Annotated in this window: 99 protein-coding genes and 1 pseudogene (1 of these 100 only partly in view); 47 read left to right on the top strand and 53 right to left on the bottom strand. The window is 71.4% G+C overall.

What is annotated here, in order from left to right; translation table 11 throughout:
- Positions 1 to 749, bottom strand: the 5' portion of a protein-coding gene (locus AB0D99_RS22625) for an aminotransferase class IV family protein (RefSeq protein ID WP_362364936.1). It extends 58 nt beyond the left edge of the window; the window shows 749 of its 807 coding nt (coding positions 1–749); the start codon lies at positions 747 to 749; the stop codon falls past the left edge of the window.
- A 265-nt stretch (positions 750 to 1,014) separates the two neighbouring features.
- Between AB0D99_RS22625 and AB0D99_RS22620 the strand changes: the two genes are divergently transcribed.
- The 5 genes from AB0D99_RS22620 (at position 1,015) to AB0D99_RS22600 (ending at position 5,746) form a co-directional block, all read left to right on the top strand.
- Positions 1,015 to 1,170: a hypothetical protein gene (locus AB0D99_RS22620; RefSeq protein ID WP_362364933.1), complete on the top strand. Its 156-nt coding sequence runs from the start codon at positions 1,015 to 1,017 to the stop codon at positions 1,168 to 1,170.
- Positions 1,171 to 1,440: 270 nt separating this feature from the next.
- A complete protein-coding gene (locus AB0D99_RS22615; protein ID WP_362364930.1) occupies positions 1,441 to 2,661 on the top strand; it encodes a cytochrome P450 in 1,221 nt (406 codons plus the stop codon).
- 759 nt (positions 2,662 to 3,420) lie between these two features.
- Positions 3,421 to 4,407, top strand: a complete 987-nt coding sequence (locus tag AB0D99_RS22610) for an ATP-binding cassette domain-containing protein (protein ID WP_362364927.1) — start codon at positions 3,421 to 3,423, stop codon at positions 4,405 to 4,407.
- 5 nt (positions 4,408 to 4,412) lie between these two features.
- Positions 4,413 to 5,219: an ABC transporter permease gene (locus AB0D99_RS22605; RefSeq protein ID WP_362364966.1), complete on the top strand. Its 807-nt coding sequence runs from the start codon at positions 4,413 to 4,415 to the stop codon at positions 5,217 to 5,219.
- 86 nt (positions 5,220 to 5,305) lie between these two features.
- Positions 5,306 to 5,746: a hypothetical protein gene (locus tag AB0D99_RS22600; protein WP_362364924.1), complete on the top strand. Its 441-nt coding sequence runs from the start codon at positions 5,306 to 5,308 to the stop codon at positions 5,744 to 5,746.
- Positions 5,747 to 5,990: 244 nt separating this feature from the next.
- Here AB0D99_RS22600 and AB0D99_RS22595 read toward each other — a convergent pair whose 3' ends face one another.
- On the bottom strand, positions 5,991 to 6,302 hold the full coding sequence (locus tag AB0D99_RS22595; protein ID WP_362364922.1) for a hypothetical protein: 312 nt from the start codon (positions 6,300 to 6,302) through the stop codon (positions 5,991 to 5,993).
- A 174-nt stretch (positions 6,303 to 6,476) separates the two neighbouring features.
- On the opposite strand from AB0D99_RS22595, the gene AB0D99_RS22590 reads away from it, so the two are divergent.
- The 5 genes from AB0D99_RS22590 to AB0D99_RS22570 all read left to right on the top strand — a co-directional run bounded on the left by AB0D99_RS22590 (position 6,477) and on the right by AB0D99_RS22570 (position 11,235).
- Positions 6,477 to 7,448, top strand: a complete 972-nt coding sequence (locus AB0D99_RS22590) for a hypothetical protein (RefSeq protein ID WP_362364919.1) — start codon at positions 6,477 to 6,479, stop codon at positions 7,446 to 7,448.
- Positions 7,449 to 7,729: 281 nt separating this feature from the next.
- Positions 7,730 to 9,052 (top strand): hypothetical protein, encoded by a 1,323-nt coding sequence (locus AB0D99_RS22585; RefSeq protein ID WP_362364916.1) that lies wholly within the window; start codon positions 7,730 to 7,732, stop codon positions 9,050 to 9,052.
- A 457-nt stretch (positions 9,053 to 9,509) separates the two neighbouring features.
- The gene (locus AB0D99_RS22580) at positions 9,510 to 9,725 is read left to right on the top strand and encodes a DUF6243 family protein (RefSeq protein WP_362364913.1); all 216 of its coding nucleotides are present in this window, start codon (positions 9,510 to 9,512) and stop codon (positions 9,723 to 9,725) included.
- A 199-nt stretch (positions 9,726 to 9,924) separates the two neighbouring features.
- Positions 9,925 to 10,710, top strand: coding sequence for a hypothetical protein (locus AB0D99_RS22575; RefSeq protein ID WP_362364910.1), 786 nt, complete (start codon positions 9,925 to 9,927; stop codon positions 10,708 to 10,710).
- A gap of 156 nt (positions 10,711 to 10,866) precedes the next feature.
- Entirely contained in the window at positions 10,867 to 11,235 is a 369-nt protein-coding gene (locus tag AB0D99_RS22570; protein ID WP_362364907.1) for a hypothetical protein, read from the top strand.
- Between the two features lie 259 nt (positions 11,236 to 11,494).
- Here AB0D99_RS22570 and AB0D99_RS22565 read toward each other — a convergent pair whose 3' ends face one another.
- A complete protein-coding gene (locus AB0D99_RS22565; protein ID WP_362364904.1) occupies positions 11,495 to 12,025 on the bottom strand; it encodes a GNAT family N-acetyltransferase in 531 nt (176 codons plus the stop codon).
- Between the two features lie 74 nt (positions 12,026 to 12,099).
- Between AB0D99_RS22565 and AB0D99_RS22560 the strand changes: the two genes are divergently transcribed.
- Both AB0D99_RS22560 and AB0D99_RS22555 read left to right on the top strand, forming a co-directional pair.
- On the top strand, positions 12,100 to 12,696 hold the full coding sequence (locus AB0D99_RS22560) for a TetR family transcriptional regulator (RefSeq protein WP_362364901.1): 597 nt from the start codon (positions 12,100 to 12,102) through the stop codon (positions 12,694 to 12,696).
- Positions 12,697 to 13,535: 839 nt separating this feature from the next.
- Positions 13,536 to 13,958, top strand: coding sequence for a DUF6003 family protein (locus tag AB0D99_RS22555; protein WP_362364898.1), 423 nt, complete (start codon positions 13,536 to 13,538; stop codon positions 13,956 to 13,958).
- Positions 13,959 to 13,986: 28 nt separating this feature from the next.
- Here the strand turns inward: AB0D99_RS22555 and AB0D99_RS22550 are convergent, their stop codons facing one another.
- The 3 genes from AB0D99_RS22550 to AB0D99_RS22540 form a co-directional block, all read right to left on the bottom strand.
- Positions 13,987 to 14,379 (bottom strand): DUF2267 domain-containing protein, encoded by a 393-nt coding sequence (locus AB0D99_RS22550; RefSeq protein ID WP_362364895.1) that lies wholly within the window; start codon positions 14,377 to 14,379, stop codon positions 13,987 to 13,989.
- 105 nt (positions 14,380 to 14,484) lie between these two features.
- Positions 14,485 to 15,243 (bottom strand): GAF domain-containing protein, encoded by a 759-nt coding sequence (locus tag AB0D99_RS22545; RefSeq protein ID WP_362364891.1) that lies wholly within the window; start codon positions 15,241 to 15,243, stop codon positions 14,485 to 14,487.
- 345 nt (positions 15,244 to 15,588) lie between these two features.
- Positions 15,589 to 16,221, bottom strand: a complete 633-nt coding sequence (locus AB0D99_RS22540; protein WP_362364888.1) for a TetR/AcrR family transcriptional regulator — start codon at positions 16,219 to 16,221, stop codon at positions 15,589 to 15,591.
- Positions 16,222 to 16,362: 141 nt separating this feature from the next.
- Here AB0D99_RS22540 and AB0D99_RS22535 point away from each other — a divergent pair, with 141 nt between their 5' ends.
- Positions 16,363 to 17,220, top strand: a complete 858-nt coding sequence (locus AB0D99_RS22535; protein ID WP_362364885.1) for a class I SAM-dependent methyltransferase — start codon at positions 16,363 to 16,365, stop codon at positions 17,218 to 17,220.
- A 406-nt stretch (positions 17,221 to 17,626) separates the two neighbouring features.
- Here the strand turns inward: AB0D99_RS22535 and AB0D99_RS22530 are convergent, their stop codons facing one another.
- From AB0D99_RS22530 to AB0D99_RS22520, 3 genes are all read right to left on the bottom strand, one after another.
- Positions 17,627 to 18,412, bottom strand: a complete 786-nt coding sequence (locus tag AB0D99_RS22530; protein WP_362364882.1) for an ABC transporter permease — start codon at positions 18,410 to 18,412, stop codon at positions 17,627 to 17,629.
- On the bottom strand, positions 18,409 to 19,398 hold the full coding sequence (locus AB0D99_RS22525) for an ATP-binding cassette domain-containing protein (protein ID WP_362364879.1): 990 nt from the start codon (positions 19,396 to 19,398) through the stop codon (positions 18,409 to 18,411). Before AB0D99_RS22525 ends, AB0D99_RS22530 begins: the two co-directional genes overlap by 4 nt.
- A gap of 100 nt (positions 19,399 to 19,498) precedes the next feature.
- Positions 19,499 to 20,161: a DUF4097 family beta strand repeat-containing protein gene (locus tag AB0D99_RS22520; RefSeq protein WP_362364876.1), complete on the bottom strand. Its 663-nt coding sequence runs from the start codon at positions 20,159 to 20,161 to the stop codon at positions 19,499 to 19,501.
- 245 nt (positions 20,162 to 20,406) lie between these two features.
- Here AB0D99_RS22520 and AB0D99_RS22515 point away from each other — a divergent pair, with 245 nt between their 5' ends.
- The gene (locus AB0D99_RS22515) at positions 20,407 to 21,177 is read left to right on the top strand and encodes a helix-turn-helix domain-containing protein (protein WP_362364873.1); all 771 of its coding nucleotides are present in this window, start codon (positions 20,407 to 20,409) and stop codon (positions 21,175 to 21,177) included.
- A 295-nt stretch (positions 21,178 to 21,472) separates the two neighbouring features.
- Positions 21,473 to 21,946: a hypothetical protein gene (locus AB0D99_RS22510; protein WP_362364870.1), complete on the top strand. Its 474-nt coding sequence runs from the start codon at positions 21,473 to 21,475 to the stop codon at positions 21,944 to 21,946.
- A 128-nt stretch (positions 21,947 to 22,074) separates the two neighbouring features.
- Here AB0D99_RS22510 and AB0D99_RS22505 read toward each other — a convergent pair whose 3' ends face one another.
- On the bottom strand, positions 22,075 to 22,233 hold the full coding sequence (locus AB0D99_RS22505) for a hypothetical protein (protein ID WP_362364867.1): 159 nt from the start codon (positions 22,231 to 22,233) through the stop codon (positions 22,075 to 22,077).
- Between the two features lie 109 nt (positions 22,234 to 22,342).
- Here AB0D99_RS22505 and AB0D99_RS22500 point away from each other — a divergent pair, with 109 nt between their 5' ends.
- Together AB0D99_RS22500 and AB0D99_RS22495 are read left to right on the top strand one after the other, a co-directional pair.
- The gene (locus AB0D99_RS22500; protein WP_362364864.1) at positions 22,343 to 22,750 is read left to right on the top strand and encodes a YciI family protein; all 408 of its coding nucleotides are present in this window, start codon (positions 22,343 to 22,345) and stop codon (positions 22,748 to 22,750) included.
- An 8-nt stretch (positions 22,751 to 22,758) separates the two neighbouring features.
- Positions 22,759 to 23,904: a DUF6596 domain-containing protein gene (locus AB0D99_RS22495; protein ID WP_362364963.1), complete on the top strand. Its 1,146-nt coding sequence runs from the start codon at positions 22,759 to 22,761 to the stop codon at positions 23,902 to 23,904.
- A 27-nt stretch (positions 23,905 to 23,931) separates the two neighbouring features.
- On the opposite strand, the gene AB0D99_RS22490 is transcribed toward AB0D99_RS22495, so the two are convergent.
- The 12 genes and pseudogenes from AB0D99_RS22490 to AB0D99_RS22435 all read right to left on the bottom strand — a co-directional run bounded on the left by AB0D99_RS22490 (position 23,932) and on the right by AB0D99_RS22435 (position 37,040).
- Positions 23,932 to 24,585, bottom strand: coding sequence for a hypothetical protein (locus tag AB0D99_RS22490; protein WP_362364861.1), 654 nt, complete (start codon positions 24,583 to 24,585; stop codon positions 23,932 to 23,934).
- Positions 24,586 to 25,117: 532 nt separating this feature from the next.
- Positions 25,118 to 25,594 (bottom strand): lamin tail domain-containing protein, encoded by a 477-nt coding sequence (locus tag AB0D99_RS22485; protein ID WP_362364858.1) that lies wholly within the window; start codon positions 25,592 to 25,594, stop codon positions 25,118 to 25,120.
- A 403-nt stretch (positions 25,595 to 25,997) separates the two neighbouring features.
- Positions 25,998 to 26,615, bottom strand: coding sequence for a TOPRIM nucleotidyl transferase/hydrolase domain-containing protein (locus AB0D99_RS22480; protein WP_362364855.1), 618 nt, complete (start codon positions 26,613 to 26,615; stop codon positions 25,998 to 26,000).
- A gap of 143 nt (positions 26,616 to 26,758) precedes the next feature.
- A complete protein-coding gene (locus AB0D99_RS22475; RefSeq protein ID WP_362364852.1) occupies positions 26,759 to 27,586 on the bottom strand; it encodes a PaaX family transcriptional regulator C-terminal domain-containing protein in 828 nt (275 codons plus the stop codon).
- Between the two features lie 60 nt (positions 27,587 to 27,646).
- A complete protein-coding gene (locus AB0D99_RS22470; RefSeq protein WP_362364849.1) occupies positions 27,647 to 28,420 on the bottom strand; it encodes an Asp/Glu racemase in 774 nt (257 codons plus the stop codon).
- Positions 28,421 to 28,525: 105 nt separating this feature from the next.
- Positions 28,526 to 29,425: a fumarylacetoacetate hydrolase family protein gene (locus tag AB0D99_RS22465; RefSeq protein ID WP_362364846.1), complete on the bottom strand. Its 900-nt coding sequence runs from the start codon at positions 29,423 to 29,425 to the stop codon at positions 28,526 to 28,528.
- Positions 29,426 to 29,441: 16 nt separating this feature from the next.
- Positions 29,442 to 30,560 (bottom strand): cupin domain-containing protein, encoded by a 1,119-nt coding sequence (locus AB0D99_RS22460; RefSeq protein WP_362364843.1) that lies wholly within the window; start codon positions 30,558 to 30,560, stop codon positions 29,442 to 29,444.
- On the bottom strand, positions 30,557 to 31,585 hold the full coding sequence (locus AB0D99_RS22455) for a carbon-nitrogen hydrolase family protein (RefSeq protein WP_362364840.1): 1,029 nt from the start codon (positions 31,583 to 31,585) through the stop codon (positions 30,557 to 30,559). The genes AB0D99_RS22460 and AB0D99_RS22455 overlap by 4 nt, the downstream gene beginning before the upstream one ends.
- A 61-nt stretch (positions 31,586 to 31,646) precedes the next feature.
- Positions 31,647 to 33,974, bottom strand: a complete 2,328-nt coding sequence (locus tag AB0D99_RS22450; protein WP_362364837.1) for an FAD-dependent monooxygenase — start codon at positions 33,972 to 33,974, stop codon at positions 31,647 to 31,649.
- The gene (locus AB0D99_RS22445; protein ID WP_362364960.1) at positions 33,965 to 34,672 is read right to left on the bottom strand and encodes a thioesterase family protein; all 708 of its coding nucleotides are present in this window, start codon (positions 34,670 to 34,672) and stop codon (positions 33,965 to 33,967) included. The genes AB0D99_RS22450 and AB0D99_RS22445 overlap by 10 nt, the downstream gene beginning before the upstream one ends.
- Before the next feature lie 51 nt (positions 34,673 to 34,723).
- Positions 34,724 to 36,352: pseudogene (locus AB0D99_RS22440) on the bottom strand (AMP-binding protein); the annotation flags it as partial.
- A gap of 112 nt (positions 36,353 to 36,464) precedes the next feature.
- Entirely contained in the window at positions 36,465 to 37,040 is a 576-nt protein-coding gene (locus tag AB0D99_RS22435; RefSeq protein WP_362364834.1) for an ATP-binding protein, read from the bottom strand.
- 207 nt (positions 37,041 to 37,247) lie between these two features.
- Here AB0D99_RS22435 and AB0D99_RS22430 point away from each other — a divergent pair, with 207 nt between their 5' ends.
- The gene (locus tag AB0D99_RS22430) at positions 37,248 to 38,201 is read left to right on the top strand and encodes an alpha/beta hydrolase (protein WP_362364831.1); all 954 of its coding nucleotides are present in this window, start codon (positions 37,248 to 37,250) and stop codon (positions 38,199 to 38,201) included.
- Between the two features lie 301 nt (positions 38,202 to 38,502).
- Positions 38,503 to 39,246: a phosphatase PAP2 family protein gene (locus AB0D99_RS22425; RefSeq protein ID WP_362364828.1), complete on the top strand. Its 744-nt coding sequence runs from the start codon at positions 38,503 to 38,505 to the stop codon at positions 39,244 to 39,246.
- Positions 39,247 to 39,324: 78 nt separating this feature from the next.
- Here AB0D99_RS22425 and AB0D99_RS22420 read toward each other — a convergent pair whose 3' ends face one another.
- Positions 39,325 to 40,332, bottom strand: coding sequence for a LacI family DNA-binding transcriptional regulator (locus AB0D99_RS22420; protein ID WP_362364825.1), 1,008 nt, complete (start codon positions 40,330 to 40,332; stop codon positions 39,325 to 39,327).
- A 339-nt stretch (positions 40,333 to 40,671) separates the two neighbouring features.
- On the opposite strand from AB0D99_RS22420, the gene AB0D99_RS22415 reads away from it, so the two are divergent.
- Complete coding sequence (locus AB0D99_RS22415) at positions 40,672 to 41,202, top strand: GNAT family N-acetyltransferase (protein ID WP_362364822.1); 531 nt, start codon at positions 40,672 to 40,674, stop codon at positions 41,200 to 41,202.
- A 193-nt stretch (positions 41,203 to 41,395) separates the two neighbouring features.
- Here the strand turns inward: AB0D99_RS22415 and AB0D99_RS22410 are convergent, their stop codons facing one another.
- Both AB0D99_RS22410 and AB0D99_RS22405 read right to left on the bottom strand, forming a co-directional pair.
- Positions 41,396 to 42,949, bottom strand: coding sequence for a carboxylesterase family protein (locus AB0D99_RS22410; RefSeq protein ID WP_362364819.1), 1,554 nt, complete (start codon positions 42,947 to 42,949; stop codon positions 41,396 to 41,398).
- A gap of 101 nt (positions 42,950 to 43,050) precedes the next feature.
- The gene (locus AB0D99_RS22405) at positions 43,051 to 43,779 is read right to left on the bottom strand and encodes a phosphatase PAP2 family protein (RefSeq protein ID WP_362364816.1); all 729 of its coding nucleotides are present in this window, start codon (positions 43,777 to 43,779) and stop codon (positions 43,051 to 43,053) included.
- A gap of 809 nt (positions 43,780 to 44,588) precedes the next feature.
- Here AB0D99_RS22405 and AB0D99_RS22400 point away from each other — a divergent pair.
- From AB0D99_RS22400 to AB0D99_RS22390, 3 genes are all read left to right on the top strand, one after another.
- The gene (locus AB0D99_RS22400) at positions 44,589 to 45,875 is read left to right on the top strand and encodes an MFS transporter (RefSeq protein ID WP_362364813.1); all 1,287 of its coding nucleotides are present in this window, start codon (positions 44,589 to 44,591) and stop codon (positions 45,873 to 45,875) included.
- 479 nt (positions 45,876 to 46,354) lie between these two features.
- Entirely contained in the window at positions 46,355 to 47,284 is a 930-nt protein-coding gene (gene surE / locus AB0D99_RS22395; protein WP_362364810.1) for a 5'/3'-nucleotidase SurE, read from the top strand.
- 301 nt (positions 47,285 to 47,585) lie between these two features.
- Positions 47,586 to 49,061 carry a carboxylesterase family protein gene (locus AB0D99_RS22390; RefSeq protein ID WP_362364807.1) on the top strand — a complete coding sequence of 492 codons (1,476 nt, stop codon included), beginning with the start codon at positions 47,586 to 47,588 and terminating at the stop codon, positions 49,059 to 49,061.
- A 116-nt stretch (positions 49,062 to 49,177) separates the two neighbouring features.
- Here AB0D99_RS22390 and AB0D99_RS22385 read toward each other — a convergent pair whose 3' ends face one another.
- The 4 genes from AB0D99_RS22385 to AB0D99_RS22370 form a co-directional block, all read right to left on the bottom strand.
- Complete coding sequence (locus tag AB0D99_RS22385) at positions 49,178 to 50,659, bottom strand: cytosine permease (protein ID WP_362364804.1); 1,482 nt, start codon at positions 50,657 to 50,659, stop codon at positions 49,178 to 49,180.
- A gap of 392 nt (positions 50,660 to 51,051) precedes the next feature.
- A complete protein-coding gene (locus tag AB0D99_RS22380) occupies positions 51,052 to 53,364 on the bottom strand; it encodes an FtsX-like permease family protein (protein WP_362364801.1) in 2,313 nt (770 codons plus the stop codon).
- A gap of 3 nt (positions 53,365 to 53,367) precedes the next feature.
- A complete protein-coding gene (locus AB0D99_RS22375; protein WP_362364798.1) occupies positions 53,368 to 54,123 on the bottom strand; it encodes an ABC transporter ATP-binding protein in 756 nt (251 codons plus the stop codon).
- Positions 54,120 to 54,635, bottom strand: a complete 516-nt coding sequence (locus AB0D99_RS22370) for a PadR family transcriptional regulator (RefSeq protein ID WP_362364795.1) — start codon at positions 54,633 to 54,635, stop codon at positions 54,120 to 54,122. Before AB0D99_RS22370 ends, AB0D99_RS22375 begins: the two co-directional genes overlap by 4 nt.
- 123 nt (positions 54,636 to 54,758) lie before the next feature.
- On the opposite strand from AB0D99_RS22370, the gene AB0D99_RS22365 reads away from it, so the two are divergent.
- From AB0D99_RS22365 to AB0D99_RS22335, 7 genes are all read left to right on the top strand, one after another.
- Positions 54,759 to 56,033: an ABC transporter substrate-binding protein gene (locus AB0D99_RS22365; protein WP_362364792.1), complete on the top strand. Its 1,275-nt coding sequence runs from the start codon at positions 54,759 to 54,761 to the stop codon at positions 56,031 to 56,033.
- 234 nt (positions 56,034 to 56,267) lie between these two features.
- Entirely contained in the window at positions 56,268 to 57,923 is a 1,656-nt protein-coding gene (locus AB0D99_RS22360) for a glycoside hydrolase family 13 protein (protein WP_362364789.1), read from the top strand.
- Positions 57,920 to 59,242: an ABC transporter substrate-binding protein gene (locus tag AB0D99_RS22355; protein WP_362364786.1), complete on the top strand. Its 1,323-nt coding sequence runs from the start codon at positions 57,920 to 57,922 to the stop codon at positions 59,240 to 59,242. Before AB0D99_RS22360 ends, AB0D99_RS22355 begins: the two co-directional genes overlap by 4 nt.
- Before the next feature lie 10 nt (positions 59,243 to 59,252).
- Positions 59,253 to 60,614 (top strand): sugar ABC transporter permease, encoded by a 1,362-nt coding sequence (locus AB0D99_RS22350; protein ID WP_362364783.1) that lies wholly within the window; start codon positions 59,253 to 59,255, stop codon positions 60,612 to 60,614.
- On the top strand, positions 60,611 to 61,474 hold the full coding sequence (locus AB0D99_RS22345; RefSeq protein WP_362364780.1) for a carbohydrate ABC transporter permease: 864 nt from the start codon (positions 60,611 to 60,613) through the stop codon (positions 61,472 to 61,474). Before AB0D99_RS22350 ends, AB0D99_RS22345 begins: the two co-directional genes overlap by 4 nt.
- Before the next feature lie 118 nt (positions 61,475 to 61,592).
- A complete protein-coding gene (locus AB0D99_RS22340) occupies positions 61,593 to 62,384 on the top strand; it encodes a DUF4253 domain-containing protein (RefSeq protein WP_362364777.1) in 792 nt (263 codons plus the stop codon).
- 187 nt (positions 62,385 to 62,571) lie between these two features.
- Complete coding sequence (locus tag AB0D99_RS22335) at positions 62,572 to 63,477, top strand: hypothetical protein (RefSeq protein ID WP_362364774.1); 906 nt, start codon at positions 62,572 to 62,574, stop codon at positions 63,475 to 63,477.
- 125 nt (positions 63,478 to 63,602) lie between these two features.
- Here the strand turns inward: AB0D99_RS22335 and AB0D99_RS22330 are convergent, their stop codons facing one another.
- Positions 63,603 to 65,063 (bottom strand): tetratricopeptide repeat protein, encoded by a 1,461-nt coding sequence (locus AB0D99_RS22330; protein ID WP_362364771.1) that lies wholly within the window; start codon positions 65,061 to 65,063, stop codon positions 63,603 to 63,605.
- 235 nt (positions 65,064 to 65,298) lie between these two features.
- Between AB0D99_RS22330 and AB0D99_RS22325 the strand changes: the two genes are divergently transcribed.
- Positions 65,299 to 65,583 carry a hypothetical protein gene (locus tag AB0D99_RS22325; protein ID WP_362364768.1) on the top strand — a complete coding sequence of 95 codons (285 nt, stop codon included), beginning with the start codon at positions 65,299 to 65,301 and terminating at the stop codon, positions 65,581 to 65,583.
- 49 nt (positions 65,584 to 65,632) lie between these two features.
- On the opposite strand, the gene AB0D99_RS22320 is transcribed toward AB0D99_RS22325, so the two are convergent.
- Positions 65,633 to 66,160, bottom strand: a complete 528-nt coding sequence (locus AB0D99_RS22320; RefSeq protein WP_362364765.1) for a transglycosylase SLT domain-containing protein — start codon at positions 66,158 to 66,160, stop codon at positions 65,633 to 65,635.
- A gap of 596 nt (positions 66,161 to 66,756) precedes the next feature.
- Between AB0D99_RS22320 and AB0D99_RS22315 the strand changes: the two genes are divergently transcribed.
- Positions 66,757 to 68,304 (top strand): serine hydrolase, encoded by a 1,548-nt coding sequence (locus AB0D99_RS22315; RefSeq protein WP_362364762.1) that lies wholly within the window; start codon positions 66,757 to 66,759, stop codon positions 68,302 to 68,304.
- A 184-nt stretch (positions 68,305 to 68,488) separates the two neighbouring features.
- On the opposite strand, the gene AB0D99_RS22310 is transcribed toward AB0D99_RS22315, so the two are convergent.
- Positions 68,489 to 72,220, bottom strand: coding sequence for a S8 family serine peptidase (locus AB0D99_RS22310; protein WP_362364759.1), 3,732 nt, complete (start codon positions 72,218 to 72,220; stop codon positions 68,489 to 68,491).
- A 266-nt stretch (positions 72,221 to 72,486) separates the two neighbouring features.
- Here AB0D99_RS22310 and AB0D99_RS22305 point away from each other — a divergent pair, with 266 nt between their 5' ends.
- Positions 72,487 to 72,888 (top strand): hypothetical protein, encoded by a 402-nt coding sequence (locus AB0D99_RS22305; RefSeq protein ID WP_362364756.1) that lies wholly within the window; start codon positions 72,487 to 72,489, stop codon positions 72,886 to 72,888.
- Between the two features lie 225 nt (positions 72,889 to 73,113).
- Here AB0D99_RS22305 and AB0D99_RS22300 read toward each other — a convergent pair whose 3' ends face one another.
- Positions 73,114 to 73,677, bottom strand: coding sequence for a dihydrofolate reductase family protein (locus AB0D99_RS22300; RefSeq protein ID WP_362364753.1), 564 nt, complete (start codon positions 73,675 to 73,677; stop codon positions 73,114 to 73,116).
- Between the two features lie 628 nt (positions 73,678 to 74,305).
- Here AB0D99_RS22300 and AB0D99_RS22295 point away from each other — a divergent pair.
- Positions 74,306 to 76,327, top strand: a complete 2,022-nt coding sequence (locus AB0D99_RS22295) for an ABC transporter ATP-binding protein (protein WP_362364750.1) — start codon at positions 74,306 to 74,308, stop codon at positions 76,325 to 76,327.
- Positions 76,328 to 76,451: 124 nt separating this feature from the next.
- A complete protein-coding gene (locus AB0D99_RS22290) occupies positions 76,452 to 77,105 on the top strand; it encodes a DUF1707 domain-containing protein (RefSeq protein WP_362364747.1) in 654 nt (217 codons plus the stop codon).
- Between the two features lie 188 nt (positions 77,106 to 77,293).
- On the opposite strand, the gene AB0D99_RS22285 is transcribed toward AB0D99_RS22290, so the two are convergent.
- Positions 77,294 to 77,875 (bottom strand): hypothetical protein, encoded by a 582-nt coding sequence (locus AB0D99_RS22285; RefSeq protein ID WP_362364744.1) that lies wholly within the window; start codon positions 77,873 to 77,875, stop codon positions 77,294 to 77,296.
- Positions 77,876 to 78,130: 255 nt separating this feature from the next.
- Between AB0D99_RS22285 and AB0D99_RS22280 the strand changes: the two genes are divergently transcribed.
- A complete protein-coding gene (locus AB0D99_RS22280) occupies positions 78,131 to 78,727 on the top strand; it encodes a DUF4253 domain-containing protein (protein ID WP_362364741.1) in 597 nt (198 codons plus the stop codon).
- A 188-nt stretch (positions 78,728 to 78,915) separates the two neighbouring features.
- On the opposite strand, the gene AB0D99_RS22275 is transcribed toward AB0D99_RS22280, so the two are convergent.
- Positions 78,916 to 79,581 (bottom strand): hypothetical protein, encoded by a 666-nt coding sequence (locus AB0D99_RS22275; protein ID WP_362364738.1) that lies wholly within the window; start codon positions 79,579 to 79,581, stop codon positions 78,916 to 78,918.
- 256 nt (positions 79,582 to 79,837) lie between these two features.
- Here AB0D99_RS22275 and AB0D99_RS22270 point away from each other — a divergent pair, with 256 nt between their 5' ends.
- Positions 79,838 to 80,359, top strand: coding sequence for an HD domain-containing protein (locus tag AB0D99_RS22270; RefSeq protein ID WP_362364735.1), 522 nt, complete (start codon positions 79,838 to 79,840; stop codon positions 80,357 to 80,359).
- Between the two features lie 545 nt (positions 80,360 to 80,904).
- A complete protein-coding gene (locus tag AB0D99_RS22265) occupies positions 80,905 to 82,566 on the top strand; it encodes a phospholipase D family protein (protein WP_362364732.1) in 1,662 nt (553 codons plus the stop codon).
- A 42-nt stretch (positions 82,567 to 82,608) separates the two neighbouring features.
- Here the strand turns inward: AB0D99_RS22265 and AB0D99_RS22260 are convergent, their stop codons facing one another.
- Complete coding sequence (locus tag AB0D99_RS22260; protein ID WP_362364729.1) at positions 82,609 to 83,259, bottom strand: TetR/AcrR family transcriptional regulator; 651 nt, start codon at positions 83,257 to 83,259, stop codon at positions 82,609 to 82,611.
- Between the two features lie 65 nt (positions 83,260 to 83,324).
- Between AB0D99_RS22260 and AB0D99_RS22255 the strand changes: the two genes are divergently transcribed.
- Complete coding sequence (locus AB0D99_RS22255; protein WP_362364726.1) at positions 83,325 to 84,938, top strand: FAD-binding oxidoreductase; 1,614 nt, start codon at positions 83,325 to 83,327, stop codon at positions 84,936 to 84,938.
- Between the two features lie 194 nt (positions 84,939 to 85,132).
- On the opposite strand, the gene AB0D99_RS22250 is transcribed toward AB0D99_RS22255, so the two are convergent.
- Complete coding sequence (locus AB0D99_RS22250; RefSeq protein WP_362364723.1) at positions 85,133 to 85,684, bottom strand: DinB family protein; 552 nt, start codon at positions 85,682 to 85,684, stop codon at positions 85,133 to 85,135.
- A gap of 187 nt (positions 85,685 to 85,871) precedes the next feature.
- Between AB0D99_RS22250 and AB0D99_RS22245 the strand changes: the two genes are divergently transcribed.
- The gene (locus AB0D99_RS22245; RefSeq protein WP_362364721.1) at positions 85,872 to 86,408 is read left to right on the top strand and encodes an NUDIX hydrolase family protein; all 537 of its coding nucleotides are present in this window, start codon (positions 85,872 to 85,874) and stop codon (positions 86,406 to 86,408) included.
- 221 nt (positions 86,409 to 86,629) lie between these two features.
- On the opposite strand, the gene AB0D99_RS22240 is transcribed toward AB0D99_RS22245, so the two are convergent.
- From AB0D99_RS22240 to AB0D99_RS22195, 10 genes are all read right to left on the bottom strand, one after another.
- Positions 86,630 to 88,204 (bottom strand): alkaline phosphatase D family protein, encoded by a 1,575-nt coding sequence (locus tag AB0D99_RS22240; RefSeq protein ID WP_362364718.1) that lies wholly within the window; start codon positions 88,202 to 88,204, stop codon positions 86,630 to 86,632.
- The gene (locus AB0D99_RS22235; protein WP_362364715.1) at positions 88,201 to 88,779 is read right to left on the bottom strand and encodes a phosphoesterase; all 579 of its coding nucleotides are present in this window, start codon (positions 88,777 to 88,779) and stop codon (positions 88,201 to 88,203) included. The genes AB0D99_RS22240 and AB0D99_RS22235 overlap by 4 nt, the downstream gene beginning before the upstream one ends.
- A 234-nt stretch (positions 88,780 to 89,013) precedes the next feature.
- Positions 89,014 to 90,141 (bottom strand): PP2C family protein-serine/threonine phosphatase, encoded by a 1,128-nt coding sequence (locus AB0D99_RS22230; RefSeq protein WP_362364712.1) that lies wholly within the window; start codon positions 90,139 to 90,141, stop codon positions 89,014 to 89,016.
- Positions 90,142 to 90,327: 186 nt separating this feature from the next.
- The gene (locus AB0D99_RS22225; protein WP_362364709.1) at positions 90,328 to 91,143 is read right to left on the bottom strand and encodes an ABC transporter permease; all 816 of its coding nucleotides are present in this window, start codon (positions 91,141 to 91,143) and stop codon (positions 90,328 to 90,330) included.
- Positions 91,140 to 92,174, bottom strand: coding sequence for an ATP-binding cassette domain-containing protein (locus AB0D99_RS22220; protein ID WP_362364706.1), 1,035 nt, complete (start codon positions 92,172 to 92,174; stop codon positions 91,140 to 91,142). Before AB0D99_RS22220 ends, AB0D99_RS22225 begins: the two co-directional genes overlap by 4 nt.
- A 196-nt stretch (positions 92,175 to 92,370) precedes the next feature.
- Positions 92,371 to 94,635, bottom strand: coding sequence for an MMPL family transporter (locus AB0D99_RS22215; RefSeq protein WP_362364703.1), 2,265 nt, complete (start codon positions 94,633 to 94,635; stop codon positions 92,371 to 92,373).
- Between the two features lie 407 nt (positions 94,636 to 95,042).
- Positions 95,043 to 95,567: a hypothetical protein gene (locus AB0D99_RS22210; protein WP_362364957.1), complete on the bottom strand. Its 525-nt coding sequence runs from the start codon at positions 95,565 to 95,567 to the stop codon at positions 95,043 to 95,045.
- Between the two features lie 99 nt (positions 95,568 to 95,666).
- Positions 95,667 to 96,503 carry a DUF4097 family beta strand repeat-containing protein gene (locus tag AB0D99_RS22205; protein ID WP_362364700.1) on the bottom strand — a complete coding sequence of 279 codons (837 nt, stop codon included), beginning with the start codon at positions 96,501 to 96,503 and terminating at the stop codon, positions 95,667 to 95,669.
- Positions 96,504 to 96,718: 215 nt separating this feature from the next.
- Entirely contained in the window at positions 96,719 to 97,249 is a 531-nt protein-coding gene (locus tag AB0D99_RS22200) for a hypothetical protein (protein ID WP_362364697.1), read from the bottom strand.
- Between the two features lie 110 nt (positions 97,250 to 97,359).
- On the bottom strand, positions 97,360 to 98,340 hold the full coding sequence (locus tag AB0D99_RS22195) for a tellurite resistance/C4-dicarboxylate transporter family protein (protein WP_362364694.1): 981 nt from the start codon (positions 98,338 to 98,340) through the stop codon (positions 97,360 to 97,362).
- A gap of 232 nt (positions 98,341 to 98,572) precedes the next feature.
- Between AB0D99_RS22195 and AB0D99_RS22190 the strand changes: the two genes are divergently transcribed.
- Positions 98,573 to 99,409, top strand: coding sequence for an arylamine N-acetyltransferase (locus tag AB0D99_RS22190; RefSeq protein WP_362364691.1), 837 nt, complete (start codon positions 98,573 to 98,575; stop codon positions 99,407 to 99,409).
- A 164-nt stretch (positions 99,410 to 99,573) separates the two neighbouring features.
- On the opposite strand, the gene AB0D99_RS22185 is transcribed toward AB0D99_RS22190, so the two are convergent.
- Complete coding sequence (locus AB0D99_RS22185) at positions 99,574 to 100,152, bottom strand: suppressor of fused domain protein (protein WP_362364688.1); 579 nt, start codon at positions 100,150 to 100,152, stop codon at positions 99,574 to 99,576.
- A gap of 217 nt (positions 100,153 to 100,369) precedes the next feature.
- On the opposite strand from AB0D99_RS22185, the gene AB0D99_RS22180 reads away from it, so the two are divergent.
- Together AB0D99_RS22180 and AB0D99_RS22175 are read left to right on the top strand one after the other, a co-directional pair.
- Positions 100,370 to 100,810 (top strand): VOC family protein, encoded by a 441-nt coding sequence (locus AB0D99_RS22180; RefSeq protein WP_362364685.1) that lies wholly within the window; start codon positions 100,370 to 100,372, stop codon positions 100,808 to 100,810.
- 538 nt (positions 100,811 to 101,348) lie between these two features.
- A complete protein-coding gene (locus AB0D99_RS22175; protein ID WP_362364682.1) occupies positions 101,349 to 101,999 on the top strand; it encodes a DUF4360 domain-containing protein in 651 nt (216 codons plus the stop codon).
- Between the two features lie 48 nt (positions 102,000 to 102,047).
- Here the strand turns inward: AB0D99_RS22175 and AB0D99_RS22170 are convergent, their stop codons facing one another.
- A complete protein-coding gene (locus AB0D99_RS22170) occupies positions 102,048 to 103,670 on the bottom strand; it encodes a TROVE domain-containing protein (protein WP_362364679.1) in 1,623 nt (540 codons plus the stop codon).
- A 254-nt stretch (positions 103,671 to 103,924) separates the two neighbouring features.
- Positions 103,925 to 105,148, bottom strand: a complete 1,224-nt coding sequence (locus tag AB0D99_RS22165) for a SpoIIE family protein phosphatase (RefSeq protein WP_362364676.1) — start codon at positions 105,146 to 105,148, stop codon at positions 103,925 to 103,927.
- Positions 105,149 to 105,450: 302 nt separating this feature from the next.
- Here AB0D99_RS22165 and AB0D99_RS22160 point away from each other — a divergent pair, with 302 nt between their 5' ends.
- Entirely contained in the window at positions 105,451 to 105,597 is a 147-nt protein-coding gene (locus tag AB0D99_RS22160) for a hypothetical protein (RefSeq protein ID WP_362364673.1), read from the top strand.
- Positions 105,598 to 105,612: 15 nt separating this feature from the next.
- Positions 105,613 to 106,440: an MOSC N-terminal beta barrel domain-containing protein gene (locus AB0D99_RS22155; protein ID WP_362364670.1), complete on the top strand. Its 828-nt coding sequence runs from the start codon at positions 105,613 to 105,615 to the stop codon at positions 106,438 to 106,440.
- Positions 106,441 to 106,614: 174 nt separating this feature from the next.
- Here the strand turns inward: AB0D99_RS22155 and AB0D99_RS22150 are convergent, their stop codons facing one another.
- On the bottom strand, positions 106,615 to 107,325 hold the full coding sequence (locus AB0D99_RS22150) for a DUF6193 family natural product biosynthesis protein (protein WP_362364667.1): 711 nt from the start codon (positions 107,323 to 107,325) through the stop codon (positions 106,615 to 106,617).
- Positions 107,326 to 107,374: 49 nt separating this feature from the next.
- Between AB0D99_RS22150 and AB0D99_RS22145 the strand changes: the two genes are divergently transcribed.
- On the top strand, positions 107,375 to 107,965 hold the full coding sequence (locus AB0D99_RS22145; protein WP_362364665.1) for a hypothetical protein: 591 nt from the start codon (positions 107,375 to 107,377) through the stop codon (positions 107,963 to 107,965).
- An 87-nt stretch (positions 107,966 to 108,052) separates the two neighbouring features.
- Positions 108,053 to 108,538 carry a hypothetical protein gene (locus AB0D99_RS22140; RefSeq protein ID WP_362364662.1) on the top strand — a complete coding sequence of 162 codons (486 nt, stop codon included), beginning with the start codon at positions 108,053 to 108,055 and terminating at the stop codon, positions 108,536 to 108,538.
- Between the two features lie 23 nt (positions 108,539 to 108,561).
- Here the strand turns inward: AB0D99_RS22140 and AB0D99_RS22135 are convergent, their stop codons facing one another.
- Together AB0D99_RS22135 and AB0D99_RS22130 are read right to left on the bottom strand one after the other, a co-directional pair.
- Entirely contained in the window at positions 108,562 to 109,482 is a 921-nt protein-coding gene (locus AB0D99_RS22135) for a DUF817 domain-containing protein (protein ID WP_362364659.1), read from the bottom strand.
- 147 nt (positions 109,483 to 109,629) lie between these two features.
- On the bottom strand, positions 109,630 to 111,345 hold the full coding sequence (locus AB0D99_RS22130; protein ID WP_362364954.1) for an ABC transporter ATP-binding protein: 1,716 nt from the start codon (positions 111,343 to 111,345) through the stop codon (positions 109,630 to 109,632).
- Between the last annotated feature and the right edge of the window lie 396 nt (positions 111,346 to 111,741).

Genomic DNA, 111,741 nt, shown 5'->3' with positions numbered 1-111,741 from the left:
GGGGCCTCGGGGAGCGGCACGGCGCCGATCCGATGGACGGTGACGCCGGGCGTCCAGGAGTTCATGACCACTCCCCCGGACAGCTCCGGCAGGTCGGCGAGGGTGATCTCCTGGTGGCGCTGGGGGATGCCGAGGCGGTCCAGCTGGCGCCCGACGACGGCCATGGTCGTCCCGGCCAGCATCTCGGCGACGGGCCACACGACCGAGGCGCCGTCCCAGAAGGCCAGGTTCCAGATGGAGCCCTCGCTGATTCGGCCGCGCCGGTCGACGAACGCGGCGTCGTCGAAGCCTTCGTCGACGGCGCGGCGGAGGGCGTACGTCTTGGCCACCTCGCCGACGTGCTTCACGCCCGGCAGGAACCGTTCGTACGGGACCGCCGCCAGCGCCAGCGGGCCGTGGGGGCCGCCCGCGGCGGGTCCGGTGCGCACGAGCAGTTCGGGCTCCTCCTCGGGGGTCGCGACGGTGAACTCGCCGGAGGGTGTGTACACCGTGGCCACCAGCGAGAGATCGGCCGGACCGGCCTGCTCCACGGCCGTACGGAGCCAGGTACGCACCCGGTCGTCGGGGAGCGCGCGGCCGAACAGCTCCAACGAGGCGTGCCGCAGTCGATCCAGGTGCAGGTCGAGGCCCCGGACGCGGCCGTCGCGCACCTGCATGGCGGTGAAGTGGGCGTAGCCGGTGAAGGCCAGCGGTTCGAGCTCTCGGGCGGTCGCCGGCCGGCCGTTGCGCTGCACAACGAAGGTGGTCATGGTGTCGCTCCTGCGGTACGGGTCGGGCGGGATGCACGACGCCGGTGGGTCGTCGGCGCGACGCTAGGGCTTCACATCAATGGGAAGGTCAAGCGCGGGCCGCCACGGCAGGATGGCGTTCATGAACACTTCCGAGTGGGTGACCCTGTTCAGCTTCGAGAACGTTCCCGGCAGCCCGCGGCCGGGGCGGCTCATGGCGGTTTGACTGCGCGACCGCGGTATCGACTGGGACCCCTTCCGGGGCGACGACATCAGGATCGACCTCATGTGCGGGATCCGCGCGGACGGGCACTGGCACGGCACGGTGGGGGTGAGCGTCCGGGGGGAGGCGCTGCGGCGGTTCGGCCTCCACCCCGACCAGCCGACCTCGGCGCCCGCCGACCCGCCGCCCCCGAGCTGGTGGGGCCCCTGGGCGCGGTGACGGAGGCCGGTCACGCGCCGACAGCGCGCCACCATCACTTGCACACCGTGCAATTCTACTTTTACAGTGTTCAAGAGCGCGCTTGAACACTGTTGAAGTCGTGGTGTCCGCTTCGGCGGACACCACCCGCACCGGGGGAACGCCATGCCCGACGGAACATCCGCACGGACGCCCGAGTCCGTTTCGTTGCCCTACGAACGCCCCGCGGGATGCCCCTTCGATCCACCGGCACCCCTCGCCGAGCTGCGTGCGAGGCGGCCGCTCAGCCCCATGACCTACCCCGACGGGCACCAGGGTCGGCTGGTCACCAGCCACTCCCTCGTCCGCGCCGTCCTGGCCGACCCCCGCTTCAGCTCGCGGTACGAACTGATGCACTACCCCCTGCCCGGCGGCCCCGAGGGCGAACTGCCGCCCGCGCCCCCGGGCGACATGACGGGGATGGACGCGCCCGAGCACACCCGCTTCCGACGTCTGCTCGCCGGCCGGTTCACGGTCCGGCGGATGCGGTTACTCACCGACCGCGTCGAGGAGATCACCGCCGAACACCTGGACGCGATGGAGGCCGGAGGCCCGGGAATCGACCTGGTCCAGGCATTCGCGCAGCCGATCCCCGCACTCATGATCTGTGAACTGCTCGGCGTGCCCTTCGCCGACCGGGACGCCTTCCACGGGTTCGTGACCGCGCTGATGAGCCTGGACTCCACGCCCGACGAGCGGATGGCCGCCATGACGGGTCTGCAGGAGTACATGTACGGGCTGGTGCTCGCCAAGCGCGCCAGGCCCACCGACGACCTGCTGAGCGACCTGACGACCAGCGACCTCACCGACGAGGAACTCACCGGCGTCGGAGGCTTCCTGCTCGGCGCGGGCCTCGACACCACCGCGAACATGCTGGCGCACGGCACCTTCGCGCTCCTGCGGCACCCCGGTCAACTCGCCGTCCTGCGGGACCGGCCGGACCTCGCCGACCAGGCCGTCGAGGAGCTGATGCGGTATCTGAGCATCGCCCACACGATGGTGCGCGTGGCCCTGGAGGACGTCGAGCTCGACGGCGAGACCATCAGGGCCGGTGAGACGGTCACCCTCTCGATCCAGGCGGCCAATCGCGACCCGGAACGGTTCGAGGACCCCGACAGGCTCGACCTGCGCCGCCGGGCGACAGGTCAACTGGGCTTCGGACACGGCATCCACCTGGGCGCCCTGGGGACTCACCGACCCCGTGCCGCGATTCTGTGTGGCCTGCGGCACCCGGATGACGCCGCTGCTGACCATCTCCTCGTCCGAATGGCACCGGAACAGCACGAGTTGGATCCCGCACGAAGACCAGATCGCCGGCGCATCCAACTGGTCCAATCCGCCCAAGATCACAGTGCTGGACGCCAATCATCTCCAGTTGTACGCCTGCCCGGCGAACGGAGGCCACCCGCACACGGACCTCATCCAGTGAGGGGCTGCTGCTTGCGCACCCGCCACCTGATCACCGCTACCTGATCACCTCTGCCGGGCCGCTCGATGCATCGGGCAGGCCGAACAGGATCGACCTGCCCGATACCGCCCCGTATCAACCTGGCCGATCGTGGAGTCGGCGCCGGGGAGAGTGCCCTTGAGCCATCCGACCTTGCCAAGCCCGCCCTCCCGCTCAGCGATGGCGCCTTTGTTCTGGGCACCTCGTGGGCGTGCTCGGCGAGACCGGCCGGGGCCGCCGCCACACCCGACCCGCTGGAGACGTCGGCCGCCATCCAGAGCGCGCTACGCCCTGCGCACAGGTTCGGTAAACGTCTCCGCGTCCGCCGGCGCGAGCGTGACATCGACGCGCTCGCGCGGCGAACGCGGAGGGCCTGGCCGGTCCGATCCTCGGAAGCCAGGCGGTCGCCCTGAGCGCGCTCGGCTGGGAAGGCGGCGAGCACCGGACTTCGCCGGGCCTCAAGCACTACGTCGGGCAAGGCGCCGCCGGACCCTTCGACGACGTTCCTGTCGACGGGGTGGTGCGGACCAGGACCCGGCCGAGGGGCTCCCCCTGCCCGGTTTGGCCTGTGCAGCGCGAGGGGCGCGGCCAGAATTACTCAACGTCACTCACCCGATACTGCACGTGGCCCTGCCGTCTTCTCATCCCGCTGCCCAGCGACGGTGCGGGGCCGGGAGCCCCAGCGGGCACCGGCGGCCCGGCGTCCGGAGCCCTCCTCGGCCGGTGCTTGTCAGAGGCGTCGGGCACAGTGGAAGAGGTGATTCCTCGACGAGCGGGGTGACCCCATGACACACGCGATACGGGCGGAAGGTCTCACCAAGAACTTCAAGGGGACCGCCGCACTCAAAGGCATCGATCTCGAGGTCCCGGCAGGTACCGTCCTGGGCCTGCTCGGACCCAACGGTGCCGGCAAGACCACGGCGGTCCGGATCTTCGCCACGCTCCTCCATCCCGACGGGGGCCGTGCCGAGGTCGGCGGGTACGAGGTGGTGAGCCAGGCCCGTCAGGTCCGGTCGCTGATCGGCCTCACCTCGCAGTTCTCCGCGGTGGACGACAACATGACCGGAACCGAGAACCTGGTGATGATCGGCCGCCTGCTCGACATGTCGCGCCCCGACGCACGAGCACGGTCTGCCGAACTGCTGCAACGTTTCCACTTGGAAGAGGCCGCGGGGCGCGCCGTGAAGACGTACTCGGGCGGGATGAGGCGGCGTCTCGACCTGGCGGCGAGCCTGGTGGGGCGCCCCCGCATCCTGTTCCTGGATGAACCGACCACGGGGCTCGATCCGCACAGTCGTGGCGAGGTCTGGGGGATGCTGCGCGGTCTGGTGTCCGAAGGCATGACCATGCTGCTGACCACACAGTATCTCGACGAGGCCGACCGCCTTTCCGACAGCATCGTCGTGGTCGACCAGGGCAGTGTGATCGCCGAGGGCACCCCCGACGAGCTGAAGACGCAGGTCGGAGGACAGGTCCTGAACGTGCAGCCTGTTTCGACGGCCGACCTGGCAAGCGTCCGCGCGCTCGTGGCGGAGGAGGCCGGTCCCCAGACCGCGATCGAGGATCATCGTGTCACCGCCCCCGTCACCAGCGAGGCGCTCATGCCCCGCGTCGTACGCCGCCTCGATCAGGCGGGAATAGCCGTGGGTGAGCTCACCCTGCGCCGCTCTTCCCTGGACGAGGTGTTCCTCGCCCTGACCGGTCACAAGGCACAGGCGGACGACTCGGAGACGTCCGACGACGACTACGCGTCCACGGGAGGCCCGTCATGACCGGCATGGAGCTCACGGAGCCGACCGCCCGCGGAGGGAACCGCGTCCACGTGGGCGCGGCGCTGCGGCAGACGGCCACGATGGCGTGGCGGAGCCTGATCTCGGTGAAGCACAACCCGCTGGAGCTCGTCGACTACAGCATCACGCCGATCATGTTCGTCTTCCTCTTCACGTATGTCTTCGGCGGGCAGATGGCCGGCTCTCCGCAGGACTACCTGCAGTACGCGCTGGCCGGGATCATCGTGCAGAACACCCTGTTCATGAGCATGTACACCGCGATGTCGCTCAACGCCGACCTGACGAAGGGCGTGTTCGACCGCCTTCGCAGTCTCCCCATCGCCCGGGCGGCGCCGCTCTACGGACGCATCGCCGCAGACCTGGCGAAGCAACTCTGGGCGATGCTGTTGATGATCGGCCTCGGCACCCTGCTCGGGTTCACGCTCACAGGGAGCGCCCTCGGCTTCCTCGGCGCGACGGTCCTTCTCCTGACCTTCGCCGCCGCGGTCTCCTGGACAGCCGTCCTGATCGGGATGCTGGCGGGCGACGCCGAGAAGGTGCAGGTCTTCGCCTTCACGATCATCTTCCCGATCACCTTCACGAGCAGCGCCTTCGTCCGCGTCGACACGATGCCGGGCTGGCTTCAGGCGTGGGTCGAGGTCAATCCCGTCACGCACCTGTCCGACGCGTTCCGCGGCCTCCTGCTGGGCACACCGGTCGGCTCGTCCGTCATGTGGTCACTGATCTGGGCTGCGGGCATCACCGCTGTCTTCATGCCGCTCGCCATGCGCGTCTACAACTCCCACAGCCGCTGAGTCCTGTTGACGTTCCCGGCATGTCCCTGGACGGAGTTCGGAAACGGCGTCCTGGTCGCCCGGTCCGAGGTGGCAGCATCAACGGCATGTTCGAGGCACTTGAAGCGCTGACCGACCGCAACTCGGACCGTCGGGATGTCGCCGCCGCCGTCCTCGGGGACCTCCTGCGCGGTGCCGTACTCGACGCCGACGCCGCTCGCCTGGTCGTCGGACGTCTGGTCAGCGTGGCTGTCGACGAGCCGGTGACCAAGGTGCGCGAGTCCGCCCTGAACGCGATCAGCGAGGCGTTCAACCGCTACGACTTTCCTCTGGCTCTGGTCGAACCGCTGGCGGCAGCCATGCCGACGATGGAACGCGAACTCCTCGTCCACACGCTCTACATCCTCGGGGCCACCCACGACCCGCAGGCCCGGCCGCTGATCGCTCCCTACCTTCGTCACCTCGACCCAGTGGTACGCGAAGAGGCTCAGCTCGCAGCAGCCGCGATCACCGCCGTCGAGTCGCGGGGCCTCACTCGCAGCTCTTGACCACTGCTCAAGCGGTGCATCGCTCGGCTCAGGCAGTGGCGCGACCTGGCTGTGCGAATCGACAAGCCTGCATCGCGTATCACGTGGCACTCCACCTGGCTGCCTTCCCTATCCGGGCCGTCGCCGACCAGCCATGACAGCGCGCCCCTGAGCGGATGAAGGAAGCCAGGCCCTCGCCGCGGAAGTACACGGCCTCCCCTAAGAAGGGTGCGAGCAATCGTCAAGACCTCTGGATTTACGCTGATCAGGAAGTGGGGTTGGTGCCTCGCAGGATGTCACCGGGCTTCAAGCGGAGATCGTCCGCGCCTTCACCGGTGAAGACGAGACGGGCGCCGTGAGGCGGGTCCACCTCGTCGACCGGCACCTGCGGGTAGCGGAGGATCTCCGCCAGCACCAGGTCGACGGCTTTCCCGTCCGGGGTGGTGTGGCGGAAGCACGCGTGCAGCCGCGTGGTCGCCAGGCATCGCACGACGACAGCCAGGAGCGCACTGCCAGTGGCATCCACCTCCACGATCTGAACCTCGGGGCTGGGTGCTTCCACTGGAGTCGTCGTCACGAGGCCATGATCTCAGGGCGTTCGAGTCCTCGGGGTCGACCGGCGGATCAGGACCGTACAGTCCCGGGCCCGACCAGCGGCGTACGGCCTCTCCCCTGGGCGGCGGAGACCCCATCCGCACGTTCCGCCCGGGGGTCGATGTCTCCCAGTCGACCGCCACGCGAGGCTGCGGCCATGATCTGGAAGAAGCTCACGGATTCCTGGCCCTCCTGGACGGACGGTGCCGCGCTGTGGTGGTCGGCGCTGTACGCGGCCGGCGCCGCCTTCGCCGCGCTGACCGGCCCCGCGTACGGGTACGCCGTGCTCGGCAAGGCGGCGGGCACGGCGGCCGAATGGACCACGGCCGGGCTGTACGCGGCGGCAGCCTGCCTCGCGTACGTGCTGACCCGCCGCCGGGACCGCGCCTGGCCGTCCATGCTCGCGTGGCCGGTCGTCGCGCTCTGCCTGACCTCGGGTTTCGCCTTCCTCTTCAGCCCCGTGCATCTGCTCGCCGTCTTCCTCGGCCGGAACCAGCCGCCGATGGACTGGGCGGCCTGGGCGAACCAGGGCGTCGCCGTGGCGGGCGCGGTGCTGTGGGCCTGCGCCGCGCTGGCCCACCGGCGGCGGGCGCTCGGCCTCTGCCCGTACTGCGCAGACCGCGCGGCCCCCACCGGGGAGGGGCCGCGGACCGTGGCCGGACTCGTCGCGGTCGCCGCCCTCGTCCCGTACGTCACGCTGAAGACGGCTTGGGGGCTCGGCGCGACCGTCGGCTTCACCGGTGCGGGCCGGCCCGGTATGGACCCCCGCTACACCAGCGACCTGGGCATCCGGCTGTACGAGCACGGCGTCGACGTCACCGCGGTGCTCGCGCTGGTCGGCATGGCCCTGGCCCTCGCCCTGACTCGCCCCTGGGGCCGGGCGCTCCCCCGCCTGCCACTGCTGGCCCTGGGCTGGGCGGGCGCGGGCGCGCTGGCACCGTTCGGGATCTTCCTCGCCGTGACGGGCACGCTCGTCTGGGCGGGCGTGACCGAGCTGGGCATCGCCGACCACGCGCCCTGGGTGGTCGTGATCGCGTACGGCGGCTTCTCCGTGTACGGGTTGGCACTCGGCCGCGCGAGCCTGGCCTACCAGCGGGCCGGCCGCCGGGTGTGCGCGCGCTGCCAGTGACTTCGTACGGAGAGTCCGCGATCGTTGCTCCACGGTGACGCGCCCCGCAGTACGCGCCTCGGGGGCGCGCTTCGATCGCCATCCGCGGGCCGTCCACAGCGCTCGCCCCGCCAACCTGGACCGCTCAGGGGTGACCCGCAGCGCTCGGGCGCACGCATCTGCCACCGAGCGAGAGCCCCTGCCTCTGAGGGCGAACGGCGTGGCCCAGCGATTGCTGCGCGTGACATGATCAGCCCCATGATCGAATCTTCTGCGGGGAAGGGCGGCCACCGCCCCGTCCGATGAAGTGGCTGGACGAGGCTGTGTCCGCGGGCGACGCCACGACTGCCGCCCACCCCGCCCGCATCGCGATCCTCGACGCGATGAACGCCGCCCGCACCGGCCCCGTACCCGTCCGGCTGCTGCAACTTTCCCGGGCCGACGACCCGTTCGTACGTCGCGAGGTCATGGATCTCCTGTCCTGTGCCGGGGACGGTCGCCCTTGGCCTGAAGCCGCCGAGGCGGCGCTGGCTCGACTCACGGACCCCGATGAAGAGGTACGGCGCCTGGCCGCGTATCTCGTCGTGCGCGCCGGAAGCCGCGATGCGGCGCTCAGGGCTCTCGCTTCCCTCACCGAGCCCGTGGTGCGGACCGCCCTCGCCGATTCCCTCCGGGGTTCCGTCGCGCATCTGCACGACGACCCCTTGGCCTCCGTCCGCTTCCTCGCCCGACTGGAGACCCTGGGCGTCGCCCCTCCGCGGCAGTGGCCGGCACTCGACAGGGCGCTGTTCTCCGATGCCCGGGCGGCCGCGCGCCACCTGGACGACGCCGGGGAGCGCTGGGGCCGGGTGCTGTACAGGCTGGGGCGCGAACGGCACGTCTATGCCCTGGCGGCGCGACTCCTCGGCGCCCCCGGCACCCGGGACATCGGCGCCGACTTGGTCCGGGAGGCCTGTCATGGCTGGCGCGCGGCCCCGGTCGAACTCCTGCCCCGGCTCGTACGTCACTGCGGACGAGGAATCTGCCCCGCCATGGCCAGAGCCCTCACCACCGCCTCCATCTCTGAGGCTGCGATGCACAGGCACGGGGTCCTGATCGCTGCGGTCCCCTTCACTCCGTATCCCAAAGCCCGTCGGCCTTCCGGCAGTCCGACGCCGTCGTACGACAGCACCACCGCAGCGGCGGTCCTTCAGGCCAAGCCGGTGGACACCGGGCGGCTGCGCCGTGCCCCTGAGATCTTCGGTGCTCTGCTGGACGCCGGTCCGCTGACTTTCCGGCAGGCTGCCCAGTTGTACAACCTCACCTTCAAACGGCCTGGACGCATGCAAGCGGTATGCGCGCCCCTGTGGCTGCGGCACGCCGGCCCCACGGCTCTGCCGCGGATTCTCGCTCTCATGACACCGCACCTCGGTGATTACGTGATGGGCGAGTACTACGCGGAGGGTCTGGCACGCATGGGCCGACACGCGATGCCCGCGCTGCCGTCGCTGACGGCGCTGATCGACCGGCGTACCCGTGTACCGGTCAACGACTCCACACGCGACGGCGAGATGCTGCTGGACGAGTGCCTGCTCGCTGCGGCGATCGATGCCAGGCGTACGATCCTCGCCGACACCGCCGCCTGACTCCCGCACGAGGCGTGAGGTGGCGCTTTGGTCGGCCCGACCGGTCAAATACCGCTCAGTGGTCGGTGGAACCGAACCACAGCATCCCGTACGGTCGGTCCGTGATGATCAAATCGGGCGAGCCGCGCCGGCTCGGCACCCCGGCTCCGGAGGCGCGGTTCCTCGCCCTGGGTGAGAGCCTGGCCACACCCGAAGATTGCGCCCGGCTGCCTGCCCTGCGCGCCCGACCCCGCTCGGCTCGGCGACCGGTATCTGAGCCGTGCTGTTGAGGCCAACGCCCTGCTCAGGCCGACGGTCGGCGCGCGGGGCCGTTGGAACCGAGTAACGTCTTTGTCATGCTCGGCCAGACGCCGATGGACGAGTGCGAGCGGGGCGGGCCCGCTGACGTCCTTCGACGTGGCCGCCCGTCCCCACCCATGAATCCGTAGATCACTCCACATCACTACCTGGGGAACCCGTGACCGACAGCAAGAACATCAACAACCCCGTGGGCCAGGGCGGTGGCCAGCGCAAGAGGCAGTCCCGCGCTGAACGGCAGAACAACGGTCCGCACCGCAACCTGGACCGCCAGGGTGCGGCCGACCGGAAGGCGGAGCTGGTGCGCAAGATGCGGGAGAAGGCGCGCGCAGCTGAGGAGGCCGCGCAGGCGAGCGACGACACCGCATCGAGCTGACGCACCCTCGCAGCACGGCGGCGCTGCTCGGGCTGAGCCGCTCGGGGATGGGCTGCTCGGGGCCGGGCGGCGCCGCTCCGGGCACGGCGCGGACCGCTCGGGCCAGGGCCCGGACCAATCCGGGCAGGACCCGAGCGGTCCGGGGGCGGCCCGGCGGGGACGCTAGGCTGTCGATCTTCGGCGAAACGGGGGGCTCGGCATGTGGCAGCGAGGTATACGGACGGTCGTGCTCGGCGCGGTGCTGGTGATCCTCGCCGGATGCGGTTCCAAAACCGTCGGAACCGCTGCCGAGACCACAGCGACGGAGCAGGTCTGGACGCTCTCCGCACCGATCCGCATCGACGGTGTCCGTACCGCGGACGGTGGCCGGTCTCTGGTGGTCGCCGCCGAAGTGCCCGACGGCGCACACGAGTGCATCCGCGGCCTGCGCGGGGCACTCGACACCGTCGAGCAGGGCACCGTGTATGTGAGTGTCACCTACGAGTCCCCCTCCCTGGACCGGGAGGCCGGCTGCACCGGGACGCAGCGGGTCGAAGCGACGGTGAAGCTGGGCGAGCCGTTGGGTTCCCGCAGGGTCCTGGTGAACAGCCGGGACGTTTATACCCCCGCCGGTGCCTCGCCTCCTGCGCTGCGGAAGTGTGGGGAGAACGGGTGCGATCCCACGCCCCCGCGTTGCACCTCGTCCTCGTACCGGCAGGCGGTCAACGACACCGACATTCCCCAGCACACGAGTTGGGACGAACGCGGCTGCGACGACACGTGGCTGGTGCTGGATCTGTCGACCCGGATGGGGCCTGCGTGCGGTGCCGTCAGCGAGAGCTGCCCCTCCTCACAGGTCTCCCAGCGCTGGTTCTACCGGGCCGAATCCGCGGGCTGGCGGCCGGTCGCCACGAACGGCGATGCCGGTTGCGTGGGCATCCACAAGGTCCTGCCCGAGTTGCCCGTACGCCTCTGTGCCTCGCTGCCGCGGCTCGACCGCGACTGACCCGCCGGAGACTCGGCGCCATACGGTTATGGGGACGGACTCACGCTCCGGCCGGCTGAGGGCGGGCAGACGAATCCCGGCGGCGGAAGGGCCGAGGCGCGCCCGCCACGCCTGCGGTCCCTGAGTGACGGGGCATTTCCAGGGAACATGGCGAGCATGGCCACTGATCATCCCGCCGAGCGGGGCGGTGCGGGACGCGACCGGTTCGCCGCGTTCTCGGACCGGGCGTCGAACCTCACCAGCTCCCCGCTCTTCTACGCTCTGTGCGTGCTCCTGGTCCTCGGCACGGTCGCCCTGCACTTCGCGCACCCGCCGCTGTCCTGGCTGATCTTCGCCGGAGATGTCCTGGCGTCGGTCAACCTCCTGCTGCTCGCTCTGCTGAAGAACACCGAACGGCGTGACACCCACGCCGTGCAGCGCAAGCTGGACGCGATCGCCGCGGCACTCCTGGAGCAGCGCGAGGGCACGAGCCACGAAGCGGCCGACGAGTTGCGGCGTGCCATCCGTCTGGATGAGAAGCAGTGACAGGTCCCACCTGAGGACACGGGGCGCCTGCCGGACGACCGACTCGACGGAGACGTCCGAGACCGTCGGAGCCTTTGGCCGACCCGCGTCACGTCCACCGTGGCCACGAGGTGTCAGGGGACCCGCCTGGAGTCGTTCGGATGGCGGCAGGCCCCTTCCGCCGCTCCACGGCCGATGCATGGGGCGGCGATGATCACCTGCGCGGTGGGTCCGTGCTGACGATGGAAGGCGTGATGTCAGCGGGCATCGCCACCGTTGGTCACCTGCCGCTGTCCGCCGCGTCTGCGCGCAGGTCGAGAACCCAGTTCTGGCCGACGAGATCGTGACCGTAGCTGTGGTGGCGTTCCTCGTCGGCGAGCGTGAACCCGAAACTCTGGTAGATCCTTCGCGCCGCAGTCAGTACGTCGTTGGTCCACAGCGTCACTCGCTCATAGCCCGCCTCGCGAGCGAAATCGAGGCACTCCTGGACCAGGCGCGTCCCGAGGCGCAGACCCCTGCCCTCCGGAGTGACGAGCAGGATCCGCAGCTTGGCCAGCTCCGGCTGATCGCCCGCGACGAGAAAGACGCAGCCCACGCGCCGGCCGTCGACCTCGGCGATCCAGCCCGCCTCGCGGGCCGGGTCGTGTTGGGCTCCGTAGTCGGCGACGATCTTGGCGACCAACGCCTCGAAGTCGGTGTTCCAGCCGAACTGCTCGTCGTACGACTCGCCGTGGGCCATCACCACCCACCCCAGGTCCCCGGGCCGGTCCGCGCGCCGAATGCGTGCTTGCCTCTGGTCTTGCTGCGACATGAGCTGCTCTCCCGACCCCCGTGATCGTTCTGTCCGACCTTCACTGAAACAGTCGTTTCAGTTAGGCTAGCTCCATGCCCCCGGAAGTTCCAACTCCCTCCGCCCGGCAGAACGAGCTGCTGGAAGCGGCGTACCAGTACGCACTCACCCACGGCCTGGCCGACCTGTCGCTGCGCCCGCTGGCCGAGGCCGTGGGCTCAAGCCCTCGGGTCCTGCTCTTCCTCTTCGAAAGCAAGGACGGCCTACTGCAGGCGCTGCTGGCGCGCGCCCGCGCCGACGAGCTGGCGCTCCTGGACGGGGCCAAGCAGCCCGGTCGCCCTGACGGACTCGTTCCGGCAGTCGAGCAGATCTGGACGTGGCTCGCCGCGAAGGAACACCGGCCGCTGTTGCGTCTGTGGGCCGAGGCCTGCACGCGCTCCTTCACCCAGCCCCATGGAGTCTGGGCCGGATTCGCCCGTGCGACGGTGGAGGACTGGCTCGGCGTTCTGGCCGACTGCCAGCCGCCGTCCGAACGCGACAGCGAGGAAGGCGCCATCCGCCGCACCCTGGCCCTGGCCGTGCTTCGGGGAGCCCTGCTCGACCTTCTCGCGACGAACGACGAGGAGCGGCTCACCAAGGCCATCACGTACCAGCTCGCGCTACTGCACGACGGCGACGCAAGCGGCGGCTGACGGCCTGGCTGATGCGACACCGACCGCTGCCTCGTTGAGCTCCAGCGCGCCCGGGGCACGCTGTCGGAAACGCCGTTGGGGTCCCTGGCAACGGAGCCTGCCCGCAACTGGCCTTGGGTGGCCCCACGCCGTGGAGCACGTGGGTACTCGGTGAACCCGAGCCTGCCCGACCGGCCCTACTGGTCCGGCCGTTCGGTACTCCGGCAATGGCCGCCCGCTGCAGACGGCCTGGCCCTCTCAATGCTTCGGGACGGATGGCCGGACGGAGGGACGGCACTCCCCTGCCTCAAGGGCTCTCACTCCTGCCCGCGAGGCAAGTCGATGTCAGCGAGGTCCCGTTCGCCGAGGTTGTGGTGGATGCCGACACGGCTGGCCGCGCGGAACCGCCGACCAGGAGCGGGCCGGGTTCGGACGGTGCCGCAAGCCACAGCCCAACGATGCGATCGGCCGCCGTCTTCGCCGCTGCCCTGTCATCGTCCGTGATCTCGATCTTCACCAGGCCACGCGGATACGTGTCGTTCTCAGTCACGCAGTGTCCAACGCGGACCGCACCCGGGCGTACCGACGACAACCAGCCATTCCCTGGCCCGTTCGCACAAAGGCCCGCCCCCGAACGGCAGGCAGAAGCCCGTGTGACGCCACCCCCGTATGCCTGCGTCGCCACCTTCACCCGCCGGGCCCGTGGTCGCCGGCACTGGTCCCGCTCTTGCTGACGGCCCCGGCCTCCTCACCGGGCGATCGCGTGGTGGCGCGAGGTATGACGGGGGTGGTCCCCGTGCGAGGAGGAGGGCGTTAGCATCAGGGCCCCGCCCCTGTTCAAGAGAAGGCGATTTCACGCGATGGCCGATGACGCGTACCTGTTCCTCCTGCCCGAACGGCATCCACGACTGGGAACGGCGCTGGCCGCGGTCGGCGATCTGGAGTGCTCCGAAACCCCCGCGGTGCACGGCTGGTTGCAGGCCCACGGCGTCTCGGCGTCCTCGGAGGAGGTCAGGATCCTCCCCTTCGAGGCGGAGGCGTTCATCCCCGAGGGCGCGGAGCGGCTGCCGATTCCTCTGAGCGAGGACGAGGCGTTGCGCGTGGCGCAGGCGTGCGCGCCCCAGTCGATCACCGACATGGAGACCGAACTCCTGCAGTTCCGGGAGACGACGCAGGACTGGGAGGGACTCGTCCACCGGGCGCTGACCGCGGGCATCCCCGCGCCGCGCATCGCCCGGCTGACCGGCCTCGACCCGCAGGAGATCGGTCGCCTGGTGCTGTGACGGGCTCCCGGCGGACGCCGCGCGGGCCCTAGACGGGGTCCGTGCGGCCGAACAGGCCGGCGTGCCCCGGGGGCAGTTGGGTGAGGATCCGTCGCAGCAGCGCGTCGTCGGCCACGTCGGCGACGGTCGCGAGCACGGCCGTCACCGCGCGCCGGGCGTCCGCGAGGCTGATGCCGTCGCGGGCGGCCACGACCTCGACGAAGCCCGACGGCGTGAGAGGGTCGCTGGCGGGCGCCGTGTCGATCAGGAGCGGGCCGCACTGCCGGGGCAGGAGAGCGGCGAGGTCGGTGCGGTCGTCGCCGACCAGATGTGCTCCCAGGACCTCGAGTACGCTCCGTACCGCTCCGGCCGCCTGCTGGCGTTCGCCGTAGCCTCCGCGCTCCTGTACGTGGTCGAGCAGGTCCTCCACGGACTCGTTCACGGCCGCTCCTCTCGTCAGTCATCCGCGTACCCGCCCGCCGGGTACGGCGGGGCAGCGCGTGACCGGACGGCTACCCCGCATCAGAACCAGCAATCTCGCATTGACCTACAATTCGGACATTGTCGGACGGGTTTCGCCCGTCGGCGCCCCCGGACCGGGCTGTTCGAGGACGGCGTGCGAGGGCTGCAGTACGCCGTCGGCGACGTCGAGGAGCGACCGGCCGTCCCGGGCGCTCACGTCCTGGAGCCGGGCCAGCCCTTCGGAGGCTGCGCAGCCCTCCTGGACGGCGATGTAGCCGGCGGCCTGATGGATGCGCTCCCAACGCGCCGCGCGCGTGTCCGTGGCCCAGACCGGGCGCCGGCTGCCGGCGCCCGCGTGCACGGGCCGCCAGCGCAGCAATGCCTCCAGAGCGAGCCCTGCCGCACGGTGCGCCTGGGCGATGTGCGCGTCGGTCACCGGAGTCGGCTCGGTGAAGTAGAGGCAGATCACGCCGATCGGCGAGTGCGCGGTGTGCAGGGGGAGAGCCAGTACGTGCCGCGTGCCGGGGAACTCCTCGGACAGGTCCGGCCTCGAATCGTCCGAAGGGTCGAGCAGGTCGGAGACGTAGACCGGCCGCATCTCCAGGGCGGCACTGACCGAGGGCCCCTCGGCTCGGGCGAACTGGGCGGCCTCCGCCCGGAGCGCGGGCTCGTCGGTGGCGTGAAGGAGCTGCCAGTGCTCCACGCGCGGCAGCAGCGAGAGCGTCGCCCGCTGCGCGCCCAGCGACCGGGTGAAGGCGGCGCAGAGCCGGTTGGGCAGCGCGCGGCGCCCGACGGCCGCCGCGACGGAGATGTCCGGCACGATCGACAGTGATGCGTCCAGCATGTCCTCATCCCTTTCAGGAGGGCAGAAGACTCGCCTACCACGGATCGGCCGTCTCATTCATGGTGGATACATCGACAGGGGCCGCCGACACACGGGGTGTTCCTCCGCGCCCTCGGAATTCGCGCAGGTAGCACGCCTCGGTGGGGCCGACGGGGTGGCTGTGGCGTGCGGGCGCCCATCACCGCTGCGGGCGCGGAGGCCAGGGGGGGGCGGGCGCTTCCCGGCGGCGCTACCGGTGGGCGGTTGTCGTGGGTGACGTTCCGATGGGCGGTGGTCGTCGGAGGCGTCACCGATGGGCGGTGGCCGTCGATGACGTCACCAACGGGCGGTCGTCGTCGGTGGCGTCTACATGGCGGGGGCGAGGAGCTGTGCCGCGAGGGTGGCGGCTGCCCATTGCTCCCAAGCGGTCGGGGTCCAGCCGCGGTCGCGGGTGAGGACGAGGTAGAGCTCCGGGCTGAGCAGGGCGTAGAGGATGTCCGCCGTCCGGTCGGACGCCAGGCCCGACTTGGCGCCGGCCTTGGGGATGAGCGCTTCCGCCGCAGCGGTGTGGACCGTGTGGCGCGGGTCGTCGCCCTCGGGCCACAGGTCTCGCAGTTCGGGGTGGGTCGCGGACGCACTGCGGACCATGTCGCTGATGCCCGCGACCCTTTCGAGAACGGCGCGGCTACCGGACACCAGAGCCGTGAGCGCGGTGGCGGCGTCGGGGGCCTCGACGACCTCGGCGAACCAGCGACGGTCCATGGTCGCGACCGGCTGGTCGTCGCCGGCGATCGCCGTGTCGACCAGTTCTTTCAGCAGTGTCGGCTTGTTCCCGAAGACGAAGTAGATGGTCTGCACCGCGACGCCCGCCTTGTCCGCGACCTGCTGGAGCGTCGTGGCGCCGTAACCCGAGGCGAGGAACAGCTCGGTCGCGGCCACGATGATCCGGCGGCGGGTCTCGGCCGCCCGGTTCTTGCGGGATCCCTTGACATCGCTCATGACTGGAGCCTATCCCTAGAGTTCAACACTAGAGTCCAACTCTAGTGAAAGGTTCGCCGATCCACGAGCGACACGGAGCACGGCAAGCAGACCAGCGCCAGGACCGGCGAACGGCCACGAGACCCAGGATGAGGGGACACCATGTCCGCAATCGTCAACCAGCAGCAGGCCGAGGCGTGGAACGGCTGGGAGGGTCAGCACTGGGCGGACCACCCCGAGCGCTACGACGCGATGCTGGAGGGCTTCAACGCACCTCTCTTCGAAGCCGCGGACATCGGCGAGCGCCATGAGGTGCTGGATGTCGGCTGCGGCGCCGGACTGACCACGCGCATGGCCGCCCGCCGAGCCCGTCGCGGCCACGCGCTGGGCATCGATCTGTCCGGCCCCATGCTGGAGCGCGCACGGAGCACGGCCGCTGCCGAAGGGATCGACAACGTCGCGTTCGTGCAAGGCGATGCCCAGGTACATCCCCTTCCCGTCGCGGGCTTCGACACCGTCATGAGCCGCGGCGGCGTGATGTTCTTCGCCGATCCGGTGGCCGCGTTCGCGCACCTGCGCGCATCGCTGGTCCCCGGCGGACGCCTGGCGTTCCTCGGCCCGCACCCCGGTGGGCCGGACGGCGCGTACGCCCGTGCCACCTCGGCGCTCACGCCTCACCTGCGAGAGGCGTCCCCGGCGGCCCGCGGCATGGGGTCGCTGATCGATCCGTCCAGGATCACCGAGGTCCTGGACCGGGCCGGATACGACCGGGTCGAGACGACCGCGGTGCATGGGGACATGGGGTTCGGAGCGGACCCGGAGGACGCCGCAGGGTTCATCCTTTCCATGGGCCCGACCCGGTACAACCTTCGGAACACCGACCCGGGCACGAAGGCTTCGCTGCGCGAGCGACTCGTGGACGCGCTCGCCGAGTTCGCCACACCGGCCGGCGTACGGATTCCGGGGTCGGTGTGGATCGTCACGGCCGAATCCCCTGGCGGCTCCGTAGAGCAGCGCTGACCGTTCACCGGAAGGTATGCGGTCGGCGGAGTACGGCGCCGTGCCGCAAATCGTCGCCACGGCGCCGGATGCCTGTCGGAGCGGGATGACGGCCGGTCGTCGGCCTGAGGTGCGATGGCCGTCATGCTGCCACCGCTCCCCCACAGGGCGTTCGGGCCGACTCCACGACCTCCATGGGGACGTGGGCTTCGCGGGCTCCGTTGAGTTCGTGCCCCGCGCCTCGGCCACTCATCGGTCGGAACGTCCACTGTGACGCGCCCGAGCGTGGCAAGTCCCGCGAGGACGGAGGCCGGAGCGGAGGGATGGGCAGGGCCGGAACGCCGGAGGGCGGCGTACGCCGACCTCGTGTCGGGTGCGCCGCCCTGGGAGCGGGGACGTTGCGGATCGGGCCGCGTGGTCATGCCGGTTACTGCGGGTCCCGCTTGAACGAGGCGGTCGACCAGCGGTAGCCGAGGGCGGCCAGGGCGATGGACCAGGCGACGGTGAGCCAGCCGTTGGGGCCGATCTCGGTGCCCAGGAGCAGGCCTCGCAGCGTCTCGATGGCCGGGGTGAACGGCTGGTACTCGGCGATGGGCTGGAACCAGCCCGGCATCGCGTCGACGGGAGTGAACGCGCTGGAGATCAGCGGCAGCAGGATCAGCGGCATCGCACTGTTGCTGGCCGCTTCCGCGTTCGGGCTGGCCATGCCCATCCCCACCGCGATCCAGGTGAGTGCCAGGGCGAAGAGCACGAGGAGACCGAAGGCGGCCAGCCATTCGAGCACGGTCGCGTCGGTGGAGCGGAACCCGATCGCCACCGCGACGGCACCGACGAGGACGACGCTCGCCACCGACTGCATCACGCTGCCGACCACATGCCCGATGAGCACCGAGCCGCGATGGATCGCCATCGTACGGAAGCGGGCGATGATGCCCTCGGACATGTCGGTGGCGACGGAGACCGCGGCCCCGATGACGGTCGACCCGATGGTCATCAGCAGGATGCCCGGCACCACGTAGGCGATGTACGCGGAGCGGTCGGCGCCGCCGATGCCCGCGCTCATCACGTCGCCGAAGATGTAGACGAAGAGGAGCAGCAGCATGACCGGGGTGAGGAGCAGGTTGAGCGTCAGGGACGGGTAGCGGCGGGCGTGCAGGAGATTGCGGCGCAGCATCGTCGAGGAGTTGCGCACGGCGAGGGAGAGGGAGCTCATCGGACGTTCTCCTTGGTCGGGTCGGGCTGGTGGGGGACGCTGGACGGGCCCGGCCGGTCGGGACCGTTGCTTGAGGTGAGGGCGAAGAACACGTCGTCGAGGTCGGGGGTGTGCACGGTCAGCTCGTCGGCCTCGACGCCCGCCTCCTGGAGGCGGTCGAGGACGGAGCGCAGGTCGCGCTGGCTGCCGTCGCTGGGGATCTGCAGGGTCAGCGTCTCGCCGTCGTGGGTGGTGCCGCGCAGGCCGGAGGCGGCCGCCTGGTAGGCGGCGGGGTCGGTGAAGCGGAGCCGGACGTGTCCGCCGGGGATGAGCCGCTTGAGTTCCTCGGCGGTGCCCTCGGCCGCGATCCCGCCGTTGTTCAGCACGGCGATCCGGTCGGCGAGTTCGTCGGCCTCCTCCAGGTACTGGGTGGTGAGGAAGACGGTCACTCCGCCGGTGACGAGCTCGCGGATGATCTGCCACATGGTGTGCCGGCTGCGCGGGTCGAGGCCGGTGGTCGGCTCGTCGAGGAAGATGATCCGCGGGTCGCCGACCAGCGTCATCGCGATGTCCAGGCGGCGCTTCATGCCGCCGGAGTAGCCGGCGGCGGGCCTGGAGGCAGCCTCGGTCAGGTCGAAGCGCTCCAGCAACTCGGCCGTGACCCGCCGTCCTTCGCGCTTGGGCAGGCAGTGCAGGTCCGCCATCAGGAGCATGTTCTCCTCCCCCGTGATCAGCCCGTCGACGGCGGAGAACTGGCCCGTGACACCGATCGCGGACCGCACCGCCTGTGGGTCGGCGGACAGGTCGTGGCCGCCGACCCGGATGTCGCCGGCATCCGGAGTGATGAGGGTGGAGAGGATCTTGACGGCGGTGGTCTTGCCCGCTCCGTTCGGACCGAGAAGGGAGAACACCGTTCCCTCGTCGACGGCCAGGTCGATGCCGTCGAGCACGACCTTGTCGCCGTAGGACTTGCGCAGTCCGTTCGCCGCGATGGCCAAACCGCTCATGAGAAGTACTCCTTGTCGAAACGTGGGGACACGTGGCCGGGGATGAGCGGTCGCGGAACGCGCGCCGCGGGGTGGGACGCCACGTGTGAGGGGCTCCGAGTCACAGGCTGCGGGCGACGATGTCGCCCTGGGACGTGGTGGCGCGGATGTCGAGCTCGGGGGTGCCGGTGTTCTTGAGTCCGTTGCCGACACGGCCGTGGGAGGTGCCGGCGTCCAGGCAGGCGGAGACTCCGGCGGCGGCGCCCACCACGATGTCACCGCGCTGGGTGCGCAGTTCCACCGTGCCGCGCACGGCCTCGGCGATCCTGATGTCACCTCGCGGAGTGCTGATCCGCGCGGGTCCGCCCAGTCGGCCGATCTCGACGTCGCCGTCGACCGCGGTGAGGCTGACGCCGGCGGCCTCGTCGATACGGATGTTCCGGTACGCGCCCTCGAAGGCGACGTCGCCGAGCCGTCCGGCGCAACTCAGTTCGGCGCCGGCGGTGTTCGCCTCGATGTGGGATCCGGCGGGCAGCTCGACGGTCACCTCGATCGCCCCCGAGGGGCCGACGTACTGGTTCTTGGCCGGGACCTCGATCCGCACGGCTCCGTCGGCGTAGGTGACGAGGGTCTGCTCCGCCGCCTTCACGTCGCGGCCCTTCGACGGATCGGCGGGCCGGACGTGGACGGTGGTGTCGGTGCGGTCCGCGGCGACGATGTTCACGCGTCCGGCGGGGATGTTCAGGACGGTGGTGACGGGGGCGGGGGTGTCGAACCGGTTCATGACGCTTCTCCTTCTGGTCGCGGCGGGCCTTCCGCCCGACCGCTGTTTCCGATGAAGGAAAAGCTACGTTGCGTTCACTAGTCTGGCAACAGATTCGTTGCGCGCTATTGATGTATTCCCAGGTCGTTGCCGCAATTTCGTTGCGATGACTCTGAACGTAATGCAACTATCTCTCGCTGGAATGTTGCAATGACCTGAGCGCGAACGCTATGATGGGGCATCAGACGACAGCAGAGGAGGGCACGATGCCCGGAGGCCGGCTCACCCATAGGGACCGTCAGCAGATCGCACTGGGACTGGCCGACAGCCTCCCCTACGCCGAGATCGCGCGACGCCTCGAACGCCCGACCTCGACCATCACGCGCGAGGTGATGCGCAACGGCGGGCCCACCAACTACCGCGCCGACCTCGCCCACCGCGCCACCGAACGACGCACCCACCGGCGCAGAACCACCGCACCCCAGGCGGCACAGCCGGCCGCCCTGCCGCACGGACGCGATCCCGAGGCCGTCGCCGAGTACGAGGAACAGTTCACCACCGTCATGATGCAATCCGGCCTGTCCAACAAGATGATGGCCCGGGTGATGGTCTGCCTCCTCACCACCGACTCCGGCAGCCTGACCGCCTCGGAGCTCGTCCAACGCCTCCAGGTCAGCCCCGCGTCCATATCCAAGGCGATCGCCTTCCTGGAAAGCCAGGCACTCGTCCGCAGGGAACGCGACGAGAAGCGTCGCGAGCGCTACATCATCGACGAAAGCCTCTGGTACCAATCCATGGTCGCCAGCGTCCAGGCCCTCACCCGGCAGGTCGACATCTCACGCCAGGGCGTCACCGTCCTCGGCCCCGGAACCCCGGCCGCCACGCGCCTCGAAAACGTCGCCCGCTTCCTCGACTTCGTCGGCGAATCCCTCGCCCGCGCCGCCGAACAGGCCCGCGAGGTCCTCTACACCACACCCGGACCCGTCATCGGGGTCGCCGACCAACCGGACCACGCGCGGGCACAGACCGAGGACTGAGCTGCCGACGAGGCCGCGCAGCACGGTCCGAGCGGCGCACGGCGCCCTTTCTTCCCCGTTTGCGGCGGTATTGAGGGCTGGCCTAGACTCATGGACGGTCGAGAAACAGGGGACTCAGCCGGTTGGGCGGGCCAAGCGCCGGGCTGTGATTGCACCCCGCGGCCATTCCCGGAGACCTGAGTCCGCGAGGACGTCGCCGACAGGCGCGGAGCGCCGGTGCGGGCCTCCTCGCGTGACACCCATACGGCCTGTCGGCGTATCGCCGACTCCCCCACTCATGCCACGAGGAGCAATCATGCGCATCCTCGCACGCTCCACCCCGCACCGGATGCGGCGTACGACAGCGGTCGCCGCGTCCGCGGTCGCCGTCGTGGCGCTCAGCGCCCCCGTCGCCACGTCCGCACCCGCGACCGTCCGCGACGGGGTCCCCGCCGGGGCCCCGCTCACGGCCGAAGCGCTCAAGAAGGCTCCCACGCCGTTCCTGTTCCACTACACGTTCAACAACCACCTGACGATCGGCGGCGGGCACTTCACCGTCGGCGGCCGGGTCTACCTCGTCGTCAAGCTCAACAACGGCAAGGTGATGTTCAGCAGGTGGGTGACGGCCCAGCCGCACTCCATCACTCCCGGAGGGGCCATCTACGTGGAGACGTCGGTCGCCTCCCCGTGCGGAGGCTCGGGCAACAACGGGTACGCCCGTGCCTTCGACCGCACGACGCAGACCTGGTCGCCCAGACTGCCCGTACCGGTGTGCGTCCGGATCGACTGATGCATCCCCCGTCGGGCCCGGCCGTGAGGGGCCGGGCGCAGCCGGAGTCACAGCAGGCCCCCGCCGGAGCGGCGGGGGCCTTTGACGACCCGGTCTCGCCGACGAATCACAAGCGCTCAGTTCTCCTCTCAGTCCGTGAGGTGGCGTCGGATGAGCGGCGCCGACGCCAGGACGAGCACGGCGAAGACGGTCAGTCGTTCCTCCTCCCCCGCCGTCCGCGCGCGTACGACGTCGCAGGCAGGCGCCGTACGTAAGGTGTGCTTGCGCAGAGTCTTCGCTCGATTCACGTGTGTGGTCGCTGCTCTCGGACGGCGATGTCGAGAACCGGTGTCCGGCTCCGTCCCTGGGGTGAACGCGGCCACGTGGGTGGTCGCACCGCATCGAGGAGAGTCAGAGATGGCCAAGTACTTGCTGCTCAAGCACTACCGAGGAGCTCCGGCATCGGTCAACGACGTGCCCATGGACAAGTGGACGCCGGAGGAGATCTCCGCGCACGTGCAGTACATGCGGGACTTCGCGGCTCGGCTCGAAGGGACCGGCGAGTTCGTCGACAGTCAGGGGCTCTCCCCTGAGGGCACGTTCGTCCGGTACGACGGTGAGGGGCGGCCACCGGTCACCGACGGTCCGTTCGCGGAGACGAAGGACCTCATCGCCGGTTGGATGGTGATCGACGTCGACAGCTACGAGCGGGCGCTGGAACTCGCCGGCGAACTGTCCGCGGCTCCCGGTGCGGGCGGGAGGCCGATCCACGAGTGGCTCGAACTGCGCCCGTTCCTGGCCGCGCATTCCACCATCACGGAGTGACCTCTCCGATGGAGGAGGAACTGCTCCGGAGCCTCACTCCGAGCGTGATCGGAATCCTCGTCCGCCGCGGAGCCGACTTCGCGGCGGCCGAGGACGCCGTCCAGGACGCGCTGGTCGAGGCGGTCCGCGTGTGGCCCGCCGACCCGCCGCGCGACCCGCGGGCCTGGCTGGTCACCGCGGCCTGGCGCAAGTTCCTCGACGCGACCCGGTCGGAGGCCGCACGACGTCGGCGTGAGGACCTCGTCGACGAGGAACCCGCGCCCGGAACCGCGGCTTCCGTGGACGACACGCTCCAGCTCTACTTCCTGTGCGCCCACCCGTCGCTGACCCCGTCGTCCGCGGTCGCCCTCACGCTGCGCGCCGTCGGCGGGCTCACCACCCGGCAGATCGCCCGGGCCTACCTCGTGCCCGAGGCGACGATGGCGCAGCGCATCAGCCGCGCCAAGCGCACCGTCTCCGGTGTGCGGTTCGATCAGCCCGGCGACGTCGCCACCGTGCTGCGCGTCCTCTACCTGGTCTTCAACGAGGGCTACTCCGGCGACGTCGACCTCGCGGCCGAGGCCATCCGGCTCACCCGACAGCTGGCGGCCACGATCGACCACCCGGAAGTGGCGGGGCTGCTCGCCCTGATGCTGCTCCACCACGCCCGGCGCGCGAGCCGGACCGCGACCGACGGCGCTCTGGTACCGCTCGCCGAGCAGGACCGCGGACGGTGGGACACCTCGGCGATCGCCGAGGGCGTCGTCATCCTGCAGGCGGCCCTGGCCCGCGACCGGCTCGGCGAGTTCCAGGCTCAGGCGGCGATCGCTGCGCTCCACGCCGACGCGCCCTCCGCCGACGAGACGGACTGGGTGCAGATCGTCGAGTGGTACGACGAGTTGGCGCGTCTGACGGACAGCCCCGTGGTCCGGCTCAATCGCGCGGTGGCGGTCGGCGAGGCCGACGGACCGCGTGCCGGGCTCGCCGCGCTCGCGGAGCTGAGCGACTCACTGCCCCGCTACGCCGCGGCGTCGGCGTACCTCCACGAGCGCGACGGCGACCCGGCGACGGCCGCGCGGCTCTACGCGGAGGCCGCCCGTCAGGCGACGAACCTCGCCGAACGCGACTACCTGACCCGGCAGGCCGCCCGGCTCAACTCCGGCGGTCTCGGCTGACACCTCGCCATGACACGGCTCCCGCCGTCACGGGCTCCACCGGTCGCAGTACTCGATGTGGATCTCACGGGCGTCGCCGAGGGTGCCGTCGTTGGAGTGAAGCGCGGTGCAGAAGTGCTGGTGGCCGCGGTGCGCGGGGGTGTACCCCGGCCCCTTGAGGGCGACGTCGAGGAAGTGTCTCGCGGTCTCCCTGAACACCTTCGCGCTGCCGGTCATGAAGAGGGTCTCGGCATGAAGGTGCTGGTGGAAGAGGTCACGGTTCTCGCGGTGATGGCGCGCCTCGTAGTCGATCGCCGCGCCGTCGGCCCGCACCGTCCCGGGCAGGCTCATCGTGTGGGGGCGGCCAGGACCCAGGCGGCCTCGAAGCCGCTTCCATCGGGAGGGCGCGAACTGGAGCGAATGATGCAGGAGTACGAGGTCGAGTCGGAGGCCGGTGTCGTGCGGGGTGTCGACGGCCGGTGGGCGATTGGTTCGCAGGAGGAGGTGGATCAGCGTGCGCGGCGATCGCGCGGCCAGCGTCCACAGCGCGGCGATCGTGCGCGCGGCGTCCACGTCGAGGTAGGCGTGCAGGTAGCGGTCGTGGTCGACGAGGACCGCGCGGGTCAGGGGCCGGGCGGGCCGGATCACCCTGAACTCATCGGCTCCGAGGTGGGCGTGGTGGACGACGACGGGCACGTTCATCGACGCACCGCTGCGATGCGACGGCGGGAGTCGCCTGTCCGGCAGCCGGCGGAGGGACGGCCTTCCCCGGCGGGTGGATCGGTCGGTTCTTGGCTCACCGCTCGAAGGTAGGCCCAGGTGGGAGACGTACGCACCGGAATTTCCGCCGGCGGAGTGCCCGGTCCGCGATCGCGTGCGGACCGCTGTGCGTCTCCGACAGGGAACACACCCAGCCGCGTGAGGCGCTGGAGGAAGCACTGGACGCGATCATCAAGGACGGCACCTGCAAGGCCGGTCACCGCACCACGCGCCGCACAGAGCCTGGCCCTCGAGCCGGGCCGATGCCTGGCGACTGCGCCGGTCGTCCGTGTGCAACGAGAACAGCGCCCCTCGCCTGGTGGGAGGGGCGCTGTTCTCTCTGGTCTGATGCGTCGCCGGGTCGTGAACGGAGGAGTGCGTGCGCCGGGCGGTCACGGCGCGCCCGGCGCGCGCCGTTCGGGGATTCCCGGCCGGGGCCGCCCGCCGTCATCCGGCGGGCGACTCTTCGGTGGGGTCAGCGGCGGTGGTGGTGCCGGCCCCAGGACTCGGTGTCGACGGTGCGTCCGCGGTCGTCGCGCAGGATGGCCTTGTCGGAGTGGTTGTCCCACACGTAGTCACGACGGTCCTGGTAGAGGTCGGTGCGGGTGTCGCGGCCCTCTCCGGTGTGGATGCGGATGGTGGCCCGGCCGGCGAGGCGGACGTCGCGGAAGCGGTAGCGGTTCCCGTCGTCGTCGCGCAGGGTCCAGCCGTCCAGGTTCACGGAGCGGCGGGAGTTGTTCGTGATCTCGACCCATTCGGCGTTCAGCGACCGGTTGGACCGGGTCTCGCGTCCGGGGCTGTCGGCCTGGACGCGGCTGATCTCGACCCGCGACTGCCGGCGGTCGCGGTCGTCGTCGTGGGCGGCGACGGCCGGCAGGGCGGTGGCGGAGACGATGGCGCCGGCGGCCAGCGCGGTCGCCGCGATGCGGCGGGCGGTCGAAGAAGCAGACATGGGTGATGTCCCCTCAAGAACAGTGCCCCCACCGGCGATTCACGCGGGTGGAAGCGGTTGGGTGCCTCGGTCCGGCATGGGCCGAGGACCCACACTCTGCGGCCTTGCCGGACGCGTCGACAGGCCGACCGGAGGCAGTTACCGGATGCGGACATTTCCGTAACTATCGGCTTCACAGAACACGCACATGCCCCAGATGCGGCCCGGCGTTCGCTGCCCGCTGCACCCACCCGTTCGATGATCGGCGGCAAGCCCTTGCCGGCACGGGCGCACCTGCGGCGCATCCGCCCCGCGCACTCCCCCGACCGGCGGACAGCCTCTCGTAACAGCCGTTCTGCGGTGTTCTTCGCACACGCGCGACGACCCCGCACACGCATACGAAGGGCAGCGGACGGCCGAGTGGTCAGAGGCCGGCGAGGAGCGCGTCGAGCGGGGCCGGCACCCGTCCCGTGTCGAGTGCTTCCACCAGGAGGCTGCCGTAGCGGATCTTGCGGCCCTTCTTCGTGCCGAGGAAGCGCCGCAACTGGAGGTGTCGGGGCCGCCCCTGCTGGGCCGGCTGGCTCAGGAACGTCTGCCAGGGGCGCAGGTCGCCCTCGGCCCGGATGATCTCCTCGACCCTCTCCGTGCCCAGCGCGCGGATCAGCTCGTCCTCCAGGTCCGCCGCGCACACGAAGATGCCGTCGCGGGGTGCGCCGGCGCGTTCCAGGCCGCGGTCGTAGTAGCCCTGTTCGCGCTCGTCGCACAGCCCCGTCAGGCGCAGGCCGAGACCTGGCGGCCCGAGAAGGCCGGCGTAGCGGCCGACGTTCATGGCTCCGCCCATCGACACGACGCACACGCCCTCGGCGGCGAGGTCCCGGCCACGCCGCACCGCCAGCACCTCGACGGCCGCGAGGTCGCTCAGCCCTTCGAGGAGCACCGCGGTCCGCAGCCCCAGCTGCCTCGCCAGATCACTCGCCGGTTCGCCCGGTCCCCCCGCCGCCCATCGACCGACCGCGTCCCGGAACGCCCACATGTCCACCATGGGGCGAGTCTGCCCTCTGCCCGACCCGCGCGGAATCGAATATTTCTCCGGTCGACGGCGCGATGCGACCGGCGTATGCGCTGGTCGGTCCGCTCAGGATCCCCGGTCCGTGGGCGGCGCCTCGCGCGCACACCAGGGAGGGCTCAGGCCCGCAGTCCCGTCACGTCGCCCACGTGGCGAAGGCTCGGGGCGAGGAGGACTCCGTGCAGCTGCTGGAAGAGCTGACGGGCCGCCACCGCGTTCCAGTCCGCGGGGAGCAGTTCGGTGGGCAGACCGGGGTCGAGGTAGGGGAGCCGTCGCCACTGGGTGAGCAGCGGGACGTAGTGGCGGAAGGCTTCGGCGGGGTCGGGTGCCGTCCCGGCCGTCGCGAGGTCGCCGGCGACCGGCGCGTAGGTGTCGGTGAACTCCGCGTACTGCTTCTGGATCGCGGGGAAGTCCCACCACGCGCTGACCGTGCCCGGCAGATCGCTGAAGGCCGCGTACTCGGCGGCGAACAGGTGGACGTAGTCGCTGAGTTCGAGGCGTACGAGCATGCTCCGGGCGTCCTCCAACAGCCGTCCCGGCGCCAGCCACACTCCGGGGGCGATGTTGCCGAAGCCGAGCCAGGTCAGGCGGGTGCGGAGCTGGTAGCGCCGGGACCGCTCCGTCTCCGGTACGGAGAACACCGCCATGGCCCAGCCGTCCGCGAGGTCGGCGGGCTCCAGGCTGGCGAAGATCCGTCGGTCGCCCTCGTCGAAGACGGGCAGGACGGAGGGGCTGAGACGGTAGCCGGTGGCGCCTCGGCGTTCGGGTTCGAGGACTCCGCGCTTCTTCAGCCGGGAGATCGCCGAGCGCACCGCGGGGCCGTCGACGTCCAGCTCCCCCATCAGCGTGATCAGGTCCGCGATGGAGATCCAGCCGCCGAGGCGCCGCAGGAACGCCCCGTAGACCGTGTTGATCAACGAGCTGGGCCTGAGGGGGCTGTCCGACATGATCGCCTTCCGTTGTACGCGGTCGCGATCATATCGGGGCCCCCTTCAGGCCCGGTCCTGTCAGGCGTACGCCCCCGACAGCAGGTGCCCCGCCCCGGGGGCCACGGCCGGAAGGTCCAGGGCTCGCAGCATCTGGTGTGCGGTGCACACGGCCGCGGACACGACCGGCTTGCCGAGGAGCTGTTCGGTCTCTTCGATGACGCCGAGGGAGGGCATCTGTACACAGGCGGAGAGGACGACCGCGTCGGCCTCCGCGTGGTCCAGCGCGCGGGCCAGTCCCGGCAGCCTGGCCGGGTCGTGGGCGGCGACGTCCAGGTTGTTGGGGATCTCCAGGGCCTTGTGGTCCAGGACCGTGATGCCCTCCCTGGTGAGGTAGTCCACGACGGTCCGGGTGAGGGGGCGCATGTACGGCGCGAGCAGGGCGATCTTCTTGGCGCCGATGGTGTTCAGTCCGTGGACGAGTGCGCCGGCGCTGGTGACGACGGGCGCGGGGGCGCCGTTCTCGACCGTGCGCAGGTGCAGTCGTTCCTCGGAGACCCGGTGGTAGCCGGGTCCCATGCTCATGATGGCGACGAGGCAGGCGTATCCGAGCACGTCGACGTGGGCGTCGGAGAGCTCCACGGCGCAGCGGTCGGAGTCGGCGTCCATGGCCTTCAGCTGCTCGGGCGTCACGTGGGTCATGCGCATCCGGCTGGAGTGGAAGGTGAACCGTTCGTCCGGTGAGACGGCCTCGCGGGCGCGCAGGATCGCGGGGACCTCGGTTTCCATGGTGACGTTGGAGCTCGGCACGATCTGGCCGATGCGGTAGGTCCGGGGGTGGCGGGGTGGCGGCATGGGGTGTTCCTCGGCTCTCGCTCGGGATGGTTGCGGGGGTGTGGCGGTGGGACAGCAGGGGCTGGTCGTGGCTGGGGGCTGGTCATGCTGGGGTAGGCCGCGGGGTCAGCGGGCGTCGACCACCGGGTTGGTCAGGGTGCCGATCAGCTCGACCGTCGCTTCCACGGTGTCTCCGGGCGCGAGGAACTCGGGCGGGACCATGCCGGCTCCGACCCCGGACGGCGAGCCCGTCGCGATGACGTCGCCGGGCTCCAGGGTGACTCCGGAGCTGATGTCGGCGATGAGGCGGGCGATCGGGAAGAGCATGTGGCGGGTGTTCGACTTCTGTTTGGTGACGCCGTTGACGCGCAGCGAGAGGTCGAGGGCCATGGGGTCCGGGATCTCGTCGGCGGTGACGACCACCGGGCCGAAGGGGGCGTACGAGTCCTGCCCCTTGGAGAAGAACCACTGGCCGGAGCGGCGCTGGTCGCGGGCGCTGATGTCGTTGACGATGCTGAAGCCGAAGATGTGGTCGTACGCCTCGTCCTCGCCCACCCGGTGGGCGGTGCGGCCGATGACGACGGCGAGCTCGCACTCCCAGTCGAGCTGGGTGGTGAGGTCGGCGTTGTGGAGGATCGGGGCGCCGGGGCCGGTGACGGCGGTGGCGGGCTTGCTGAACAGGACCGGGCGGGGAGGGAGTTCCTTGTCGGTGTCGAGGCTGCGGCTGGACTCCTCGACGTGCTCCACGTAGTTGAGCCCCACCCCGATGATCTTGCCCGGGCGGAAGGGGGCGGCGAGGCGGACGTCGACGGTCCGGTGCACGGCGTGGGCGGGGCGGTCGCCTTCGAGCAGCCGGCGCACGGCGTCCAGTGCGGCCGGACCCGCCTGGACCAAACCCAGGAGGTCATGCGGGAGCGGGGCGCCCGTGTGGTCGGCGAGAGCGGTGAGGTCGAGGACGTGGTCGCCGGTCTCGGCGCCGAGCCGCGGCGCACCGCCGGTGGGAGGGGTGAAGGTCAGCAGACGCATGGGGGCTCCTGATGGGTCAGGCGGAGGTGACGGGCTGGTGGCCGCCGTTGTCGGGGTACGCCTCTTCGCGGTGGAAGCCGAGCGAGCGCATGACGGGGAAGTCGTTGAAGGAGAAGAGGCAGGCGTCCTCCGCCTGATCGAGGTTCTGGTGCTCGTGCCAGGCCCAGGACGGGACGCAGAAGATGTCCCCCTCGGTCCAGGCGAAGCGTCGTCCGCCGATCACCGAGGCTCCCCGTCCCTTGGCGACGGTGTAGATCACCGAGCCGGTGTGGCGGTGTGCCGCGGTGGCCTGTCCAGGGCGCAGCAACTGCATGTGGGCGCCCATGGTCGGCATCACCGAGCCGCCGGTGACCGGGTTGGTGTACTCGGCGATGACGCCGTCGTACGGGGAGCCGTCGGTCGCCCTGGCGAGAGCGCGCAGGGCCTCGTACGTCGGCTCCCACGGGTAGGCGAGGAGCGGCGAGTAGGGCCGCGTCCACTTCTCCGCCCCGTACGGGAGGAGGGTGCCGGAGTAGGTGAGGACCGAGGAGTTCACCACCTTGCCGGGGGTCTGGTACAGGTCGGGGTGCACCTCGTAGAACCCGGCGTCGAGGGCGTTGACCAGGGGGATGTCCAGGCCGTCCTGCCAGATCACCGGTGCGTCGGTCCCGTCGTTGCCGTGCTCGTGCCAGGTGCCGTTCGGGGTGATCGCGAAGTCGCGCGGGCCGACCGTGAGCTTCTGTCCGTCGACGATGGTCCAGGCGCCGGTGCCCTCGTGGACGAAGCGGAGGGCGGCGGCCTGGTGGCGGTGGGCGGTCATGGCCTCCCCCGGGCCCATGATCTGCAGGCCGGTGTAGAGGAGTCCGGCGGCCGCGCTGACGTCCCTGCGGCCGGGGTTGACGAGCATGACGACGCGGCGGCCCGCGTCGTCGGCCTCGACGAGGCCGAGGGCCTTGTGGACGAGGGGGCGCAGTTCCTCGTAACACCACAGCACGGGAAGGGACTTGGGCTGCGGGTACCAGGGCTCGATGTCGTTGGCGACGGTCCACAGGGCGCCGGCGTCCAGGGCTTCGAGTTCGCCGTAGTACGCGGTGAGTTCGGGGGTGTCGGAGACCCGGGCGCGGCCGAGCGCGGAGTCGTCCTGCTCGATGGTCATACGTCCTCCTCAGGTGCGGTGGTGGTCACGGGGCCCGTCGGCGGCACGGTGAAGGTCACGGGCGGGCGCGGGGTGTTGTCGACTTCGAGGCGGAAGATGTCGAAGCGGTTGTAGTGGCCGGTGATGTCGTGCATCTGCTTGGGCTGGATGCAGCGGGCCAGGTCGATCTCGCCGTAGACGATGCCTTCGTCGTCGACGAGCGGCTCCGTGACGGGCCTGCCGTCAGGGCCGAAGATCCCGGAGAGCGCGCTGCGCGGGCGCTGGAAGAGGGCGCGGAGTTCGTCGTCGTCCCCGGCGAGGGCGTCGACGATCTCCGGCGAGATGGTGGAGCAGGCGACGACGGAGAAGACCTTCCCCTCGAAGCTGTGGGCGGCGGTCCGTACGGCGATCGCGTCGGCCATGTCGTAGTCGGCCGGGGCCACGGGCAGCGCGATGTAGCAGGAGGCGTGGACGAGTTCGCCTTGTGCGAGGAGGGTGAACCTGGCGAGCGTGTTGGTGTTCTCGCCGCAGGCGAGGGCGCCGAGCGGGCCGACGGGGGTGCGGTGGACGCGCAGCGAGCTGCCGTCACCGCCGGTCCAGGTGAGCTTCTCCGCCCAGGTCGGCACCAACTTGCGGTGCACGCCGAGGATTTCCCCGTCCGGACCGATGGTGAGCAGGGTGTTGTAGAGGACACCGAGGCTGTGGGCTGCTCGCTCGTTGATCCCGATGACGAGGACGACCCCGTGGTGGCGGGCCGCGGCGCGCAGGGCGTCCACGTGCGGGCCGGGTATGTCGACGGAGGCGCGCTGGAGTCGCTCGAACCAGGGGGAGCCCTGGACCGGGTTCATCGTCCAGTTCCAGTACGGATATCCCGGGACGAACACCTCGGGGAACACGACCAGTCGGGCCCCGTTCCCGGCCGCCTCGGCGATCAGGCCGACGGCCTTGTCGACGGTGGCGGCCGGGTCCAGGTAGACGGGCGCGGCCTGCACGGCGGCGGCCGTGAACCGGGGCAGGGAGTCGGGGATCGGTGGCGGTTGCGGCATGGGGTGTCCCCTTTCATGGGGTACGGGAGGAGACTTCGGCGGGAAGGCGCGGCAGGGGTCCTCAGCCGACGTGTGCGGCCGTGGAGGCGTCGGCGGGTACGCCGGCGGCGGCCGGGCGCGGCAGCCAGCGCTGGTGCACGGGGGCGGCCGACCGCCGTAGGAGTTCGAGGCGTGGCGGTACCCGGTCGGTGCGGCCGGCGGGAGGTCGGGCGCTGCCGGCCCGCCAGGACGGTGCCCACGGCGCCGCCGGACCGCGGTAGCCCTGGGCGGCGGCCGCGTGCAGGGTCCACAACGGGTCGTGGAGTTGGGCGCGGCCCACACCGCACAGGTCGGCGCGACCGGCCAGGATGATCGAGTTCACGTCGTCGTACGTGGAGATGGCGCCGACGGCGATGGTCGGGAGCCCGGTGGCATTGCGGATCAGATCGGCGTACGGGGTCTGGTAGCTGCGGCCGAAACGGGGCCGCTCGTGTGCGACGACCTCGCCGGTGGAGACATCGATCGCGTCGGCGCCCGCTTCCCCCAGCGCGCGGGCGACACCCACGGCGTCGGCCTCGCTCAGGCCGCCCTCCGCCCAGTCGGCGGCGGAGATCCGGACGAGCAGGGCCTTGCCCGCGGGCCATGACTCCCGTACGGCACGCAGCACTTCCAGGGGGAAGCGCAACCGCCCGGTCAGATCGCCGCCGTACGCGTCGGTGCGCCGGTTCGTCAGCGGCGAGAGGAATCCGGAGATCAGGTGACCGTGACCGTACTGGAGTTCCAGGGCGTCGAAGCCGGCCCGGTCGGCGCGCTGGGCGGCGCGTACGAAGTCCCGTACCACCAGGTCCATGTCGGCACGGGTGGCCTCGCGCGGCGCGGGACCGCCCTCGGACCACGGCAGCGGGGACGCGGCGATCAGCGGTTCGGAAGCCGCTCGGCGGCCGGCGTGGGTGAGCTGGACGCCCAGGCAGGTGTCGCTCTGCCCGTGGACGAAGCCGGTGATCCGGCGCCAGGCGGCCTCGTGATCGTCGTTCCACAGGCCCGCGCAGCCGGGGTCGGGACGGGCGTCGGCGGCGACGGCGGTCATGCCGGCGATGACCAGGCCGGCCCCGCCGAGGGCCTGGGTGCTCAGGTGGACGAGGTCGAAGTCCCCCGGGACGCCGTCGCGGGAGGTGGCGAGGGCGGTGGGCGGGACCACGACGCGGTTGCGCAGCCGCAGCCCGCCGATCCGGAAGGGGCGGAACATCGGGGGGACGGGCTCGGTGACGTTCACGGCCGTGGTGAACGCCTCGTCGCGCACCCGCAGATTGTCGTAGGTGACGCGGCGGCTGCGGGTCAGCAGGTTGAAGGCGAACTGGTGCGGGTCCTGACCGGTGTAGCGGTCGATGTTCTCGAACCATTCGAGGCTCGCCTGGGCTGCCCGCTGGGTGGACTCCACGACCGGCCGGCGCTCGTCCTCGTACGCGGCGAGCGCGCCGGCGACGTCGCCGGGGTGCTCGTGCAGGCAGGCCGCGAGAGCGAGGGCGTCCTCCATGGCGAGCTTGGTGCCGGAGCCTATGGAGAAGTGGGCGGTGTGCGCGGCATCGCCGAGCAGGACCACGTTCCGGTGCCGCCAGGTGCGGTTGCGCACCGTCGCGAACCGGAGCCACTTGGAGTTGTTGGGCAGGAGGTGGTGACCGTCCAGGTGCTCGGCGAGGAGCTCCTCGCAGCGCCGGATGCTGTCCTCGTCGCTGGTGCCGGGCGGATACTCCCGGTCGGCGGAGTCCGCGAATCCGGCGCGTCGCCAGGTGTCCTCGTCGAGTTCCACGATGAAGGTGGAGCGGGTGGCGTCGTACGGGTACGCATGCACCTGGAGGGTGCCGAAGTCGCGCTCCTCGACGATGAAGGTGAACGCCTCGAAGACCTTGTCCGTGCCCAGCCACATGTAGCGGCCGGAACGCTCGTCGAGGTCGGGGCCGAAGGTGTCGGCGTAGGCGGAGCGGGTCGCCGACCGGACGCCGTCGCAGGCCACCACCAGGTCGTACTCGTCGGCCAGTCGCTCGGCGGGCGGGGCCTGGGTGCGGTAGCGGACGTCCACGGCGAGGGTCGCGCAGCGGTCCTGGAGGATCCGCAGCAGGCTCCGGCGGCCGAGGGCGGCGAAGCCGTGTCCGCCGGAGGTGAGGGTCTGCCCCCGGTACCGGACGTCGATGTCGCTCCAGCGGGCGAACTCCGCCGACATGGCGGCGTGGACGACCGGGTCGGCGGTCGCGATGCCGTCGAGGGTCTCGTCGGAGAAGACGACTCCGAAACCGAACGTGTCGTCAGGGGCGTTGCGCTCCCAGACCGTGACCTCCCAGTCCGGGGAGAGCTGCTTGGCCAGGGCCGCGAAGTACAGGCCGCCGGGCCCTCCTCCGATGACTGCTACGCGCACGGCGTACCTCCAGTGGTTCTGTGGATCAGCTCGGGGGCCTGTGGGCCCGCCTTGGTGAGGACTTCGCGGACATCGGCGGGCCAGGGGGTGGTCCCGGTGGCGCGGGCCGCCGAGTTGGCGACGACCATGCGGCCGGTGGCGGCCTGCGCACCCTCCTCGCCGAGAACGGTGAAGGCGTAGTGCAGGGAGCTCGTGCCGACCTCCGTGACGCGGAGCTCGGTGCGGACGGCCTCGCCGAACCAGAGCCGGGCGCGGTAGTCCGCCTCGAAGTGGACGCGGGGCGTGCTGCCGAAGAGGTGGGACAGACCGAGACGGCGCAGCAGCGCCGCCTCGGCCGCCTCGACCCAGCGGACGACGGTGGAGTGGTGGTAGTGGCCCGCGGCGTCGGTGTCGGGCCACTCCACGTGGCGCTCGACGGTGATGCTGGGCAGGTGCGGCACCAGTGCCTCGGGGACGCCGGCGGCGCAGCCGCCTTCGACCGGGCCGGGTGCCGGCGAGAGGCCACCGGCCTCGGCGCGGATGCCCTCCGTAGAGGTGCCGTCGGCTCCCCTGCCGTCCGTGCGCGCGTCATGGGGTTCCCGGCGTGCGTCACCGGCTCCCTCGTCGTCGGTGACGGCGCAGTCCAGCTGGCGCGGGGCCACGCCCGCTCCCCCGGTGTCCGTGACGGCGCCGTCCAGCTGGCGCGTGGCCGCGCCCACTCCCCCGGTGTCCGTGCGGATGTCTTCCGCGCGGGCCCCGGCGCGGGCCAGTTTCCGCAGTTCGGCGCGCTGGAGTTTGCCGTTGGCGGTCTTCGGGAGGTCCGCGACGAACTCGACGGCCCGCGGGTACTTGTACGGCGCGATGGTCTGCTTGACGTGGGTCTGGAGCTCCCGGACCGTGGCCTCGGCCGCCGGGATGCCGTCACGCAGGACGACGTACGCCTTGACGACCATGCCGCGCCGCTCGTCCGGGGCTCCGACGACGCCGCAGTCCTCCACGTACGGGTGGGTGGCGAGCGCCTTCTCGACTTCCGGACCTGCGATGTTGTACCCGGAGGAGACGATCATGTCGTCGCTGCGGGCCACGTACCAGAAGTAGCCGTCGGCGTCGCGAATGTAGGTGTCGCCGGTGATGTTCCAGCCGTTCCTGACGTACGTCGTCTGGCGTGGGTCGGAGAGGTATCGGCAGCCCGTGGGGCCGGTGACCGCCAGCAGCCCGGGCTGCCCGTCCGGCACCGGATCGCCCTGGTCGTCGACCACGGCGGCCCGGTATCCGGGGACGGGACGGCCGGTGGAACCGGGCCGGATGTCCTCGTCGGCGGCGGAGATGAAGACGTGCAGCATCTCGGTCGCGCCGATGCCGTCGATGATGCGCAGGCCGGTGGCGGCGTGGAACTCCTCCCAGACGGAGGCGGGCAGGGGTTCTCCCGCGGACACGCAGCGGCGGAGTCCGGCCAGTCGTCCCGTCGCCCCGGCGGCCATGATCGCCCGGTAGGCGGTGGGCGCGGTGAAGAGGACGGTCACTCCGTGAGCGGCGACCAGGTCGGCGAGTTGTTCGGGGGTGGCCTGCTCGATGAGCAGGGTCGCGGCGCCCGCGTGCAGGGGGAAGACCACGAGCCCGCCGAGGCCGAAGGTGAAGGCGAGCGGCGGTGTGCCGGTGAAGACGTCCTCAGGGCGGGGTTTGAGGATGTGCCGGGAGAACGTGTCGGCGTTGGCGAGGACGTCCCGGTGGAAGTGCAGGGTCGCCTTGGGGCGCCCCGTCGTGCCCGAGGTGAAGGCGATCAGCGCCACGTCGTCGGCGGCCGTCTCGACCGCGGTGAACCGGCCTTCCTTCGTGGCGCAGCGGGCGGTCAGGTCGGATGTGCCGGGGCCTCCGTACGGGATGACGGGCAGGCCCGGCGTGCCGGCCCCGCCGGGCGGGGGCGGCGGTTGTGCCGCCTCGAGTTCGGCGACGTACCTGTGGTCGCACAGGGCGACCGTGGGGCGGCTGATCTCGCACAGTTCGGCGAGTTCGGTGGAGCGCAGCAGCGGCATCGTGGTCACAGCCACACCGCCGGCCTTGAGGACGCCGAACCACGCGGCCACGAGCCACGGGTTGTTGGGACCTCGCAGCAGGACGCGGTTGCCGGGGCGGAGCCCGTGGTCCTCGGTGAGCACCCGGGCGACCTGGTCGGCGCGCTCCTGGAGCTCGCCGTAGGTCCAGCGCTCGGTCGGGGTCAGCAGGCAGGGACGGTCGGGCCCCCAGCGCTCGACGGCGTCGTCGAGCAGGCGTCGGGCGCAGTTGAGCCGGTCGGGATAGGCCAACTCCGGTATCTCGAACTGGAGTCGGGGCCAGAGGGAGAAGTCGGGAAGCCGGTCGCGGCAGAAGGAATCGGCATGTGCCGAAGGGGAGAGCTCCATGGGGCGGCACCTCGATCAGGGAGCAGCGGGGGAGATGGGCCAAGTATCTCGATAATTTGGCGGCCGTCAACTTTTCGCGATATCTCTGCGGCACTCAGCCCGCCGGCGCCGCTCACGCGAGAGGGACTCTCACCCGCACGCGCTTGCCCAACTCATGTGCGATGACGACGAGTTCGCCACCCACCTCGGCGGCCATCAACTGAACCAGCAGAAGACCCCGCCCACCCTCGGCGTCCCGATCGACCTCGGCCGCGGGATCGGGCAGCCGAGGCAGGGCGGACGCGGCGTCCGCGACCTCCAGACACAGCCAGCCCCCACCACAGGAGACGGCGACGCGCATTCGCCCGGTCGCGGCGGCATGCCGGACGACGTTGCCGACGAGCTCACTGACGGCCAGCAGAAAGGTGTCCGCGACATCCGAGGCGATCCGCCAGCCCTCCAGCAGGGCGCGGACGCGACCGCGGACCAGCGGAACGGTGGCGGCGGTGGGCTCGGGCACCCAGCGGACGAAGGCCCGCCTGGAGGCCGGGACCGGAGCGCGGCGCGGAGTGTGGGGCCGGAAGGGCCGATGCGAGACCGGCGAGGGGACGGCGACCGGCACGGAGGCGGCCGTCCGCACCGAGCCGGGGGCCGGGGCGGAGGCGGGGGCCGGGACACCGGGCGCGGAAGGGGGGGTGGCGGCGAGCATGGCGCGCTCCCAGAGGGGACACGCGACGCGATCGCTTGGTCACTCGTGTAACTAGTTCGAGAATCAGACAGCAACTGGGCTTGTCGTCGGCGGAAACGCGTCGCTAGAGTTTTGATAACACGTGTAACACGCTACGTCTCCTCGGGTGTCTCGCGCAAGCATTTCGGACAAATCGCTGCGAAGCCCGAGGCCGGCAGAAGGGCCGCAATGACGCAATCCCACCCGGCCGAGCTCGATCCGGCCGACATGACCTGGCCTCCCCCGCCCTACCACCCCCCGGTTGCGCCCGTGACGGACGAGCACGGGGTGCGCCGCTTCGACGGAGTCACCTACGCCTCGACGCCGGGCTACCGTCCCCGGCTTCTCGACGTCCAAGTCCCCGCCGGAGAGGGTCCGTTCCCCGCGGTCGTGTGGATCCACGGCGGCGGCTGGCTGGACGGCGACCGCCGCTATCCGCCGCCGACCGTGCCGGCCGCGCTCCTGCACGGATCGGTCCTGGCCGCCGGGCTCGCGCTCGTCTCCGTCGACTACCGACACAGCCTCGAAGCCCCCTTCCCGGCCCAGCTGCACGACGTGAAGGCCGCGATCCGTTACATCCGCCGGTTCGCGGGCGACCTCGGCCTCGACCCCGACCGGATAGCCGTCTGGGGCGAGTCGGCAGGGGGCCACCTGGCCGCGCTGGCCGGCCTCGTCGGCCCGCACAGCGCCGATGCCGCGGCGCTGGAGGGCACGCACGGGGTGGGCTCGGGGGACACCGGTGTCCGTGCCGTCGTCGACTGGTACGGCGTCTCCGACCTCCCCGCCCTGGTCGGTCACCCCCTGCCGGGGATGCCCCCGGGCGGCGACTTCCCCGACCCCTACGAGGCCCTGCTCGGCGGCTCCGAGGAGGAGCGTCCAGCGTTGGCCAGGGCAGCCAGTCCGGTGACGTACGCAGGGGGCTCGACTCCGCCGCCGTTCCTGCTGGTCCACGGCACTCGGGACGGGCTGGTGCCGTTCAGCCAGAGTGAGACGCTGGCCGAAGCCCTGACCGGAGCGGGCGGCGATGTCACCCTGCGCCCCGTCGCGGAAGCCGACCACATCTTCCTCGGCTCCCCCGACATCGCGGAGATCGTCGCGGAGAGCGTCTCCTTCCTGGCCAAGCACCTGGCGTCGGGCGTCTGAGCCTCCCGACGAGCCCGGCCCCGCGGCGGTCCGCACTTCCCCGGCCGCTTCCATCGCCGGCGCCAGCGCCTCCGGCCCGTCGGGCGTTCCGCTTCGCCCCGCTCACCCGCCCCGCCCGGCCCGGCCCGGCCCGGAGTCATGCTCCGTCGCGCCCCCGCTCCACCGGAGCCACTCTCCCGCCCCACCGGAGCCGCGCTCCGTCGCGCTCCGCTTCACCGAGGGGCCCGGTCCGTCCGGGCCCCTCGGGTACATCGACCACCCAAGTGCCGCGGACCCCAGCCCGCGCTCGCGAGAGGCAGCCATGTCCAGCAATCCGGTGACCCCGTCCCCGCTCGCCGAGAGACCACCCGCCGACGCGGCGACCCAGCGCCGCCGTCCGGGTGTCCTCGTGGCGGGACTCCTCCTGCTCGCAGTCGCCGTGCTGCCGGCTCTCGTCGTCCGGCCCAACCCGGCCAACCCGCCGTTCCAGCGCCTGGACGACCGGTGGCTGACCTGGATGGGCGGCCCTCACGACGGGCCGTACGCCGTACTGGCCGCGGCCCTGAACTGGTTCGGCGGCCCGCTCGGGGTCGTCGTACCGCTCGCCCTGCTCTTCTTCCTGCTCCTGCGCAGGCGCTGGGTCGCGGTCGGCTTCCTGCTCGGTGTGTACTTCGGTGGCAATCTGCTCGTCGTCCAGGGGCTCAAGCACCTGGTGGACCGACCGCGACCGGAGAACCCGCTGGTGCGGGTCGACCACGGCTCGTTCCCCTCCGGTCACGCGGCCGGCGCGGCACTGCTCGTCGTACTCGTCGGTGTACTGCTCGTCCCGGCCGCACGGCGACGGGCCTGGTGGCTCGGAGGCACCGTGTTCACCCTGGCCATGATGTGGAGCCGCACATGGCTGCACGCGCACTGGCTGACCGACACGGTGGCCGGAGCCGCCGCCGGAGCCGCCGCCGGCCTGCTGGCCTGGTGGCTGTGCGCCCCCGCGCTCGCCCGGGAATCAGCGCGCGACCGCCGGGGGGCGGCCGCGACCACCCCGGACGCCGCGCCCGCGGTGCCGTAACCGACGGCGGCGGGTTCCTTGCCCGTGGGCTTCACGGGCCGGAACCCGCCGCGTCGTCCTCCGAGCGGGGGCCGAGTCTCAGGACGTCTGGCGATGGACGAGTACGGCCTCCACCGCGGGGATCGGAGCGGTCGAACCGGTCTCGATCAGTTCGTGCAAGGCGTCCGCGATCTCGGCCGGCGACGCCAGATCCAGGCGGATCGTGCTGAGCGCGGGCTGCTGGAACGCCGAGAGGACCAGGTCGTCGGAGCCGACGATCGCCACCTCGTCCGGCACCGCGATGCCCTCGGTCCTGAGCGCGTGCAGGAGCAGCGCGGCGTACTCGTCGTTGTAGGCGAAGACGGAGTCGAGGTCCAGGCTCGCCCAGCGCCGCGCGAGGGCGGCCGCGGACTCCCGGGTGTAGGCCAGTTCCACCGGCGTGACCGTGGCCAGGTGTCGCGCGGCCACGGATTCGGCCCCCGCGAGGCGCGGCCGGGCGAAGGCGTCCAGGCCGCGCTCCTGGGGCATGACGACGCCGATACGGCTGCGGCCGCGGGCGATCAGGTGCTCGGCGGCCGTGGCACCGATGCGGGTGTGGTCGAGGCCGATGGTGTGGACGCCGGGCAGCGGACGGGACGCGAAGGCGATCAGTCCGCGCACTCCGGCGCGGCGCAGCAGCTCGGTGGCCTGCGTGGTGAGGCTGTCTCCGTCCAGGGCGACCACCGCCGCCGGCCGCAGCTCCGCCCAGGCACGGGCCGCGTCGACGGGGTCGGCGAAGCGGCCCGCGTGGAGGACGGCCGTGTAGCCGTGACGGTCGAGTTCGCTGTGCAGCTCGTCGACCCAGTCGCTGACGAGCCTGCCGATCGCGGAGATCGAGGCGGGCATGAGGACGAGGTTGCTGCGACCGGCACGCAGGGACCGGGCGGCGGCGTGCGGGACGTATCCGAGGCGGTCGGCGGCGTCGAGGACCCGGACGCGGGTGCTCTCGCTCACCCGATGGCCCGGGGTGTCGTTGAGGACGAAGGAGACGGTGGCACGGGAGACTCCGGCGAGGCGTGCCACATCGGCGCTCGTGATCGAGGCGGGGACGGGGGTCTGTTCTGCCATGACGTCCCTTGACGCTCCTAGCGGTGGATTCGTGCCGACGGTCGTACCTGCTTGCACCATCGAGGTTACACGAGTTAGATCACGAGCGCGGTGGGCCCCGGGCGCGAGGAGGGAATGCCTCTGTGCCGTCGGTCGCGCACATGGCGCCGCGCGGGCCGCGGCGCCGGTCGATGTGCGCGCCACGGCAAAGGCGGGTCGAAGTGCAGGCCACGGCGAAGGCCGGTCGATGTGCGCGCCCCGGCAAAGGCCCGTCGATGTGCGCGCCATGGCGGCAGGGAGGAATCCGCGCCGCGAAAGTCGTTTGCCGCCTCGGACGGCGCCTGGGTAGCTTCGCGACCCGTGACCCCGACTCTGCGCACCGAGCGGCTGCTCCTGGAGCCGTACGTTCCCGAGGACGAAGAGGACTTCGTCGCCCTGTTCCAGGACATCAGGGTGTCGCGGTGGATGGGTGACGGCCCCTCGTCCGAAGCGGCGGACCGGGCCTTGTTCGGGCGGATCTTCACGAAGGTCTATGCCCGGAACCTGTTCGACGTCTGGGCCGTTCGTCGCAACGGACTCCTGGTGGGCCATGCCGAGATCAAGCCGACCGACACCGTCTCGGGCCACGAGATCATCTACGCCCTGGCGCCGGCGGCATGGGGGTCCGGTCTGGGGACCGAGCTGGCGCGGTCGATCGTCGCCCATGGCTTCGGCACCCTCGGGTTGACGGAGGTGTACGCCACCGTGTCCGCACCGAACGCGGCCTCGCTGACTCTGCTGGACAGAATCGGTTTCGAGCACGTCCGGGACATGGAAGAGGAGGACGGCGGCATCACCCGCGTGTTGGTCCACCGTCCGGCTTCGACCGACCAGCCGGCGCTCGCCCGATAGGCGCGCCTCCCTCTCCCCCGCGTCGGCGCGGATGCCGCACCGGCCGCACGCCGTACCTTCGCGTGGCATGAGTTCAGCGGCCCGAACCCACTCCACCCGCCGGTCGGCGGGTGGAGTGGGTTCGTAGGGGTGTCTGACGAGCCACCGCCGCTCGGCCTCTCGTGACTCCCCCACCGCTGCGGAGGGGTTGACGCTACGACCGAGGGTCGCTCGCCACCCTCTCGTGCAGGCGCCGCGAATCGCCGGCGAGGTCCGCGAGAGCGGTCACGACCGAGTCGAAGCGCATCGTGGTGCGCGTGTCCACGCGATACGGGTCCCATGTCGGCATCGCCGCATGGTTCGGGTCGCCGGTGCGGGCGAACGCGATCCACGCCTGGTGCATGGTGCGCGCCAGCCCGTCGCGGACGACGGGGTCGAGTCCGGACACGAACGGCGCGTGCGCCCACTGGTCGAAGTTGGCGAAGACGAAGGGGAGTTCAAGGCAGTGGGCGGCGCCGAGGCGGCCGTCGTGGGCCGGCGTGGGCAGGTCGAACTGGTACGCCCAGACGGGCCGCCCCGATTCCGCCCTGGCCTCGGCGAGCCGCACCGCCGGGATCCGAAAGAGCTCGTCCGTGATCAGATCCATCAGCACCTCGGCCGGGCCGGCGCCCGGTCGAGTCCGCTCGTACGCCGAGTACACCTCCGGCGCGGCCTCGGCTCCGAAGGTCTCGGCGATCCGGGCGGTCACCTGCTCCTGGTCAGCGTTCGCGTACCCCGGGTCGAGGGCGAAGCCGAAGTTGGCCTCTTCGCGGGTCCAGCCGATCATCACGTCGATCCCGGTCGCGGCTCCCTGCGACAGGGCCTCGACCGGGTGGCGCGTCAGGGTGATCCCGTCGATGACGGGAAGGAACGGGGTCGGCCAGTGGCCCCAGCGCGACGTCCGGGCGAACAGTCCGCCGGCCGCACCGATCAGCACGGGCCAGGGCAGTTCGCGCAGTTCGGCGACGTTCTTGACACCTGCCAGTTCCAGGTAGGCGGAGGTCCGTTCGAGGTACGCGTCCGGGTCGGGGAGGTCGAGCCCGAAGGGCGGGCTCTGCAGGATCACGCGCTTGATCAGCCCCTGGGTCTCGGGCAGTCCGGCGAGTGCGGCCGTGGACAGAGCGCCGCCCGACTGTCCGGCGACGGTGACGTTCTCCGGATCGCCGCCGAAGGAGGCGATGTGCGCCACGACCCAGCGGAGGGCGGCCAGCTGGTCGCTGAGCCAGGGGTTGCCCGCCCCTTCGGGGTTGCCCTCCTCGGGGCCGGTGTAGAGATATCCGAGCGGGCCTATGCGGTAGTTGATGGTCACCACCACGAGGTCGCCGTCGCGGGCGAAGGTCGCGCCGGAGTAGTTCTGCATCGATCCGGAGCCCGAGACGAACCCGCCACCGTGGATCCATACGAGCACCGGGCGACGGCCGTCGTCGACCGAGGGGGTCCATACGTTGAGCGTGAGGCTGTCCTCGTCGAAGGGCGGCGCGCCGTGGCCGCCGAGGACCGGGTCCCCGCCCTCGATGTACAGCTGCGGCACGCTGGGCCCATCGGTCGTCGCGTCCCGGGTGCCGCTCCAGCCCGGGTGGGGCTGCGCGGGGCGCCAGCGCAGATCGCCGACCGGCGGTGCGGCATAGGGCACGGCGCGGAACACGGTGACCCCGCCGTCGGTCGTGCCGCGCAGGCGCCCTGCGGGGAGGTCGACCAGTGAGTGGTCCGGGGCTGGGGTGGGAGCCATGAGCCTGTCCTTCCTGGGCCGCGCGTCGAACACGCGCCGACCCTGTCGAGAGTATTGCGGAAATTCGTCGACCGTCAATCAATCGCTATATCGGGAGCTCCTCACAGCCACAGACTGTTGGCCGCCGTACGCTCCGCCTCGGTCCTCGACAAGGGCCCGAACGCGCGCCACAGCAGCAGACAGGCCCCGACGCCGGCCAGCGCGCCGGCGAAGGTGTCGCTCAGCCACTGGGCGTGCAGCCAGGTGCGGCTCCACATCATGGCGACGACGTACGCGGCGCCGAACAGCCACCACCAGCGTCGCGCACGCGGCGGGAACACCACCACCGCGACCACGAACACCAAGGCCACAGCGCTGAAGACCTGGCCCGAGGGGTACGAGCCGTCATTGACCAGGACCCAGGGGTAGGGCGGACGCGGGCGGTCGACGAGAGCCTTGAGCGGCAGGACGACGACGACGCTGCCGAGGACGTTGGCCGCGAACACGTAGAGCGCCGAGCGCCAGCGACCATAGACACAGAGGCATCCGCACAGGATGAGGGGCAGGACCAGGCCGAGCGGACCACCGAGGCGGTCGAGCACGGTCGCGAGTCCGGTCACCGCGTCGACGCGTGAGCCGTCCATCGAGGCGGCCCATCGATCGTCGAGCCCCTGGAAGAACGGGCGGTCGGCCATGCGCAGCAACAGGCCGATCAGGAAGGACGCGAGGAGGAGCGCGACACCGGCAGGGACCGCATGGCGCGGCGGAGCGGCCGGGAGGTGGTGGCGGGGAGGGGCCGCGGGAAGCGGCGGGGTCGGGGTCGGGGTGGCGTCGGGCGGGCTCGGCATCATGGCGGGCCTTTCACGGTGGTTCACCCGGAGCGGTGGGGCGCACGGGAGGGCGGGCGCGGGGACGTCGGGGAGCGGTGGGGCGCAGGAGCGTGCGACAGAGCGCGAGGGAGGGGCGGGGCAGTTGAAGGCCCGAGGGATGGGCGGGCAGGCAGAGACCCGAGGAAGGAGCGAAGGCGTACGGGACGGGCCGGGCGGGGTGGCCGGCGGAGGGGCTCGGGCCGCGGGGACGGCACGCCACGCCGCCACGGGGTGCAGCTGCGCCAAGGGGATCGGGTGACGACGAAGGCGCGGCGACACTCGGCCGCGGAGGCCGGGAGAGGCGGCGTCGCTCCGGCGCGCAGGCATAGGTCGTACGGCTGCGCGGGCCGGATGAAGCACCGGAGCCGAACGACCGTCGCGGTGCGCCACGGAGTATTGCGGATGCGTGACCGCCGCCACAAGAGCAAGAGGGTTTCGAGACACGATCGCCCTGGTCAGCATGGGCGAAAGTTGGTTACACGTGCTCGACGTGCGGTTCTTTCCCTGGTCACGATCTGCGTAACGACCCGACTCAGCCTCTAGCGAGACCCGGAAATGGGTGCTACACAGTCTCCAAGCGTTGCGGGTAACACGTGTAACAACATGGTGCCGGCCGCAGCCTTCCGCATTGTCCTCCGGACACACGGCCACCCTGCGACCGCTCTCGCGGGGTCTTCCTCACCCGTGTACCGCGCACCCGTGTGCCGGAGGCGACGCACCACGGCCCCACCCCGGCCGACACCCGCTCCCGTACCGCTCCAGCTCCCCGCTCCGTCCTCCCAGGAGTCGTCATGGCCACGAACGAGCTCACCGATCCGATCGACCCGCCCGCCACGGGCGCCGACACCACCGCCGACGCCGCCACCACGGCGCAACCGGAAGCTCCGCGCCAGCGTGGGCTCATGCTCCTGCTGCTGGTCGCCAACTCCGCCATGATGGCGGTCTACATGGGCGTCGGCTCCGTCCTCCTGCCCACCCAGGTCGCCGCGATCGCGCCGGACGACAAGGTCGCCGTCCTGGGCCTCATCGGGGGCATCAGCGCCATCTTCGCGACCGCCTTCAACCCGATCGCCGGCGCCCTCTCCGACCGCAGTGGCCGCCGCAACCCCTGGATCCTGGGCGGCGCCCTCGGCGCGCTGCTCTCGCTGGCCCTCCTCGGGAACGTCACCACCGCCTTGCTCGTTGGCATCGGCTGGTGCCTGGTCCAGGCGACGATGAACACCTACCAGGCGGCGGTCACCGCGATCGTTCCCGACCGCGTCCCCGTCGCCCGCCGCGGCACGGCGTCGGCTCTGGTGGGACTGGGCATGCCGATCGGCGGAACCGTCGGCGTCCTCATCGCCTCGCAGACGGCGACCCAACTCCGCACCGGTTACCTGGTCTTCGGCGCGATCGTCGCCGTGGCCGCCCTGCTGCTCTCCGTCTTCTGCCGTGACACCCCTCGGACCGAGCCCGTCCCCAAGGCACCCAAGGGATCCCAGATCGCGGCGTTCCTCTCGTCGTTGGCCAACCACGACTTCCGCTGGGCCTTCATCGGCCGCGCGCTGATGGTGCTGGGCTACTTCTCCGTCGTCGGCTACCAGCTCTACATCCTCGGCGACCACATCGAGCTTCCGGCCGGCCTGACCCCGCCCGCCGCGATCGCCATCCTCACCCCGGTGTCGATGATCGCCGTGGCCGTCTCCACGGTCGTCGGCGGCGTGCTGTCCGACCGTCTGGACCGCCGCAAGGTGTTCGTCGGCGTCTCGGCAGCGCTGGCCGGCCTGGTCATGGTGGTGCCCGTCGTCAGCCCGACCTGGACCGGAATGCTCGTCTTCAGCGCGCTCAACGGGCTCGCCTTCGGCTGCTTCATGGCGGTCGACACCGCGCTGGTCACCTTGGTCCTCCCCCGTGCGGAGGACGCGGCCCGCGACATGGGCGTCCTGAACATCGCGAACGCCGGGCCGCAGATCGTCGCCCCCTTCGTCGCCTCCGCCATCGTCACCGCCCTGGGCGGGTACACCCCGCTCTTCCTGGCCGGTGGCGCCCTGTCGCTGATCGGCGCCCTCGCCATCCTCCCGATCCGCAGCGTGCGCTGACACTCGCCGAGGCGACTCCTTCGGATCGGACGCCGGCCGCGGATGCCATCCGCGGCACGTCGCAGATGCCCTCGGTGTGCCGCACCGGACGTCGCTCCCGTGCCGCATGCACTGCACCTGCCCGTGCAGGACCGTCGTGCCTGCGCCCGCGCCCGACATGCCGTACGCGCCGTGCTGTGCCTATCGCCCGTGCCCGTGCCTGTCGCCTGCGCCCGCGCCTGCGGGCCGGGCATCGGTGCCGCGCCTCGCCGCGCCCGCCCGCCTCGGGCGATCCGGGCGTGATCCGAAGGAGCAAGCGCGGGCCTGTCGGCCGCATCCCGCCGACGCCGCCCCACCCCCCGTACTCCGGCGGGCACGTGCCGAGGGTCATGTGCCCGCCGGTCACGCACCACCTCATCTCACCCTCACCAAAGGCACCACCACACCCTCGCAGCACCACACCCTCACCTCCTCTCCCTCCCTCTTCCTAGGAGCCTCCTGTGAGACGCACGCGAGTTCTGCCGCCGGCCATGCTGATCCTGTGCACCACGGCGCTCGCGGGGACGGCGCCGGCCGTCGCCTCACCGCAGACCGCCCCGGCACACACGACCCCCGGCGCGCCCGCCGCTCCCCTGCGGATCCTGCTCACCAACGACGACGGCTACAACGCACCCGGAATCCGCAAGGCGTTCGAGCGACTGACCGCCGCCGGGCACGACGTGACGATCGTCGCCCCGCTCACCAACCAGAGCGGCACGGGGACGAAGATGTCGAGCGCCCCCACGATCACGGTGAAGCACCCCGAGCCGAAGGTGTGGGCCGTCGACGGCAGCCCCGGCGACTCCGTCGCCTTCGGCCTCTCCGAGGTCTTCGAGGGACGCGCCCCCGACCTCGTCGTGTCCGGCACCAACTTCGGTCCCAACGTGGCCGGTCTCGCCAGCCACTCCGGCACGGTCGGCGGTGCCGTCACGGCGGTGGAGTCGGGCGTACCCGCGATCGCGCTGAGCACGGGCGGCCTCTCGGTGCCCGATCCGGTCACGACGGTCAACGCGATGGGTCCCACCCTCGACTTCGCCGTCAAGCTCATCGACCGCCTGCGGACACGGGCGAAGTCGGGCCCCCTGCTGCCCAAGGGCGTCGGCCTGAACGTGAACCACCCGGTCGTCGGCGCCGACGGCAAGGGGACCGCCGCCGGGGTGTCCTCCACCTTCCAGGATCCCCAGACGATCCTCGAACCGAACTACACCGACGCGGGCGACGGCACCTGGAAGGTCGACGTGACGGTGGACATGCGGCCCGCGGCGAAGGGCGGGGACGTGGAGGCCATCATCGCCGGCCGGATCGCGGTCAGCCCGATGAACGCCAACTGGAACACCGGCGCCGCCGACCACGCCGTCACCTCCACGCTGATCGCCGGTCTGCGCCCCTGACCCCGCGCCACTCACACCAGCCAACTCAGGAGGATGGATGAAGCGGCCCGGAATCCGGCCCACTTCGACAAGACCCCTGCTCGGTACGGCTCTCACACTGGTGGCGGCCCTGCTCGTGTCGGCGTTCCCGGCCACCGCGGCTGCCTCGACCCCGGCGTCGGCCCTCGCTTCGGCCCCCGCTTCGGCCCTCGCTTCGGCTTCGACCTCGGTTTCGACCCCGGCCTCGGTTTCGGACGGGACCCCCGCTCCGGTTTCGGATGCGACTCCGGCTCCGGCCTGGGCGCGGACGCTGTCGCGGCCGGTGGTCACCGTTGCCCAGGGTCGGCTCCGGGGGCGGATCCACGACCGGGCGGAGGAGTTCCTCGGAGTCCCCTACGCCGCGCCACCCGTCGGTGAGGCCCGGTTGCGGGCGCCACGGGAACCGCGCCGCTGGGACGGCGTACGGGAGGCGGACCGACTGGCGCCCGCCTGCGTACAGTTCGCGCCTTTCGGGCTCGCCGATCCCTCGGCCGTCAGCGAGGACTGCCTCTACCTGGACGTGTACCGCCCGAAGGGAGCCCGGGCCGGAGCCCGGCTCCCGGTGATCCTGTGGATCCACGGGGGTGCGTACGCCATGGGTACGGGCACCCAGTTCGGCGGCCGGACGATGGCCGACCTCACGAACACCGTCGTGGTCAGCATCAACTACCGCCTCGGTCAGCTGGGCTATCTGGGGCTGCCCGAGCTGGCCCGCGAGAACGCCCGGCGGACAGGCTCGTTCGGCCTGCTGGACCAGGTCGAGGCGCTACGCTGGACTCGGCGGAACATCGCGGCGTTCGGTGGAGACCCCGGCAATGTGACGGTCTCGGGGCAGTCGGCGGGCAGCGCTTCCGTCTGCGGGCTGCTGGCCGCCCCCTCGGCGGCGGGGCTGTTCCACCGCGCCGTGCTGCAGAGCGGACCGTGCACGCTGATCGGTACCTCCGACAGCGCGCAGGCCGAGTCGCGGGCCCGGGAGTTCGCCGTACGCGCGGGCTGTGGCGATCCGGCCACGGTGACCGCGTGTCTGCGCGCGGTGCCGGCGGCGACGCTGGTCGAGGCGGGGCGCACGGTTCCGACATCGGGACCGGCCTCGGGTGACGGACTGCTGCCCGTGGATCCGGCCGCGGCGATCCGCGACGGCGACTGGAACAAGGTGCCGGTGCTGATCGGGAGCACGCGCTCCGAATCGCGGTTGTTCGTGGCGCTGTCGCAGCCGAGGCTGACGGAGGAGGAGTACGAGGCGCAGATCCTGGCCGGGTACGGGGCGGCGGGCCCCGAGGTGCTCGCCCGCTATCCGGTCTCGGCGTACGGCTCGCCGTACCTGGCGCTGTCGGCGGTCATGACCGATTCCTCCTTCGCCTGTCACACGTCGTGGACGGCGCGGCTCTTCGCCTCCCAGGTCCCGACGTACGTCTACGAGTTCGACGACCCGGACTCTCCGACCCTGGCGGGCACGCAGGTTCCGGGGCTCGACATGTCGAACGCGCACAGTGCGGAGCTGGCGTATCTGCACGACTTCACGGCGGGCGACCGGCCGCTGTCCGAGGTCCAGACGGCTCTCGCGACGCGCATGAAGCGCTACTGGGGTTCCTTCGCCCGGTTCGGTTCGCCGGCGGTGCCGGGGCAGACCGTCTGGCCCACGGTCGGACGGGGAACGGTCCTCTCGCTCAACCCCGCCGCGACGCGGACCGGTTCGTCGTTCGACGCGGACCACCAGTGTGGCTTCTGGCAGAGCCGGCAGGAGCGTGGGGCGTTGTAGCTCGCTTTCCGGGCCGACTCCACCGCGTACCCGCCAGGTGCGCGGTGGAGTCGGTCGTGCGCCCTGCTCGGTGCGCCGTGGAGTCGGTCGTGCGCCCTGCTCGGTGCGCGGTGGAGTCAGTCGTGCGCCCTGCTCGGTGACGGCGAGCCGACGGGTGCCGTCGGCAGGTCGCCGTACTCGGCCTCGACCGCCGTCGGGTGGACGGTCTCGGCGGGCGGGTTGGCGGTGCGTCGCGCCCACAGCCCGTACAGCACCGAGGTGACCAGCAGTCCGACGATCCAGGAGATGTCGGCGCCGTCGAGCTTCTTCGTGATCGCGCCGGTGTACATCTTCGTGGCCAGGAACGGGATCTGCACGACGACGCCGACGACGTAGCAGGTCAGCGCGGTGACGTTCCAGCGTCCGTAGCGCCCTTCCGGGTCGTACAGCGCGGGGATGTCGACGCGCTCGCGCGAGACCAGGTAGTAGTCGACCAGGTTGATCGCGCTCCAGGGGGTGAACACCATCAGGAGCAGGAGCACGAAGTTCTTGAAGTTGGTGAGGAAGTCCTCGCTCGCGGCCAGGGCGATCACCATCGACACCGCGATGAAGCCGACGATGTAGGCGGCGCGTGCGGTGGCCGAGACGCGCGAGCGGCCGTCGAACGAGGTCACGGTGGTCAGGATCGACATGAAGCCGCCGTACGCGTTGAGGCAGTTGACGGTCAGCTTGCCGACCACGATCACCAGGTAGATGAGGAACGCGAGTGACGCCGGTCCGGCCAGCTCGCCGAGGAAGCCGACCTGGTCGGGCAGGAACGCCTCGCCTGCCACGGCCGCCGTGAGGGCGCCGAGCGTCATGGCCCACTGGGAGCCGATGACGGAACCGGCGAACGTCGACCAGAACGTCGCGCGGGTGCTGGTGTCGCGCGGCAGGTAGCGCGAGTAGTCGGCGACGTACGGGCCGAAGGTCAGCTGCCATCCGGCGCCGAGTCCGACGGCGAGCAGGAACGTCGCCGTCTCGAAGCCCTTGGTGCCGACGTGCGCGCCGACGTCGTACTGGGTGAGCAGCCGCACCAGGAGGTAGCCGAGCCCCAGCACGCCCACCACGGTCGCGACGCGGCCGGCGATGTGGATGAGCCGGTAGCCGGTGACGGCGACGACGGCGGTCAGCGCGCCGAAGACGAGGATGCCGATGCTCGCGTTGTCGATGTGCAGCATCTCGGAGACGGCCTGCCCCGCCAGCACGCTGCCGGTCGCGGCGAAGCCCAGGTACATGAGGATGACCAGCAGCAGGGGAAGGATCGCCCCGTACACACCGAACTGGGCGCGGCTGGAGATCATCTGCGGTACGCCGAGCCGCGGCCCCTGCGCGGAGTGCAGTGCCATCACGATGCCACCGAGCACGTTGCCGATCAGCAGAGCGGGTATCGCCCAGAGCGCGTCGGCACCGAAGACGACGGCGAGCGCGCCGTCGACGATCGCGGTGATCTGCATGTTCGCGCCGAACCACAGAGTGAACTGACTGCGCGGCGTGCCATGCCGCTCCGCGTCGGGGATGACCTCGATGGTGCGTCGTTCCATCGCGAGTCGTTCCCCAGGGGCATGTTGGACCGGCATGTCGATGACCTCTCCCCACAGCGATTCCGGCGTGTCGGGTTGCCCCGCCGCCGCTGACCCAGGTGGTGCTGCGCCGAATCTGGCATAGGGGTAGACAGACATCAAGATGTTGAATGAATAATTTCACCATGTGGCATCGCGCCTGCTCGGGGCTGCGCCACCAGGGACGTCGGACCGACCGTTGCGCCGTCCCGACCGACGGGGAGGGAACCCCTCTTCCACGACCCGTCTCTGACGGGTCGTTCACGGGCGACGGCGCTGGTCGTGGCTGCGGCGGACGACGGCTGCCCTCGCGACTTCGGCCCTGCCGGGCGGTTACGGCGCGCGGTCCGGGCTCACCAGCGCCCCGGCCGCTCACCGCGGCGTGCCGCGACCGCACCTCTGAGCGGGTGTCAGCCCACCGCGCTCAGGGTGTCCGCCAGGCGGCGGCGGGCCGCGCGGGACGCGGGGAGGGCCGTGAGGGCGATGGCGCCGACGACGGCCGCCGCGCACATGGCCACGAGGTGTCCGGCGGGCAGGGTCTGGGCGATGCCCGCTCCGATGCCCGTCGTGCGGCCCTCGTGGTCGATCAGCCAGCGGGCGAAGGGAACACCGAGGGCCGTCGCGGCGAGGGCGGCGGCGAGCGCGGTGCAGCCGATCGCCGTCACGGTGACGGCGGTGATCTGGCGTGGGGAGAGACCCATCGCCTTCAGCGCCAGCAGGTCCCGTTCGCCGTCGCGGATGCTGCCGCCGATGGCGGTGGAGAGTTCCGTCAGACCGATCAGGGCGAGGACGGCGATCAGGCCGACCACGACGCCGCGCAGGGCGGAGAGCCGGTCGGCGGGGGTGGTCACCTCGTGGACGTCCAGGTGACCACCGGAGGCGTCGGCGAGTTCGGCGCGGACGGCACGCGGGTCGGCGCCGGTTTCGAGGCGGAGCTGGTAGAGGGTGGGGCTCAGGGTGGGGTCGTTCTCGCGGAGGGTGTCGAGCGAGGTGGAGATCACCCTGCCGCCGTTCTCGGGTTCGATGCTGCGCCCGACGAGGTGCAGGACCTGCGGGTGGCCGCCGACCGTGACCCGGACCCAGTCGCCGACGCGCGCGTCCAGGAGGTCGAGCAGCCCCTGTCCCGCGACGGCCTCGTCGGGGCCGTGGGCGGGGCGTCCCTCGGCGATCGTGTACGGGTAGGGCTCGTCCCTGGTGCCGAGACCGCGCAGGGCGATGGTGCCGGTCTGGCCGGGGACCAGTGCGGCGACCTCCAGACCGGGGTGGGCGGCGGTGATCCGGCCGTCGGCTTCCCAGAGCGCGGCGGCCTCGCGGTCGGTGAGCGTCGCGTCGGGGCGGGCGGTGAGCGCGGCGGCGTGGCCGAGCCGCTCCGGCCTGCTGTCGAAGCGTTCGATGGTGGTCCATGCGCTGAGCGCCACGGTGATCAGCAGCAGCGGAAGGGCGAGGCGGACGATGGTGGCCGGGGCGCGCCGGCCTCTCCCGAAGGCCCGGTGCCAACCGAGGACGAAGGTGGGTGACAGGCGCAGTGCGAGCGCGTGGCGGGCGGCGCGGGAGAGTCCTCCCCCGGAGGCCGTCCGGGCGGGTCCCCGGCCCGGGGCCGCGGCGGGGACGACGGGTACGGGCTCCACGCGTCCGGCCCGCCACGCCGCGAGGCAGGTGGCGGCTCCGATGAAGAGCACCGCCGCGACGGGCACCGCGAGCAGCGTCGCCGTGTGACCCTCGAGCCCCTGCCATACGCCGACGGCGTCGCCCAGCCGGCCGGGCAGCAGGTCGCCGAGGGTCCGGACAGCGGCGGTGGCGAGGGTCGCGCCGAGTACGGCGAAGGCGAGGTGCTGGACGAGGAAGACCCGTACCACCTGGCCGGGTGTGAAGCCGATGGCCTTGAGGACGGAGATGTCGCGCAGGTGGCCGCGCACTCGGGTGCTGATGGCGCCGAACACCGCGAGGGCGGCCGCGATCAGCGCGCCGATTCCGAAGAGCCCGAGGACCTGACCGAGCAGCTTGGTGTCGCCTTGCGCCTCGGCGCGTGCCTGCTGCCAGGTGGTGACGTCGGTGACGGCGCCGGCGCCGAGCGTGGTGACGGCGCGTTGGACGGCGTAGTCGGTGTCGTCCGGGTCGGTGAGGCGCAGTCCGACCACCTGGCCGCCGGGGCGTTCGTCCGGTACGGCGCCGGGCAGGGCCCAGACGGTGCCGGGGCGTTCACCGGGGCGGTAGCGGGGCTCCGCGGTGTCAGCGACGCCGAGGACGGTCAGGGTGCGGCCGTTCGGGAAGGTCAGGCGGTCGCCGGGTTCGGCCCACAGCGCCCGGGCGAGGCCGGATTCCAGGACGGCTCCGTCGGGGACGGCGTCGTCGAGCCAGCGGCCCGCCGTCAGTACGGGCCTGCCGGTGGCCGGGGGTTCCGTGCCGGTGGCGCGCAGTTCCACGCCTGCGCGGGCGCCCCGGGAGACGAGGGTGTCCGAGGCGGTGCGGGAGGGGCCCGAGAGCCGCTCGACGCCGTCGAGGCCCGCGAGGGCGCGGGGGTCGGCGGCGGGGCCGGTGTGGATCCACACGTGGGCGCCGTGGGACTGGGTGAAGACCCGCTGCCAGGGGTTGGTGGCGTAGCCGAAGAGCGCCGAGGCCAGGAGCAGCGCGCCGACGATTCCGGAGGTGGCGGCGATCAGGAACAGGGCCTCGCCCCGGTGGGTGCGCAGATCGGCGTGCGCCCAGCGCAGCATGGCCCGCACGGGTCAGTCCTTCAGTTCCAGGACGCCGGCGAGGCCGGTGCCGCGTGGCGGCGTTCCGTCCAGGTCGACGTCGTCGGCTATCCGGCCGTCGAAGAAGCTGATCACGCGGTCCGCGGCGCTGGCGAGTCGTGCGTCGTGGGTGACGAGCACGATGGTCTGTCCCTGGCGGTGGAAGCGGGCGAGCTGCCGCATCACCTCACGGGTGCCCTTGCTGTCGAGGCTGCCGGCGGGTTCGTCGGCGAGGAGCAGTCGTGGCTGGTTGACCAGGGCGCGGGCGAGGGCGACGCGCTGCTGTTCGCCGCCGGACAGTTCGCCGGGCATGCTGCGGGCCTTGTTCTCCAGGCCCAGTTCGGCGAGGAGCTTCTCGCGCTCGGCGCGGGCCTGCTTGGCGGAGGTGCCGGCCAGCAGGGCGGGCAGTTCGACGTTGTCGGCGACGGTGAGGTTGGAGACGAGGTTGAAGAACTGGAAGACGATGCCGATGCGGCGGCGCCGTTCCACCGCCCAGCGGGCCTCGGACCAGCCGTCGGTGCTCTCGCCGTCGAGTCGCAGCGAGCCGCTGTCGGGGCGCTGGAGGCCGCCGAGCAGATGGAGCAGGGTGGACTTGCCGGCGCCGGAGGGGCCGGTGACGGCGACGAATTCTCCTCGCCGCACGGTCAGGTCGACGCCGCGCACGGCGTGGACGGGCGCCCCCTCGCTGGAGTGGGTCTTGACGAGGTGTTCCGTCTGCAGCAGCGGCACGGGGGTGGCGGGGTCCGTCATTGCAGCTCCTCCAGCTCCTCCTGGCAGCGCTCCAGCCAGTCGAGGTCGGCCTGGAGGTGCAGCATGGCGCCTTCGATCAGCAGGTGGGCTATGCGGTTGTCCCGGTCTTCGGCGGCGGCCAGTTTGGACAGATTGCGCATGGTGGTGAGGTATTCGCGTCGCTGCTTGTTGATGAGGGCGATCTGGTCGGCGAGACCGGTGCGCGGGGCGAGGGCGAGTTTCATGAAGAACTCGTCCCGTACGCGCGGCTCGTCCGCCGTCTCGTCGAACCAGGCGCGCAGTGCTTCCTGCCCGGCGTCGGTGAGGCGGTAGATCTTCTTGTTGGGGCGGCTCTCCTGGGCGATCTCCTCGCCCTCGATCAGCCCGGACTTCTCCAGGCGGCCGAGCGTGACGTAGATCTGCCCGACGTTGGTGGGAGGGTACGCGGCGCCCAGCAGTTGCTCAAGGTCCTGCTTGAGCTCGTAGCCGTGGGCGGGGCCCCTGGCCAGGAGGGCGAGGAGGGGATGACGCACCCGTACTGTCCTCCCTTGGCGTGCTCCCGCTGTGATGTGGGCTCTAGTATCGCCCATGCCTAACGGGTATACATGCCCTGTTGCTGGACGAAGGTGTACGGCGCGGCGCTCTGGGAGGAACCTATGCGGTGGATGCGGGCCGCGGGTAGGGGGTTCCTCGCTCTCGCGATCGTACTGACGGGTTACCTGACCTCCGGAACCCCCTCGGGAAGCGGGGAACGCGAGGGCGGGCGCGGCCCGATGACGCTGGCCACCGCCGGTGACCTCACCGGCTACCTCGGTTCGGTCCTGGACGGCTGGAACCGCGCGCATCCGGCCGAGAAGGTGACACTGGTCGAGCTGCCGGATTCGGCCGACGAGACCCGGGCCCAGATGATCACGGATCTGAGGTCGGGCGAGGGCAGGTTCGACCTGCTCAACATCGATGTCGCGTGGACGTCGGAGTTCGCAGCGGCGGGGTGGATCGCGCCGCTGGAGAGGGACCGGTTCCCGTTGGGGAGCTTCCTGCCGCCGGTGGTGGACACCGCGACCTACGACGGGCGGCTGTACGCGGTCCCGTACGTGACGAACGCCGGGATGCTCTTCTACCGCAAGGACGTGCTCGACCGCGAGGGGCAGCGCCCGCCGCGGACGTGGGCGGAGCTGGAGCGCCAGGCCCGCACCATCGCCCCGGAGTACGGCCTCGGCGGGTACGCGGGGCAGTTCCTGCCGTACGAGGGGCTGACGGTCAACGCCGCCGAGGCGGTGTACTCGGCGGGCGGGACGGTCCTCGGTGACGAGGGCGAGCGCGTCACGGTCGATTCGGCGGCCGCCCGCGCGGGGCTGGGGTTCCTCGCCGGCGGTGTGCGGGACGGCTGGATACCTCGGGAAGCCCTGACGTACAAGGAAGAGGAGTCCCGGCAGGCGTTCCAGGACGGCCGGCTGCTCTTCCTGCGCAACTGGCCGTACGCGTACGCCGGCGCCTCCGGCGCCCAGTCGAGGGTGGCGGGGAAGTTCGGCGCGGTGCCGCTGCCGGGCCCCGGAGGGCCGGGCGCGAGTGTGCTGGGCGGTTCCAATCTGGCCGTGAGCAGCCATGCCCGGCACCCTGAGTCGGCGCGCGATCTGATCGCGTACCTCACGAGCGAGCGGGTGCAGCGCCGGGTTCTGAGCGAGGGCGCCCTGCCGCCGGTGCGGGCCGCGCTGTACGAGGATCCGGCGCTGGTGGCCCGCTTCCCGTACCTGCCCGCGCTGCGGGCGAGCGTGCTGGCCGCCGCACCGCGCCCCAAGAGCCCGCACTACGAGCAGGTGAGCCTCGCGGTGCAGGCGGTGGCGCACGACGCCATGGCGCAGCACCAGACGCCCGAGGCGGCGGTGCGTCGGCTCGCGGACGAGCTCGCGGCCATCGCACGTCGCCGCTGACGCCTTTCCGATCATCTCGTCACCCCTCAGGGCGCCTACTTACCTGTTAGGTATCACCATGTGGACTGGGGCGCTCTGATTTCCCGGACAAACCCGGATGTTCCACCCCAACGAGCAGCGTTCTGCGGCAGCTTCATTGACACCCTCTCGTCACGCCTACTTAACATGTATGCATAACGGCTACCCGATCTGGGTGGCGCGCACCCTTCACGCAGAAACACAGGTCAACGGGTGATGCACACAGCCCCAAGCCACCGTCACTGGTGGCGCGACGCGGTGATCTACCAGGTGTACGTCCGCAGCTTCCTCGACAGCACCGGCGACGGGATCGGCGACCTCGCCGGTGTCCGCGCCGGCCTGCCGTACCTGAAGAAGCTCGGGGTCGACGGCATCTGGCTGAGCCCCTTCTACCCGTCGCCCCAGCACGACCACGGGTACGACGTCGCCGACTACTGCGACGTGGACCCCGTCTTCGGCGATCTCGCCGAGTTCGGTCTGCTGGTCGCCGACGCGCACCGACTGGGCATCAAGGTGCTGCTGGACATCGTCCCCAACCACTGCTCCAGCGAGCATGCCTGGTTCCGCGAGGCACTGGGCGACGACCCCGGCGGCGAAGCCCGTGCCCGCTTCCACTTCGCCGAGGGACGCGGCCCCGACGGCGACCTGCCGCCCAACAACTGGCACGCCATGTTCGGCGGCCCCGCCTGGAGCCGGGTCACCGAGCCCGACGGCACCCCCGGCCAGTGGTACCTGCACATGTTCACCCCCGAGCAGCCGGACCTGAACTGGCGCAACCCCGAGGTCGGGGCCCACTTCGACCACGCGCTGCGCTTCTGGCTGGACCGGGGCGTCGACGGCTTCCGCATCGACGTGGCGGCGGGCCTCTTCAAACACCCCGACCTGCCGGACTCCCCCGACCCGGAGGCCGACGCCCGCACCCGCGACTCGGTCAACCCGCTCGCCTGGAACCAGCCCGAGGTGCACGACGTCTGGCGCCACTGGCGGTCCGTGTGCGAGGAGTACACGGCCCTGGACGGACGCGAGCGCCTTCTGGTCGGCGAGGTGTCGGTGCCGACCGCCCGCGAGCACGCCCGGTACGTCCGGCCCGACGAGCTGCACCAGGCGTTCTTCTTCGACCTGCTGGGCGCGCCCTGGGACGCCGACGCCTTCCGCAAGGTGATCGACGAGGCGATGCACGACATCGCGGGCACCGGCTCCACCGTCACCTGGGTGCTCAACAACCACGACCAGGTGCGCACGGTGACGCGGTACGGCGAGTCCGGCACCGGAGGCAGTGGGCTCGGCGCCGCCCGGGCGCGCGCCGCCGCGCTGCTGATGCTGGCCCTGCCCGGCGCCGCCTACATCTACCAGGGCGAGGAACTGGGCCTGCCGGAGGTGGACGACCTGCCGGACGAGGTGCTCACCGACCCGATCTTCCGGCGCACCGGAAGCCGCGCCCGGATCCGCGACGGTTGCCGCGTGCCCCTGCCGTGGTCGGGGCACGCCTCCCCGTTCGGCTTCAGCACGGGTGCGGAGAGCGCCAGGCCGTGGCTGCCCCAGCCCGGCTGGTTCGCCGATCACGCCACGGACCGGGCTCAGGCCGACACCCGGTCGTTCTGGCACCTGTACCGCGAGGGCCTCCAGCTACGGCACGGGCTGCCGCAGCTGGGCGAGGGGACCCTGCGCTGGCTGGACTCGCCTCCGGGCGTGCTGGCCTTCCTGCGCGGCGACGGGCTCGTCTGCGCCGTCAACTTCGGCACCGCTCCGGTGCCCGCCCCGGTCTCCGGCGCCCCGCTGCTGGCCAGCGGACCGTGCCCGACCGGCGCACTGCCCGGATCCACCGCCGCCTGGTGGATCTGTGACGACACCACCCTGGAGGAACTGCGATGACCATGCGACGGATGACGACGGCCTGCTGCTCCGCACTCGCCCTGGCGCTCGGCGCCACGGCATGCGGCGGCGGCCCGGTGAGTGCCGGTGGCGGCGACAAGCAGCTGTCCGGCCAGACCCTCGATGTGGCGGGAGTCTGGTCGGGCGCCGAGCAGAAGAACTTCCAGAAGGTGCTGGACGCCTTCACCGAGAAGACCGGCGCCAAGACCCGGTTCGTCTCCACCGGCGACAACGTCTCCACCGTGGTCGGCAGCAAGATCGAGGGGGGCAACGCCCCCGACGTGGTGATGGTTCCCCAGGTCGGTGTGCTCCAGCAGTTCGCGCGGCAGAACTGGCTCAAGCCGCTGTCGGAGACCACGAAGAAGTCCGTCGACGCCAACTACGCGCCGGTGTGGAAGAACTACGGCTCCGTCGACGGCACCCTGTACGGCCTGTACTTCAAGGCCGCCCACAAGTCGACCGTCTGGTACAGCCCTGAGGCGTTCGACCAGGCGGGGGTGAAGCCTCCGAAGACGTACGAGGAGATGCTCAGGAGCGGGCAGGCGATCTCCGACTCGGGCCTGCCGGCCTTCGCGGTCGCCGGCGAGGACGGCTGGACGCTCACCGACTGGTTCGAGAACATCTATCTCTCCCAGGCCGGTCCCGAGAAGTACGACCGGCTCGCCAAGCACGAGATCAAGTGGACCGACCCGACGGTGGTGAAGGCGCTGACGACCCTCGGATCGCTCTTCTCCGACGAGAAGCTGATCGCGGGCGGTCAGAAGGGCGCGCTCGGCACCGACTTCCCGGGCTCCGTCGAGAAGGTCTTCGGCCCGAAGCCCGAGGCCGGCATGGTGTACGAAGGCGACTTCGTCGCGGGTGTCGCCAAGGACCAGTTCGGCAGGAAGATCGGCGAGGACGCCACCTTCTTCCCCTTCCCGGCGGTCGCGGGCGGCGCCGCGCCGGTCGTCAGCGGCGGTGACGCGGCCGTCGTCCTCAAGGACGGCAAGAACCAGGAGGCCGCGACGGCGTTCCTGGAGTACCTCGCGACGCCGGAGGCCGCCGCCGTGTGGGCCGGGGCGGGCGGCTTCCTGTCGCCCAACAAGAAGGTCGACCTCGCCTCCTACGGCGACGACACGCTGCGCGAGACGGCCAAGTCGCTGATAGACGCGGGCGATTCGGTGCGCTTCGACATGTCGGACCAGGCTCCCGCGGCGTTCGGCGGCACCAAGGGCGTGGGCGAGTGGAAGATCCTCCAGGACTTCCTGCGCGACCCGTCGAACCCGGCCGCCACGGCCGCGGCGCTGGAGGGCGCGGCGGCCAAGGCGTACAAGGGCTGAGGCGGGCGTCATGACCACAGCCACCGCTCCCCCACCGCCCCGGGTCGACGCCGCGAAGGGCCATGGCGGCAACAGCCCTCGGGACCGGGCCCGGCGCCGTCGGCGGACCGTCGCCGTCGCGTTCGTCCTGCCGGCGCTGCTCCTGCTCGGCGCCCTGGTCGTCTACCCCGTGCTGTTCTCCGTGGGCCGCAGCCTCTTCGACGCGAGCGGCACGCGGTTCGTCGCCGGGGACAACTACGCCGAGATCTTCCGCGACCCGGCCACCCTGACCGCCATCCGCAACAGCGCCATCTGGGTGGTCGTCGCTCCGACACTGCTGACCGGTCTGGGCCTGATCCTCGCGGTACTGGTGGAGAAGGTGCGCTGGGCGACCGCGTTCAAGCTGCTGCTCTTCATGCCGATGGCCGTGTCCTTCCTGGCGGCGGGCATCATCTTCCGCCTCGCCTACGAGGAGGACCCCGACAAGGGCGTGCTGAACGCGGCCGCGGTCGGCGTGCACGACGTGTTCCAGGACGCCTCCTCGTATCCGACGGCACGAGCCCGCGACGGTCAGGGACTCGTCGAGCGGCCGGACGGCTCGTACGGGACGGTCGACGCGGTCTCCCCCGGACGGAGCGTCACCCTCGGCCTCGTCGGAGTCCCGCCCAAGGACGTGCCCGCCGACGCCGAGCCCGCCGCAGCCGGCAAGGCCGGTCCGACGGACGTGACGGGCGCCGTGTACCTGGACTTCACGCCCGGCGGCGGTGGGCGGCCTGGCGTGATCGACACCGCGGAACGGGGACTGCCCGGCATGACGGTGGAGGCCGTCCGCGACGGGAGGACGGTCGCCACCGCGACCACGGCGGCCGACGGGTCGTTCCGGCTCGCAGGCCTCGCGACCGGCTCCTACACGGTCCGGCTGCCCGCGGAGAACTTCGCTCCGCCCTACGAGGGGGTCTCCTGGCTCGGCCCGGCCCTGGTCACGCCGGCCATCATCGGCGCGTACCTGTGGATCTGGACGGGCTTCGCGATGGTGCTCATCGGCGCCGGGCTGTCGTCCCTGCCGCGTGACGCGCTGGAGGCGGCGCGGATGGACGGGGCGAACGAGTGGCAGGTCTTCCGCCGGATCACCGTCCCCCTGCTCGCGCCGGTACTGACCGTCGTCTTCGTGACGCTGGTGATCAATGTGATGAAGGTCTTCGACCTGATCTACATCATCGCGCCGGGGCCCGTACAGGAGGACGCCACTGTCCTGGCCACCCAGATGTGGCTGGTGTCCTTCGGCGGCGGCAACGACCAGGGCCTCGGCAGCGCGCTCGGCGTGCTGCTCCTGCTCCTCGTGATCCCCGCGATGGTGTTCAACGTCCGCCGCTTCCGCAGGAGTCAGTCATGAGTGCGACCGCGACGATGCCGGGCGGCCGGTTGCGCCGCTGGCTGGGCAACGGACTGGTGCAGGCGTTCCTGGCGGTGGTCGGCCTGATCTGGGTGACGCCGGTCGCCGGACTGCTGCTGTCCTCGCTGCGCTCGGCGAGCGACAACGCGTCGAGCGGCTGGTGGACGGCGCTGGCCGGCCCCGGCCGGCTCTCCCTGGACAACTACACCGCCCTGCTGGGCAATACGGGCATCACCCGCGCCTTCTGGAACACCGTCCTGATCTCGGTGCCGACGACCGTCCTGGTCGTCGTGATCGCGGCGCTCGCCGGATACGCCTTCGCCTGGCTGGAGTTCCCCGGCCGGGACTGGATCTTCCTGGGCGTGGTGGCGCTGCTCGTGGTCCCGGTGCAGGTGGGGCTGCTGCCGGTGGCGAAGCTCTTCGGACAGCTGGGGCTGTTCGGCACGATCCCGGGCGTGGTGCTCTTCCATGTCGCCTACGGGCTGCCCTTCGCCGTGTTCCTGCTCCGCAACTACTTCGCCGACATCCCGCGCGAGATGCTGGAGGCGGCGCGGATGGACGGGGGCGGCGAGTGGCGGATCTTCACGCGGCTGGTGCTGCCGGTGGGCCGCCCGGCGATCGCCAGCCTGGCGATCTTCCAGTTCCTCTGGGTGTGGAACGACATGCTGGTGGCGCTGCTCTTCGCCGACAGTTCCTCGCAGCCGCTGACGGTGGAGCTTCAGTCCCAGGTACGGCAGTTCGGCAGCAACATCGACGTACTGGCCCCGGGGGCGTTCCTCTCCCTCGTCGTACCGGTGGTGGTCTTCTTCGCCTTCCAGCGTCACTTCGTGCAGGGGGTGATGGCGGGTTCGGTGAAGTGACCGGCCCTGCCGGTGGCTCGCCCCGCGGCCACGGCCCTGCCCTTGGGCGGCGGTCGGCGGCCGTGGGGCGGGTCCGGCGGCAACGGCGTTGTCAGCGGCTGCTCCTAGAGTCACCGGCATGGCGACTCTTCCCAACCCCCTGCCCCGGCTGGCCACCGACCCGAGCGGCCGCTCCCTCGGACTTCGGCTTCCTCCCGGGCGCCTGATCGACGCGACCGACGAAGGTCCGTGGCACGAGCCTCTGTTGTGGCGAGCCGACAAGGCGGCGGCTCCCGGCACCTGGTCGGCCCTCGGCGCCCCGGCCGCCCGCAAGGGACTGCTGCCCGTGCTGGTGGATCTCGGTGGCCCCCAGGGCGGCCCGGAGAGCTGGGACCTGATGCCGGGCGAGGTCTCCTACCCGGGGGATCACGACCCGGGCGACGTCCTCGCCGAGCACTGGGAGGCGTACGCGGCGGAGAACGAGGAGTGGCCCGGCCTCGGCGAGACCCTGCCGGCCGCCACCGCCACACCGGAGGCGCGGGCGGCCGAGGTCGCGGACGCGCTGTCCGCCGAGTGCCCTGCCTCCTTCAAGGACCCGCATCTCGCTCTGGTCTCCGCCCGCCGCAGCGCCGACATCCCCGCGGCCATCGGCTGGACGGGTCCGCTGAACCACGAGAACGACACGGCACGCCTCTGCGCGGTCCTCCGCTCCTGGGAAGACCGTTTCGGGATACGTGTCGTCGGCCTCGGCTTCGATGTGCTGGTCGTCTCCGTCGCCGCCCCGCCCACCACGCTCGCGCAGGCCGAGGAAGCAGCGGCGGAGCACTTCGCCTTCTGCCCCGATACCGTCCTGCAGAGCGGCCCCGGCACGTCGGCGTCGTACGCCCGGAGCCTCGTGCGCGCGCACACCTGGACCTTCTGGTGGGACTGACGTCCGGCCGGTCGCTCCCCCGGCGGCTCACCACGGCCTCGGTCACGAGCCCGTCGGCCGTGCGGGACGGCGGTGGACGCGCCGACGTCCGGAGGCGCCGGCCGGGTGGTGGTGGCCGGAGCGCCGCCCACCGTCGGCCGAGGAAAATCCGTGTCTGCTCCGATGACCGTCGACGTAGCCTCGGGGCGTGCTCCAACTCGTCCTAGCCGCATCCGTGTTCACCGTGGCCGCCGCCGTGTACGGAGGCATCGGCCTCAGGTGGTGGCGCCGGGCCCGGATCCGGCGGGAGATCCTCGCGCTGGTCGCCGCCCTGGACCTGGCGCCGTACCACGTGGCCGTGAGGGAGGACCGGGGGACCGAGGCGGCCGCCGCCGAGCTGCTGCTCGACGGGTACCTCGACATCGACGAGGACGGGATCGTGGGCCTGACCGAGGCGGGACGGGACCCCCGCCGGACGCCCGCCCATCCGCTGCCCGCCGCCCTCCTGGAGGCGCTGCGCCGACATGATCCCGATCCGGTGTCGATCGGTTGGATCGACTGGAGCGACGAGGAGTACCCGGCGCGCCTCGGGGCGTACCGCGGCGAGCAGGACGCCCTGCTGCCGAGGATCCCGCGCATGCCGGACGGCGAGGGGCAGGGGTTGCGGGCCTGCTGCTCCTGCGTGGGCATCACCCTGCTGCTCGGCTTCTGGAGCCTGGCGGGCGTGATCCTGGTGATGGCGCGCCCGCACGGGCTCCTGGCATGGGCCGCCGCGGCGGCGGCCGCGGCGGGCCTGGTGGCGCTCGGGTACGCCGACAACGCGCACAAGGCGGTCCTTGCCCGCACGGCATGCGAGGACCCGCTGGGAGACCGCTGCCGCGCGGAGTCCCATCCCTCCCTCGCCGCCCTGGACGAACGACAGCGGCTCCATGTCCGCACGAGCATCCGCGACCGATGGCCGCTCAGCCACCGGGAAGTCGTCGAGGACCTCGACGAGGAAGGGGACGGGCTCGACGACCACTGGTGGGCCGACGCCTACCACTACCGGGGCACGGACGACGAGGAGCCGGCCGAAGACGGACGCGACGGCCACACCCGGGGCGCGCACCCCTGAGGCCGGCCGGTCCGGCGATGCCTCGGTCGCGTGCCCCGGTCGCGGTGGCCCTCGCTCGCTCCTTCGCGGGTACGAGGACGGCAGGGCTCCCGGAGGACTGCCACGCGGCCCCCGCGGCAGCGGCGCTACACGGCGGACGGTGCGGCGGAGTCGGGACGAGGGGGAGGCGTCCGGAGGCCTTCGGCCGCCGCCTCGGACGCGTCCCGTGCGTGACGGCGGGCGACGGCGGCCAGGGCCGCGTCTCCCAGGCCATCGGCCAGGCTGGCTCGCGCCGACCAGTTGTAGGAGCTGTCGGGTCGGAGACCGATCCGTTCGCTGATGAGCGCTCGGGCCAGTTCGTGCCGTCCCGAGCGCAGCGCGGAGTCGAGGAGGGTCTTCTGGAGGGCGTCGCGCTGGGCGTGACTGCCTCCGAACTCGTGGAACCGGCGGCGCAGCGGCCACAACAGGTCGACGACGGTGCCGTGCCTGCCCTGGGCGTGGGCGACGAGCGCCTCGCAGGCGGGCAGACCGATCTCCATGGTCATGCGACGGTTGGTGACGGTGTCCGAGCCCTCCTGGGCCAGCCACCGTCGGCGGTCGGCGACGAGCCGCGTCGCCTCCCCCAGGCGACCGGCTCCGGCGTAGGCCATGACGGCATGCACGTCGTTGAAGGCGTAGTAGGGAGGGTCGGCTCGCGTCGCCCAGGCGTCGGCGAGTGCCTCCCAACGGGCGGTCGGCTCCGCTCCCGCGAGCCGGATCCGCCACAGCAGCGCCGCGGCGTCCAGCAGTTCCATGGCCGTGCCGGGCGAATCGGCGTTGTGCAGGGCGGCGTCGTAGATGCTCAGGGCGGTGGCGGTGTCTCCGGCCTCCAGCGCGTAGAGCGCGTAGTGCCACCAGTTGTGAACGTTGAGGTAGTTCCCCCGCGACCAGTGATCGCGGCGGGCGTCGAGGTAGCGGATCCCCTCGGCCACGCGCCCCTGCATCTCGTACGTGTGGACGACGGCGTGGATGGCCCAGACGTCGCGGGGGTTCTGCTCGACCGCCGCGAGACCCGCCTGCTCGGCCAGGCGGTACTGGCCCGACTCCTCCAGCCCGAACGCGTACATGCCCATCATCAGGCCGCGGTGGGGTTCCTCCGTGTCCCAGGCACCGAGCGCTCCACCGATACGGTCACGCAGGCGCACGGCGTCACCGGTGAAGAAGTCCAGCTGGTGCCCGACGGCGAGGGCGAGCGCGTCGGTGGGGTACGCCAGGGACAACTCCTCGAGCAGCCCCCCGGCGCGGTGCATGTCCCCGTCCAGCCATGCCGCGGCGGCGGCGAGATGCAGGCGTTCCCTGACGGGCAGGGAGGGGATGTCCACGCCGGTCGTGTACCGGTCGAAGCGCTGCCGTGCCGTGACCGCTTCGCCCGGCTCGGTCCCCAGGAGCCCCAGATAGGCGGCGAAGGACTGGGCCACGGGCGAGGCCGGACCGCTGCTGAGGGCGTCGCCGACCGCCTGCTCCACCTCGGGGCTGAAGTGGAGGAGCGCCTCGACGGCCCGGTCCAGGTGGGCTGCCGTCTCCTGGGTGCAGTCGTACAGGGGGTTGCCGTACCGGTCTTTCACCATCAGGGATCACCTCGGCGCGTCTGCGGAGCGGTGGGGCCGCCACGGGCACGTCCGCACCCGCGATCACCATGAAGCCACCGACGGCGCGTCCGACGCCACCACGACATGCGGCGGCGGCCGAAGTGCCACGATCCGCCCTTCAGGTGATTGCCGGATGCCTCGCGGGGCGTGGCGCCGCCGCGGGGGTACGAAGGCCCAGCGGAGGACGAACCCTGCCACGGTGAGGAGAACGGCGATGTACGCAGCGGTCCGGCGGTACGAAGGGGTGACCGATCCCGCGGAGGCGGGACGCCTCGTGAACGAGGGATTCGTCCCGCTCCTTCGCCAGGTCTCCGGCTTCGTGGCCTACTACTGGATCGACGCCGGGGACGGGGTGATGGTCTCGACGAGCGTCTTCCAGGACCGGGCCGGCGCCGAGGAGTCGGTCGCGCGGGCGGCGGAGTTCGTGCGGGAGAACCTCGCCTCGCTGCTGCCCGACCCTCCCCAGGTCATGGCGGGCGAGGTCCTGGCTTCCGCGTGACACCGACTGCGGTGGGCGCGCTCGCCCACCGCGGATGGCCGACGGCGGATCAGTACGCGGAGTCGACGTTGTCGATGGAGCCGTACTTGTCGGCCGCGTAGTTGGCGGCCGCGGTGATGTTGGCGACCGGGTCGGTCAGGTCGTGCGGGGTGCCCTCGACGTGGTAGGCGTCGAAGGTGGGCTGGATGACCTGGAGCAGACCCTTCGACGGCGTGCCGTTCTGCGCGTTCACGTCCCAGTTGTTCTGGGCGTTCGGGTTGCCGGAGGACTCACGCATGATGTTCCGGTGCAGGCCCTCGTAGGTGCCGGGAATGTCCTCGGCCTTCATGATGTCGAGGGCTTCCTTGATCCAGCCGTCGAGGTTGTCGGCGTACTGCTTCTTCGCCTTCTTCGCCGTCGGAGCCTCCGCCGCAGAGACCTGGACCGCCGAGACGTTCGCCGGTACCGGGGCTGCCTGAGCGGGCGACGGGGCCAGCGTGAGGGCCGCGGCCGCGGCACCTGCGGTGGCGATGCCCGCGACGGACAGCTTGCGGAATCGGGCGGTGCGGCGGGCGGTGTTCTGCGTGGGGGCGGTCATACGCGAGTAACTCTTCCTCTGGACTACGTGGGGATGCCGACCGGATGCGGTACGGCGGAAGCGGAGCGGATCTCCGCGAGGCGGCTGGGGCGGTCGAGCGAACGTGCTCCGCTGTCGGGCCCCGCCGGGATCCCCGGAACGTCAGCCATGGTTAGGGGCGTCCCGAGCGCGGCGCAAGGATGTGACGTACTACCCCACCGCATAGCAAATGTCCGGAATGGCCTGTCGAGGGCCGCCCGGACACGGGAGGGGACGACCCTCACGTACTACTCCCCTTAGGACGTGACGTGGGTCCTGTGCGGGGCGTCACAGCCGCGGCGCCCGTCCGGGCGGTCTCGTCACGCACCGGTCACCGCGATTCACGCTCCGTCGGTGCGCCGCCGCGCGGCTCGCTCCGGGTCGGCGACCCGGGGCCCTCCGCCGCGTCCTCCGCCGGATCCCTCCCCGCACCTGCGCTTTCGCTTTCCGCTCGACCGGCGGTGCGGTGGACGTGCGTATGTGACCGATTGGCAACAGGATGACCGGATGAGCAACTTTCCGACCATCTCGATGCTCTAGGTGCTCGACATGATCAGACGCGTATAAGAGGCCGAACGATGAATGCAGTACCGGTGGACGGAACGTCCCCCAGCGGGTCGAAGAGCGGGCAGGCGCCGGCCGGCGAGGACGTGGTGCCCACTGAGGGCGCGGACGCCAAGGGCGTCCAGGCACGCTCCGCCTCCCCGGAGGAAGCGACCGTGGAGGCGGAGGCGGGGGCGGGGGCGGAGGCGGGGGCTGGGGCTGGGGTAGCGGCGGAGGCAGGCGCTGAGGGTGGGGCAGCGGCGGAGGCAGAGGCAGAGGCGGACGCGGGCACCCGCGCCACCGCTCGTCCGGACGAGATCGCCCCCGAGCATGAGGCTCCGAAGCGGACCCTCATGCGGCGGATCGGCGTCTGGTCCCCGCTGGTCCTGGTGCCGGTGGTGGCCTTCATGGCCGTCCAGGCCCTGCGGCCGCTTCCGGAGCCCACCCTCGGCGCAGCCGAGTCCTCGTACACGCTGCCGGGCCGGTTCGAGATCCCGTGGCCCGACCACGGGCAGGGTGCGGTCCGGATTCCCGGGACCGGGCAGGTCGCCGTGTTCGGTGCGCAGGAACCGGTGCCGACGGCCAGCGTCGCGAAGATCATGACGGCGTACGTCATCCTCAAGAGACATCCGCTGAAGAGGGGGGAGGCGGGGCCGCGGATCGTGGTCGACGCCAAGGCCGTCGCGGACGGGACGGCCAAGCACGAGTCCAGGATCCAGGGTCTGACGGTGGGGGCCGCCTTCAGCCAGCAGGACATGCTGAAGATGTTGATGATCCCGTCGGGCAACAACGTCGCCCGGCTGCTGGCGCGGTGGGACGGCGGGGGCGACTCCACGGACGCCTTCGTCGCGAGGATGAACGAGGCGGCCGAGGAACTCGGGATGCACGACACCACCTACACCGACCCGAGCGGGCTGGACGCCAGGACCGTGAGCACGGCCGTCGACCAGCTGAAGCTGGCAGAGGCGGTCATGGAGTTCGACGCCTTCCGGGCGATCGTCGCCATGCCTGACGCCACGATCGAGGGGCTGCCCGAGCCCCTGCACAACAACAACGGCAGCCTGCTGACCGGCGGCCTGAGCATCAGGGGCATCAAGACCGGTTCCAGCACCCCGGCGGGCGGCACGCTGGTGTGGGCCGCGTACAAGACGGTCGGCACACGGACGCCGCTGATCCTCGGCTCGTTGATGGGCCAGCGGGTCGAGGGGCCCGACCCCGACGCCCTCAGAAGTCTGGACCTGGTGAAGTCCAACAGCGGGAAGGTCGTGGCGGCCGTCCGCTCGGCGCTCACCTCGGTGACCGTCGTTCCGAAGGGCCAGGTCGTCGGGCACGTGGACGACGGGCTGGGACGGCGTACCCCCGTGGTGGCGGCGAAGGACGTCGAGGTCGTCGGCGTACCCGGCCAGCAGCTGGACGCCGCCCTGAGCGCCGACGGCACGACGCTCCCCCACACGGCCGCGGCCGGCACCGAGGTCGGCACGCTGACCGTGGGCAGCGGGTCCGGGGCCGTGTCGGTCCCGGTCACCGTGGGGACGGATCTGGCGGAGCCCTCGTTCCTCGACCGACTCACCCGGCTCGGCTGACGGACACCACCGAACTGACGGTCACTGCCGACAGGGCAGGCCCCGTCCCCGGTGACGTGCCGGAGGCGGGGCCTGCCCTGTCGGGTGGGTGCCGGAGCGTCGGGTCCACACGGCGATGACCATGCCGACCCGGGTGCGGCCCCCGCGCTGGAGCGGGGGCCGCGCCGCGCCGTTCGGACAGGGGCTACTTCAGTCCGAAGGCCCGGGTGATCTCCTGACTGACGGTGAATCCGTCGGGGCCGGTCGCGGACGCGCGCAGGGAGACGAACGCGCCAGGCAGGTCCTTGGTGGTGAACTTCGCGGCCCAGCGGCCGTCGGCCGTCTTCGCGAGCGGCACCGCGCTCCAGGTCCGGCCGTCGTCGTACGAGACGGACAGCGCGGCCGTCCGGCCCTTGACCTGCTCGCCGGCGAACCAGTGCTGGGTCTCGGCACCCAGCCCGATCGTGAGCTTCCGCCCCGCTTCGGCGTCGCCCCGCAGGTCCGTGGGCACGTTGAAGGAGAGGTTGAGCAGCTTCAGGTCGTACTGGCCGTAGTCTCCCTCCGCGTTCGGGTGGTGCGTGAACCCGTACTCGGTGCGGACCTTCGTCGAGGTCCGCCAGACCTCGGCGTCGCGGGAGGACACGGCCTCCACACGGTAGGGCTTGGTCTGCCGGGGCAGGTTCACCGAGAAGGCCCGGCCCGTCGACTGCTTGACCAGCGTCTGCCCGTCGTACAGGGAGATGGTGCCCGCGTCGTACTCGGCGTTCGGCATCGCTCCCGAGTGGCCTCGGCCCGAGTCGGACCACATCGGGATGTTGACCTGGATCCCGCTGTTGGTCGTCACCGTGCTGACGTACCCGGAGCCGAAGCGCGGGTGCTGCACCGGCGCGAACCACTTGGCGGTGTAGGAGTGGCCGGCGCGGTACCGGTCCTTGTCACCGCGCTGCTCCAGGTCGGCGAAGTAGTCGAAGCCGGCCTTGTGGTTCTCGTACCAGAAGCTGTTCCCCTCCTGGGGGGTGACGTACTCGGTGCGCACGTGCGGGAAGCTCTCGTACTCCCCCAGGCCCACACCGCGGCCGCGGCCGATCTCCCGGACCGGGACGTAGTAGCGGAAGCCGCTGCCCACGGTGGACTTGTGGCCGTGGTACTCGCTGGTGACCTTGGCCAGGTCGTCCGTGTCGGGCCGGTAGTCGAGGGGGCGGTCCGGGATCGCGTCGCGGTACACGCGCGTCAGGTCGAAGAGGTAGTCGGGGAAGCGCTTCTGGTCCACCTTCAGGACGCCTCGGCCCGACTTCGCCTCGGTGATCAGCCGCGCGCCGTCGCCGGCCCTGGCGGAGGCCACGGTGATCTCCTGGCTGCCGTAGCCCTCGTACAGGCGGCCCCGGCCGTCGTTCACGCTGACCAGCAGGGCGGCGCCGGCCGCGGCGGCGTTCCTGCCGCGGGTCGCGGCGTCGACCTCGTCACTGCGCTCGACGATCACGGCCTTGCCCCGGGCGTCGATCCCCGCGTAGTCGGCCTCCGCGCCCTTGCCCGCGTACACGGTCGCGAGCCTGCTGCGGCCGTCCTTGAACGCGGTGCCGTTCTGACCGGTCAGCTGCACGTCACGCCCGCTGCCCGTCTCGGCGTCGAGGAATTCCTCCCGCAGCCGCCAGCGCGTCATCATGGTGAACTCGCCCTCGGTGACCTTCTTGGTCGGGCCGAGGTAGACCGTGTCGTAGGAGGGCAGCAGGACGAACTGGCTGTCGAAGCCCACGCCGCCGGACCCGGTGCCGTCCTCGTACATCCGGTGGAAGTCGAGGATCGTCTGGGAGACCTCGGCCTCCTTCGGCGCCCTCACGTCGGCGGCGCGTGCCTTGCTCGCGTCCAGGGTCACCGTGGTCGGCCCGGCCACCACCGTCTCGGGGGCGGTGAGGACGGCCACGCCCAGCGAGTCGGGGCGCTCGCCCTCGACGTCGAGATAGCTCCAGGCGGTGTACGTGCCCGGAGGCACCCGCAGGGTGGTCTTCCCCTGGACGGCGACCGAGAAGGGGCTCCGGTTGCCCTTGAAGGTGAGCGCCACGACGCCGTTGGCGGGCTTGCCGTCCCGGCCCTTCAACTCCAGTGTGTAGTCGTAGAGTTCGCGCTCCTTGTAGAGCGCGAAGCCGGTGTGGGCCGCGACGGTGTCACCGTCGCGGGCGATGACCTGGCCGGAGAAGGAGGTGTTGGGGACGACGTTCGTCGGGTCCAGCGTCAGCGTCACATCGGCGGAGCCGTTCGCGGGGACGGTGACGGTGGATGCCGACAGGGTGTAGGCCGGGTCGGCGGTGTCGAGGGACAGGCCGAGCGTGACGTCGGCGTCGCCCGTGTTGCGGTACGTGAGGGTGCGCTCGGTCTTCGCCGCACCCTGGTGGGGCCACTTGTAGACCGCGGCCGCGACGGAACCGGTGGCCTCGATCGTCGTGTCGACGGCCTGGGCGACGTCCAGTCGCCCCGTCCCCATCGAGTAGGGGCTGTACGCGTCCAGCTTCTTCGAGGAGGACATCAGCGCATTCTTGATGCGCTGACCGTCCCAGTCGGGATGGCGCTGCTTGAGGACGGCGGCGGCGCCCGCGACGTGCGGGGTGGCCATGGAGGTGCCGTTCATCGAGCGGTACATGCCGCCCGTCCACCCCGGCACCGCCTGCGAGGCGGCCGCGTTGATCGCCACCCCGGGGGCCGAGATGTCCGGCTTCAGGGCGTAGGAGCCGACAAGCGGCCCCTGGCTGGAGAACGAGGCGCGCTGATCGGACTTGTCCACCGCGGCGACGGTCAACGCGGAGGCGGCCGAGGCGGGCGAGCTGACGCTGCCGGGGCTGGAGGAGTTGCCGGCCGCGATCACGAAGAGCGGGCCGCCGTTCGCCGACAGGGCGTTCACGGCCTGCGCCTCGGGCGAGTCTCCGTCGTCGCCGCCCTGCGAGCCGAGGCTCATGGAGACGATGTCGGCGCCTTGGACCTTCGCCCACTCCATGCCCTCGACGATGCCGGACTCGCTGCCGTAGCCGCTGTCGGCGAGCACCTTGCCGATGAGCAGACTTGCACCCGGCGCCACGCCCTTGTTCGCACCGCCCGAGGCGGCACCGGAGCCCACCACCGTGGAGGCGACGTGCGTGCCATGGCCGTGGCCGTCGGTGACCTCCTCACCGGGGATGAAGCTCTTCGTCCCGACGATGCGGTCCTTGACGTCCGGGTGCGTCGGGTCGATGCCGCTGTCCAGTACGGCGACCTTGGTCCCCGTACCGTCGAAGCCCTTCGCCCACGCCTGCGGGGCGCCGACCTGCGGTACGGACTCGTTGAGGGCGACCTTCACCCGCCCGTCGAGCCAGAGCTTTCCGATGCCTCCGTCGAGCGTCCGCGCGTTCTTCGCGGCCGGTGTGACGGCGTCCCAGAAGGCGCGGGCCTGGTCCTTGTCGGCCTTGAGGGCGGTCGCGTCGATCGATTCGAGCGTACGGACCTTGGCCGCGCCCTTCGGGGTCGCCGGGGGCTGCGCGGAGCGGGACCTGGGGGCGGAGGCGATCACCGGGATACCGTCCGCACGCTCGTCGTGGAGGTCCATCTCGGCGAGTTCGGTGATGTTGAACAGCCGGTGGTCGACGCGGTCGGCGGCCAGCAGCGGCAGCACCTCGGCCGGGAGCACGTAGGTGTCGTCGCCGTAACGCTGGATGTGCACGCCGCCGGTCGCGCCCTCGGGGCGGTCGACCGTCACGACATCGTTGCCACCGGCGATCTGCCGGTAGTGCACGACGTCTCCGGTGATCAGTGTGATGTCGTAGGACTCGGTGCTGCTGCCGTGCCGCGGGGTCTGTGGCACGCCCGTCGTGTCGGCGTTCGCCGCGCTCTGGGGCAGCAGCAGCCCGCTGCCGAGCGCGAGCACGGTAGCGGAGGCGGCCAGCGCGGACCGCTGTCTGGATATGAGGATCATGCCCCGAGATCTTTGTGGAGCATGTCCCTCCGCGCACCCGTTCGCGTACGGCGGTTAGCCGCCATGGCGCCAACCCGCCGCACGTCGGCGGGACTTGCCCCGGTACGTCGGCCACGACCGCTGTTCGGGGGCAGCTCTTCGGCCTCGGCGGAACGACGTTCGGGCGCGGCTTGCCCCACCGTGGGGGGGGGCGGAACGCGGGGATTCCACGGCTCGGTCACCTCCACGCTTGACCTCAACCGTGGTTGAGGGGCGATGGTCGTGCCATGACCTCACAGAACTCGACGATTCTCCTGTTCCGGAACACCATGCGCATCACCGACGGTCACCTGGAGGGCTTCCGCGAAGCGATCGCCGACGCTGTGGCGTTCGCGGAGCAGCACGGACCGCAGCTCATGGTGGAGACCTTCGTGGACGAGGAGCGGATGCTCGCCCACAGCTTTCAGCTCTACCAGGACTCCGACGCGGTCCGCACGCACTGGAAGCTGGCGGACCCCTACATCCAAGAGGTGATGAAGCACTGCCGGGTGGAGCGCTTCGAGGTGTTCGGTGAACCGGACGCCGATGTGGCAGCGGGCGTACGGTCGGCGCTCGGCGAGCAGGGCGCGCCGACGTTCCACCCGCGCATCGCCGGCTTCGTCCGCTTCACCCCCGGTCCCGGCGCATAGCTCCCGCCTTCCCCATGCGCGGCGTGGGACGACCCGACGTCGGACGACCCGGCGTCGGACGAATCGATGTCGGACGAATCCACGTCGGACGAATCGACGTCGTAAGGCCCGCCGCTCGGGGCGTCGGCGCACGAGGCGCCACCGAGCGGCGAGTTCGGCGAAGGGGAGCCGCCAAGCGAAGGCGGGTGACCGGCTCGCGCCGGCTCGGCTCGCCGGACCTCTCCGCTAACGCACCACGCGGTAGCGGAGATAGACGATCTCGGAGCCGAAGGCACGGTTCTCGAGGAGTTCGAGATTCACTCGGCGCTCGCGTCGGGGAAAGAACGGGGTACCGCCACCGACCAGCACCGGGTAGACCATGGCGCGGTACTCGTCGATCAGGTCCAGCGCTGCCGCCTCGGCGGCGAGGGTCGCGCCACCGATCGCGATCTCCCCCTCCCCCGGCTCGGCGCGCAGCCGCTCGATCTCCTCCGCCAGACCGCCGGAGGCCAGGCGGGCACGGCCCTGCACCTCGGACAGCGTCCTGGAGAACACGACCTTGGGCAGCGAGTTCCAGAGCTCGGTCCACTCGCGCGCGTCGTCGTCGAGCGTCGGGTCCTGGTCGGCCGTCTCCCAGTACAGCATCGTCTCGTACAGCCGGCGCCCCAGCAGGTGGACGCCGAGCTTGCGCGTCTCGTCGATCCAGAAGCGGAACACCTCCGGTTGGGGATCCGTCCAGTCGAAGTCGCCGTCAGGCCCGACGATGTACCCGTCGAGCGACACGCCCATCGCATAGGTCACGCTGCACATCAGAAGCCCTCCTCAATCCCGGGGTCGACAGTACGACGGCCGATGCCGCGGAGTTCATCACGGCTCGCGGAACCGCGTGAGGAGTCACCTCACGGAACGGGTTCGCGGGGACCTCACTGATCGTGAACGTACGGCCTCCCCGTCCACATGATGGCGGGCACACCGGCCGCGACGCCCAGTCGGTTCCAGAAGGTGTCCGAGGGTCACTGAGGCGACTCCTTGGGCGCCACGAGACCCGAGTGACGTCGCCGCACAGGAGAGGCGCATGTGGCGAAAGCCCAGGTCGCCGCCCGTTGTCGCGGTATCGGCGTTTCGGCCACGGCGCCGCAGCGCCTCGCCACTGCACCCACACGGGTCGGTGTAGCAGGCACGAACACGCTTTCGCTCAACGACGGGCCCTTCGTCACGTCCGAAACACGTGTGTTCGAACCCGACCTCGTCATCGTTACACCGGGCAACAACCAGCCTGCACTGCTCCGGAGACCGTCATGCCGCCCTTTCCTGCCGACGCCGCCGCCCCTCCCGCCACCGGTCGCCTCCGGCCTTCGCGGGTTCCGTCCAGCATCCCCGCTCGCCGTAGCCGTGCCGGAACCTCCCCTTCGACATGGACGGACGCGAGGTGGGTGGCATGACGGACGGCTCCGACGTCCCGCCGACCGCGGCGACCGGGGGTGTCTCCCCGTCGGAGCAACTGCTCTTCGGCGGCGAACTGACCTACGACTACGGGTGGGGCACCCACAACGGCGCCTGGCTGAAGCTCAGCCTGCGCACGATGGCCGGCTCGTTGCCCCGACAGGTCGCGGTCGCCGTGCGACTGGCCCGCCGGGCCGACCCGCAGGCGCTCACCACGGTCGTCATCGGCGAGATCGTTCGCGGTGTCACGCAGGCGGTCTCCCTGATCGCGGTCAACTCCCTGCTCGTCGAACTGCTCGCCCCCGGCGACATCACCAGTCGTCTGCGCGCGGCACTGCCGTCACTCACCCTGGTCGCCCTCCTCTCCGTCATCGGCTCGGCCTGCAAGTCGGCTTCGGCCGCCGCGACCGGGATCCTGGAGCCGAAGGTCCAGCGGGTGGCGACCGAGCGATACCTCGGGCTGGTGGCCCAGGTGGAGCTGGAGGCGATCGAGGACGACGCCTTCCACAAGCTCATGGACTCCGCGCAGTGGGGCGCCGAGTCCGCCCGGAGGATGGTCGGCTACTGCACCTCGGTGGTCACCTCCGCGATCTCGCTGATCGCGGCGGCCGGCGTCCTGACGGTACTGCACCCTCTGCTCCTGCCCCTGCTGATGTGCATGGCGCTGCCGAGCGCCTGGGGATCGCTGACCATGGCCCGGCACAGGTACGTCAGTTGGCACCGCTTCGTCCAGCACGCACGGGCCGCCCAGCTGATCAGCAGGCTCCTCATCGACCAGCAGGCCGCGGCCGAGGTCCGCGTTCACGGGGTGGCTCCGTTCCTGCTGACACACTTCCGGCAGATGGCGGAGACCAGTGAGCGGGAGCAGACCCGGCTCGCCTGGATCGGCGCCCGTACGGGCCTGTCCGCGGACGCGGCGCGCGGGATCGCGACCATCGCCACCTACGGAGTCCTCGGGCTGCTGCTGTGGCACGGACACATGGCTCTCGCGGTGGCGGGCACCGCCGTGCTGGCCATCCGTACCGGTTCGGCGAGCATCACGGACCTGGTCCTGCGCGTCACCGACGTACAGGAGGAGTCGATGTTCGTCGCCGACCTGGAGACGCTGTGCGAGGAGGCCGCACGGCGCGCCATTCCCACCGGCGGGCTCGCTCTGCCCCGGCGGGTCGACGAGATCCGGTTCGAGAAGGTGACGTTCACCTACCCCGGCGCGGACAAGCCGTCCCTGCACGAGGTCGACCTCGTCATCCCCCGGGGCAGGACGGTCGCTCTCGTGGGGAAGAACGGCTCGGGCAAGTCGACTCTCGTACGTCTGCTCAGCGGCGCCCGGCTGCCCGACACCGGGCGGGTCCTCTGGGACGGCGTGGACACGGCGCGGGCCGACCGCGCCCAGGTCTTCGACCGTGTCGCCATGGTCGCCCAGGACTTCTACCGCTGGCCCTTCACGGCGCGCGTCAACATCGGCATCGGCCGCAGCAGCGCGCCCATGGACGACGCCGTCATCGAAGCCGCCTCCCTGTACGCGGGCGCCGACGAGGTCGTCGAGAGCCTGCCCCGCGGCCTCTCCACCCTGCTGGCCCGGGGGTACAAGGGCGGGCAGGAGATCTCGGGCGGCCAGTGGCAGAAGATCGGCCTGGCCCGGGCCCGGCTGCGCGACGGGCAGATCCTCATCGTCGACGAGCCGACCAGCGCGCTCGACCCGGCCGCCGAGCAGCGTGTGTTCGACCAGATCCACCACCTCGCCGGCACCGGTCAGACCACCGTCCTGATCACCCACCGGCTGCACAGCGTGAGACATGCCGACCTCATCTACGTCCTGGACAAGGGCCGCGTCGTCGAGCACGGCACGTTCGACCAGCTCATGTCACCGGCGACGAGCACCGGGGCGTTCCGCGAGGCGTACGAGCTGCAGGCCCGTCAGTTCCAGCACCCGGCGGTACCGTTGCAGCCCGCCCCCGCCGAAGGGACGTCGAGTGAGCCGGAAAGCTCCGTCGGCGAGGGCCAGGCGCGGCCGTGAGACTCAGGTCGTGCAATCGGTATGGGGTCCCGCCCGACAGGGCCGCGTGTCGCGATATAGCGCTAGTCTGCTGTTCGCGCCGCTCCCTGCGGCGTGCGAGGCGTCGACGGACCGGGACGGAAGCATGTCGGGAGAGATGTCGCCCAGCGGGGAGCGCTCGGGCCCCGCTTCCGCGCCCGCGCCCGAGGTGCGAGCCTCTCACGCGGACCGCGACCGCGCGGTGGATGTGCTGCGCATCGCCGCAGGGGACGGTCGGCTGACCTCGGACGAGCTGGACGAGCGCCTGGAAGTCGCCCTGTCGGCGCGGACCCTGGGCGAACTGGCCGTGCTCACCGCCGATCTGCCGGCCGTTTCGACCGCCATGGACGGTACTGCGGCCGAACCCAAGGACGTCGTCCGGATCGAGCAGGTGTTCAGCGGCGCCGTCGAACGGACGGGCCGCTGGGTGCTGCCGCGCCGGCTGGAGCTCGCGGTGACCTGGTGCGACGTGACGCTCGACTTCACCGAGGCCGTGATCACGCAGGACACGCTGCGGATCGACGTGGCCATGGCGGGCAAGAGCCTGACGCTGATCACGAGGCCGGGCGTCGAGGTCGATGTCGACGGCCTGACGCTGGTCCACTGCAAGCTCCGGCACCGACCCGCGATGACGCCCCCGGACGCGCCGACCACGCTGCGCGTGGAGCTGGTCGGCCAGAAGACCCACGGCAACGTGGTGGTACGACCGCCACGCCGCACTTTCGGACAGTGGCTGCTCAGGAGACCCGCGTCCCACTGAGACAGGATTCGGTGCCTCGTGAGCCAACACCGAGGCGCGGCCGGGCGGAAACAAGGGGGCTTCTCACGACTTAGAGCGGACCAGCAGGGGGCCGAGACGTCGTACTGACGCTGTTGGCAAATCCTTCGGGCCCTCGACTTCGCCCCGCTGTGTACTGACCAGCTCATCAACGCTGCAGGTCAACACATCTAGTCCCCGGAGTAGCCGAAGATTCCGAGATGGGTCGGCCGGTCGTTGGAATAGAGGATCACGTAGTAGCCGGTCCACCGCATCTGGCACTCACCGAGCAGGCTCTGCTCGTACTCCTCATGGCTCGCTCCGTCATGGGCCGCAGAGACGAGCGCTTCGAACTGCTCCACGGACGGGCGCTCCGTCGCGAAGTGGTGTGCCACACGGTCCATGGCCAGCGGGCGCAAGGTGCCGTAGTCGGCGGGTCTGGACGGCTTCGGCGGGTCATCTGTGGCGACGACCGTGTCGATGTCGACGATCGAATGGGTGCCCTCAGTCCCCATGAACTCCTCGTCCGCGTACAACTCCTCCAGGCTTCGGTACCGGGCGCCGCCGCCGTATTGCTCCTGAAACACCGTGGACCGCAACGTCGCAACGGCCGCCTCGACATCGCCGTCAAAGCCCGTGATGTAGTCCCATCCGCTGGCACCCATCGAGCACCGTCCTCCCTGAAGATCGTCGATGCCCGGACGGTAGCGGCTCGGACTGACAACGCCCGGGCTCCTGGCCGCAGCGCCCCCTGGCGCCATCAGCAGCAGCAATGGGCCTGAATCCTTGCGAGTTCGGCGTCGCGGATCTCTGTCAGTGCCGGGGCCTACCGTGCGGCCATGTCGTTCACTCTGCCCCATGGCCTGCCTTCAGGCCGGTTCATGTCTCACGGCCCCATGCACGTATGGGTATCGGATGCGCTCCCCCAGGACATCGGAGAACTCTGGCCCCGCTTGCTGAGCGAACAGAGCGCAGGCGGCCTGGTCCCGCTCGTCTGCTCACCCCACACAGTGGGAACACCTCTGGGCTTGGAGAACGTCGACTCCGTGCGTCTGGACGAGGAGCTGGCATCGGACTTCGCGGAGTACCGCCGCAGGCGACTGTCCAGCTGGACGAACCTGACACCGGCGTGGGCACCTGACGGAATCGAGCCGTGGCCTCACGATCCCGGACCGCCTTTCGAAGGGTGGCCGGGCCTCGCGCCGGAGAACCCGGTCAGGAGCGAGGGACCGACGCCCGAGGAGGCCGCGACGAGCCTCCTCGCCAGGCTCATCGAGACGGGTGAATACGGGGCGGAGGCCGGGCGGCTCGTGCTCGTCCCTGCCCGACGCAGCAGCGACGCTCTGGCACTGATCGGCTGGTCCGCGGAAGCGCCACTGCCCCTGCTGTGTTCACTCCTGCGCAGCTGGGAGCGTCGCTTCGGTGCCCGAGTGGTGGCGGTGTCCGACAGCGAACTGCACGTCTCGGTCGCGAGACCACCCGTGGATGCCGATCATGCGAACCTGCTCGCGTTGGAGCACGTGCTGTCCACTGCGGACAACATCGTCGATGACCCACCCACGCCGTTCCCCGAGTACGCGGCGGACCTTGTGGGGCGGACGTCCTGGTCGTTCTGGTGGGATTAGGCGTGGTGTCGGGTGCGTGGTGGCCCGGACGGGTCTTCACCCTGACAGCGAGAGAACGAGCCTCCGGCCGGTCACGGGCACGAGTGGCTCGACAGGCAGAGCGGCTCCCACCCTCGGGATTACAAGCAATCAGGGCTCGGCCATCGCTCCCTCCCGTGCGTCCGACGCCACCGCGGGATCGTTGGCCGTCACGGTGCGACCCACGTGGACACGTAGCGGAACTCGCCTCTCGGGCCCTCCTGGAGGGAGTAGGGCTGCCAGATGAGGGGATAGGTGCCGCGCAGCGTCCGGGTGTTGGGGCGGTAGTCGCCGCCGCCCCACAGCAGTTCGCCGGTGAGGGTGCGGCCTTCGTGGATGCGGAAGGCCGCGTCCCTGGTCTCGCGTGCGCCGTCTTTGGGAGGCGTCCACAGCGTCCTGTCGTTGGTCAGGAGCAGCGCGAGACCGTTCTGGTTTGGGTCAGTGCAGTATCGCTCCAGTCGGGCGATGTCGGTGACGAAGCCCAGCCGTCCGAGGTCGGTGGCGGCGTGTGACGCCAAGGCGTACTCCTCCCCCAGTGGTCCGGCCGCGCCGGACCACCGTGCTGTGAAGTACTTGAACTCCACCGCTGTGCGGGCCTTCGGGCCGATGCACATCAGATCGAGGTGCTCGGCCCCGTCCGTCTCCGCCAGAGGCTGTCGGACCTCCAGGCGGGACTGGATCGCCGGTGCCAGTTCCCACAGCGCCCGGGCGAAGCTGTGCTGCAGATCCGCTTCCGAGTGGAACACCGGCCTGTCACGGCGGAGTCGGGCGATGACGTCGGTCAGCGGTATCTCCCCCGCGATCAGCCCGGCCCCGTGCGGCCCCTGCGCACTCACCGGGCCTCGCACACGCGGTTGTTCCGTACGTCGGCCCTTCTTGGTGCAGCCATATGCCCCCCACCTCGTCGTACGTTCGGTACGACCGTAGTGGCAGCCCGCCATCGCACGCTCGCAGTTCGTCGCATTGCCGAGACGGGCAACCGGCTTCGAGGGCAGACCATGGCTCGTCCCGTCGTCCGTGCCGAGGGGCGACTGCGCCCCGCGCCGTACACTCCCGTCGAACACCCGGTATGTGGCCCTTTGGAGGAGGAGCATGAAGTCCGTCCGAGAGATCGAGCTTCTGGCTGAGCAGGCACATGCCGGACAGGTCGACAAGGTCGGCGTTCCCTACATCGAGCACGTCCGCGCGGTGGCCGCCGGGCTCGCACCGCTCGGCGAAGCGCTGGTGATGGCCGGCTTCCTGCACGACGTCCTGGAGGACACCGACTGGACCGCCGACGGGCTGCTGGGCGCCGGTGTTCCCGCGCGGGTCGTCGCGATCGTCCAGGCGGTGACCAACCAGCCGGGAATGGCGTACGAGGAGAAGGTCCGGCACATCACCGCCGACCCGCAGGCGACGCTCGTGAAGATCGCCGACAACGCGCACAACTCCCGACCCGACCGCGCCGCCCAGTTGCCGCCGGAGATCCGGGAACGACTCGCCGCGAAGTACCGGGGCGCACGCGCCCTGCTCTGGCCCGCGGCCGACCGGGCCGACATCGAGTCCATCGTCCGCATCGTCAATCCGGCTCTCCTCCCCGAGCTCGACGAGCACCCCACCCGCTCGCGTGCTTGAGGAGTGACGCGCGCGGCGGCTCTCGCCGCCGTGGCGATCGTCGCCAAGGCGAGGCGTCATCGACGCAGACCGTCGCCGTCGCGGTCGTCGTCAAGGCGAGACGTCGTCGACGCGGATCGTCCCCGTCGCGGTCGTCGTCAAGGCGAGACGTCGTCGACGCGGATCGTCCCCGTCGCGATCGTCGCCAAGGCGAGGCGTCATCGACGCAGACCGTCGCCGTCGCGATCGTCGTCAAGGCGAGACGCCGTCGACGCGGATCGTCCCCGTCGCGGTCGTCGTCAAGGCCGGTCGTCGTCGACGCAGATCGTCGTCAAGGCGGGTCGCCGTCGACGCAGATCGTCGTCATGGCGGTCGTCGTCGACACAGATCACCGGCAAGGCGGTCGTCGGCGACGCAGTGCGTCGTCCCGAAGCCTCGTCGCTGAGGCGGATCGTCGCCCCGGTCGCGTGCCCTGCCCGATCGATCCGGGATGGGCAAGGCCGGCGCCCCCAGGGATGGGGTGAACCGCCGTGCTGTGGGTAGGGGCGGATCGGAAGGCCGATGCGATGACGCACCACGAGTGGCTTCTGCTGTCCGGTGAGCGCGGTAATCACGCGACGCGCCTGGACGCGTCGCGCGCGGACGGTGTGGCGTGGTCCGAGGGGAACGAGGCACGGCCCCTGGTGCACGGCGCCGCCTACTTCCGGGAGCTCCTGGACTCCATCCGCGCGATGCGCGCCGGTGACCTGCTCCTGTTCACCGACTGGCGTGGCGATCCCGACGAGAGGCTCGACGGGGACGGCACCGACATCGGCACGGTCCTCTGCGAAGCCGCCGAGCGCGGGGTCATCGTCAAGGGGCTGCTGTGGCGCTCCCACCTGGACAACTTCCACTTCAGTCAGGAGCAGAACCTCCACCTCGGCAAGGAGATCGAGGCAGCGGGCGGCGAGTGCCTGCTCGACATGCGGGTGCGGCCCGGTGGGTCGCACCACCAGAAGATGGCCGTGCTGCGCCATCCCGGCCGCGAGGAGCTGGACGTCGCCTATGTCGGCGGGATCGATCTCTGCCACAACCGCAACGACGACGCCACGCATCGCGGCGACCGTCAGTCTCTGAGGATGGCGTCCGCCTACGGCCCGCACCCGCCCTGGCACGACGTCCAGCTCGCCCTGCGCGGGCCGGTGGTCGGGGACGTCGAAGCGGTGTTCCGCGAACGGTGGGAGGACCCGTCGCCGCTCTCTCGGAGCCCGCTCACGCGCCTGCGTCAGCTGCTGCACCGCGAGGACACCGACGCGGGCCGTCTGCCTCCGCAGGCGCCGGACCCCGCGCCCCGCGGCACGCACGTCGTGCAGCTGCTCCGCACCTATCCGAACCGGCTGCTGCACGGATACCCCTTCGCCCCGGACGGGGAGCGCAGCATCGCACGGGGATACCTCAAGGCGCTGATGCGCGCCCGGACGCTGATCTACGTCGAGGACCAGTACCTGTGGTCCCCGCGCGTCGTCGCCTGCTTCGCCCGGGCGCTCGCCGGGCATCCGGGACTGCGGCTGATCGCCGTCGTCCCCTCGGTCCCGGAGCAGGACGGCCGGATCACGCTGCCCATGAACCTCGTCGGACGGATCAAGGCGCTGGAGGAGCTGCGCCGCGCCGGCGGTGACCGGATCGCGGTGTACGGCGTGGAGAACAGGGCGGGGACCCCCGTCTACGTGCATGCCAAGGTGTGCGTCATCGACGACGTCTGGGCGTCGGTCGGCTCCGACAACATCAATCTCCGCTCGTGGACCCACGATTCCGAGCTCAGCTGCGCCGTGATCGACGAGCGTACGGACCCGCGGCCGCCCCACGACCCCGGGGGACTCGGTGACGGCGCTCGCGTCTTCGCCAGGAGTCTGCGTCTGGAACTGATGTCCGAGCACCTGGGAGCCCTCGACCACGGGACAGCCGGGGGTGGGGGCGAGCGGTCCCGTCCGGCCGGGGAGGCGGAGGGATGGGCGGCGGACGCGCTGTGCGATCCCGTGGCCGCCTTCAGCGCCTTCGCGGAGACGGCCGCCGCTCTGGACGGCTGGTACGACGGCGGGTGCCGCGGCCCCAAGCCCGCGGGGCGGCTGCGTCGCTACGTCCCCGAGCCGTTGGGCCGAAAGGAGATGCTGCTGGCGACTCCCCCGCACCACCTCCTGGTCGATCCCGACGGCCGCCCGCTGGGTCTGCGCCGCCGCCACCTCTTCTGACGGCGCCGGGGAGGTCACACTCCTCTGACGGCGCCGGGGAGGTCACCGCTCCGGGGGTGACGGGCTGTTCGCGTGGGGCTGCGGGAACAGCGCCACGAGCACCCGTTGGAATCGCGCGGTCATCTCGTCGGCGGTCTGTTCGGGGTGGTGACGCCACCAGCCGACCGCGGAACTCACCGTGCCGTACCAGAGGTGCGTGACGAGGTCGGCGTCGAGCGGGTCGGCGGCCGGCGAGGGGCCGAGGATCTCCGCGACACCGACCGCTCCCATGGTGTTGAGCTCGCGCCGGTACGCGAGGGCCGCGCCATGGAGGTCGGTGTCGGCCGCCACCGTGGTGTCGTAGACGAGTTCCCAGTCGTGCAGACGCGACTCGAGCGCCCGGAAGACGGCCTCCATGGTGCGTGCCGCGCGCGCGATGTCGTGCGATCCGTCCTGCGCCGACGCGACCGCCGCGACGAGGCGGGACCCCGCGCGGTCCAGGCAGGCACGGTAGAGGCCGTCCTTGGACCCGAAGTACTCGTAGATCATGGGCTTGCTGATCCCGGCGCGCGCCGCGACGGCCGCGGTCGAGCCGCGCACGTAGCCCTTGGTGCCGAACTCCTCCGCCGCCGCGTCCAGGATCAGCAGCTCGCGGTCCTTGCGGGGCATGCCCTTGGTGCCGACCCCGCGCGCGTTCTTCTCCTGCTTGCTCATGAGTGCACCCTATGCCAATCTTACCGCGCGTTAACTTACCCAGCGTTCAGATCGGTGGTGGCGGGATGCAAGGCAGGACGCGTTCGTGGTGGGGATGGGGACACGTCGAGGACGCGGTGGTGGGCGCGGAGCGCGAGGAGCTGACCCGCAGGGTCTCCGAGTTGCTGCCGGGAGCGGACCTGACGCCGCACACGGCTCCGCCGGTCGAGGCATTCGGTGTGGGCGCGAGCAGGGTGGAGGCGCCGTCGGCCCTGGCCTCGATCGTCTCGGAGGACGTACGGGACCGGCTGGCGCACAGCCACGGGCAGGCGTTCCGTGACGTCGTCCGGGCGCTGCTCGGGAAGCTGCCGCACGTGCCCGATCTCGTCGTGCGTCCGACCTCGGAGGCGGAGGTCGTCCAGGTGCTCGACTGGTGCGGCGAGGCCGGCATCGCGGCCATCCCCTTCGGCGGTGGGTCCTCCGTCGTGGGAGGTGTCGAGCCGCGCGTCGGCGGTGACTACGCGGGGGCGGTCAGCCTGGACCTGACCTCGATGGACCGGGTTCTGGAGGTCGACAGGACCAGCCGGGCCGCGCTCGTACAGGCCGGAGTCCTCGGCCCCCACCTGGAGGACCAGCTGCGGCCACAGGGCTACACCCTGCGGTTCTTCCCCCAGTCGTTCGAGTTCTCCACTCTCGGCGGCTGGCTGGCCACGCGCGCCGGAGGGCATTTCGCCACGGTCCTCACCCACATCGACGACCTCACCGAGTCGCTCCGGGTGGTCACTCCCGCCGGTGTCGTCGCGTCCCGTCGGCTGCCCGCCTCGGGCGCGGGCCCGTCCCCCGACCGGATGTTCCTGGGTTCCGAGGGGTCCCTGGGCGTCATCACGCAGGCGTGGGTACGGCTCCAGGACCGGCCCCGTTGGCGGGCGGGAGCCTCGGTGGGCTTCGCCGACTACGACGCCGGGGTGAACGCCGTCCGCGCCCTGTCCCAGTCCGGGCTGCACCCTTCCAACTGCCGCCTCCTGGACCCCGTGGAGGCGTTCATCAACGCCGGCTCCCCGACGGCCGTCCTGGTGCTCGGCTTCGAATCCGCGGACCACCCCGTCACCGCGTGGATGGAACGCGCTCTGGAACTCTGCCGTGACCACGGCGGGACCCTGGCCGAACCGGCGCGCCACACCGACACCGCCGATCAGTCCGCGCACAGCGGAGCCGCCGACACCTGGCGCTCGTCGTTCGTCCGGATGCCGTACCAGCGCGACGCGCTCGCGGCGCGGAGCATGATCGTGGAGACCTTCGAGACCGCCTGCACCTGGGACCGCTTCGACGGGCTCCGCGCCGCCGTCAACGAGGCGGCCCAGGACGCGATGCGCCAGGTCGGCGCCACGGGCGTGGTGACCTGCCGGTTCACCCACGTCTACCCCGACGGTCCCGCCCCGTACTTCGGCATCTACGCCGCAGGGACCTGGGGCAGGACGGTGGAGCAGTGGGACGAGATCAAGGCGGCGGTGTCCGAGGCGCTGCTCGCCTCCGGAGGCACCATCACCCACCACCACGCGGTGGGCCGCGACCACAGGCCCTGGTACGACCGACAGCGCCCGGACCTGTTCGCCGCCGCCCTCCGGGCGGGCAAGGCGACGCTCGATCCGGCGGGCATCCTCAACCCCGGCGCCGTGATCGACCCGCTGGGCAGGCCCTGACGGGGCGCGGTGCCCGTGCTGCCCGGCGGTTCAGGTGACTGCCGGACGGCTGTCGTCCGCTGGGGCCGGGACAGTGCTGAACTCCGTCCTGTCCCGGACCACGGACGAGCCCCCGGCACCACCGCGCCGACGATCCGGCGCGCCTGCCATCGCCACCTGTGCGCCGTCTCCGTCCCGCCACGACGTACGTCGGATCACCTCGGCGGGTCCTCGCCCGTGAGCCCGTCGACGGATTCGCGGATGAGGTCGGCGTGACCGGCGTGGCGGGCGTACTCCTCGATCAGGTCGAGGAGAATGCGGCGCAGGTTGGGGCGTTCGCCGCTACGGGTGGTGTAGGCACCGAGCTGGTCCAGCCCGCCCGCGCCGAGCGCGTCGTCGACGATGGCACGGGAGCGGGCGACCGATTCCTGCCAGAGGGCGAGCAGGTGCTCGGGGGCGTCCTCCGCTGCGGAGCGGTAGTCCCAGTCGGGAGTGGTCTCCCAGTCGACGGTGTCCCAGGGAGCGCCGACGGGGGAGGCGAGCCACAGCCGGGCGAAGTGGCTGTCCTCCACGTGCGCCAGGTGTTTGAGCAGGCCGCCCAGGGTGATCGTGGATGTGCCGAGTGTGGCGCGAAGGCCGGATGCGTCCAGGCCGGAGCACTTCCAGGCCAGCGTGGCCCGCTGGCGTTCGAGGGCGCCGAGGACGGCTGCCGCCTCGGTGCCTGCGAGCGGAGGTTCGGGCCACGCTTCGGCTGCGGTCTCAGTCATGGCCGCAGACCCTAGCGGACCGCGCTGACAGTGGGCCGACGGGTGAACGGCCTCCCCCGAGGACGCCGTCCGAACCTCCGGACCTCCGTCCGGGTCGCCACGTCCACAGGGGAGTCCGTCGAACTCCCACCCGGCTGGCAGACAGACAACGTGGGCCGAGCCCCGACCCGGTAAGTATGATCAAGCGATGTCTGACATGACCGAGACCACGCCCGGCTGGCTGACCACCGATGAGCTGGACATCGCCAGGGCCCAGATGCCGATCCTGTACGTCGAGGCCGTGCCCGTGCGCGTCGACGACAGCGGTGAAGTCACCAGTATCGGAGTGCTTCTGAGGATCCGTGAGGACGGGACGATCAACCGGACCCTGGTCTCCGGCCGTGTCATGCACCACGAGCGGGTCCGTGACGCGCTGCTGCGTCATCTGGAGAAGGACCTGGGCCCGGTGGCCCTGCCTCGTGTTCCCGCCTCCTTGCAGCCCTTCACGGTCGCCGAGTACTTCCCCACGGCGGGCATCACCCCCTACCACGACCCACGCCAGCACGCGGTCTCCCTCGCGTACATCGTGCCGGTCACCGGTGACTGCCGCCCGCGTCAGGACGCGCTGGACCTGGTGTGGTTCAGCCCCCAGGAGGCGGCCTCGGCAGCGGTCCAGGGCGAGATGCCGGGCGGCCACGGCGTGCTGCTGAAGCAGGCTCTCGCCCACGTGGGACACGCGTACTGAGGTCCCTGGTCGCGGCGGACACCGACAGCCGCGTACTGAGATCCCTGGTCGCGGCGGACACCGGCAGGCTCCGCTCCCGCACCGCGTGGCCCTGAGGCGGTTCCCCGTCCGTCCAGTGCCAGGAAGCGCGAGGCGACGGGCGGTGCCCGGCCCGGAGCCGGCCGTCGCACCGGCACGTCCGTCCCGCCGCGCACCGTCGCGGGACGGACGCCGTCGTCGTGTCAGTCCCTGCGGTACTGCGCCGGCGAGTTCTTCGTCGCCGGGTCCTCGTAGGAGCCGGCCCGTCCGCGGTCCACGTGGAACGTGGTCAGCGTCGAGACGAGGGAAGCCGGGTCACGGCGGTCGTCGATGACCCGCATGTGGGCGCTGAAGCGCTCGGGGGTCACCTCGTAGACGTCGTAGCCGTAGCGATTGCCCTCGAAGTACTTCAGGTGCGGGTTGCCCGCGCCCATGATCGGGCCGTTCGTGGCGTTCCAACTCGCCGAGTACGCGCCCGAGGTCACCGAGTGCGCGGTGAACTCCGTACCGATCACCGGCGAGGTGACGTCGTCGAAGTCGGGCCGGATGTCGTCGACGAACGCCGAGTGCCAGTCGCCGGTGATGACGACCAGGTCCTCCATGCCCGTGCTGTGAACGTGCCCGAGGACCTCCTTGCGCTCGGCGCGGAAGCCGTCCCACTGGTCGGTGAACATGTACGAGCCGCCGGGACGGCTCCGCAGCTGGCTCAGCATGATCGAGTTGGCCCAGACGTGCCAGGAGTCCGGAGCCTGGTCGATGGTCCGCTTCAGCCAGGACTTCTGGGCGGAGCCGAGGATCGTGCCGTCGGCGAGGTTCTGCGCCGAGCGGTAGGAACGCAGGTCGAGCACGGACAGCTCCAGGAGATCGCCCCAGCGGCGCACCCGGTGGGTCTCGGGGTCCGGCAGCGCCGCCGTGGTGCCCGCGCCTCCGTCCCGGTGCGGCATGTTCTCGTACCACGCCTGGTACGCGGCCGCCCGCCGCTGCATGAAGGGCGCGCCCCCGCCCGTACCGGAGTAGTCGTTGACCACCTCGTGGTCGTCCCAGGTGAGGAACCAGGGGTGCGCGGCGTGCGCCTCGCGCAGGGACGGGTCGCCCTTGTAGAGGGCGTGGCGGCGGCGGTAGTCGGCGATCGTGAAGATGCCGGGGCCCTCGTGGTCGCGGACGTGATCCGCGGGGACTCCCCCGACCTGACCGTGCTCGTAGATGTAGTCGCCGAGGTGGACGACGAAGTCGACGTCCTCTCGTGCGATGCCCCGGTGGGCGGCGTAGAAACCGTCGTGGAACGCCTGGCAGTTGGCGGCGGCGAAGCGGACGGAGGCGATGTCGCCGACGGGCGCGGTCTTCGTGCGCCCGATCCGGCTCCGCTTGCCCAGAGCGGTGAAGGCGTACCAGTAGCGGGTGCCCGGGTGCAGGCCGGAGACGGGGACGTGCACGCTGTGGCCGAGTGTCGCGGAGGCGGGCGCGGTGCCGCGCGCGACGACGCGCCGCAGCTGGGGGTCGGTGGCGACGACCCAGTCGACCTCGACGATCTCGGGCAGCTTCTGCTCGGCCGCCAGCGGTTCGGGGGCGAGCCGGGTCCACAGCAGGACGCTGCTCGGCTGGGGATCGCCGGAGGCGACGCCGAGGGTGAACGGCGCGGAGTCGTATGTGGCGCCGAGTGCCTGGGCAGCTTCGAGGGCCTGTGCGGGCGAGAGCCCGGCGGACAGCGGCCAGGCGAGGTTCAGGGCGCCGGCGGCCCCGGCGGCCTTGAGCAGATCGCGGCGGTTGAGCCTGGTCACTTGCGTCCCCCCGTGGCGTGCAGCGTGAGCGATATGGCGTCGGCGTATCCGTCGTTGGACGTCCCGCCGCCGCTGCGGGTGAGGACGAGCAGCACGCGCGCGGTGCGCGCCCCGGGCGGCACCGTGGCGGTCGCGGTGCGCTCCAGGAGCGCGGTACGGGAGAGCCGTTCGGCGGCCGTCACCGGGCCGAGGACGGACACGGCGACCGGGGTGCCTTCGGCGTTCCGGAACTCCACGGACAGCCGGGCGCCGTCCTCCTGCGTCGCGTATCCGCCCAGCCAGCCCGCGAGCGTGTAGCGGACGTCTCCGGCATCGACGGCCCGGCGACCGGTGGTGCCGCGCTCGGGCAGCGTGATGTCCTGCACGAGTGCGGTACGCGGGCTGTTGCCGCCGGAGAAGAACCGGCTGCCACGGGTGGTGGGGCCGGGGTCGCCGGGTCCGGGGTAGCCGTTGCCCAGGGTGTACGCGATGAGCGCGGGCGCTCCCTCGGGCACCTCCCAGCCGGTCACTTCGGTGACCGGTTCGGCGGAGCCGCCGGGCCCGCTCTCCGCGTCGCCGTTGACTACGAGATTCACTCGAGCCTCCTCGATCAAGCGTTGTTCGAATGGCGGGTGTATCGCAGCAGTCGGGAGTGAACCCCTGACGACGCGTCGGAGAACAGCGGCGACGAGTTGTACAGACAACTCTTGGGTAGCGTCGTCCGCGACCCGCTCGGTCGGGTGAGGCTCCCGGGGCTCGCCGGCTGGGCCTTTCTCGCGGGTCGGGCCGATGCGGCTGCTCGGCGCTCGTGAAATCGGCGCGCGGCGAGCTCAGTCGTCCGCGAGGTGCCGTGGCGTCGGCTGCGTCAGGGTGATGGCGAGCACCGCCTGGTCGTCTTCTTCGGAGGCGGCCGACCAGCAGTCGCTGTCGTTCCTCAGGAACGACACCACCGTCTGCGGGTCCGGCTCACACGAGAGGAAGCGCTCCCCCAGTCGTTCCATGACCGGGTAGAAGGTGCCGTCGGTGTTGCGGGCCTCGCTGATGCCGTCGGTGAACAGCACGAGCACCTCACCGGGCCCCAGGGTGTGTTCCGTCGTCAGGACCCGGCCCTCGGACAGTTCACCGAGTCCCAGCGGTAGCGCCGGAGCGGTGGCCAGATGACGGGCGCCGTGCGGTCCGACGGCGACCGGTGCCGGATGACCGCGGTCGACGATGCGCACGGTGTCGCCGGCGAACTCCATGACCAGCGCCGTCACGAACAGCTCCGGATCACCGGTGTCCGCCCTGGGGCCGTTGCGGACGATGCTGAGCTCCAGCCGCTCCGCCAGCACCGAGAGGTCCCGCCACTCATGGGCGGACACGCGGAAACTCCCCAGGACGGCGGAGACCGTCTGCACCGCGTCCAGGCCCTTGCCCCGGACGTCCCCGATGATCACCCGCACCCCGAACGGCGTCTCGCACAGGTCGTACAGGTCGCCTCCCACGAACGTGCCGCCCACACCGGGCGAGTAGTAGCCGGCGACACTGACATGGGCGAGCCGGGGCGGCACGGGGCGCAGCAGGGTCCGCTGCATCGCCTCTGCCACCGAGTTGGCCCTGATCAGGTGTCTTTCCGTGTCCTGCCGTTGCCTGGCGAGCAGATAGCTGACCGCGCCGATGATGAGCGTGGCCATGTACAGGGCCACGTGGTGCTGCTCGTCGAAGTGGCCCGGGCGTCCGGCCGCCATCAGCATCTGCAGCCCCAGGCACCCGAGCGCGGACCAGGCGGTCGCCCGCGGTCCGCGCGTCGCGGAGACCAAGGGGGGAACGCCGGTGAGCAGGAAGCTCACCGGTTCGCGCCCCTGGACGGCCATCTCCGTGATCAGGACGAGGAGGACGGCGATGATGGGCATCCACCAGATCCAGCCCCTGCGGGTGAGCAGGTAATGCCAGGTGCGCGGAGTAGGCGGAGGGGGCACGCCAGCACTGTAGTGACCGGGCATGGTCCGGAGTCGGAAGCGGGGCCGCGCCCCTCGGCCGGCCGGCTTCCCGCTACCCGTCCGGAGGAAGCACGGCGGCCGCCGGTCGAGGCGGCTCCCGGCGCACTGCGGGAGCCGCCCTTCCGTCGCGTCTCCGCCCTTCGGCGTCGGTCGGCCCGGTCGGGCTCAGCGGGTGACCTCTCGGTCGAAGACGGCGCGGGACCACAGGTATCCGACCAGGGCGAGCCCCGCGCACCAGGCCAGGGCGATCCAGCCGTCGTTGCCGATCGGGGTGCCGAGGAGCAGGCCGCGCAGGGTCTCGTTGATCGGGGTGAAGGGCTGGTACTCGGCGAACCAGCGCAGGGCGGTCGGCATCGACTCCGGTGTGACGACCGCGCTGCCGAGGAAGGGGAGGAAGGTCAGCGGCAGCGGGGCGTTGCTCGCGGACTCGACGGTCTTGGCGCCCATGCCCATCGCGGCGGACAGCCAGGCCATGCCGAAGGCGAGGAAGAGGAGCAGACCCGCGGCGGACGCCCACTCGACGGCCGTGGCGTCGGGGCGGAAGCCGATCGCGAGCGAGACGGCGGTGATCAGGACCAGGACCGCCGCGACCTGGACGACGCTGCCGAGGACGTGCCCCGTGAGGATGGAGCCGCGGGAGATCGACATCGTACGGAAGCGGTTGACGATGCCCTCGGTCATGTCGGTGCAGACGGACACGGCCGTCGCGACGGCCCCCGAGGTCGCGGACATCAGGATGATGCCGGGCACCAGGTAGTCGATGTAGTCGCCGCGGTCGGCTCCCGCGCCGATGCCGGTGCCGAGGGCGCCGCCGAAGACGTACACGAACAGCAGCAGCATCAGCAGGGGCATGACGAGGATGGAGATCGTCATCGACGGGTAGCGCCGCATGTGCGTGAGGTTGCGGCGCAGCATCGTCAGGGAGTCGCGCAGGGCGTACGAGCGGGCGGGCTCGGCCGGGGTCAGGGCGGTGGTGCTCATCGGTTCGACTCCTTGTGGGCGGTGGCGGACGCGGCAGGACCGCCCGCAGCGGGGACGGTGGAGGCCGTGGGGACGGTGGGCCGGCCGGTGAGGGTGAGGAAGACGTCGTAGAGGTCCGGTGTGTGCACGGTGAGCGACTCGGCCTGAACTCCGGTGCCGTCGAGGGCGTCGAGCACGGCGCGAAGGTTGGTGATCGAACCGTCGCTGGGGATCTGCAGGGTGAGCGCCTCGTCGTCGCGGGTGGCGACGCCGAAGATGTCGGCCGCGTGGGCGAGGTGGGCCACGTCGGCGAACCGGACTCGGACGTGACCCCCGGGGATCAGCCGCTTCAGTTCCTGCGCGGTGCCTTCGGCGACGAGCTTGCCGTGGTCGAGGACCGCGATGCGGTCGGCGAGACGGTCGGCCTCCTCCAGGTACTGCGTGGTCAGGAAGATGGTCACCCCCTGCTCCGTGACCAGGTCGCGGATGAGTTCCCACATGACGCGACGGCTGCGCGGGTCGAGTCCGGTGGTCGGCTCGTCGAGGAAGATGACGCGCGGGCGGCCGACCAGCGTCATCGCCAGGTCGAGCTTGCGGCGCATGCCTCCGGAGAAGGTGGCGACGTTCTTGCGTGCCGCGTCGGTGAGTTCGAACCGTTGCAGGAGCTCGGCGGCGCGGCGGCGGCCTTCGCCGCGGTTCAGGTGGTGCAGGTCCGCCATGAGGAGCAGGTTCTCCTCGGCGGTGAGCAGCCCGTCGACGGCGGCGAACTGGCCCGTGACGCCGATCAGGCGGCGTACCGATGCGGCGTCGGCGGTGACGTCGTGGCCACCGACGCTCGCCCGGCCGGCGTCGGCCGTGATCAGCGTGGAGAGGATCTCGACCGTGGTGGTCTTGCCCGCTCCGTTGGGGCCGAGGAGGGCGAAGATCGTGCCTTCGGGGATCTGGAGGTCGATGCCGTCGAGCACCACCTTGTCGCCGTACGACTTGCGTAGGCCGGTGACGGAGATCGCCGTGGAGCGCGTGCTGGTGGGCGTCGTGGTCGCGGTGTTCACGGTGGGCGGGCCTTTCTGTCGGGGGAATGCGAGGGCTTGGCGGATCAGGCGGGCGCGGTGAGGGGGTGGGTGCGGTGATGGCGTGTCGTCGCGGGGTGCGGTACGGCTCGCTGCGCGGAGGCGCACCCCACCCCGGACCGAGCCGGTGCGGGGAGCGCCTCCTTCCGTCGGGCTTGTCGCCGCCGGCTGTGACGCGTCAGCCGACCGGGATGCGGTCGCGGTCTGCGGGCGGCTCGACGGCCTGCGCCGGGCCGAGCTTCTCGCCCTCGACGTCGACCCGGGGCAGGATCCGGTCCAGCCACTTCGGCAGCCACCAGGCGGACTTGCCGAGCAGGGCGAAGAGCGCGGGCACGATCGCCATGCGGACGATGAAGGCGTCGAAGAGGACGGCGATGGCGAGGGCGAAGCCGATCATCTTGACGAAGTCGTTGTCCTCCACGATGAAGCCGGAGAACACGCTGATCATGATGACCGCGGCCGCGCTGACCACCCGGCCGCCGTAGCGGAAGCCGTCGACGACCGCTTCGGCCGGGCGCGCCCCATGGGCGTACGACTCACGCATCCGGCTGACGAGGAAGACCTCGTAGTCCATGGCCAGGCCGAAGACCACGCCGATCATGAAGATCGGCATCGTGCTCATGATCGGCCCGGGGGCGTCGATGCCGAAGACGTCGGCCAGCCAGCCCCACTGGAAGACCGCCACGACGGCGCCGAGGGCCGCGGCCACCGAGAGCAGGAACCCGAGGGCTGCCTTGAGCGGGACGAGGACGGAACGGAAGACCACCATCAGGAGCAGGAAGGCGAGGCCCACGACCAGGCCCAGGTAGGGCAGCAGGGCATCGTCGAGCGTCTGGGAGAAGTCGATGAACATGGCCGTCTGGCCGGTGACGAGAATCCTGGAAGCGGTGCCCCGCTCCAGGTCTCCCGCGGTGGCGCGGAGTTCGCGTACGAGCTCCTCGGTCCGCTTCTCGGTCGGGCCGGTCTCGGGGATCACCGTGAGGATCGCGGTGTCGCCCGGCTTGTTGGCGGCGGCCGGATAGACGGAGGCCACTCCGCTCACGTTGCCGAGCGCCTTGCCGACCTCGTCGCCGGCGGCCTTGGCGTTCTCGGCGCCGTCGGTCTGCACGGTGACCATCAGCGGTCCGTTGAACCCGGGCCCGAAGGACTCCGACAGCAGGTCGTACGCCTTGCGCTGGGTCGTCTCCGTCGACATCTGCCCCTCACCCGGCAGTCCGAGCTCCAAGCCCGCCGCCGGTACGGCGACGGTGCCGAGGCCGACCACGCCGGCGAGCAGCACGGCGACGGGGTGACGCAGGACGAAACTGGCCCAGCGGGAGCCCAGGTTGGGCTTGGTCTTCCTGGCAAGCCTCTCCGCGTGCTTGGCGGCCCTGCGCCGCTTGCGCTCCGACAGCGGCTTGACGGCGTACGCCAGGCGCCCCTTGCGGGCCATCACCTTGACCGGCGCGAACCCGAGGAGTGCGGGGACGAGCGTGATCGCGACGAGGACGGCGACCGCGACGGTACCGGCCGCCGCGAGACCCATCTTCGTGAGCATCGGGATGTCGACGACGGCGAGGCCGGCGAGGGCGACGATGACCGTGAGGCCGGCGAAGACGACGGCCGAACCCGCGGTGCCGACGGCACGCCCCGCGGCCTCTTCGGGGGTACGCCCCTCGGCCCGCTCGGCGCGGAAGCGGGACACGATGAACAGCGCGTAGTCGATGCCGACCGCGAGGCCGATCATCATCGCGAGCGTCGACGTGGTGCCGGACAGGCCCAGGGTGGAGCCGAGCGCGGTGATGCCCGAGATGCCGATGCCGACACCGACCAGGGCCGTGATCAGCGGCATTCCGGCCGCGATCATCGAGCCGAACGTCAGGACGAGAACGATCGCGGAGACGAGGATGCCGATCTGTTCGCCGGTACCGCCCATCGCCTGCTCGATCTTGACGGCGTCACCGCCCGCCTCGACGGTCAGCCCCGCCCTGCGGGCCCGCTCGGTGGCCGCGTCGAGCGCGTCGTGCGCCTTGTCCCCGACCTCCGTCGCGGGGACCTTGTACGTCACCACCATGTAGGCGGTCGTCCCGTCCTCGCTGATGCTGACGTCGGGGGTCTTGTACGGGTCGGCGACCCCGACCACCTGTGGGGAGGACGCCCCCAGCTCGGCGACCAGGCGCTCGACCGTGGTCCGCTGCGCCGGCGTGGTGATCTTCGCGCCTTCGGGGGCCCGGACGACGACCCGGGCACTGGCGCCGTCGACGCTCGCCTCAGGGAACTTCTCACCGAGCAGGTCGAAGGCTTCCTGCGACTCGGTGCCCGGCATCGAGAACGTGTCGGCGGGCGGCGGCGGCGCGGAGGATGCCGCGAAGCCCATGCCGCCGAATACCAGCAGCCAGAGCAGCAGCGTCACCCCCCGTCGGCGAAAGGCGAGGCGGCCCAGTCTGGAAAGGAACGTAGCCACGGTGGGACTCCCAGGGAATCGGTGGTCGGTCAGGCGGTCAGTGCGGTTGGTGCTGGTGGCGCGGGTGGTGTGGGTGGCGCGGGTGGTGTGGGTGGCGCGTCGAAGTGGTCGAGCGGTCACAGCGGTTGACACGTGGTGCGGTCGAACGGCCGTACAGGTCCTGCCGGGGACGGCCGTTCAACCCCACCGCCACAGAGGAGTGGCGCCATGACGGGGCAATGTGGCGCCATCCTTGAATCGCGCGGCAGGGGGTGCCGATCGCGGGGCAGGAGGTGCCGGTCGCAGGGCAGGGGGTGCCGGTCGCGCGAAGCGTTCGTGGTCAGCGGCGCGGCGGCGGCCGTCGGCGCGAGCTCGCCTGGCGGATCCGAACGGGAGTCAGCGCGCCCGTCGCCCGGCTGCCGCCCGATTCAGGACGCGATGGTGAGGAGTTCGCGGTGGGGCCGGGACCGGTGCAGGTCGTGGGTGACCGGGGCGGGACGGCTGCGCGCGGTCGCGAAGACGTACAGACGCAGCGTCAGGAAGCGGCCGATGCCCGCGAGGGCCGAGGCGGAGAGGTAGACGATCTGCTCGACCGCCAGGGAGGGTGCGCTCTCGCACGCGTACAGGACGAGCATCGCAAGGGTCGTCACGCCGTAGGCGGCCGCGGCCGTCCCGGCGGATTTCAGGTGGTGGCGGAGGCCGCAGCGCAGTAGTCCACGCCCGCCGCGGCGCCGCCCGGAGGCGAAGGTGAACCTGGCGTGCAGCTCGGTCGCGAGGACCGTCGAGACCACCGCGATGAGCGCGTTGGCGAGGGCGAACGGAAGGAAGGTGGCGAGCAGGACGACGGCCGCACTGGAGGCGAGGCCGACTCCGCCGCCGAGGATCACGAAACGGATGAACGAGGCGAAGGCGCCGTGGGGTTCGGGGGTGTCGGTCCGTAATCCGCGTTCCATCTCGTTCCCCGCCCCCTCGATGCGATACCTGCGCGCCATGTCGGCGCCTGCCCCGACTCCGTCTGTGCGCACGCCTGCGGGCGTGCTGGTGCGAGCGCCCTATGCGCGGCGGATCACGATGTCGCCGACGCTCGTGCGTCCCCGGACCTCGACCGTCTCCGTCGACTGCCCGGGACCTTCGGCCGTGTCCAGCTCGTTGCGTACGCGGCCGGCCGTGGAGCGCACGTCGAGCCAGGCCGCGGTCCCCTCGGCGATGCCGACCTCCAGGCCACCGGCCGAGGAGTCCAGCGTGATCCGGCCGCGAACGACCTCTCCGAGACGGATGGAGCCGCTGGCGGTCTTGGCGGTGACCGACGACTCCGCGCGCACGACGCTGATGGGGCCGTTCGAGGAGTTGACCCGCAACTCCCCGCCGATCTCGCCGATCACGGTCTCACCGTTGAGGTTCTTGACGGTGGCCGTCCCGTCGATCCGGCCGACCCGCACGCGGCCCGACCCCTGGATCTCGGTCTCACCCGTCGTACGGTCCACGAGGACGTCGCCGTGCGAGGTCTTCAGCCGCACATCCACGGCCTCGTCGAGCCGGATGTCCCCGGCCGCGGTCGTGAGCCGGCAGTTCCCGAACCGGCCCTCGCCGATGAACTCGCCGAGGCCCGTGGTTCCGATCAGCTCCGAGCCCGCGGGAAGTCCGACGGTCACGTCGACCGCGCCGATCTTGCCGAAGAGCGAGCGCTTCTTGGGGCCCTTGACCAGCAGCTTCCCGCCCGCGCACGTCACCTTGGTCTCCTCGGCGGCCTGGACGTCCAGCTTGTTGCCGGGGTCGGCCGGCGTCACGTCGACGACGGTGTCGGTGCGCTCGCCCGCGACGATCCGGGCCCGCCCGATCTCGATCTCGACGGTGGCGGAGAGGGGTTCGGGGGTCTCGAAAGTAGGCATGGCTGTGCCGTCCCTTTGACTGAGTGGCTGACTGACTGAGTGGCTGAGTGACTGTGGACTGAGTGACTGTGGGAGTGGCTGTGGGCTGAGTGACCGTGGGGCTGTGGGGCTGTGGACGGAGCGCCTCAGCGATCGCGCTCAAGCAAGCACGTGGCCGGGCGGGCCGAGGGCGGCGTCGAGGCACGCCCTCGGCGCGAGGCGGCGCCCGTCCTCGGTTAGCGGACCCAGCCGGTGAAACCCTGCCCGACCGCCGGGCCGCGACCGGTCGAGCTCTTCCGGCCGTGGCCTGCCGCGCCGGGCTCGAGGGCGGCGGTCACGGCCCGTACCAGCCAGGCGTTGACCGAGAGGCCCTCGCGGTTCGCGGCTTCCTCGACCCGGACCTTGAGCTGGGCCGGCGGCCGGAAGTTGATGCGCGACGTGGCGCCATCCTCGGCATCCGGTGGCACCACCGGGGGCGGCGGGGCCTGCACCGGAGTGACGGCCTCCTCGAAGGCGTCGACCGAGGGCGGCGGCGTCACCACGAACTCGGGATTCAGGCCGCGCAGCCGCAGATCGACCGAGCCCGGCGCCAGGTCACGGGTGACCTCGTCCATCGCGTCGGACAGGGCGTTCAGCAGGGTCAGGCGAGCTGCCGACTCCAGCTGACCGGTCAGCCGGTCGGCCAGAGCGCGAGCTTCGTCCCCGCCCGCCTCGGCGGCCACGCCGAGCTCATGGCGGAGGTTGTCGACGTACGGAGTGAGGTCCATGACGCAATAGTGGCACCATCGTGGCGCCATGGCAAGTACATTGGCGCCATCCTGAGCCAGAGTGCCGTCGAAGTGGCGCCACAGAGGGTTCTCTCGACGGGCCGGAGCCCTTACGAGCCGACCGAACGGGTCCGGGCCCGTGCGCCCAGCGCCCGCAGGAGTCCGCTCAGGGTCAGCAGCCAGGCGACAACGGCTACCCACAGGAGCACGCTTCCCAGCGTGTCGAGCCAGGCGACACCCGTCGCCGCCGCGGTGGACAGGGAGCCGACCGCGGTCATCCCGAGCGGAAAGACCGTGGCCCACCGCCTGACGTCGTACCGCGGGCGGGGACGGAGCAGTTCGGAACAGAGCAGGACGACGTACCAGACGAGGTCCAGAGCGAGCAGGACGAGCGTGACCGTGCGCAGCGCCGTGGAGGCGGATCCCGACCACACCCCGCTCGCCAGGAGCTTGGAACCCGCGAGCGCCGAAATGGCCAGCGCCCCGCCGGCCACCCACTGGTCGCCCGCGCCACGGGCGAGCTGCCCGAAGTCGAACCGGGACAGAGCGTCCGCGTAGAGCACCAGCCCGAGACAGAAGAAGACGAGCGCCGCCCAGGCCAGCCAGTCACCACCGGCGGGTGCCAGTGTCGCCGCCAGAACGGCGATCGCCTGCGTGGCGACACAGATCAGGAAGACGGATCCCGGCATGTGGCGCCGCAGGTGCCTCAGCACAGCCGTCAGGAGGACTGCCCACAACACCGAGGCCAGCGCCAACAGCACACCCGCGAAGGTGTTCCAGCCGAGGAGGGCGACACGGACGCCCAGGATGGTGGTGGCGGCCACGGCGGTCAGCCCGGGTGGGGTGTCGGCGTCCGCCAGCCAACGGTGCCGGTCGCGCAGCAGATGGGCGCCGAAGTCCCACGCGAGCAGCAGCCACACCAGAGCCGCCAGGCACAGCAGCACGCCCGACAGCGCCTCGTGGCCGACGAGGTGGAGCCCCACGGACAGGATGCCCGTCGCCATCACCACGGCGCCCGCCGCGGGTGGCAGGTCCTGCCAGGTGCCGACGGGCGGCGGCGCGGTCCGTGTGCGGGCGGGCGGCTCGTTCATGAGCCCCATCGCAGCGCGACTCCGCCCGCTGCGCCACCCGGACGCCGGACGCCGGCTCCTTCCGGGCGCAACCTGCCACACTCCCGCGCGGCGCCGCCGCCGAACGCGCTCCGCTCGGCTCTGCTCGGACTCTCCGGGCACCCTGGCGCCGGCCCCGTCGGCGTCCCCTACGCCGCCGGGGCCATAGCCCCGGCGCCTATGCTGATCGTCCGTTCGGGCAGTGAGGAAGAGCATGATCGACGTCGACGGGTATCTGGCGGTGCTGGGTACGACCCGGCCCGCGGCTCCGACCGCCGAGGCCCTGCGGGCACTGCACCGGGCGCAGGTGGAACGGGTCGCCTACGAGAATCTCGACATCCATCTGGGGCGGCCGACGGGCATCGGCGCCGCGGAATCCGTGGACCGGATCGTGCGTGGGCGCGGCGGATACTGCTTCCACATCAACGGAGCCTTCGGCGCGCTGCTGACGGCGCTCGGCTACGACGTCACCCTGCACCGGGCCGGCGTGCAGGGCACCCCCGCGGACCCCGCGGGTGCGCACGGCGACCATCTCGCGCTCACCGTGCGCCTCGACGGCGAGCGATGGCTGGTCGACCCCGGGCTCGCGGGCGGGATCCACGAACCTCTGCCGCTCCGCGAAGGCAGCTACACCCAGGGACCGTTCACCTACGCCATGGCCCCGTCGGTGCCTGCGCCCGGTGGCTGGCGGTTCACCCACGACCCCCGAGGCGCGTTCACGGCGATGGACTTCGCTCCGGAACCCGTACGGCTGTCCTCCTTCGCCGCGGAACACACCCGGCTGTCCACCTCCCCCGATTCCGGCTTCGTCCGGGTCCTCACCGCGCAGCTCCGCGACGCCAAGGGCGTCGACGTCCTGCGCGGCTGTGTCCTGCGCCGGATCCACGCGGGTGGCACGGACGAGCGGGTCATCGACTCGGCCGACGACTGGTACGACGCACTGGGCGACGTGTTCCGGCTGGACCTGACCGATGTCGACGGACCGGCACGAGCGGAGCTGTGGCACCGCGTCCGCACCTCCCACGAGGAATGGGAGGCGGCGCAGCGCTGAGAGCGAGTCCCCGAGAGGGCCGGGAACCGCTGACCCGACCAACTCCCCCGCGCGTACGGCGGACGCGCCGGTCTCGGCCCTCTCCGCGACGGATCCTCCTCCGCGACGGTCCCTGGCGATCTCCGACCGTGGTCGCACGCCGTTCCCGTCTCCGCCCGTCCGTCTCAGACCACGGAGGCCCGCTTGGGGTCGACGGGGTCGATCGCGAGCTCGTCGAAACGGACTTCAAGTGCCTCGAGCCCCCTCTCCCGACGGAAGTCCTTCTCCGCTGCGGTGATCGGCAGCAGCCACAGGATCCGGGCATGGGCTCCGCCTTCCCACGGGCAGACCTCGAAGTCGGGGCCGAAGGGATACGGCAGGCTCACCAGGAAGTGGTCGCAGTCGGAGTCGTCGAGCCATGGTCGGCCGATGGGGACGGTGTGCCCGACGTCGAGCCGCTGGGTCGCCGGTCCGCAGTGGTAGTACGCGTTGACCGTGACGCTTTCCAGGTTGATCCATTCGTCGCGTGGTGCCGCGAGGAAGAACTCCGTGCCATGGCCGTCGTGCTGAGTCGCCTCCCAACAGCCCGACGTCACATAGAGCCACCAGTCTCCCGGGTACGCAGGATGGATACGGAACACCCGGAATCCGGGCACGCGATCCTCGATGGGCCCTTCCACACCTCTGACCTCGTCGATGACGCGACCAGGGAGGGTCCTACGGAGGTGGGCGAGAAGAGCGGTGCGCGCTGCGGTGTCCTGCATTCGACACATGATGCCCGAGGCCGTGGCAACCCCTCAGATGGGGGCGCCGGCCTCATCACAAGATCTGCGTCCGGCCCCTCACCTTTCGGTGATGTCACGACAACCGTCCGCTCCCCAGCCGCTCAGCGGGTCCGGCTCGATGTCGAGAACGGCGTGGCGGCTACGTCTCCGGGTCGGATGCGGCCACCGTGGCTGTACGCGACAGAGGAGAGCAGACATGGCGATCCAGCGGATGGACAACGTCCTCATCGTCGTCGAGGACATCGACGCCGTCATCTCGTTCTTCGTCGAACTCGGCATGGAGCTGGAGGGCAGGGCGCCCGTCGAGGGACGTTGGGTGGAGCGGGTCATCGGGGTCGACGACGTCCGGCAGGACGTCGCGATGCTGCGCACTCCTGACGGTCAGGGTCGGATCGAGCTGGCGATGTTCCACACGCCGAAGGCGATCCGTTCCGAGCCGCGGGACGCGCCGGCGAACACGCTGGGGATCCGCCGCGTCATGTTCGCCGTCGACGACCTCGACGACGTCGTCGCCCGCCTGCGGGCCCACGGCGCCGAACTCGTCGGGGAGCCGGCCCAGTACGAGAACGTCTATCGGCTGTGCTACGTCCGCGGCCCCGAAGGCATCGTCGTCGGCCTGGCCGAGCAACTCGGCTGACGCCCGCCGAGGGGACTGCGGCGGCCGAAGGGACGGGGGACACCGAGGGGCTACGGAGGCCGAGGGGGCTACGGGGGCGGAAGGGGCTACGGGGGCCGTGCGGGACCGCCGTGGCCCGTGGCGCGGTGGCCCTGACCGCCCTGCTCCCTGGCGTGCGATGGCCCACGCCCCGCCGTGGCGCGAGGGGCGCGCGGTTCGTGTGGGGTGATCGGGGCGGCATCCGGCTGTTCTGAGCCAAAAGAAGGCCCGCCGGCGGGGCGATTGTTGGCCGGGCTCCCCCCTGCCCTTCCGTGCTCGGGCTTCTACCATTCGATCACCCCGCCCGCACCGGCAGGGAGCACGGTTCAGCTCGACATGACATGTACATGATAGTTCAACCGTTGTCGGCCGGACTACCCCTCCGCGCCGTCGGCACCTCGATCCATCGCAAGAGCTCCATGACCGCCGGCCGCCGTGTGGCGCGCCGCGACCTGCCCCGCGACCGGGACGCGCCGCGCCCCGCGATCGCCCGGCACCGAAGCACTGGATGGGAGAAACCATGAGAGTCCCCTTGCTCGTGGGCGGAGCGATCGCCGCTCTGTTCGCCTCCGCCCTGCCCACTCAGGCAACGCCGTCGTCGATCGTCGACCCGCCCCCGGACAAGATCGTCATCGACATCGCCACGGTCAACGGCTCCGGCTGCCCCCTGGGCACCGCTGCCATCGCCGTGTCCGAGGACAACACCGCCTTCACCGTGACCTACAGCGAGTACCTGGCGCAGGTGGGTGGCAACTCCTCCCCCACGGCGGCTCGGAGGAACTGTCAGCTCAACCTTCTGGTGCACGTGCCCCAGGGCTTCACCTACGCGATCGCCAGCGCCGACTACCGCGGCTACGCGTCGCTCCAGCCGGGGGCGAGCAGCACCGAGAAGGCTTCGTACTACTTCCAGGGCTCGCCGAGCACCGCGTCCCGCACCCACACCTTCCGGGGACCGTACGAGGACAACTGGCAGGCCACCGACGACACCGACTGGGCACAGCTCGTGTGGGCGCCGTGCGGTGTGCAGCGGAACTTCAACATCAACACCGAACTCCGCGTGAACCTCGGCACGTCGAACCCGGCCAAGACCAGCTACATGACTATGGACTCCACCGACGGTGACATCAGCACCGTCTACCACCTCGCGTGGAAGGAGTGCCCGGAGAACTGACCCCGCGCCGCCTCGGTCGGGCCCCCCTCCCGGCCGAGGCTCCCTTCGCTATCCGAGCCGGGCGACGGACGCGTCCTGCTCTACGGTCCACGGCCAGGCGGACTCGCGGCCGGCCTCGATGGGACCGACCATCCGGAACGCGGCGTCCGTGAGGCCGCCGAAGGTGTGGCGGTGAGGGCCCGTGGGAGCGTGGGCGGGCTGATAGCCCGCCAGGTTCCACGTGTAGACCGGGATCTCCGCCGGGACCGGTTCGGGTGGCCCGCCGGGGCGGTGATCGGCGTTCTGCTCGTCGGTGACGATCAGGACGCGGTCGTGATCCCGGTAGTGCGTCCGGACGGCCTTGGTGGTGTGGGTGCCTCCGAGACGGTGGAACCGCTTCAGCACGTCGAGGACCGGCTCCCCCGCCTCGAACGGCACCTCCGCACTGGACCAGCCGAACTCCACCAGGTCCGCCTGCTGGGCCCGCAGGGCCAACGCGCTGCCGAACACCGCCGCCGCGTCCGCCCGGGTCAGCCGGGACCGCTCGGAGACGGTGTCCCAGAACATGGAGTCGGACCGGTCCACCAGGATCAGGGTCCGGCCCGGCAGGGACGGTACGCCGGCCAGGGAGAGGCCCAGCGCCCGTTCCAGCGCGGCCGCCCAGCGCTGCGAGGTCGTGTGTCGGTACGCGGCCAGGTACCGGAAGGGGAACTGCCGGGCGCGGGCGACCTCGGCGGCGTCCGACAGCCGTGCGGCGACGCGGGCCGCGACCTCCTCGGAGACCCCCGCCTCGTCGAAGTTCCGCAGGTTCCGCAGCAGGGCCATCGGCCCCATCGCGGGGATCACGGCCTCCCAGACGGGAGCGTCCATCGGACCCTGGAGCCAGCCCGCCAGGGCCTCCCACGTCATCCCCGCCGCGGCCAGCCGCTCGGTGCCGTCGGGTCCGGTCGCCACTGCCCGCCGCTCGTCCACCGGCAGCTCCATCAGTGCCCGATGCGCGGTCAGCAGGGCGTCGGAGGGCGGTGGCACGGCCCGCTCCGGGTGGTGACGGCGCTCCAGGGCGTACCGGAAGAGCGGGCCCTGCCAGGGCTTGTCCGGGTCGGGTGAGGCATGGACCAGGTTGAGGACGTCACCGAAGCGGAAGCCCCTGGACCCGGTGTCGTACTTCAGCAGAGACCGGGACGAGTACAGCCGTCGTACGGCATCGGCGATCCCTCGCTTCACGGGCTGCGGTACGTTCCGCCCGTACGCCGAGGTCCAGTGGGCGAGCAGTTCGCCCGGCTCGTCGGCGCGCTGCAGCACCGAGTCGATCACGGACCGGTTGGACGGGCCGTCGGACGATCCGGCCTCCAGCCGGGCCCGCACATACGCGGCCGCGCCCACCAGGGACGCCGTCCGCATGTTCCCCTCGCCACGCAGCCAGCGCAACAGACCGGCCGTCCATTCGGGTTCCTCGACGGCGAGTTCGCCCACGAGACGGGCGTACCTGTCGTCGCGGTCCGTGCCGCTCTCGTAGAAGGTCCGCTGAGACACGAAGTTGGCGACCGCCAACAGGAAGAGTTCCTCACGGGGTTCCCGGGTGAAGGCCGGGCCGCCGGCGTGGGTACGCAAGCCCTGTTCGGGAGGCTCGCGGCCGACCAACGGTGACAGTGGGGTGCGGGCCGCCGCCGAGACGTGCGGAGCCACGAGCATCTCCGACCAGACCTTGGAGACACGTCGGGTGTGACGAGGCAGTGAATCCCCCCGGATCCAAAGGAGTGAGGGGCCCCGGGAAGCAGTCGCGTCGGGGCCGGGGCGGCCACGCCCCCCGAGATCAAAGGTGGCGGCGGCGTCACTTGGTGTCGTAGGAAGTAGCCGCAGCCGGGCGCATCGGGGGCGCGGTCGCGGTGGCAGCCTACGCGAGCCTCGGGACCGCACACCACCGATTAATTCTCCGGCGGCGGGTGTCAGAGCCGGACGATGACGAGGGCCGTGTCGTCGCTGGCACCCACGGCCGGGAGCAGGTCGAACAGCAGGGCGTCGGCGAGCGCCTCGGGTTCGTCTCCTCGGTGGTGGCCGAGTGAGTCGGCGAGCCGGGCGAGGCCGACGTCGATGTCCTCGCGGCGGCGTTCGATCAGGCCGTCGGTGTAGAGGACGAGCGTGTCGCCCTCGGTGAACGTGCCGGCCGCCTGCGGGCGGGCGACGTGGTCGGGGCGGGCGCCGAGCGGGGGGTCGGTGGCCTGGTCGAGGAACTCGACGGTGCCGTCGGTGCGGAGCAGCGCGGGTGGGGGGTGGCCCGCGCTGCTGTACGTGATGGTGTGGGTGTCCCAGTCGATGTAGGTCTCGACGGCTGTGGCGTTCTCGGCGCCGTCGACGGAGCGCGCGTACAGCCCGAGGACCTCCAGGGCCTGGGCGGGACCGTCGGCGACGTGCGAGGTGGCACTGAGGGCACTGCGGAGCAGGCCCATGACGCATGCGGCTTGGAGGCCGTGGCCGACCACGTCGCCGACGGCGACGGCGATGCGGTCTCCGGGCAGGTCGACGAGGTCGTACCAGTCGCCGCACACGTTGAGCGTTCCCATGGCGGGCCGGTAGCGCACGGCGACCCGGTGGTGGCCGACGGGGCCGAGGGCGGGCAGCATCGCGTCCTGCAGGGCGAGGGCGACCTCCCGCTCTCGGGCGTGGGCCTCGCGGAGCCGTTCGTTGAGCTCCTGGAGCTCCCGGGCCCGGGTGTACAGCTCCGCCTCCAGCACCCGGGTGCGGCTGCCCCGCGCGCCGCGCGCCTTGATGAGCTCGGTGACCTCCTCGACCCGGTGCAGCAGCAGCGCCACCCGGCCGTCCGGGCCGAGCACCGGTGCGTTCACGGGGCTCCAGTAGCGCTCTTCCCACTCGCCCGGCCGTTCGAGTGACTCCACGTCGTAGCGCTGCAGCGCCATCGTGTCCCGCTCGCCGGTGTCCAGTACGCGCTGGAGCGACGCACGCAGGTTCCGCGCGCCGGTGGCGGCGGGGTCGTCGGGGTTGTCCGGGAAGACGTCGAACAGGTAGCGGCCGACCAGCTGCTCGCGCGTACGCCCGGACATGCGCACGAACTCCTCGTTCACGTCCACGTACACCAGCTCGGGAGTCAGCAGCGCGACCATCGCGGGCAGCGCCTGGAACACCGCCGCGTGGTCGATTCCCGCCTCCGCCATGGTGGGCCTGCCTCTGCCTCCGGTCCCGTCCGACAATTCCCACGATAAGAGCCAAGGTGCGCCATCGCGCCTTCGCCGGATCGGGGTGGGGAGGCCCCGGCCGCCCCGCCCCCGTACGACCGGCCCCCTGCCGGAGCTGCGCCGTGGCCCCCCGCACGACCACCGCGACCGGCACGATCAGGGCGAACGTCATCGGGTGACGCGCCGTCCCCGTGTCCCGTCGGCTCGACGAATCCGCTGCGGCCGTCCGCGGCGACCTAGTAGGTTCCTTCTCGGAACTCGGTGTCGAAGGGAGACCCGCTGTGCCCCTGCCTGCCCAGACCGCGCCGGACGACCCCTTCTACGGCCTCGTCCCGGGGAAGGTCGGTCCACCGTCGACCGCTGCGACGGAGAGCGAAGCTGCCCTGCTCCCACCGCACCAGAGCGCCGACGGCATCGCGCGCCGGTAGCCGCAGGAGTCGTCCGTGGCCCGCATCGTCGAGTTGTCCACCTATCCCATCAAGGGCTGCGCGGGCACGTCGGTCCCCGACACCGTGGTGACGCCCGCCGGCCTCGCCCACGACCGCAGCTTCATGGTCGTCAGTGACCTGGGCGTGTTCCGCACGCAGCGCAGAGATCCCCGCCTGGCCCTGATCAGGCCCGCCATCGACCCGGAGGGCACGCGGCTCGCGCTGCGCGCCCCCGGCGTCGAGCCGGTCACGGTCGACATCGACACGTCGGGTGCCCGGCGCGCGGTGGACCTGTTCGGTGCCCCCTACCGAGGCATCGACCAGGGCGATGGTGCGGCGGCGTGGCTGTCGGACGTGCTCCGCGCCCCCAGCCGCCTGGTGCGCGTACCGCCGGAACATCACCGTGTCACGGACGGCAGGACGCCCGGCACCTCCGGATACGCGGACAGTTGCCCCCTCCATGTGGTCTCGCGAGCCACCCTGGACCTCCTCGACCGGAGACTGGCCGCGCGCGGTGCCCCGCCCGTCCCCGCGAACCGCTTCCGCGCCAACGTCGTCGTCGACGGCTGGGACGAGGCCCACACCGAGGACCGCACCCACCGTGTCTCGATCGGTGAGGCCGAACTGGGCTACGCCAAACAGGCGATCCGCTGCGCCGTCATCCTGGTCGACCAGGAGACGGGCACACGCGCGGGCCCGGAACCCCTGCGCACGCTGGCCACCTACCGGCGAGCCTCCGAAGGCGGCATCGCGTTCGGTGCGAAGTTCGCCGTTCTCCGCCCCGGGAAGGTGTGCGTCGGCGACGCGGTGACCGTCACGGAGTGGGGCGCATCCGAGCTCTAGGCAGCAGGCGGACCGTGCCGCCGTCGCATCGCGGGGGCGCCGTCCGCGACGGCAGGCGCCGCGCGCGCTGTCCAACGATCCTCCCGCCTCGGGTCGCGGGGCCGACCCGCGCTGCCCACGGTCCTCCGGTCTCAGCTCGCCGGGCCGACCCGCGCTGCCAACGCTCCTCCCGCCTCAGGTCGCGGGGCCGATCCCCTCCGGGAGGGCGGCCACCACGACGGCGACGGCTTCTTCCGGCGTCTCGGTGCGCGTGATCAGCCCGCCGTCGTTCCGCACGCCGTACAGCCCGTCGTCGTACGGGCAGACGACGTACCCGACCCGCGTCCTCCCCCGCTCCTCGACGCTGGTGGAGAACCACAGGTTGAAGTGACTGTTGACCGGCATCAGCCGGCGGAGCACCGGCTGGGCGTACGCCGCCGCAAGCAGTGCGTGCGGGCGCGGGTGCCGGTCGTACGGTGGCATGTGGACGCGGTCGAGCTTGACCCGCCAGGTCAACTCGACGACGCCGAACGGCTCCCGCTCGTGGACGAGGGCCCAGGGCCTGAACTGGACGAACGGGGCGCGCGCCCTGGTCTCCTCAAGGCCCGCGCCGCCCGTCCACGCAGCCGTCGCCCTGACGACTTCGGCCAGGTCCGCGGTCCACCCGCAGGCCAGGCGTGTGCCGTTGTCCTGGAGGATCACCTGGAAGGCCCGCTGCCCCTCGCCGGGCGGACACACCAGCACGCGCCGACCGCTCCTCGCGTCGACGTACTCCGCGAGGCGACGCCACTTCCCGTCCGACTCGGGCAGGACGAGCCCGAGCCTCTCGGCCGTACGCCCCAGCGCAGCCCGGAGGGCCCCGTCATCGCCCCGGCCACCCTCGCCCGGCCCCGCCCCGAAGTCCATCGCACCAGTGTGGCAGCGTCGTGTCAGTGGTGCGCCGTACGTTGTGCCCATGGGCATGTACCTGGTCAGCGTCAGCGCTGAGGACTGGTTCGGTGGGGATGAGGGCGGATGGGGGGAGCTCGCCTCGGCGCTCAACGTGGAGCTGGAGAGGCGGGGGCTGCCACCGTACGAGTCCGTGCCGAAAGAGGCCGCGTTCGCTCGGGGGTCGGGGCGGAACTTCGAGGAGAAGCTGATCCCCTCCATGGACGGGTTCGTGGCGCTGTGCGAGGCGCACCTGTCACCCGAGGAGGTGGAGACGGTCTGCGGCTGGACGGTGATGGTGCCGCCGCCGCTCGACGAGGAGGTGCGGCTGTCCGTCGGCTCCCGCTACGCCGAGCCGTCGACCATGGTGGCCGCCGCTCCCCGGGTGCTGGCGATCGCGGAGCGGCTGGCGGCCGTCGTCGCGTTGCCGCCGGAGACACCGGAGATGTGCGACAACCTCGATCTGACGACGTGGTTCATGAGCGGAGCGGCGAAGGATCTGGCCGCCGCCCGGCCCGGAGCATGGGGCGAGGATCTGGACGCGGCCTTCTACGTCGCCCTCTATCTGCGTGCCGCCCAGCACGCGATCCGGCGTGGATGCCCGATCGTCTACTCATGAGCCCGATGGCCGCGCGGTCACCGGACGCGCTTCGTCGGGGAGCCCCTTCCCGACGCCACCACAGGCCGGTCGAGGGAAGGAACGGCGATGATTCTGCAGCTGCTGCCGGGAGTGGGCGTTGCCACGGTCAGGCTGGGCATGTCGGCCCATGAGGCGGTCCGGGCCGCGCGCCACGTGGGGTTCGCCCCGTCGGGCCCTGAGTGCGACGAGGCGCCCGGGCAGGTGCTGTGCGAGCACGGTGAGTCCGGGGCGGGGTTCACGCTCGGCTTCACCAAGGGCTTGCTGACCGACATCCATGTGCGCCGGTTCCGCGTCGAGGACGCGGACGTGGAGGTCGTCCTGGACGGTCTCGACGTCTTCCGCACCCCCAGCGACGAGCTGCTGGAGCTTCTTGCCGAGCGGGGCCACACGGTCGAGCCCAACGACGACGGTGTGGACACCCTGCCCGACCTCTTGGTGGTCCTGTCGAACGAGAGCAGTGACGACCACCCGGTGGACGAGGAAGGGGATCCGATCCACTTCGACTACGTCCTCGTGACCTCCGTGGACTTCCGCCCGCCTCCCGCGGCTTGACCGGACCCGCGAGGGGGGCGACGTCATCCGGCCACGGCGTCCCGGTCGTCCGGTTCCCCCGGGACCAGGCCGGTCCGGGCCCGGCGGGACCGGGCGACGGCGGGCCAAGCCCTCGCCGACGGCCGGACGTTGCCGGGCCGCGCCGCGCCCTCGGGCGTCGCCCGGTCGCTCGTGCCCGCGGTGCCACGGGTCCGGGCGACCAGGACGAACGTGACGCTGATCAGCAGCGCCCAGGCGCCGAACTTGTCCAGCGGGACCGGCTGCCAGCCGTCGAGCTGGTGGGGGTAGCTCCAGGCACCGACGTAGGTCGCCGCGTTCTCCGCGACCCAGAGGAAGAAGCCGATGAGCGCGAAGGCCAGGGCCAGGGGCAGCCGGTAGCGGGAGCGGCCCACCGTGAAGTGCACCCACGTGCCCGCCATCGCGGCGAGCAGCAGCACGGCGAGCAGGATCCTGATGTCCGGCAGCCAGTGGTGCGTGAAGAAGTTCACGTACACGGCGGCCGCGAGCACCGCCATGGTCCTCGGCCGGTACCCGCTCAGCGACAGATCCATGATCTTCCAGGCTCGGCAGCAGTAGCTGCCGACGGCGCTGTAGAGGAACCCTCCGTAGAGCGGAACGCCGGCGATCTTGAACACGGCCTCCTCCGGATAGCTCCATGAGCCCATCCGTACCTTGACCAGCTCGAAGAGCAGCCCCACGAGATGGCAGCCCATGATCACGGCCGTGTCCCGGGGACCGTCCCAGCCGACCTTGCGCGCCACGACGGTCAGCGCCACGCCGAAGATCAGCAGAAGGTCGTACCTGGCGACCGGCAGATCGGCGGGCAGCAGCCGCGAGGCGCCGATGCCACCGACGAGAACCACGGCGAAGGAGACGGCGCGCACCTGCGCGAGCCCGAAGCGCCAGAACTGCGCGCAGCCATGGATGATCTGCTGAAAGGTCATGCCCGAGCAGACATCCGCTCCCAAGCTCTTGGTTCCCTGACATCGGGAAACGCACCGCCGGGGCCGGGCCGAGGGGCCTCCCGGGCTTGCCCTCGGACCGGCCGCGCGGCAGGGCCCGCCCCTCCCGCTCGGAACGGCGCGCCCCGGTCAGCCCTCGGCCGCGGCCAGGAACTGGGTCGCCGCGAGCTCGGCGTACAGCGGGTCGGCGGTGACGAGTTCGCGGTGCGTCCCGACAGCGCGCACCCGGCCCGCGTCCATGACGACGATGCGATCGGCCATGGTCACCGTGGACAGCCGGTGGGCGACCACCATCACGGTCGTCGTGCGGGAGACGTCGGCCACGGTGTCCCGCAGCGCGGCCTCGTTGACGGCGTCGAGCTGGCTCGTGGCCTCGTCGAGGAGGAGCAGGCGGGGGCGGCGGAGCAGCGCGCGGGCGATCGCGACGCGCTGGCGTTCGCCGCCGGAGAGCTTGGTGCCGCGGTGGCCCACGAGCGTGTCCAGGCCCTTGGGGAGCCGGTCGACCAGGCCGTCGAGCCGGGTGGTCCCCAGCACCCGCAGCAGGTCCTCCTCGTCGGCGTCGGGGTTGCCGAGCAGCAGGTTGTCGCGGAGGGTTCCGGAGAGGACCGGGGCGTCCTGCTCGACGTAGCCGATCGCGGAACGGAGCCGGGGTATCTCCCACGCCTCCAGGTCGCGCCCGTCGAACACGATCCGTCCGGCGCTCGGATCGTAGAACCGCTCGATGAGGGAGAAGACGGTCGTCTTGCCCGCCCCGGACGGCCCGACGAAGGCCGTCATGCCGCGAGGGGGTACGGAGAAGGTCACGCCGTGGTGGATGTAGGGCAGATCGTCCGCGTAGCGGAACCGCACGTCCTCGAAGGCCAGCGCGGCGGGCTCGGCTCCGGGGGCGGGCAGCGGCGCCGGCGGGGCCGCCGGTTCGGCCGGCAGGCGCAGCGCCTCGCCGATGCGGGCGAGGGCGGCGGACCCGGCCTGGTACTGGGTGACGGCGGCGACGACCTCCTGGATCGGCGACATCAGGTAGAAGACGTACAGCAGGAACGCGACCAGGGTGCCGACGTCGATCGCGTCGGTGGCGACGCGGGCGCCGCCGACCGCGAGCACGGTGATGAACGCGATCTGCATGGACAGGCCGGCCGTGTTCCCGGCCAGCGCCGACCACTTGGCGGCCCGGACGCTCTGCCGCCAGGACTCCTCGGCCGCCGCGTGCACGGCCTGCTCCTCGCGGTGCTCGGCGCCGGACGCCTTGACGGTGCGCAGTGCGCCGAGGACGCGTTCCAGCGACGCGCCCACGGCCCCGACGGCGTCCTGCGCCTGGCGGCTGGCCTTGTTGATCCGCGGCACGATCAAGCCGATCACGACTCCCGCGCCCAGCACGACGCCGAGGGTGACCGCCAGCAGGACCGGGTCGACGACGCCCATCATCACCAGCGTCGCGACGAGGGTCAGACCGCCGGTGCCGAGACCCACCAGCGAGTCGGTGGTGACCTCGCGCAGGAGCGTGGTGTCGGAGGTGACGCGGGCCATCAGGTCGCCGGGTTCGCTCCGGTCCACGGCGGCGACGCGCAGTCTGAGCAGGTACGAGGTCAGGGTGCGCCGCGCACCGAGGACGACCGACTCGGCGGTGCGCCGCAGTACGTATCCCCCGAGCGCGCCGATGCCCGCGTTGGCAACGACGAGAACCGACATGAGGAGCAGTGCTCCGGCGATCGGACGGTCGTCGGAGAGCGCGTCGATGAGGTACTTGGCGACCAGCGGGAGTGCGAGCCCGGTGGCTCCGGTGACCAGCGACAGGGCGGCGCCGCCGAGCAGCGTCCAGCGGTGGGGTCGGACGTATCCGAGGAGCATGCGCCATGCGGGCACGGCGGGGTCGGTGGGCTCACCGTCGACGAGGCTGTCCTGCGGGGCCGGTGTGGTGGGTGGGGCGGACTCTGCGGTGGTGGCCACGCCTGCTCCTCGTCGTCGTGCTGTGTCTGGGTGGGCCGGGTCCGCCTGCGCGGGGAGGAGGCATCAATCTACGTCCGGGCCGGGGCCGACCGGGACGAGGGGTGAAGCGTGATGCCTCCCGGAAGCCAGACGCGACAGCGGGCACGACGGTTGAGAGCGGCGGTAGGGCCGGCCTTGCCGCGCACCGCCTGCGTACCTGACCGTCCCGTACCGGCCGGGTGGCCGGTACGGGACTGTCCCCGTACCGGCCGGGCGCCCCGGCCGGTACGGGGACAGTCCCGGCCCCTGCGGCGTCCG

The sequence above is a fragment of the Streptomyces sp. NPDC047971 genome (assembly GCF_040653355.1).
Lineage (GTDB): Bacteria > Actinomycetota > Actinomycetes > Streptomycetales > Streptomycetaceae > Streptomyces.
The sequence above is the reverse complement of the archived record's forward strand: the minus strand, read 5'-3'. Positions and strand labels throughout refer to the sequence as shown.

What these genes read in the sequence shown, in the direction of transcription:
- AB0D99_RS22620 (WP_362364933.1), top strand. Translation starts at nt 1,015, where the DNA reads ATGTGCGGGATCCGCGCGGACGGGCACTGGCACGGCACGGTGGGGGTG.
- AB0D99_RS22615 (WP_362364930.1), top strand. Translation starts at nt 1,441, where the DNA reads ATGACCTACCCCGACGGGCACCAGGGTCGGCTGGTCACCAGCCACTCC.
- AB0D99_RS22610 (WP_362364927.1), top strand. Translation starts at nt 3,421, where the DNA reads ATGACACACGCGATACGGGCGGAAGGTCTCACCAAGAACTTCAAGGGG.
- AB0D99_RS22605 (WP_362364966.1), top strand. Translation starts at nt 4,413, where the DNA reads ATGGAGCTCACGGAGCCGACCGCCCGCGGAGGGAACCGCGTCCACGTG.
- AB0D99_RS22600 (WP_362364924.1), top strand. Translation starts at nt 5,306, where the DNA reads ATGTTCGAGGCACTTGAAGCGCTGACCGACCGCAACTCGGACCGTCGG.
- AB0D99_RS22590 (WP_362364919.1), top strand. Translation starts at nt 6,477, where the DNA reads ATGATCTGGAAGAAGCTCACGGATTCCTGGCCCTCCTGGACGGACGGT.
- AB0D99_RS22585 (WP_362364916.1), top strand. Translation starts at nt 7,730, where the DNA reads ATGAAGTGGCTGGACGAGGCTGTGTCCGCGGGCGACGCCACGACTGCC.
- AB0D99_RS22575 (WP_362364910.1), top strand. Translation starts at nt 9,925, where the DNA reads ATGTGGCAGCGAGGTATACGGACGGTCGTGCTCGGCGCGGTGCTGGTG.
- AB0D99_RS22570 (WP_362364907.1), top strand. Translation starts at nt 10,867, where the DNA reads ATGGCCACTGATCATCCCGCCGAGCGGGGCGGTGCGGGACGCGACCGG.
- AB0D99_RS22565 (WP_362364904.1), bottom strand. Translation starts at nt 12,025, where the DNA reads ATGTCGCAGCAAGACCAGAGGCAAGCACGCATTCGGCGCGCGGACCGG.
- AB0D99_RS22560 (WP_362364901.1), top strand. Translation starts at nt 12,100, where the DNA reads ATGCCCCCGGAAGTTCCAACTCCCTCCGCCCGGCAGAACGAGCTGCTG.
- AB0D99_RS22555 (WP_362364898.1), top strand. Translation starts at nt 13,536, where the DNA reads ATGGCCGATGACGCGTACCTGTTCCTCCTGCCCGAACGGCATCCACGA.
- AB0D99_RS22545 (WP_362364891.1), bottom strand. Translation starts at nt 15,243, where the DNA reads ATGCTGGACGCATCACTGTCGATCGTGCCGGACATCTCCGTCGCGGCG.
- AB0D99_RS22540 (WP_362364888.1), bottom strand. Translation starts at nt 16,221, where the DNA reads ATGAGCGATGTCAAGGGATCCCGCAAGAACCGGGCGGCCGAGACCCGC.
- AB0D99_RS22535 (WP_362364885.1), top strand. Translation starts at nt 16,363, where the DNA reads ATGTCCGCAATCGTCAACCAGCAGCAGGCCGAGGCGTGGAACGGCTGG.
- AB0D99_RS22530 (WP_362364882.1), bottom strand. Translation starts at nt 18,412, where the DNA reads ATGAGCTCCCTCTCCCTCGCCGTGCGCAACTCCTCGACGATGCTGCGC.
- AB0D99_RS22525 (WP_362364879.1), bottom strand. Translation starts at nt 19,398, where the DNA reads ATGAGCGGTTTGGCCATCGCGGCGAACGGACTGCGCAAGTCCTACGGC.
- AB0D99_RS22520 (WP_362364876.1), bottom strand. Translation starts at nt 20,161, where the DNA reads ATGAACCGGTTCGACACCCCCGCCCCCGTCACCACCGTCCTGAACATC.
- AB0D99_RS22515 (WP_362364873.1), top strand. Translation starts at nt 20,407, where the DNA reads ATGCCCGGAGGCCGGCTCACCCATAGGGACCGTCAGCAGATCGCACTG.
- AB0D99_RS22510 (WP_362364870.1), top strand. Translation starts at nt 21,473, where the DNA reads ATGCGCATCCTCGCACGCTCCACCCCGCACCGGATGCGGCGTACGACA.
- AB0D99_RS22500 (WP_362364864.1), top strand. Translation starts at nt 22,343, where the DNA reads ATGGCCAAGTACTTGCTGCTCAAGCACTACCGAGGAGCTCCGGCATCG.
- AB0D99_RS22495 (WP_362364963.1), top strand. Translation starts at nt 22,759, where the DNA reads ATGGAGGAGGAACTGCTCCGGAGCCTCACTCCGAGCGTGATCGGAATC.
- AB0D99_RS22490 (WP_362364861.1), bottom strand. Translation starts at nt 24,585, where the DNA reads ATGAACGTGCCCGTCGTCGTCCACCACGCCCACCTCGGAGCCGATGAG.
- AB0D99_RS22485 (WP_362364858.1), bottom strand. Translation starts at nt 25,594, where the DNA reads ATGTCTGCTTCTTCGACCGCCCGCCGCATCGCGGCGACCGCGCTGGCC.
- AB0D99_RS22480 (WP_362364855.1), bottom strand. Translation starts at nt 26,615, where the DNA reads ATGGTGGACATGTGGGCGTTCCGGGACGCGGTCGGTCGATGGGCGGCG.
- AB0D99_RS22475 (WP_362364852.1), bottom strand. Translation starts at nt 27,586, where the DNA reads ATGTCGGACAGCCCCCTCAGGCCCAGCTCGTTGATCAACACGGTCTAC.
- AB0D99_RS22470 (WP_362364849.1), bottom strand. Translation starts at nt 28,420, where the DNA reads ATGCCGCCACCCCGCCACCCCCGGACCTACCGCATCGGCCAGATCGTG.
- AB0D99_RS22465 (WP_362364846.1), bottom strand. Translation starts at nt 29,425, where the DNA reads ATGCGTCTGCTGACCTTCACCCCTCCCACCGGCGGTGCGCCGCGGCTC.
- AB0D99_RS22460 (WP_362364843.1), bottom strand. Translation starts at nt 30,560, where the DNA reads ATGACCATCGAGCAGGACGACTCCGCGCTCGGCCGCGCCCGGGTCTCC.
- AB0D99_RS22455 (WP_362364840.1), bottom strand. Translation starts at nt 31,585, where the DNA reads ATGCCGCAACCGCCACCGATCCCCGACTCCCTGCCCCGGTTCACGGCC.
- AB0D99_RS22435 (WP_362364834.1), bottom strand. Translation starts at nt 37,040, where the DNA reads ATGCTCGCCGCCACCCCCCCTTCCGCGCCCGGTGTCCCGGCCCCCGCC.
- AB0D99_RS22430 (WP_362364831.1), top strand. Translation starts at nt 37,248, where the DNA reads ATGACGCAATCCCACCCGGCCGAGCTCGATCCGGCCGACATGACCTGG.
- AB0D99_RS22425 (WP_362364828.1), top strand. Translation starts at nt 38,503, where the DNA reads ATGTCCAGCAATCCGGTGACCCCGTCCCCGCTCGCCGAGAGACCACCC.
- AB0D99_RS22420 (WP_362364825.1), bottom strand. Translation starts at nt 40,332, where the DNA reads ATGGCAGAACAGACCCCCGTCCCCGCCTCGATCACGAGCGCCGATGTG.
- AB0D99_RS22410 (WP_362364819.1), bottom strand. Translation starts at nt 42,949, where the DNA reads ATGGCTCCCACCCCAGCCCCGGACCACTCACTGGTCGACCTCCCCGCA.
- AB0D99_RS22405 (WP_362364816.1), bottom strand. Translation starts at nt 43,779, where the DNA reads ATGATGCCGAGCCCGCCCGACGCCACCCCGACCCCGACCCCGCCGCTT.
- AB0D99_RS22400 (WP_362364813.1), top strand. Translation starts at nt 44,589, where the DNA reads ATGGCCACGAACGAGCTCACCGATCCGATCGACCCGCCCGCCACGGGC.
- AB0D99_RS22385 (WP_362364804.1), bottom strand. Translation starts at nt 50,659, where the DNA reads ATGCCGGTCCAACATGCCCCTGGGGAACGACTCGCGATGGAACGACGC.
- AB0D99_RS22375 (WP_362364798.1), bottom strand. Translation starts at nt 54,123, where the DNA reads ATGACGGACCCCGCCACCCCCGTGCCGCTGCTGCAGACGGAACACCTC.
- AB0D99_RS22365 (WP_362364792.1), top strand. Translation starts at nt 54,759, where the DNA reads ATGCGGTGGATGCGGGCCGCGGGTAGGGGGTTCCTCGCTCTCGCGATC.
- AB0D99_RS22360 (WP_362364789.1), top strand. Translation starts at nt 56,268, where the DNA reads ATGCACACAGCCCCAAGCCACCGTCACTGGTGGCGCGACGCGGTGATC.
- AB0D99_RS22355 (WP_362364786.1), top strand. Translation starts at nt 57,920, where the DNA reads ATGACCATGCGACGGATGACGACGGCCTGCTGCTCCGCACTCGCCCTG.
- AB0D99_RS22350 (WP_362364783.1), top strand. Translation starts at nt 59,253, where the DNA reads ATGACCACAGCCACCGCTCCCCCACCGCCCCGGGTCGACGCCGCGAAG.
- AB0D99_RS22345 (WP_362364780.1), top strand. Translation starts at nt 60,611, where the DNA reads ATGAGTGCGACCGCGACGATGCCGGGCGGCCGGTTGCGCCGCTGGCTG.
- AB0D99_RS22340 (WP_362364777.1), top strand. Translation starts at nt 61,593, where the DNA reads ATGGCGACTCTTCCCAACCCCCTGCCCCGGCTGGCCACCGACCCGAGC.
- AB0D99_RS22330 (WP_362364771.1), bottom strand. Translation starts at nt 65,063, where the DNA reads ATGGTGAAAGACCGGTACGGCAACCCCCTGTACGACTGCACCCAGGAG.
- AB0D99_RS22325 (WP_362364768.1), top strand. Translation starts at nt 65,299, where the DNA reads ATGTACGCAGCGGTCCGGCGGTACGAAGGGGTGACCGATCCCGCGGAG.
- AB0D99_RS22320 (WP_362364765.1), bottom strand. Translation starts at nt 66,160, where the DNA reads ATGACCGCCCCCACGCAGAACACCGCCCGCCGCACCGCCCGATTCCGC.
- AB0D99_RS22315 (WP_362364762.1), top strand. Translation starts at nt 66,757, where the DNA reads ATGAATGCAGTACCGGTGGACGGAACGTCCCCCAGCGGGTCGAAGAGC.
- AB0D99_RS22310 (WP_362364759.1), bottom strand. Translation starts at nt 72,220, where the DNA reads ATGATCCTCATATCCAGACAGCGGTCCGCGCTGGCCGCCTCCGCTACC.
- AB0D99_RS22305 (WP_362364756.1), top strand. Translation starts at nt 72,487, where the DNA reads ATGACCTCACAGAACTCGACGATTCTCCTGTTCCGGAACACCATGCGC.
- AB0D99_RS22300 (WP_362364753.1), bottom strand. Translation starts at nt 73,677, where the DNA reads ATGTGCAGCGTGACCTATGCGATGGGCGTGTCGCTCGACGGGTACATC.
- AB0D99_RS22295 (WP_362364750.1), top strand. Translation starts at nt 74,306, where the DNA reads ATGACGGACGGCTCCGACGTCCCGCCGACCGCGGCGACCGGGGGTGTC.
- AB0D99_RS22290 (WP_362364747.1), top strand. Translation starts at nt 76,452, where the DNA reads ATGTCGGGAGAGATGTCGCCCAGCGGGGAGCGCTCGGGCCCCGCTTCC.
- AB0D99_RS22270 (WP_362364735.1), top strand. Translation starts at nt 79,838, where the DNA reads ATGAAGTCCGTCCGAGAGATCGAGCTTCTGGCTGAGCAGGCACATGCC.
- AB0D99_RS22265 (WP_362364732.1), top strand. Translation starts at nt 80,905, where the DNA reads ATGACGCACCACGAGTGGCTTCTGCTGTCCGGTGAGCGCGGTAATCAC.
- AB0D99_RS22260 (WP_362364729.1), bottom strand. Translation starts at nt 83,259, where the DNA reads ATGAGCAAGCAGGAGAAGAACGCGCGCGGGGTCGGCACCAAGGGCATG.
- AB0D99_RS22255 (WP_362364726.1), top strand. Translation starts at nt 83,325, where the DNA reads ATGCAAGGCAGGACGCGTTCGTGGTGGGGATGGGGACACGTCGAGGAC.
- AB0D99_RS22250 (WP_362364723.1), bottom strand. Translation starts at nt 85,684, where the DNA reads ATGACTGAGACCGCAGCCGAAGCGTGGCCCGAACCTCCGCTCGCAGGC.
- AB0D99_RS22245 (WP_362364721.1), top strand. Translation starts at nt 85,872, where the DNA reads ATGTCTGACATGACCGAGACCACGCCCGGCTGGCTGACCACCGATGAG.
- AB0D99_RS22225 (WP_362364709.1), bottom strand. Translation starts at nt 91,143, where the DNA reads ATGAGCACCACCGCCCTGACCCCGGCCGAGCCCGCCCGCTCGTACGCC.
- AB0D99_RS22210 (WP_362364957.1), bottom strand. Translation starts at nt 95,567, where the DNA reads ATGGAACGCGGATTACGGACCGACACCCCCGAACCCCACGGCGCCTTC.
- AB0D99_RS22205 (WP_362364700.1), bottom strand. Translation starts at nt 96,503, where the DNA reads ATGCCTACTTTCGAGACCCCCGAACCCCTCTCCGCCACCGTCGAGATC.
- AB0D99_RS22200 (WP_362364697.1), bottom strand. Translation starts at nt 97,249, where the DNA reads ATGGACCTCACTCCGTACGTCGACAACCTCCGCCATGAGCTCGGCGTG.
- AB0D99_RS22195 (WP_362364694.1), bottom strand. Translation starts at nt 98,340, where the DNA reads ATGAACGAGCCGCCCGCCCGCACACGGACCGCGCCGCCGCCCGTCGGC.
- AB0D99_RS22190 (WP_362364691.1), top strand. Translation starts at nt 98,573, where the DNA reads ATGATCGACGTCGACGGGTATCTGGCGGTGCTGGGTACGACCCGGCCC.
- AB0D99_RS22185 (WP_362364688.1), bottom strand. Translation starts at nt 100,152, where the DNA reads ATGCAGGACACCGCAGCGCGCACCGCTCTTCTCGCCCACCTCCGTAGG.
- AB0D99_RS22180 (WP_362364685.1), top strand. Translation starts at nt 100,370, where the DNA reads ATGGCGATCCAGCGGATGGACAACGTCCTCATCGTCGTCGAGGACATC.
- AB0D99_RS22175 (WP_362364682.1), top strand. Translation starts at nt 101,349, where the DNA reads ATGAGAGTCCCCTTGCTCGTGGGCGGAGCGATCGCCGCTCTGTTCGCC.
- AB0D99_RS22170 (WP_362364679.1), bottom strand. Translation starts at nt 103,670, where the DNA reads ATGCTCGTGGCTCCGCACGTCTCGGCGGCGGCCCGCACCCCACTGTCA.
- AB0D99_RS22165 (WP_362364676.1), bottom strand. Translation starts at nt 105,148, where the DNA reads ATGGCGGAGGCGGGAATCGACCACGCGGCGGTGTTCCAGGCGCTGCCC.
- AB0D99_RS22150 (WP_362364667.1), bottom strand. Translation starts at nt 107,325, where the DNA reads ATGGACTTCGGGGCGGGGCCGGGCGAGGGTGGCCGGGGCGATGACGGG.
- AB0D99_RS22145 (WP_362364665.1), top strand. Translation starts at nt 107,375, where the DNA reads ATGGGCATGTACCTGGTCAGCGTCAGCGCTGAGGACTGGTTCGGTGGG.
- AB0D99_RS22140 (WP_362364662.1), top strand. Translation starts at nt 108,053, where the DNA reads ATGATTCTGCAGCTGCTGCCGGGAGTGGGCGTTGCCACGGTCAGGCTG.
- AB0D99_RS22135 (WP_362364659.1), bottom strand. Translation starts at nt 109,482, where the DNA reads ATGACCTTTCAGCAGATCATCCATGGCTGCGCGCAGTTCTGGCGCTTC.
- AB0D99_RS22130 (WP_362364954.1), bottom strand. Translation starts at nt 111,345, where the DNA reads ATGCTCCTCGGATACGTCCGACCCCACCGCTGGACGCTGCTCGGCGGC.